General features: G+C 66.1%; 94 protein-coding genes and 1 pseudogene (2 of these 95 running past the window's edge). 41 read left to right on the top strand and 54 right to left on the bottom strand.

All coding sequences use genetic code 11. The features are described 5' to 3' along the window. Positions 1-628: the 5' portion of an ABC transporter permease gene (locus tag CWT10_RS02790; RefSeq protein ID WP_199176314.1), read on the bottom strand. The gene continues 392 nt to the left of window position 1, outside the view; 628 of the gene's 1,020 nt are visible here — the first part of the coding sequence; its start codon is at positions 626-628; its stop codon lies beyond the left edge, outside the window. 742 nt (positions 629-1,370) lie between these two features. Then, entirely contained in the window at positions 1,371-2,369 is a 999-nt protein-coding gene (locus tag CWT10_RS02785; RefSeq protein ID WP_199176312.1) for an acetylxylan esterase, read from the bottom strand. 255 nt (positions 2,370-2,624) lie between these two features. Here CWT10_RS02785 and CWT10_RS02780 point away from each other — a divergent pair, with 255 nt between their 5' ends. Further along, positions 2,625-3,659, top strand: coding sequence for a LacI family DNA-binding transcriptional regulator (locus tag CWT10_RS02780; RefSeq protein ID WP_158247595.1), 1,035 nt, complete (start codon positions 2,625-2,627; stop codon positions 3,657-3,659). Positions 3,660-3,761: 102 nt separating this feature from the next. On the opposite strand, the gene CWT10_RS02775 is transcribed toward CWT10_RS02780, so the two are convergent. Next, positions 3,762-5,240 carry a xylulokinase gene (locus CWT10_RS02775; protein WP_103062295.1) on the bottom strand — a complete coding sequence of 493 codons (1,479 nt, stop codon included), beginning with the start codon at positions 5,238-5,240 and terminating at the stop codon, positions 3,762-3,764. Positions 5,241-5,261: 21 nt separating this feature from the next. Then, the gene (xylA, locus tag CWT10_RS02770) at positions 5,262-6,443 is read right to left on the bottom strand and encodes a xylose isomerase (protein WP_103062294.1); all 1,182 of its coding nucleotides are present in this window, start codon (positions 6,441-6,443) and stop codon (positions 5,262-5,264) included. A gap of 68 nt (positions 6,444-6,511) precedes the next feature. On the opposite strand from xylA, the gene CWT10_RS02765 reads away from it, so the two are divergent. Then, positions 6,512-7,756, top strand: a complete 1,245-nt coding sequence (locus CWT10_RS02765) for an ROK family transcriptional regulator (RefSeq protein WP_233188040.1) — start codon at positions 6,512-6,514, stop codon at positions 7,754-7,756. 21 nt (positions 7,757-7,777) lie between these two features. Here the strand turns inward: CWT10_RS02765 and CWT10_RS02760 are convergent, their stop codons facing one another. From CWT10_RS02760 to CWT10_RS02720, 9 genes are all read right to left on the bottom strand, one after another. After that, positions 7,778-8,926: a sugar kinase gene (locus CWT10_RS02760; protein ID WP_103062292.1), complete on the bottom strand. Its 1,149-nt coding sequence runs from the start codon at positions 8,924-8,926 to the stop codon at positions 7,778-7,780. Beyond that, on the bottom strand, positions 8,923-9,600 hold the full coding sequence (gene eda, locus CWT10_RS02755) for a bifunctional 4-hydroxy-2-oxoglutarate aldolase/2-dehydro-3-deoxy-phosphogluconate aldolase (RefSeq protein ID WP_103062291.1): 678 nt from the start codon (positions 9,598-9,600) through the stop codon (positions 8,923-8,925). Before eda ends, CWT10_RS02760 begins: the two co-directional genes overlap by 4 nt. A 114-nt stretch (positions 9,601-9,714) precedes the next feature. After that, the gene (gene uxuA / locus CWT10_RS02750) at positions 9,715-10,830 is read right to left on the bottom strand and encodes a mannonate dehydratase (RefSeq protein ID WP_103062290.1); all 1,116 of its coding nucleotides are present in this window, start codon (positions 10,828-10,830) and stop codon (positions 9,715-9,717) included. Then, positions 10,827-12,464: a mannitol dehydrogenase family protein gene (locus CWT10_RS02745; protein ID WP_103062289.1), complete on the bottom strand. Its 1,638-nt coding sequence runs from the start codon at positions 12,462-12,464 to the stop codon at positions 10,827-10,829. The genes uxuA and CWT10_RS02745 overlap by 4 nt, the downstream gene beginning before the upstream one ends. Before the next feature lie 286 nt (positions 12,465-12,750). Continuing rightward, positions 12,751-13,638, bottom strand: a complete 888-nt coding sequence (locus CWT10_RS02740) for a sugar phosphate isomerase/epimerase family protein (RefSeq protein WP_199176311.1) — start codon at positions 13,636-13,638, stop codon at positions 12,751-12,753. Continuing rightward, complete coding sequence (locus CWT10_RS02735; RefSeq protein ID WP_103062287.1) at positions 13,635-14,846, bottom strand: Gfo/Idh/MocA family protein; 1,212 nt, start codon at positions 14,844-14,846, stop codon at positions 13,635-13,637. Before CWT10_RS02735 ends, CWT10_RS02740 begins: the two co-directional genes overlap by 4 nt. 2 nt (positions 14,847-14,848) lie before the next feature. Beyond that, positions 14,849-15,901: a Gfo/Idh/MocA family protein gene (locus tag CWT10_RS02730; protein ID WP_103062286.1), complete on the bottom strand. Its 1,053-nt coding sequence runs from the start codon at positions 15,899-15,901 to the stop codon at positions 14,849-14,851. Positions 15,902-15,907: 6 nt separating this feature from the next. Then, the gene (locus CWT10_RS02725) at positions 15,908-16,750 is read right to left on the bottom strand and encodes a sugar phosphate isomerase/epimerase family protein (RefSeq protein WP_103062285.1); all 843 of its coding nucleotides are present in this window, start codon (positions 16,748-16,750) and stop codon (positions 15,908-15,910) included. Positions 16,751-16,805: 55 nt separating this feature from the next. Further along, a complete protein-coding gene (locus tag CWT10_RS02720) occupies positions 16,806-18,302 on the bottom strand; it encodes an MFS transporter (RefSeq protein ID WP_199176310.1) in 1,497 nt (498 codons plus the stop codon). A 340-nt stretch (positions 18,303-18,642) separates the two neighbouring features. Here CWT10_RS02720 and uidA point away from each other — a divergent pair, with 340 nt between their 5' ends. Genes uidA through uxaC form a run of 3 tightly spaced genes read left to right on the top strand, consistent with a single transcriptional unit; the run spans position 18,643 to position 23,060 of the window. Further along, complete coding sequence (gene uidA, locus CWT10_RS02715) at positions 18,643-20,460, top strand: beta-glucuronidase (RefSeq protein ID WP_103062284.1); 1,818 nt, start codon at positions 18,643-18,645, stop codon at positions 20,458-20,460. A gap of 52 nt (positions 20,461-20,512) precedes the next feature. Next, positions 20,513-21,580 carry a LacI family DNA-binding transcriptional regulator gene (locus CWT10_RS02710; protein WP_103062283.1) on the top strand — a complete coding sequence of 356 codons (1,068 nt, stop codon included), beginning with the start codon at positions 20,513-20,515 and terminating at the stop codon, positions 21,578-21,580. Positions 21,581-21,623: 43 nt separating this feature from the next. After that, on the top strand, positions 21,624-23,060 hold the full coding sequence (gene uxaC / locus CWT10_RS02705; protein WP_128683247.1) for a glucuronate isomerase: 1,437 nt from the start codon (positions 21,624-21,626) through the stop codon (positions 23,058-23,060). A gap of 104 nt (positions 23,061-23,164) precedes the next feature. Here uxaC and CWT10_RS02700 read toward each other — a convergent pair whose 3' ends face one another. From CWT10_RS02700 to CWT10_RS02685, 4 genes are all read right to left on the bottom strand, one after another. Then, on the bottom strand, positions 23,165-25,162 hold the full coding sequence (locus CWT10_RS02700; protein ID WP_174721929.1) for a glycoside hydrolase family 31 protein: 1,998 nt from the start codon (positions 25,160-25,162) through the stop codon (positions 23,165-23,167). 69 nt (positions 25,163-25,231) lie between these two features. Continuing rightward, positions 25,232-26,053, bottom strand: coding sequence for a carbohydrate ABC transporter permease (locus CWT10_RS02695; RefSeq protein ID WP_103062280.1), 822 nt, complete (start codon positions 26,051-26,053; stop codon positions 25,232-25,234). Between the two features lie 4 nt (positions 26,054-26,057). Beyond that, on the bottom strand, positions 26,058-26,975 hold the full coding sequence (locus tag CWT10_RS02690; protein ID WP_103062279.1) for a carbohydrate ABC transporter permease: 918 nt from the start codon (positions 26,973-26,975) through the stop codon (positions 26,058-26,060). Between the two features lie 96 nt (positions 26,976-27,071). Next, entirely contained in the window at positions 27,072-28,349 is a 1,278-nt protein-coding gene (locus CWT10_RS02685) for a sugar ABC transporter substrate-binding protein (protein WP_103062278.1), read from the bottom strand. A gap of 221 nt (positions 28,350-28,570) precedes the next feature. Between CWT10_RS02685 and CWT10_RS02680 the strand changes: the two genes are divergently transcribed. Further along, positions 28,571-29,593, top strand: a complete 1,023-nt coding sequence (locus CWT10_RS02680) for a LacI family DNA-binding transcriptional regulator (protein WP_103062338.1) — start codon at positions 28,571-28,573, stop codon at positions 29,591-29,593. Positions 29,594-30,088: 495 nt separating this feature from the next. Here CWT10_RS02680 and CWT10_RS02675 read toward each other — a convergent pair whose 3' ends face one another. Next, positions 30,089-31,201: an IS630 family transposase gene (locus CWT10_RS02675; RefSeq protein WP_128683246.1), complete on the bottom strand. Its 1,113-nt coding sequence runs from the start codon at positions 31,199-31,201 to the stop codon at positions 30,089-30,091. Positions 31,202-31,294: 93 nt separating this feature from the next. Here CWT10_RS02675 and CWT10_RS02670 point away from each other — a divergent pair, with 93 nt between their 5' ends. The 8 genes from CWT10_RS02670 to CWT10_RS02640 all read left to right on the top strand — a co-directional run bounded on the left by CWT10_RS02670 (position 31,295) and on the right by CWT10_RS02640 (position 36,814). Continuing rightward, positions 31,295-31,636, top strand: a complete 342-nt coding sequence (locus tag CWT10_RS02670; RefSeq protein WP_103064074.1) for a hypothetical protein — start codon at positions 31,295-31,297, stop codon at positions 31,634-31,636. A 45-nt stretch (positions 31,637-31,681) separates the two neighbouring features. After that, on the top strand, positions 31,682-32,674 hold the full coding sequence (locus tag CWT10_RS02665; RefSeq protein ID WP_233188338.1) for a hypothetical protein: 993 nt from the start codon (positions 31,682-31,684) through the stop codon (positions 32,672-32,674). A gap of 72 nt (positions 32,675-32,746) precedes the next feature. Continuing rightward, positions 32,747-33,007 carry a hypothetical protein gene (locus CWT10_RS17240; RefSeq protein WP_233188340.1) on the top strand — a complete coding sequence of 87 codons (261 nt, stop codon included), beginning with the start codon at positions 32,747-32,749 and terminating at the stop codon, positions 33,005-33,007. Positions 33,008-33,248: 241 nt separating this feature from the next. Continuing rightward, positions 33,249-34,559, top strand: a complete 1,311-nt coding sequence (locus tag CWT10_RS02660; protein WP_103062545.1) for an ISL3 family transposase — start codon at positions 33,249-33,251, stop codon at positions 34,557-34,559. A gap of 41 nt (positions 34,560-34,600) precedes the next feature. Beyond that, complete coding sequence (locus CWT10_RS02655) at positions 34,601-35,005, top strand: hypothetical protein (RefSeq protein ID WP_244936772.1); 405 nt, start codon at positions 34,601-34,603, stop codon at positions 35,003-35,005. 194 nt (positions 35,006-35,199) lie between these two features. Further along, on the top strand, positions 35,200-35,601 hold the full coding sequence (locus CWT10_RS02650) for a hypothetical protein (protein ID WP_244936771.1): 402 nt from the start codon (positions 35,200-35,202) through the stop codon (positions 35,599-35,601). 53 nt (positions 35,602-35,654) lie between these two features. Then, positions 35,655-36,215: a hypothetical protein gene (locus tag CWT10_RS17235; RefSeq protein ID WP_244936770.1), complete on the top strand. Its 561-nt coding sequence runs from the start codon at positions 35,655-35,657 to the stop codon at positions 36,213-36,215. A gap of 53 nt (positions 36,216-36,268) precedes the next feature. Next, positions 36,269-36,814, top strand: a complete 546-nt coding sequence (locus CWT10_RS02640) for a hypothetical protein (protein WP_244936769.1) — start codon at positions 36,269-36,271, stop codon at positions 36,812-36,814. Here CWT10_RS02640 and yicI read toward each other — a convergent pair. The 5 genes from yicI to CWT10_RS02615 all read right to left on the bottom strand — a co-directional run bounded on the left by yicI (position 36,773) and on the right by CWT10_RS02615 (position 43,504). Then, positions 36,773-39,133, bottom strand: coding sequence for an alpha-xylosidase (yicI, locus tag CWT10_RS02635; RefSeq protein ID WP_103063608.1), 2,361 nt, complete (start codon positions 39,131-39,133; stop codon positions 36,773-36,775). The two genes, CWT10_RS02640 and yicI, sit on opposite strands and share 42 nt — an antisense overlap. A gap of 31 nt (positions 39,134-39,164) precedes the next feature. Continuing rightward, positions 39,165-40,097 carry a carbohydrate ABC transporter permease gene (locus CWT10_RS02630; RefSeq protein ID WP_103063607.1) on the bottom strand — a complete coding sequence of 311 codons (933 nt, stop codon included), beginning with the start codon at positions 40,095-40,097 and terminating at the stop codon, positions 39,165-39,167. 1 nt (position 40,098) lies between these two features. Then, positions 40,099-41,028: a carbohydrate ABC transporter permease gene (locus CWT10_RS02625; protein WP_233188217.1), complete on the bottom strand. Its 930-nt coding sequence runs from the start codon at positions 41,026-41,028 to the stop codon at positions 40,099-40,101. A gap of 5 nt (positions 41,029-41,033) precedes the next feature. After that, on the bottom strand, positions 41,034-42,347 hold the full coding sequence (locus tag CWT10_RS02620; RefSeq protein ID WP_103063606.1) for an ABC transporter substrate-binding protein: 1,314 nt from the start codon (positions 42,345-42,347) through the stop codon (positions 41,034-41,036). A gap of 104 nt (positions 42,348-42,451) precedes the next feature. Further along, positions 42,452-43,504, bottom strand: coding sequence for a LacI family DNA-binding transcriptional regulator (locus tag CWT10_RS02615; protein ID WP_103063605.1), 1,053 nt, complete (start codon positions 43,502-43,504; stop codon positions 42,452-42,454). 241 nt (positions 43,505-43,745) lie between these two features. On the opposite strand from CWT10_RS02615, the gene CWT10_RS02610 reads away from it, so the two are divergent. Beyond that, positions 43,746-44,702, top strand: a complete 957-nt coding sequence (locus tag CWT10_RS02610; RefSeq protein ID WP_103063604.1) for a sugar-binding transcriptional regulator — start codon at positions 43,746-43,748, stop codon at positions 44,700-44,702. A 251-nt stretch (positions 44,703-44,953) separates the two neighbouring features. On the opposite strand, the gene CWT10_RS02605 is transcribed toward CWT10_RS02610, so the two are convergent. The 8 genes from CWT10_RS02605 to CWT10_RS02570 all read right to left on the bottom strand — a co-directional run bounded on the left by CWT10_RS02605 (position 44,954) and on the right by CWT10_RS02570 (position 51,729). Further along, a complete protein-coding gene (locus tag CWT10_RS02605; protein WP_103063603.1) occupies positions 44,954-45,904 on the bottom strand; it encodes an AlbA family DNA-binding domain-containing protein in 951 nt (316 codons plus the stop codon). 30 nt (positions 45,905-45,934) lie between these two features. Beyond that, positions 45,935-46,993, bottom strand: coding sequence for an aldo/keto reductase (locus CWT10_RS02600; protein WP_103063602.1), 1,059 nt, complete (start codon positions 46,991-46,993; stop codon positions 45,935-45,937). 75 nt (positions 46,994-47,068) lie between these two features. Continuing rightward, complete coding sequence (locus tag CWT10_RS02595; RefSeq protein ID WP_168190750.1) at positions 47,069-47,707, bottom strand: dihydroxyacetone kinase subunit L; 639 nt, start codon at positions 47,705-47,707, stop codon at positions 47,069-47,071. A 7-nt stretch (positions 47,708-47,714) separates the two neighbouring features. Beyond that, the gene (locus CWT10_RS02590) at positions 47,715-48,722 is read right to left on the bottom strand and encodes a dihydroxyacetone kinase subunit DhaK (RefSeq protein ID WP_103063601.1); all 1,008 of its coding nucleotides are present in this window, start codon (positions 48,720-48,722) and stop codon (positions 47,715-47,717) included. A gap of 29 nt (positions 48,723-48,751) precedes the next feature. Beyond that, entirely contained in the window at positions 48,752-49,423 is a 672-nt protein-coding gene (locus CWT10_RS02585; RefSeq protein WP_103063600.1) for a class II aldolase/adducin family protein, read from the bottom strand. 97 nt (positions 49,424-49,520) lie between these two features. Next, positions 49,521-50,900: a PTS galactitol transporter subunit IIC gene (locus CWT10_RS02580; protein WP_103063599.1), complete on the bottom strand. Its 1,380-nt coding sequence runs from the start codon at positions 50,898-50,900 to the stop codon at positions 49,521-49,523. 1 nt (position 50,901) lies between these two features. After that, positions 50,902-51,195 (bottom strand): PTS sugar transporter subunit IIB, encoded by a 294-nt coding sequence (locus tag CWT10_RS02575; protein WP_103063598.1) that lies wholly within the window; start codon positions 51,193-51,195, stop codon positions 50,902-50,904. A 51-nt stretch (positions 51,196-51,246) separates the two neighbouring features. After that, the gene (locus CWT10_RS02570) at positions 51,247-51,729 is read right to left on the bottom strand and encodes a PTS sugar transporter subunit IIA (protein WP_199176357.1); all 483 of its coding nucleotides are present in this window, start codon (positions 51,727-51,729) and stop codon (positions 51,247-51,249) included. A gap of 713 nt (positions 51,730-52,442) precedes the next feature. Between CWT10_RS02570 and CWT10_RS02565 the strand changes: the two genes are divergently transcribed. The 4 genes from CWT10_RS02565 to CWT10_RS02550 are packed head-to-tail and all read left to right on the top strand — an operon-like array spanning position 52,443 to position 55,448. Beyond that, positions 52,443-53,201 carry a GntR family transcriptional regulator gene (locus CWT10_RS02565; RefSeq protein WP_103063596.1) on the top strand — a complete coding sequence of 253 codons (759 nt, stop codon included), beginning with the start codon at positions 52,443-52,445 and terminating at the stop codon, positions 53,199-53,201. A gap of 21 nt (positions 53,202-53,222) precedes the next feature. Then, positions 53,223-53,672: a PTS sugar transporter subunit IIA gene (locus CWT10_RS02560; RefSeq protein WP_103063595.1), complete on the top strand. Its 450-nt coding sequence runs from the start codon at positions 53,223-53,225 to the stop codon at positions 53,670-53,672. Between the two features lie 44 nt (positions 53,673-53,716). Continuing rightward, positions 53,717-54,007 carry a PTS sugar transporter subunit IIB gene (locus CWT10_RS02555; RefSeq protein WP_103063594.1) on the top strand — a complete coding sequence of 97 codons (291 nt, stop codon included), beginning with the start codon at positions 53,717-53,719 and terminating at the stop codon, positions 54,005-54,007. A 37-nt stretch (positions 54,008-54,044) separates the two neighbouring features. Continuing rightward, positions 54,045-55,448 (top strand): PTS ascorbate transporter subunit IIC, encoded by a 1,404-nt coding sequence (locus CWT10_RS02550; protein WP_103063593.1) that lies wholly within the window; start codon positions 54,045-54,047, stop codon positions 55,446-55,448. Between the two features lie 865 nt (positions 55,449-56,313). Here CWT10_RS02550 and CWT10_RS17860 read toward each other — a convergent pair. From CWT10_RS17860 to CWT10_RS02520, 6 genes and pseudogenes are all read right to left on the bottom strand, one after another. Next, positions 56,314-57,558: pseudogene (locus CWT10_RS17860) on the bottom strand (IS3 family transposase); the annotation flags it as partial. A 1,036-nt stretch (positions 57,559-58,594) separates the two neighbouring features. Beyond that, a complete protein-coding gene (locus CWT10_RS02540; protein ID WP_103063790.1) occupies positions 58,595-59,551 on the bottom strand; it encodes a sugar phosphate isomerase/epimerase family protein in 957 nt (318 codons plus the stop codon). Positions 59,552-59,682: 131 nt separating this feature from the next. Beyond that, positions 59,683-60,681: an ABC transporter permease gene (locus tag CWT10_RS02535; RefSeq protein WP_233188256.1), complete on the bottom strand. Its 999-nt coding sequence runs from the start codon at positions 60,679-60,681 to the stop codon at positions 59,683-59,685. A 65-nt stretch (positions 60,682-60,746) separates the two neighbouring features. Further along, entirely contained in the window at positions 60,747-61,772 is a 1,026-nt protein-coding gene (locus CWT10_RS02530; RefSeq protein ID WP_233188255.1) for an ABC transporter permease, read from the bottom strand. Beyond that, complete coding sequence (locus tag CWT10_RS02525) at positions 61,769-63,310, bottom strand: sugar ABC transporter ATP-binding protein (RefSeq protein WP_103063787.1); 1,542 nt, start codon at positions 63,308-63,310, stop codon at positions 61,769-61,771. Before CWT10_RS02525 ends, CWT10_RS02530 begins: the two co-directional genes overlap by 4 nt. 134 nt (positions 63,311-63,444) lie before the next feature. After that, positions 63,445-64,473, bottom strand: coding sequence for an autoinducer 2 ABC transporter substrate-binding protein (locus tag CWT10_RS02520; RefSeq protein WP_103063786.1), 1,029 nt, complete (start codon positions 64,471-64,473; stop codon positions 63,445-63,447). Positions 64,474-64,832: 359 nt separating this feature from the next. Between CWT10_RS02520 and tkt the strand changes: the two genes are divergently transcribed. After that, positions 64,833-66,917 carry a transketolase gene (gene tkt / locus CWT10_RS02515; protein WP_103063785.1) on the top strand — a complete coding sequence of 695 codons (2,085 nt, stop codon included), beginning with the start codon at positions 64,833-64,835 and terminating at the stop codon, positions 66,915-66,917. Positions 66,918-67,605: 688 nt separating this feature from the next. On the opposite strand, the gene CWT10_RS02510 is transcribed toward tkt, so the two are convergent. The 5 genes from CWT10_RS02510 to CWT10_RS02490 form a co-directional block, all read right to left on the bottom strand. Then, positions 67,606-68,358 carry an iron ABC transporter ATP-binding protein gene (locus tag CWT10_RS02510; protein ID WP_103062642.1) on the bottom strand — a complete coding sequence of 251 codons (753 nt, stop codon included), beginning with the start codon at positions 68,356-68,358 and terminating at the stop codon, positions 67,606-67,608. After that, a complete protein-coding gene (locus CWT10_RS02505) occupies positions 68,355-69,482 on the bottom strand; it encodes an iron chelate uptake ABC transporter family permease subunit (protein ID WP_103062643.1) in 1,128 nt (375 codons plus the stop codon). Before CWT10_RS02505 ends, CWT10_RS02510 begins: the two co-directional genes overlap by 4 nt. After that, positions 69,479-70,387 carry an ABC transporter permease gene (locus tag CWT10_RS02500; RefSeq protein WP_332881184.1) on the bottom strand — a complete coding sequence of 303 codons (909 nt, stop codon included), beginning with the start codon at positions 70,385-70,387 and terminating at the stop codon, positions 69,479-69,481. The genes CWT10_RS02505 and CWT10_RS02500 overlap by 4 nt, the downstream gene beginning before the upstream one ends. A gap of 113 nt (positions 70,388-70,500) precedes the next feature. Then, positions 70,501-71,538 (bottom strand): siderophore ABC transporter substrate-binding protein, encoded by a 1,038-nt coding sequence (locus tag CWT10_RS02495; protein ID WP_103062645.1) that lies wholly within the window; start codon positions 71,536-71,538, stop codon positions 70,501-70,503. 227 nt (positions 71,539-71,765) lie between these two features. Beyond that, positions 71,766-72,917 (bottom strand): ABC transporter substrate-binding protein, encoded by a 1,152-nt coding sequence (locus CWT10_RS02490; protein WP_158247616.1) that lies wholly within the window; start codon positions 72,915-72,917, stop codon positions 71,766-71,768. A gap of 326 nt (positions 72,918-73,243) precedes the next feature. Between CWT10_RS02490 and CWT10_RS02485 the strand changes: the two genes are divergently transcribed. From CWT10_RS02485 to CWT10_RS02460, 6 genes are all read left to right on the top strand, one after another. Next, entirely contained in the window at positions 73,244-73,654 is a 411-nt protein-coding gene (locus CWT10_RS02485; protein WP_103062647.1) for a hypothetical protein, read from the top strand. A 48-nt stretch (positions 73,655-73,702) separates the two neighbouring features. After that, a complete protein-coding gene (radA, locus tag CWT10_RS02480) occupies positions 73,703-75,127 on the top strand; it encodes a DNA repair protein RadA (protein WP_103062648.1) in 1,425 nt (474 codons plus the stop codon). Between the two features lie 166 nt (positions 75,128-75,293). Next, positions 75,294-76,361 carry a DNA integrity scanning diadenylate cyclase DisA gene (disA, locus tag CWT10_RS02475; RefSeq protein ID WP_103062649.1) on the top strand — a complete coding sequence of 356 codons (1,068 nt, stop codon included), beginning with the start codon at positions 75,294-75,296 and terminating at the stop codon, positions 76,359-76,361. A gap of 115 nt (positions 76,362-76,476) precedes the next feature. Beyond that, positions 76,477-76,857: a hypothetical protein gene (locus CWT10_RS02470; protein ID WP_103062650.1), complete on the top strand. Its 381-nt coding sequence runs from the start codon at positions 76,477-76,479 to the stop codon at positions 76,855-76,857. A gap of 832 nt (positions 76,858-77,689) precedes the next feature. Then, positions 77,690-78,163 carry a hypothetical protein gene (locus tag CWT10_RS02465; protein WP_128683245.1) on the top strand — a complete coding sequence of 158 codons (474 nt, stop codon included), beginning with the start codon at positions 77,690-77,692 and terminating at the stop codon, positions 78,161-78,163. 340 nt (positions 78,164-78,503) lie between these two features. After that, positions 78,504-79,106, top strand: coding sequence for a hypothetical protein (locus CWT10_RS02460; protein WP_128683244.1), 603 nt, complete (start codon positions 78,504-78,506; stop codon positions 79,104-79,106). Between the two features lie 24 nt (positions 79,107-79,130). Here the strand turns inward: CWT10_RS02460 and CWT10_RS16725 are convergent, their stop codons facing one another. The 3 genes from CWT10_RS16725 to eccCa all read right to left on the bottom strand — a co-directional run bounded on the left by CWT10_RS16725 (position 79,131) and on the right by eccCa (position 86,177). Continuing rightward, positions 79,131-80,603, bottom strand: coding sequence for a cysteine protease (locus CWT10_RS16725; protein ID WP_158247617.1), 1,473 nt, complete (start codon positions 80,601-80,603; stop codon positions 79,131-79,133). A 190-nt stretch (positions 80,604-80,793) separates the two neighbouring features. Further along, a complete protein-coding gene (locus CWT10_RS02450; RefSeq protein WP_128683243.1) occupies positions 80,794-81,693 on the bottom strand; it encodes a hypothetical protein in 900 nt (299 codons plus the stop codon). Positions 81,694-82,133: 440 nt separating this feature from the next. Beyond that, the gene (gene eccCa / locus CWT10_RS02445) at positions 82,134-86,177 is read right to left on the bottom strand and encodes a type VII secretion protein EccCa (protein ID WP_103062655.1); all 4,044 of its coding nucleotides are present in this window, start codon (positions 86,175-86,177) and stop codon (positions 82,134-82,136) included. A 201-nt stretch (positions 86,178-86,378) separates the two neighbouring features. Between eccCa and CWT10_RS02440 the strand changes: the two genes are divergently transcribed. Further along, the gene (locus tag CWT10_RS02440; RefSeq protein ID WP_103062656.1) at positions 86,379-87,728 is read left to right on the top strand and encodes a hypothetical protein; all 1,350 of its coding nucleotides are present in this window, start codon (positions 86,379-86,381) and stop codon (positions 87,726-87,728) included. Positions 87,729-87,816: 88 nt separating this feature from the next. Here CWT10_RS02440 and CWT10_RS02435 read toward each other — a convergent pair whose 3' ends face one another. The 3 genes from CWT10_RS02435 to CWT10_RS02425 form a co-directional block, all read right to left on the bottom strand. Beyond that, positions 87,817-88,269, bottom strand: coding sequence for a hypothetical protein (locus CWT10_RS02435; RefSeq protein WP_103062657.1), 453 nt, complete (start codon positions 88,267-88,269; stop codon positions 87,817-87,819). Positions 88,270-89,138: 869 nt separating this feature from the next. Beyond that, entirely contained in the window at positions 89,139-89,429 is a 291-nt protein-coding gene (locus CWT10_RS02430; RefSeq protein WP_103062658.1) for a WXG100 family type VII secretion target, read from the bottom strand. A 58-nt stretch (positions 89,430-89,487) separates the two neighbouring features. Beyond that, complete coding sequence (locus tag CWT10_RS02425; protein WP_103062659.1) at positions 89,488-89,820, bottom strand: WXG100 family type VII secretion target; 333 nt, start codon at positions 89,818-89,820, stop codon at positions 89,488-89,490. A 395-nt stretch (positions 89,821-90,215) separates the two neighbouring features. Between CWT10_RS02425 and CWT10_RS02420 the strand changes: the two genes are divergently transcribed. The 10 genes from CWT10_RS02420 (at position 90,216) to CWT10_RS02375 (ending at position 102,023) form a co-directional block, all read left to right on the top strand. Continuing rightward, a complete protein-coding gene (locus CWT10_RS02420) occupies positions 90,216-91,559 on the top strand; it encodes an EsaB/YukD family protein (RefSeq protein ID WP_244936768.1) in 1,344 nt (447 codons plus the stop codon). Beyond that, on the top strand, positions 91,559-92,890 hold the full coding sequence (gene eccB / locus CWT10_RS02415) for a type VII secretion protein EccB (protein ID WP_103062661.1): 1,332 nt from the start codon (positions 91,559-91,561) through the stop codon (positions 92,888-92,890). The genes CWT10_RS02420 and eccB overlap by 1 nt, the downstream gene beginning before the upstream one ends. Further along, positions 92,887-94,497, top strand: coding sequence for a S8 family serine peptidase (locus CWT10_RS02410; protein ID WP_103062662.1), 1,611 nt, complete (start codon positions 92,887-92,889; stop codon positions 94,495-94,497). The genes eccB and CWT10_RS02410 overlap by 4 nt, the downstream gene beginning before the upstream one ends. A gap of 54 nt (positions 94,498-94,551) precedes the next feature. Beyond that, the gene (locus CWT10_RS02405; protein WP_103062663.1) at positions 94,552-95,067 is read left to right on the top strand and encodes a YbaB/EbfC family nucleoid-associated protein; all 516 of its coding nucleotides are present in this window, start codon (positions 94,552-94,554) and stop codon (positions 95,065-95,067) included. Next, on the top strand, positions 95,067-95,375 hold the full coding sequence (locus CWT10_RS02400) for a type VII secretion target (RefSeq protein WP_103062664.1): 309 nt from the start codon (positions 95,067-95,069) through the stop codon (positions 95,373-95,375). The genes CWT10_RS02405 and CWT10_RS02400 overlap by 1 nt, the downstream gene beginning before the upstream one ends. Positions 95,376-95,433: 58 nt before the next feature. After that, the gene (locus CWT10_RS02395; protein ID WP_103062665.1) at positions 95,434-98,211 is read left to right on the top strand and encodes a hypothetical protein; all 2,778 of its coding nucleotides are present in this window, start codon (positions 95,434-95,436) and stop codon (positions 98,209-98,211) included. 150 nt (positions 98,212-98,361) lie between these two features. Continuing rightward, positions 98,362-99,018: a DUF6301 family protein gene (locus CWT10_RS02390; RefSeq protein WP_233188087.1), complete on the top strand. Its 657-nt coding sequence runs from the start codon at positions 98,362-98,364 to the stop codon at positions 99,016-99,018. Positions 99,019-99,132: 114 nt separating this feature from the next. Beyond that, entirely contained in the window at positions 99,133-100,095 is a 963-nt protein-coding gene (locus tag CWT10_RS02385; RefSeq protein WP_103062666.1) for a hypothetical protein, read from the top strand. Further along, positions 100,092-100,619 (top strand): hypothetical protein, encoded by a 528-nt coding sequence (locus CWT10_RS02380; RefSeq protein WP_103062667.1) that lies wholly within the window; start codon positions 100,092-100,094, stop codon positions 100,617-100,619. The genes CWT10_RS02385 and CWT10_RS02380 overlap by 4 nt, the downstream gene beginning before the upstream one ends. A gap of 786 nt (positions 100,620-101,405) precedes the next feature. Further along, positions 101,406-102,023: a DUF6301 family protein gene (locus CWT10_RS02375; RefSeq protein ID WP_233188088.1), complete on the top strand. Its 618-nt coding sequence runs from the start codon at positions 101,406-101,408 to the stop codon at positions 102,021-102,023. Positions 102,024-102,109: 86 nt separating this feature from the next. Here the strand turns inward: CWT10_RS02375 and CWT10_RS02370 are convergent, their stop codons facing one another. After that, positions 102,110-103,018, bottom strand: a complete 909-nt coding sequence (locus CWT10_RS02370; RefSeq protein ID WP_103062668.1) for a hypothetical protein — start codon at positions 103,016-103,018, stop codon at positions 102,110-102,112. A gap of 327 nt (positions 103,019-103,345) precedes the next feature. On the opposite strand from CWT10_RS02370, the gene CWT10_RS02365 reads away from it, so the two are divergent. Further along, complete coding sequence (locus CWT10_RS02365; protein ID WP_103062669.1) at positions 103,346-103,768, top strand: hypothetical protein; 423 nt, start codon at positions 103,346-103,348, stop codon at positions 103,766-103,768. Positions 103,769-103,876: 108 nt separating this feature from the next. Further along, entirely contained in the window at positions 103,877-105,268 is a 1,392-nt protein-coding gene (locus tag CWT10_RS02360) for a hypothetical protein (protein WP_103062670.1), read from the top strand. Positions 105,269-105,288: 20 nt separating this feature from the next. On the opposite strand, the gene CWT10_RS02355 is transcribed toward CWT10_RS02360, so the two are convergent. After that, a complete protein-coding gene (locus CWT10_RS02355) occupies positions 105,289-105,843 on the bottom strand; it encodes an amino-acid N-acetyltransferase (protein WP_103062701.1) in 555 nt (184 codons plus the stop codon). 121 nt (positions 105,844-105,964) lie between these two features. Beyond that, complete coding sequence (locus CWT10_RS02350; RefSeq protein WP_103062671.1) at positions 105,965-106,993, bottom strand: sugar-binding transcriptional regulator; 1,029 nt, start codon at positions 106,991-106,993, stop codon at positions 105,965-105,967. A gap of 143 nt (positions 106,994-107,136) precedes the next feature. Here CWT10_RS02350 and CWT10_RS02345 point away from each other — a divergent pair, with 143 nt between their 5' ends. Continuing rightward, positions 107,137-108,870 carry a glycerol-3-phosphate dehydrogenase/oxidase gene (locus CWT10_RS02345; protein WP_103062672.1) on the top strand — a complete coding sequence of 578 codons (1,734 nt, stop codon included), beginning with the start codon at positions 107,137-107,139 and terminating at the stop codon, positions 108,868-108,870. A gap of 1,208 nt (positions 108,871-110,078) precedes the next feature. Here the strand turns inward: CWT10_RS02345 and CWT10_RS02340 are convergent. Genes CWT10_RS02340 through glpA form a run of 3 tightly spaced genes read right to left on the bottom strand, consistent with a single transcriptional unit; the run spans position 110,079 to position 114,687 of the window. Beyond that, the gene (locus CWT10_RS02340; protein ID WP_103062673.1) at positions 110,079-111,428 is read right to left on the bottom strand and encodes an anaerobic glycerol-3-phosphate dehydrogenase subunit C; all 1,350 of its coding nucleotides are present in this window, start codon (positions 111,426-111,428) and stop codon (positions 110,079-110,081) included. Beyond that, a complete protein-coding gene (gene glpB, locus CWT10_RS02335; RefSeq protein WP_103062674.1) occupies positions 111,428-112,951 on the bottom strand; it encodes a glycerol-3-phosphate dehydrogenase subunit GlpB in 1,524 nt (507 codons plus the stop codon). The genes CWT10_RS02340 and glpB overlap by 1 nt, the downstream gene beginning before the upstream one ends. Further along, the gene (glpA, locus tag CWT10_RS02330) at positions 112,948-114,687 is read right to left on the bottom strand and encodes an anaerobic glycerol-3-phosphate dehydrogenase subunit GlpA (protein WP_103062675.1); all 1,740 of its coding nucleotides are present in this window, start codon (positions 114,685-114,687) and stop codon (positions 112,948-112,950) included. Before glpA ends, glpB begins: the two co-directional genes overlap by 4 nt. A gap of 411 nt (positions 114,688-115,098) precedes the next feature. Between glpA and CWT10_RS02325 the strand changes: the two genes are divergently transcribed. Next, a protein-coding gene (locus CWT10_RS02325) for an MIP/aquaporin family protein (RefSeq protein WP_103062676.1) crosses the window boundary here: on the top strand, positions 115,099-115,343 show its start. The gene runs 490 nt beyond the window's last position; 245 of the gene's 735 nt are visible here — the first part of the coding sequence; its start codon is at positions 115,099-115,101; its stop codon lies off the right edge, out of view.

Below are 115,343 nucleotides of genomic sequence, written 5' to 3'. Positions count from 1 at the left end.
GCCACACGTCGGAGATGACGTAGATGGGCACGAAGGCGCTGGCCGTTTGAATGAAGTTGACCGCCTGGCCACCCAACGCGGTGATCAGGGCGTTGATCGGGCCGTCCACGGCGACCACTTCCATAATGATCCCGGCAATGATGACCATCGAAAGGAAGTGCGGCAGATATGAGACGGTCTGAACAATCTTCTTGAACCAGATTCGGCGGACCTCGTTCAGCAGCAGGGCCAGGATGATGGGCGCCGGAAAGGACACCAGCAGCGTGGAGAAACCGATGACCACCGTATTGCGGAACACCCTCCAGAAGGTGGGATCCGCAATGAACATCTCGACGTATTTCAGCCCAACCCATTCCTCGCCGTACATGGAGCCGCCGGGCACGAACCTGCGAAAGGCAATGACATTGCCGACCATCGGAGCGTACCGGAAGACAATGAACCAGATCACCGGGACGACCACGAGGGTGTACAGCTGCCAGTCGCCCCGGCGACTGCTCCTGCGCCCACCGGATCGTCTCCCGCCCCTGCGCCCTCGCCTGCCGGGGTCCACCACCGCGGAAGGAGCCGGGCGCCCGGACGCCCGCGGCGCGCCGAGCGGCCGGGACACCACATCAACCGCTTCCGTCACGACACATCACCTCCTTGTGACTTGATGACTTGCGAACGTTTTCGCTTCATCGTTCGCTGGCGACGGGCTCAGGTTAGCCCTACAGGACGCCGTCGTCAAGCATTTTGTCGCGCCACGCTCAAATGCTGGTGCGCCGAAAAAAGCGCGATAATAGCCCTGCGCTCACCCGCACGAGTCGATTGCCATAAATTGCCCAGGAGCGAAACTTTTAGTGGCGCCTCCGGTTCGGAGCTGTGGTGGTTCGCCGGCCGGGTGTGCTGCCGTGCCACGCTGAGACCGGCACTTGTTACACGCTGAGACCGGCACTTGTGACACACCGAGGTGGCGGCGTCTTGGTGTCCGTGGTGGATCTGGCGCGACGGTTCGTACCTTGGCTCGACGGTTCGTACGTTGTGGTCGACGGTTCGTACCTTGTTGTGACGGTTCGGCACCCAGAGGTACGTACCGTCGCCGGAAGTGCCGAAGCGCTGTTGCCAAGTGACGAACCGTCACGCTAAGTGCCGAACCGTCATGCGAAGTGCCGAACCATCACCCGGGATGCACGGGCGCGCACGCCGGGCCCGCGCCCCGGCCCGGCGGCGCCTGCGCGCCCGACAACGCCCCCGGCCCGGCGAGAACGTCCTCATCAACCCGGCCCCTCCCGAATGCGGAGAGCCGCGGGCCTGGGGATGGCGAGGACGCACTCGGCAGATCCGGCACCCACCGCCCCCAACCACCACACCCGCAAACCGCAAGAGTCCGTTTAGTGCGTGGGGGCCGCGCAGCGCTCGCGAATCCAGGCGAGCTGACGGCGCAGATAGAAGAACTCGCCGCCCTCATGCCCGTTGTCCGGGTAGATCTCCGCCTGCGCGGGACCGGCGTACGCCGCGAGCGCCTGTTGGCCGCCCACGGTGGGACAACAGGTATCGCGCAACCCCAGGCCCCACAGCGACGGGGCCTGGGCGCGCCGCGCGTGGTTGACGCCGTCGACGTAGGCCAGGGTGTGGAAGACCCGCTCGCGCTCGGTTCGCCGCACCGCCAGGTAGCGGGCGAGTTCCGCATAGGGCTCTCCCTGCGCCGACTGGTACACCGCCGGCACATCGCACAGGAAGGGGACCGAGACGGTCACCCCGCACAGGTCGGGCACCAGTCCCGCAACCGCGAGGGTGACGCCGCCTCCCTGCGAGTTTCCCATCACAATGATGCGTTCGGCGTCGATGTCGGGCAGTGTGCGCACCGCGTCCACGGAGCGTACCGCGTCCACGATGAGGCGCCGGTAGTAGTACGTCTCGGGCGAGGCGATGCCGCGCGTGACAACGCCGGGGGCCTCCGGGGCGCCGTCGTGGGGATCAGGCGTGTCCCCGCCGCTCCCATAGCCGCATCCCTGCCCGCGTACGTCGAGCAGCAGATGCGCCATGCCCGCGGCCGCCAGGTGGGGAGCCTCCCCCGGCAGCCCGCGCCCCCGCCCGTACCCCGGAATCTGCACCACGCAGGGCAGCACTTCGGTCAGGTCCCTCGCCGGACGGGACAGCCAGGCGTTCACCCGCTGGCCGCCGAAGCCGCTGAAGGAGAAGTCCCAGTAGCGCAGCTCGGTGAGGGGCTGATCGACGACGACGCGCTCAATCGTCCGCGCCTCGGGGTCGTAACCGCGCGCCTCGCGCAGCGTTCGCGCCCAGAAGCGGTCGAAGTCCTCCGGCTCCGACACGACCGCCGGCGAAAGCGGGCCGAGTTGCGGGTGCAGGGCGGCCATGAGAGCGGCCATGCGCATCATCCCTTGGAGAGCTGCGGTCGCTCGGTCGGGCGGACCGCAGACGGGTTTCGTGTATTTTCGTCTGTTTTCGGGCGGCTGGGAGTATAAGGGCCGGCTCCCGTCGAATACAAGACCGGCACGCTCGGACCGTTTCCGGGTATCTCGGCGCAGGGGGCGGGACGAAGACCATTACGCTTGCTGGGACAACACCTGTATCACCGGTTCTACTCGCACCGGCAGGGGATCGATCCAAGAATGGAGGACGCTGTGGCTTCGCGCGAACGCGTCACGCTTGACACCATAGCCGCGGCCGCGAAGGTCTCGCGCGCCACGGTATCCAAGGCGATCAATGGCCGTCAGGATGTCTCCGCGCGAACACGCCGTCAGATCCTCGAACTGGCCGAGCAGCTCGGCTATGAGGCACCGATGTCTGCGGAGCGCAGCTCCCCCACGATCACAATCGTCTTCGACTCGCTCGATACCTACTACACCAACCGGGTGCTCGCTGGGGCGGTCGCCGCGGCTCACGATCACGGCGCCATCCTTGATGTCCGCTCCTTCACCGACCGCCGGGAAGCCGCCTCGGATTCCTGGGTACGGCGGCTCGTGGCCGAGGGCCATTTGGCACTGATTGTTGTCACCATGGAGCTGTCCGAGGCGCAGATTGAAGCCGCGCATACGCTCCAGCTGCCGGTTATAACCGTCGATCCGGCCCAGCAGACTCCGGACGGGGTGCTGGAGATCTCCTCGACGAACTGGAATGGGGGCATGGCCGCCACCCAGCATCTGCTGGCCCTGGGGCACCAGCGCATCGCCTTTGTGGCCGGTCCGGAGCGATCTGTGCCTGCGCGCGAACGCCTGCTCGGATTCCGATCGGCGATGATGGATGCCGGGCTCGACGTCGATCCCGCACTCATCCTGGGAGACAGCTACACCTATGCCAACGGATTGCGCGCAGGGCTTAGTCTGCTCGATATTGCACCGCCGAGCCGCCCCACCGCCGTCATGTGCGCCTGCGACGTATCCGCGATCGGCGTGTATGAGGCCGCCCGGCAACGCGGAGTGCCCGTTCCCGACGAACTCAGCGTCGTCGGCTATGACGACACCTTCTTGGCGGAGTGTGCCGCTCCCCCGCTCACCACCATTCACCAAGCGCTGGAGACCATGGGGGCGCGAGCAGTCGAGGCGGCCCTGGACTTGGCGGAGGATTCCACCGGAACCAAGAGCAGGCGCACCATCGGCTCGGTCAAAATTCCCACACGGTTGGTCGAACGTGCCTCGACGGCGCCGCCGCGGGGATAACGGCGGCGCCATATCGACCGAACTCGATCGTAATACCGACCGAACTCGATCGTAATACCGACCGAACTCGATGGTAATAACGACCGAACTCGATGGTTGTTCTTAGTGGTCCTGCTGCGCGGCGGCGACGATGGCCGCGGCCGCGTCGTAGGCGGCCCGCACCTGCGGCTGGGGCTCGGCAGTCAAGTGCTCAACCGGGCCGAGCTCCCATACCGGCGGCTCCTCGCCTCCGGCCAGCACCCAGGCGGCCTGCTTGGCGGCGCCATTGGCCACGTATTCGCCCGGTTCGGGCACGTCCACCGGGACGGCGAGCACGGCGGGCGCGAGTTCCCGGGCGCAGGCCCATTTCACTCCCCCACCCACCAGGGTGACGGCGTCGACCTCTACCCCCAGAGCACGCACCGCATCCACACCGGCCCCCATCAGGCACAACAGTCCCTCGACGGCGGCGCGGGCGTAATTGGCGGGCGTAAGCGAGGTCAGGGTCATGCCGGTGAGCATGCCGGTGGCCTCCGGCAGATTCGGGGTGCGCTCCCCCTCCAGGTAGGGCACGTGCACCAGTCCGGCGGCGCCCGGTTCGGCGGACAGGGCGAGCCGGTCGAACTCCTCATACGACACCCCCAGCACCTGCTTGGCAGCGTCCAGGATACGGGCGGCGTTCAGCGTGCAGGCCAGCGGCAGGAAGGCGCCGGTGGCGTCGGCGAAACCAGTGACCAGCCCGGAGGCGTCATGGGTGGGGGTGGCCGAGACCGCGGCGACCACGCCGGAGGTGCCCAGGGAGACGCTGGTGGCGCCCGGGCGCAGGCCGAGCCCGAGGGCGGCGCCGGCATTGTCCCCGCAGCCCGGCCCGAGCACCAGGTGGCTCAGATCCCGCTCCCGACCCGACGGCGCGGTAAGGACCCCGCCGCGGCCAGCCTCCTCGTGCGGAGCGACGACGCGCGGCAGCACGATGTCTTCCACCTCCGCCTCGCTGCGGCGTAGGGCGAGCGCGAGCAGGTCGCGGCGGTAGGTGTTGGTCACCGAGTCGAAATAGCCGGTGCCGGAGGCATCGGAGCGGTCGGTGACCAGGGTGTCCAGCGAGGTGGCGCCGGACAGCTTCCAGGTGAGCCAGTCGTGCGGCAGGCACACGGCGGCGATCCGCGCGGCGTTCTCGGGCTCATGGTCAGCCAGCCAGCGCAGCTTGGTGATGGTCAGCGAGGCCACCAACACCGAGCCGACGGCGTCGGCCCAGGCCTTGCGGCCGGCGGCCTCGTCGCCGTCGCCGAGCTCGCGGATCAGGTCGCGGGCGGCGCCGGCGCTGCGGGTGTCGTTCCACAACAGGGCGGGGCGGATGACCTCGCCGTCGGCGTCCAGCGCCACCATGCCGTGCTGCTGGCCGCCCACGCTCAGGGCGCCAACGTCGTCCAGCCCGCCGACGGCGTCGATCACCTGGTTCAGCGCGGCCCACCAGTGGTCCGGGTGGATTTCAGAGCCATCCGGATGCGAGGCCTTGGCCTCACGCACCAGGGCGCCGGAGACGGCGTCGCGGACAACTAGCTTGCAGGACTGCGTCGAGGAGTCGACGCCGGCGACGAGGGTCATGAGAAATCTCCTTCCGCGCGTTCAGCTAATGAGGTGCTGAACGGCCTTCTCGTGCAGGTTGACGAAGTGGTAGTCGCGGGCGGCGGCCGCCTCGGCGTCGAAGTCCTCGTAGGCGCTGCGGTCGGCGAGCAAATCGGCGATGGTCTCCCCCTCACCCAGGGTCGGCTCGGCTAGCTCGTAGATGCCGGAGAGCTTGAGCGCCTCCTGAACCTCCGGGTCGGCGCGGAAGGCGCGGGCCTTGTCCGCCAGCTGGATGAACATCTCCATATTGGCGGCCGCGGACTCCCACACGCCGTCGATGCCATCGGTGCGGGAGGGCTTGTAGTCGAAGTGGATAGGACCCTCGTAGCGGGGGCCGCCGCTGGGGAAACCGTTGACCAGCAGGTCCACGGTGAAGAAGGCGCTGAGTAGGTCGCCGTGGCCGAAGACCAGGTCCTGGTCGTACTTAAGGCCCTTCTGGCCGTTGAGGTCGATGTGGAAGAGCTTGCCGGCGTTGAGCGCCTGTGCCAGGGCGTGGGTGTAGTTCAGACCCGCCATCTGCTCGTGGCCGACCTCCGGGTTCAGGCCGACGACGTCGCCGTTGTCCAGCTCGGCGATCAGCGCCAGGGCGTGGCCGACGGTGGGCAGGAAGATGTCGCCGCGCGGCTCGTTCGGCTTAGGCTCCAGACCGATGCGCAGGTTGTAGCCCTGGTCCTTAATGTACTGGGCGACCGTGTCCAGGCCTTCCTTGTAGCGGTCGAACACCGCGCCCAGATCCTTGGAGGAGTCGTATTCGGCGCCCTCGCGGCCGCCCCACATGACGAAGGTGGTGGCCCCGAGCTCGGCCGCCAGATCCACATTGCGCAGGATCTTGCGCAGGCCGAAGCGGCGGATGGCGCGGTCGTTATTGGTCAGTCCGCCGTCCTTGAAGATCGGGTGGGTGAAGGTATTGGTGGTGACCATCTCGATGGTCAGGCCCGTGGCATCCACCGTGTCCTTGAGCTTGCCGACGATTTCCGCGCGCTCGGCGTCGGTGGCGTCGAAGGGGAAGACGTCATTGTCGTGGAAGGTGATGCCCCAGGCACCCAGTTCGGCGAGCTTGTCCGCGTACTCCCAGGGCTTGAGCGCCGTGCGGGTGGTGTCGCCGAAGGGGTCGGCGGCCAACCAGCCGACGGTCCACAGACCGAATGAGAACTTGTCTTCCTTGGTGGGCTTACGAACCATGGTTCCTCCTCGAGCCGGATTTTGTTCGCTGACGCAACTATGCCATGAACGTGCGGTATGGTCAAGACGTGTCTGAAGCCCGAACGACGTCGGCGACGTCGTCCTCAAGCCCTCGCCCGGCGTCCGTCTCCCCCGTCTCCGCCCGGCAGTCCAGTCTGCGCACGGCGAATCTGGCCCTGCTGGCCGGTCACGTCTTCGCCGCACCCGAGCCCGTGTCGCGCGCCGCCGTGGCCGCCGCAACCGGGATGACCCGTTCAACCGCCTCCCGTCTGGCCGACGACCTGGTGGCGGCCGGAATCCTGACGGAGCTGGAGCCCTCGCCGGCCTCCGGGCCGGGTCGGCCGGCGGTTCCGCTCACACCGGCCCGGGGTACCTTTGTGGCCATTGGCCTGGAGGTGAATGTTTCCCACATGGCGGTACGGGCCATCGATCTGTCCGGCGACGTGCTGGCCGAGCGAGTCGTGTTAGACGATTTCGAGGCCTCCGATCCCGCCGAGGTCTTCCCCAGGCTGGCGGAGCTGATCACCGATGTGCTGTCCCTGGACGCCGTATGCCGGGCCCGCAAGGTCGGCGCGGCCATTGCTCTACCCGGTCTGGTATCGCATGAGACGCTGCTACGCGCCCCCAACCTGGGCTGGGAGCGGATCGACCCGCGACCATTCCTCACCGAGGTGCTGCAGCCCAACGGTCTGGTGCTGCATCTGGGCAACGAGGCCGACTTCGGCGCTCTCACAGCCGGACGCGAGCGGCCCGCCGCCCCCCATTCGGCGCCCTCCTACATCTATCTGTCCGGCGAGAACGGCATCGGTGCCGGTATTGTGCGTGACAACCGGGTCATGCTCGGAGTCTCGGGCTTCGCCGGCGAGGTCGGACACATTCAGGTCGACCCCACCGGGCCGCTGTGCACCTGCGGCAACCACGGCTGCGTGGAGCGCTATGCGGGCCGCCGTCGCATACTGGCCGCCGCCGGACTGGACGAGGTCGCGGAGCCGCAAGCACTGGTGACGGCGTGGAAGAACGACGATCCGGCCGCGCGACGGGCCGTTAGCCGCGCCGCGCAGGCGCTCGGCGTCGGCCTGAGCGCCGCCATCAACATTCTGGACATACCCACGGTGATCCTGGGCGGGCATCTGGCCCCGCTGGCCGACATCCTGCGTCCAGAACTGGAGGAGGAGTTGCGCCGCCGAGTGCTGTCATCCCGCTGGTCCGTCCCGGAGATCATCACCACCTCCCAGGATCAGACCCCGGCGGTAACCGGAGCCGCCTGGTCGCTGCTGGAGGAGGTCGTCGCCGACCCGGTCGCCTGGATGTGAGTCCGCAGCGCCGTCGTCGACTCAGCGCTGCACGCGGGCGCCGCCACCGGCGGCCAGCCGAAGCACCTCGGCCTTGGTGGCCATAGTGGTATCACCGGGCGTGGTCATCGCCAGGGCGCCGTGTGCGGCACCGTACTCGACGGCAGTGGCCAGATCCCCGGTGTCGAGCAGTCCGTAAATGAGGCCGGAGGCGAAGGAGTCGCCGCCGCCGACGCGGTCGAGGATCTCCAGACCTGGACGCTCGGTGGAACGCACAAAACCGTCCTGGAGCGACCAGGCGATCGCCGACCAGTCGTTGATGGTGGCAGTACGCACCTGGCGCAGGGTGGTGGCCGCGACCTTGAAGTTGTCGAAGTCGGCAGTGACCCGCTCGATCATGTGCTCAAAGGCGGTGGTGTCCAGCTTGGACAGGCCCGCGTCCACGCCCTCCACCTGATAGCCGAGGGAGGCGGTGAAATCCTCCTCATTGCCGATCATGACGTCCACCAGGCGCGCCAGACGCCGGTTGACCTCCTGGGCCCGTTCAATGCCGCCGATCCCCTGCCACAGGGAGGGACGGTAGTTCAGGTCGTAGGAGACGATCGTGCCGTGGCGGCGGGCCGCGGTCATGGCGGCCTGCGCGACTTCGGCGGCCGACTCGGACAGCGCGGCGAAGATGCCGCCGGTGTGCAGCCAACGCACCCCGAGGGTGCCGAACAGGTGCTCGAAGTCGACGTCGTCGGGCCGCAGCTGGGCAATGGCAGTGTTCCCGCGGTCGGACACGCCCAGGGCGCCACGCAGGCCGAAACCGCGTTCGGTGAAGTTCAAGCCGTTGCGCACGGTGCGGCCGATGCCGTCATACGGCGCCCAGGTGATCATCGGGTCGACGCCGCCGGCCAGGATCATGCCCTCGATCAGGTGGCCGACTTCGTTGTCCGCGAGCGCGGTGACCACGCCCGCACGCAGGCCGAAGCAGCGGGACAGGCCGCGGGCGACGTTGTACTCGCCACCGCCCTCCCAGACCTCGAAGCGACGGGCCGTACGCACCCGCCCCTCCCCCGGGTCCAGGCGCAGCATCACCTCCCCCAGGGAGACGACGTCGTAGCGGCACTCCTCGGCGGGCAGCGGCCGGAGCGATCCGGCGATGGTGGAGGCTTCGCTGTTTGCTGTTTTCGCGGTTAGGGTGCTCATCGGCCGGCCTCCTTCGCAATCGTCATGGCCTGGGCGGACAGGCGGGTGATCTGCTCCCAGTCGCCCGCCGCCACCAAGTCTTTCTTTACCATCCAGGAGCCGCCGCAGGCCCGGACGGCGTCCACCGCCAGGTATTGCGCCAGGTTGGCGGCGTTTATTCCGCCGGTGGGCACAAAGCCCAGACTCGGGAATACCGCAGACAGTGCCTTTATAGCGGGCACGCCGCCATTGATGGACGCGGGAAAGAACTTGACCGTACCGATGCCGAGCTCAAGAGCTGCCATGATCCAGGAGGCGTCGGAGCAGGCGGGCAGGGAGGCGATCCCGGCGTCGACAGTGGCCCGTACGACGTCGGCGCTGAAGCCCGGTGAGACGATGTATTTCGCACCGGCGGCGACGGCGGCCTCGACCTGCGCGGTGTTGATGACGGTGCCGGCGCCGACCGTCAGACCCTCAATGTCCTGCATGGCACGGATGGCGTCGGCGCCCGCCGCGGTGCGGAAGGTGACCTCCGCCGTCGTGATGCCGCCGGCAACTAGCGCCCGGCCAACACTGACGCCGTCCTGCGCGGAATCGACGACGACGACGGGCACCACCGGGTTCGCGGCCAGGATTGTGGTCAGGCGCGACGCTGCGCAATCGCCCCGGTCAGGTGTGTGAGTCGTTCCTGTCATTAGCACTCCTTTGCGCGCCCCCACTTGACGGCGGGCGCCTGGTCTCAACTGGTCGCGTGAACCGGCCTCACCCTCGCCACCCGCTCCAGCAACCATATCTACCGATCTCGATGGTTATTTCGACCGAACTCGCGGGGCGGGGACTTTGGGGGCGGGGCGGGACTTGAGCTTGGCGGTGGCCTCGTACAGGCCGTTTATGTAGGTGGCACCCAGGGCGCGGTCGTACAAGGGGTAGCCGGGGCGGCCGGTCTCGCCCCAGATCATGCGACCGTGGTCCGGGCGCACGTACACGTCGGGGCAGGTGTCGTAGATGGCCTCCACGATGGCCGCCATGTCCAGGCTGCCGTCGGCAGACAGGTGCTGCGCCTCCTGGAAATGCTTGGGCCCCAGGTGCTTGACGTTGCGCACATGGGCGGCGGCAATGCGGCCGCGCTCACCGAATTCGCGGAAGATGGCGGGCACGTCATTATCCGGGTTGGAGCCGAGCGACCCCGAACACACGCACAGGGAGTTGGCCGGGGAGTCGACCAGGCCCACGACGGCGTCCAGGTCGTCTCGATTCTTGCACACGCGCGGCAGGCCGAACAGGTCCCAGGCGGGGTCATCGGGGTGGACGGCCAGGCGGATGCCGACCCTCTCACAGGTGGGGATGACGCCCTGGAGGAAATAGCGGTAGTGCTCGCGCATCTGGGCGTGATCGACGCCCTCATACAGGGCGAGCACCTCATCCAGCCTGCCCAGCCGCTCCGGCTCCCAGCCGGGAAGGGTCAGTCCACCGGAGGCGCGCTCGGTCATGGCTACGATTTCGCGCGGCCCCATGCCCTCGACGTCGGCGTGGTTGTAGTACAGGCAGGTGGAGCCGTCCTCGTTGCGGTGGTAAAGCTCGGTGCGCAACCAATCGAATACCGGCATGAAGTTGTAGATGACCACTTTGATGCCGAAGGCCGCCAGGTTCTCCAGGGTCTGGCAGTAGTTGGCGATGTAGGTGTCACGGCTGGGCAGACCCAGCTTGATGTCCTCGTGGACATTGACGGACTCAATGATCTCGCACTCCAGACCCTGGGCGTGCACCTGCTCCACCAGGGTGCCGATGTCCTCCCGGCTCCAGACCTCACCCGCGGCGTACTGGTCCAGCACGCCCATGATGCCGGTCATGCCGGGGATCTGGCGCACATGCTCCAGGGGAATGGGGTCGTAGGCCTGTCCGTACCAGCGGAAGGTCATTTTCATGGCAGCATCTCCTCCTCAATGGTGGCGCGCACGGCGCCAGGGCCGGCAAGCAGTCGCGCCACCAGTGCCTCGATTTTGGCGGCCAGCGGGGTGGTGTACAGGTCCAGGGCGAACAGGGTCGAGTCGGACAGGATGGGGTGCAACGCGGCGTGGAGGTCCGCGGCAAAGTCCTGGACGGCGTCGTCCCCGCCGCCCGTCCCGCCCAGAGGCAGGTCGGCCACGTGGGCGTGCAGCTCCTCATAGCGGGGGTCGGATGATGGGGCGAAGGGGGCGCCGTCGTCGGCGATTCCGGTCAGGTAGCGGCACCACAGGGCGATCACCAGTGGGATCGCGGTGAGTGTGCCCATGTCCAGGCCGCGGTTGCGGTAGCGCAGCAGGGTTTGGCCGAAGCGGATGGGCATCTTCTGGGAGGTGTCCATGGCGATGCGGGCCGGATCGTCGGGCAGGTAGGGGTTGGTGAAGCGGGTGCGCAGGACCTCGGCGAGGAAGTCCGCAGGGGCCACTACGCCGGGGTCGGAGACCACCGGCAGGCCCTCGTCCCAGCCCAACCGGTTCACCAGCGCCGCCAGGGCCGGGTCGCGCATCTCGGCGTCGATGGTGGGCAGGCGCAGCAGGCAGCCGGCAACGGCCAGGGCGGTGTGCAGGGGGTTGAGGCAGGTGGTCACCTTCATGTTTTCGAAGTCGTCACACACCCGGCGTTCGACGACGTGGGCGCCCGCGAGTTCGAAGGGCGGGCGGGCGGCGGCGAAGGCATCCTCAATGATGAGGTACTCGGTGGGCTCGGTATTAACGAAGCCCGCCTGGGACGTGCCGCCGCTCTCGGTCAGGTCCATGTCGGCGAAGCCAAGCCGGGCCAGTTCCTCACTGACGGCCGGGCTGGGGCGGGGGGTGATTTTGTCGATGACGGTGATGGGGAAGGCGACGCGGGCGGGGTCGGAGAGGAAGTCGAGGAAGGCTTCGGGCGCGGTACCAGCCTGGACCCAGCCGCGGGCGACGACGTCGATCGCCTCACGCAGCCGGTCACCGTTGTGGCTGAAGTTGTCGCAACTCATAAGGGTGATGGGAGCGCCGCCGGCCTCATAGCGGGCCAGCAGCACCGCGGCAAGCAGCGCCATGGCGTGGGACTGGTAGCCGTGGGGGTCGGCGGCGACGGCGTCGGCGACCTCGGGCAGGAGTCGTCCGGCGCCGTCGTGAACGGCGTAGCCCTTCTCGGTGATGGTCAGGGAGACAAGGGTGACCTCGGGGTCGACGGCGAGTGCGAACAGGCGGGCGAGGTCCGCCTCGCGCCGGGTGGCCAGGCCCTCCGCCAACCCGGCGATGGCGCGCAGGTCGCGGCTGGAGTCGGGGTTGACAGTCACCGAGAGGGTGAGCAGGTCGTGGGCACCGAGTCGGGTGTCGAATCCGGCCGGATCGGTGGTGACGACGGCGGTGATCGGCCAGTGGTGGCCGGAGGCGAAAAGATCGTCGGCGATTCGAGCCAAATAGACGCGGAAGATATTGCCGGCGCCCAAGTGGAGCCAGCGGGGACGAGTCCGGCCGGCCGCCTGCATGGTGGCGACGTCGAAGCCGGGGACGATCACGCCGGCATTGAGGTAGGCATCACGGTCCTGTAGCCCTGCGATGGTCAGTCTCATGGGCGGATCGGCTCCTTTGCTGCGGATGCGGCCGTACGGGGCGGCGCGGCATCGCGGTTCCCGGCACGGTCCTGAGTTGACTAAAGATTCGCCCTCGAACACCCCGCCCGTCCCGGGTTGCCAGGAATTGCCACCACACTACGTGACCCACCCTCAAACCGGAAGAACCGGTTTGTCCCCATGCATTGCTCAGGCATGAGAAAACAACCCGGGCCCGCGAGGACACCTGCCATTTTGGCGGCGTGGACGCTCAGGCCCCGCAGCGCCCCGCGGAACCGCGCCGGGATCAGTAGCCGATTGAGCGTAGGTAGGCGCGCGAGTCGGCCAGGCAGTCGAAGGGATCGCGCCCGTAGGTCAAGTCCTGCTCGATCAGGAAGTACTCCGCGCCCGCGTCCGCTGCCGCGGGCAGAAGATCCGGCCAGTTCATATTGCCGCTGCCCACCTCGGCGAACTCAATGATGTTGACAAACATGTCGTATCCCTCGGTCACCTTGCCGGCGTCCATGAGTTCAAGCGCCTCCCGGGGCAGAGCGGTGACCCGGTAGTCCTTGACATGGATCAACTTGCATACCCCGGCGTAGGCGGCGAGCATGTCCAGCGGCGCCATCCCGCCGCGCTGCACCCAGTGCAGATCGACCTCGAAGGCCAGTTCTGGGGCCACCCTACGTACGATGTCGAAAATGCGTTCGTCCCCGAATCGGTGCAGGTCCACGTGGTGGTTGTGATAGCACAGCGTTATCCCCTCCTCCCTCAGCCGGTGGGCGTAGGGGTTCAGACGCCTCGCCCAGGCCTGAACGGCCTCCTTGGAGACCATGGCGGAGAAGTCCATCATGGGGATGCGGGCGAAGCGGCAGCCCAGGCGTCGACAGTCGGCGACGAGCTTGTCGAAATCCTCCTCCAGCGTGTCCATGCGCTGCCCCGGACGGCGTGCCAGACCCGTTGACAGGGCGGCCACCTCAATGCCGAGTTCGGCGACCCCCCGTTCCAGCTCGGCAGTATTGGCCTCGTTCATGGGGATCTGTGAGACCTCGACGGCGTGCAGGTCGAGTTCGGCCACGCGCTTGAGAACCGCCCACATGCCCTGCTCGGCCACCTGATCCTTCAGCATCATCATCTGCACGCCCAGCACCGGATCCCGCCGGACGCCGCTAGTGGGCATATTCACTGCGCTCATAGGGGACGCACCTCGAACTTTCCCTCAGCACTGATGCGCTCGTTGAGCAGCTTCAGGTAGGCGGTCTCATCGAAGTCCGACAGTGCCACCTCCCGCCCCGTCCAGCTGGACAGGTGAATGGCGTTGGCCAGGCGCACCCCGTGAATACCATCCCCGCCGGGGGCGAGCAGCTCCTCCTCGCCGCGGACGGCGGCGGCAAAGTTGCGCAGCACTTCGCAGTGCTGCTGCCCCCACACCGAGTCGTACTCCTTAACCTCGGTGGTGACCAGTGAGGCCGGGTCGAATTCACCCTTGAACATCTCACGCACCTGTTCCATGGGCATAGCATCGGAGACGGCACGCTCGTCCTGGTTGAGGCGGGCGATGGTTACGCGCCGGGAGTCCTCGACAACGATTTTGCCCCGGTCGCACAGGATCTCCAGGCGGTCGGTTCCTACCAGGTCGTGGGTGGCGGTGATGAAGGTGCCGGTGGCGCCGTCACCGAAGTCGACCATGGCGTTTACCTCGTCCTCAACGGCGATGGCACGTCGGAACCCGTACTGGCATTTGGCGAATACGGATTCGGGAATGCCGCACAGCCACTGCCACAGGTCCAGCTGATGGGGCGCCTGGTTGACCAGTACGCCACCGCCCTCACCACCCCAGGTGGCGCGCCAGTCGGACTGCTCGTAGTATCCCTGCGGCCGCCACCAGGTGGTGATGGTCCAGGTGGTGTGGCGCAGGGCCCCCAGTTCACCAGAGGCGAGCAGGGCGCGCAGGTCTTGATACAGGGGGTTGGTGCGCTGGTTGAAGAAGACGCCGAAGATCAACTCGGAGTGGTCGGCGGCGAATTCAATCAGTTCACGGGCCTGGGCGGTATAGACACCGACCGGCTTCTCAACCAGCACGTGGACGCCGTGATCCAGCGCGTAGATGCCGACCTCGGGGTGAATATAGTGGGGAACGGTGGTTACCACGGCGTCGACCGTGCCGGAGGTGATCATCTCCCGGTAGTCGGTGTAGAAGGGGACACCGTACTCCTGCGCCTGTTGCTGTTTGTCGGAAAGGATGTCGCAGATGGCGCCGATGCGCATACCGGGGACACGCCCGGCGGAGATGAACTGGGCGTACATGCCGCCCTCGGTGCCCAGGCCGACTACGCCCAAGCGCACCGGCTCCCCGGTGGCTACGGCATGGGGCCGACCATTGTTGTCACTGGTTTGGCTCATGACTATTCCTTCATGCTCGCATGATTGTGATTATGGAGGGTACGAGGCGCCGAAGCGGCGGATGACTCGTATATGGACTCGGCTATGCACAGGCATTTCATGGCCTCGGCCGGGCAGATCCAGAAGGGCTCGGGATCATCCAGGCGGGCGTAGAAGTCGCGGATGAGCAGTTCATGGCTCACACCCCAGTAGGTGCGACCCGCACCGGCGGGTCGCCGCTCGTCATAGTGGTCGACCCGCCCGTCTTCCCAGCGGATGTCCAGTCCGTCGCGAATGGTGGCGTAGGCGTGTTCGCAGTCCAGCTCTATCTCAACCGGCCGGTGCCGGGACAGGTTGACAGTCCCATAGAAGCAGGTGGTTACGCCGGAGGCATGGGTTAGGCGGGCGGAGGCGGTGTCTTCCACCTCGCTGACCGCCGCGAACTTGTCCGTGGAGACGTGGCCACTGACCTCAATCACCTCACCCAGAAGCCACTGGAGCAAGTCCAGCGTGTGGGGCGCCTGGTTCATCAGCAGACCGCCGCCGGCACGCGCCTTGGAACCGCGCCACGGCCGGTCCTCGTAGTAGCCCTCGGGGCGGCTCCAGGCTACGGTCGCATAGGCCCCGCGCACTTTGCCCAGGTTCCCGCCGCTCAGCAGCCGACGCAGTTGGACGGAGGAGGTGTTGTAGCGGTTTTGCAGACAGACCGCCACCTTGGGGCAGGACCGCCCGGATGCGCGCATCCGGGCGAGTGCATCGACCAGGCGCTGGCCGGTGGCGCAGTTGTGCGCCACCGGTTTCTCCTGGATGACGTTGACCCCCGCCGCGAGCGCCTCAAGGGTGATATCCACATGGGTGTCATGCGGGGTGGCCACGTGCAGGGTGTCGGGGCGGGTGGCCTCGAGCAGGTCGGCGACGGCGGTGAAACCGGGGGCCCCGGTGTTCCGGACCACGGGCTCCAGCGCCGCGGCATCTAAGTCGCACACGCCGACCAGTTCGACGTCGTCCATGGCGGCGATCGCCTCCAGGTGGACGACCGATACGTCGCCACATCCGATCAGGGCAGCCTTTCGCATGACCCATCAGCTCGGTTCGACGCCGACTTCGGCCAGCAGCGATAGTAGGGCGCGGTATGCCCGCGACCAGTTCTCCCGCCCGGATACGGCCCCGAATGCGGTCAACTCGCCCAGGTGGGGCTCCAGGGAGAAATAACCCGAATAGCCGGAATCCTTCAAGGCCGCCAGCAGGCCCCGCCACTGACCGTCGCCCTGGCCGCAGGGGACCACCTCGCCCAGGTCGGTGGCGTCGACGGGGAAGCGGGCGTCCTTGCAGTGGATGTAGTCGGTGTACTCGCTCACAAGCGGCCAGGCCTCATCCATGGGGCGCACGTGGCACTGCACGTAGTTGGCGGGGTCGAAGGCGGCGCGGTAGTACGGGGAGTCGATAGTGGACAGCAGGTCCGCCACACGGGAGGGGACGTCGCCGTAGATGTCCTTCTCGTTCTCATGCAGCAGGGTGACGCCGGCCTCGGCGGCCACCTGCACCATCGCCCGAGTACGCGCCAGCACCTCCTCGCGGTAACGGGATGCGGGCTCGCCGTCGGGAATGAAGAAACTGAACACGCGGATGCGGGAGACGCCGAAGAAACCGGCCACCTCCACCGCATGCCGGGCGCGTTGCAGGTGCGGGGCGAAGGGCTCGGTGATCGAGATCTTGCCCAGATCGGAGCCGATGCAAGAGGGGGTGATCCCCGCGGTGTCGAGGATGTCCTTCACGGCACGCAACTGCTCGTCGGTCAGGTCGAGCACCTTGGTCCCCCAGACGCTGCGCAGCTCCAGGTGCCGCAGGCCCAGTTCGTGCAGCACTCGCGTCTGAACCTGCGGGTCCGGGTCGATCTCGTCGGCGAATCCGGTCATGGTCCACATGGGTGATCATTGCCTTTCGTCATGGTTCTCAGTCGTCTGCCGATGGGCTGGTCTGCTAGTGGGCAGGGGAGGCGGAGCCTTGGGCGTCGCCGGTGCCAGCGGCACGGCGCGCCGTCAGGATCTCGTTATTGGCGTCGACCACCTTCTTCTTGAGCGGGTAGAGGAACACCAGCGCCAGCCCCACCAGCACGTATCCGACGCCGGGGACCAGGTTGGCCAGCATGTAGATGCCGTCATTGACGGCCTGCGTCTGCTCCGCGCCGGAGGTGGCGGCCTCGGTGCTGAAGCCGATCCAGCCCAGCGCCCATCCGCTCAGTCCGCCAGCCAGCGCCTGCCCGAGTTTTCGGGACCAGGAATAGACGGCGTAGACGGTGCCGTCGTCGCGGTGGCCGGTGCGCACCTCCTGGAAGTCGATAACGTCGGTGATGAACGCCCACACCAGGTAGTTGAAGATGGCGGTGCTGAACATGGCGATCGCATACAGCACGATCCACAGCACCGCGCTGGTGATGTGCAGGAAGTAGGCGATGATCAGCACCGTGCCGCCCCCGAGCATGGCGACCGCGCCGACCTCCGCCTTGCCGAAGCGGCGCGACAGCCACGGCGCCAGGACGATCAGGACCAGCCCCGGCAGCAGGCCCGCCAGCGATGCGGGTGATTGCAAGCGGCCGTTGCCAAAGTAGTTCAGGAAAAGATAGCTGATCATGCCGCCGGCGAACAGCGTGGACACCAGTAGCAGCAGGGCGGCGGCGATTAGGCCGAGCAGGGCGCGGTTGGTGAAGATGGAGCCGAGCATCGTGCCGATGCCGGCCTTGGAGGAGGAGTCGGGGTCGGCCACGGTGACGACCCGCTCCTGGACGTTGAAGTAGCACAGTGCGTAGCACACCACCGCCAGCACGGAGCAGACCGCCGCGGAGATGTTCATGGCCGGGCCGCTCAGCACGGAGACGCCCTCACTGTTGGTGCTGTAAATGACCAGCGGGATGAGCGTGGTGATGGCGATATTGGCCAGGGTGGCACCGGTGGAGCGGTACACGGACAGCTCGGCGCGGTGGTCGGGGTCGGAGGAGACCACCGAGGACATCGACCCGTAGGGGATGTTGATGGCCGTGTAGCACAGCGACCCCCACAGGAAGTAGGTGGCGCACATCCAGGCCAGCCGGGCGCCGTAACTGGCGAAATCAGCTACGAATGCGCTGTACATCAGGCATGAGGCCAGTGCCACGGGAACGGCGATGAACTTGAGCCAGCGGCGGAATTTCTCACCCTCGCGCTTGACGGGCAGGCGGTCGACGATGATGCCCATGCCGACGTCGGTGAACCCATCCATTACGCGCGCCCCGAGCAGGAGCAGGCCGACATGACCGGGCTCGATACCCACCGCGTTGGTGTAGAACACCATGAAGAAGGTGGCCTGCAGGGTGAAGGTGAAGTCGTTGCCGAAGTCACCGAACATGTAGCCGATCTTGTCGCGCATGCCGAATGGGCGCGTGCCGGCCAGTTCTACGGTGGCGGCGCGAGTGGAGTCCGCCTGTTGCTTTGGTGAGGCCATGTGGGTCCGTCTCCTGTTGCTTCGCGTCGTTGCGTGCACAGGCGGGCTGCGCCCGGGGAGTTCCTGTGCGGGCCGCGGAAACCCGGTCGGGACGACCGGCGGCCTGTGCCCAGCTTCTCGCCGACGTGGCTGGAATCACCTCGGTTGCCGGGAGTTGCCGTTGAGCATGTGCCGCTCCGGCAACATCCGGCAACCTGGCATCGCCTCGGAGCGCATGCTGTGGGATGATCCACATATCCGCCCGCGCCGCAGTCCCGTGCGACGGCGGTCCGTGAAGAACCGCCGTCACCGGCCGCAGACCTAGGCCCGGTACACGTCCGGTAATGGTAAAGGAGCCGTTATGTTGTCGGTACGCAACTCCGCCTCACGCACTGTCATCAGCCTGGACGGGGTGTGGCGCTTCCAACTCGATCCCGCGGATCGTGGGCTGTTGGACGGCTGGTTCACCGGGCGGTTGTCGGCGCCTCGTCCCATGCCGGTGCCGGCCTCCTACAACGATGTCACCACCGACACCGAGGTGCACGACCATGTGGGCCCGGCCTGGTACGAGCGCGAGGCGGTCGCCCCCCGCAACCTGGGCGGTGACCGCCTGATCCTGCGGTTCGGCTCCGTGACCCATGAGGCGCGCGTGTGGGTCGACGGCGTCGAGGTCGCCGAACACGTGGGCGGCTACCTGCCCTTCGAGGCGGATATCACCGAGCAGGTGACGCCCGGGCAGGCCTTCCGCATCACCGTGCGGGTGGACAACCGGCTGTCCTGGCAGTCCATCCCACCGGGCTACCTCACCGAGGACTCCCGGGGACGCCCGGTTCAGCGCTACTTCCACGACTTCTTCAACTACGCGGGCATTCACCGCCACGTCGCGCTGTACACCCGCCCGCCGGTCGCCATCACGGACGTGACCATCGCCACCGATTACACCGACGGGCCCGAAGGCACCACCGGACGCGTCACCTACGCCGTGCAGGCGCCGGGCGCCGAGCATGTGCACGTCATCATCAAGGACGCCGCCGGAACCGAGGTGGCCCGCGCCGAGGGCGCCGAGGGCGAGGCGACCATCCCCGCGGCGCAGCTGTGGCGTCCCGGGGCCGGCTACCTGTACACCCTGGAGGCGCATGCCCGCCGGCGGGCCGAGGACGCGGCCGGCGAGGACGTCTACCCGCAGCGCTTCGGGGTGCGCACCGTGGCGGTGCGCCAGGGCCAGTTCCTCATCAACGGCGAGCCCTTCTACTTCCGCGGCTACGGCCGGCACGAGGACAATCTCATCCGCGGCAAGGGGCACGACGACGCACTCATGGTTCACGACTTCGAGCTGATGGCGTGGCAGGGCGCGAACTCCTTCCGCACCTCCCACTACCCCTACGCCGAGGAGGTCATGGACTACGCCGACGAGCGCGGCGTAGTGGTGATTGATGAGACGGCCGCGGTCGGCCTGAACACGGGTATAGGCGGCGGCATCTTTGGCGGTGAGCCGATGGCGCTGTTCAGTGACGACCATGTCAATGAGCACACGCAGGCCGTGCACGCCGCGCATATCCGCGAGCTGATCGCCCGGGACAAGAATCACCCCTGCGTGGTGCTGTGGTCGCTGGCCAATGAGCCGGAGAGCCACACCGAGGAGGCGGAGAACTATTTCCGGCCCTTGGCCGCCGCGGCCCGCCAGGCGGACCCGACGCGCCCCATCGGCTACGTGAACGTAATGATCTCCACCCCGGATCGAGAGCGGGTGGTGGACCTGTTCGACGTGGTCATGCTCAACCGCTACTACGGTTGGTATGTCAACAATGGAGACCTGGCGGGCGCGGAGGCGGCGCTGCGCGCCGAGGTCGACGCCTGGATCGCGCGGGCGCCGGGCAAACCGATCGTGTTCACCGAGTACGGGCCGGATACGCTGGCCGGGCTGCGTGATGTCTTCCACCGCCCCTGGTCCGAGGACTACCAGACGGACATGCTCGCCATGTACCACCGGGTCTTCGACTCCTACCCGCAGATCGTGGGCGAACAGATGTGGAACTTCGCCGATTTCCAGACCGTCCCCGGCGTCAACCGGGTGGGCGGCAACAAGAAGGGCATGTTCACTCGTGCGCGCGACCCCAAGCAGAACGCCTTCGCGGTACGCGACCGCTGGCAGGCGATGCGCCGGGAGTCGGGGAACTAACGGCAGTGGACCGCAGTGGTCGCAACTCCAACGGGTCCGGGGAGACGCTGACATGGGCGTAGAAAGCATCACCGAGGTCGCCGTGCCGCAGGCGCCGCCCCGTAAGCCGGTGACGATCTACGACATCGCCGCCGCGGCCGGAGTGGCGCCCTCCACGGTCTCCCGGGCTCTATCCCGCCCGGGCCGGGTGTCGACCGAAACGGCCGCACGCATCCATGAGGCGGCTGAGGTGCTGGGATACAAGCGCGCCCGGCCGCGTCGCCCCGCGGACTCCACGGAGGACACCTATGTGATCGCCCTGGTGATCGCCGACGTCGGCAATCCCTTCTTCAGCCGGGTCATGATCGGCATGCAGGAGTCGGCGCGCGCCAACGGCTATACGGTGCTGCTGATCGATTCGCGGGAGGATGCCGCCCAGGAGCGGGCCGCGATTGACAAGGTACTGCACCTGATCGACGGCATAGTCCTGTCCGCCTCTCGCATGAGCAACTCGGCGATTCAGCAGTTCAATCGGGCCGTCCCGGTGGTGTCGCTGAACCGGCAGGTCCCCGGCGTGACCTCGATCCTGCCGGACTCCGCCCAGGGCATGCACGCCGTCGTCGAGCATCTGGCCGCTCACGGGCACACCGCGGTGACCTATCTGTCCGGTCCGCCGGACTCGTGGGCCGACGGCGCCCGCTGGGAGGGCCTGACGCAAGCCTGCCATGCACTGGGGGTGAGGGCGCAGCGGCTCGGTCCCTTCTCCCCCACCGTCGGCGGCGGGGTGCACGCCCTGGAGACCTGGGGACACCGCCCCACCACCGCCGTGGTCGGCTACAACGACGTCCTGGCGATCGGTTTCATGAAGGCCGCCCTGGCCCGCGGCCTGCGCGTACCCGCGGATGTGTCCATCATCGGCATTGACAATGCGGGCCTGTCCGCCCTGACCAACCCGGGCCTGACCTCTCTGGCGGCCGGCTCACGCCGGCTCGGCGCCCGTGCCGCAACTGCAATCATCGGTCATCTGCGTCACCGCTCCCGGCCGCAGCCGGCGGTCACCGTTGTGGGGATGTCCCTGCAGGAGCGGCAGAGCGTCGGCCCGGCGCCCGCCGCGCCCGCCTGTCTGCCGGAGGCCACCTGAAAGACCCTCCCCGTCAACAGCACCAAGAATCAGGAGCCCACTCGTGTCCACCCCGACCTCGTCCCAGCCGCTGACCCTCGATCCCGACCGGCTGCTGCCCGCCGATCCGACTACGCGTAGCGTGGCCCGGGAACTGCTGGCCCAGATCGCCGACGCGCCCATCATCTCCCCCCACGGGCATGTCCCGCCGCAATGGCTGGCCCAGGACATCTCCTTCACCGACCCCACCAGCCTGCTGTTGACCCCGGATCACTACACCAACCGGCTGCTGCACTCCCTGGCCGGGGTGGAGCTGGCGGACCTGGGCGTGCCGGTGGGCAGCGAGCTGAGTCCGCAGCAGTCGCGGGCAGCATTCCGGCTGCTGTGCGAGAACTGGCACCGGCTGGCGGGTACGCCGGTGCAAACCTGGTTCACCGAGGTCTTCCACGACGTATTCGGGGTGCAGGTGCGCCCGGCGGCCGCCACCGCGGACGACATCTACGACCAGATCGACGCCGCCCTGAACACGCCCCAGTTCACGGCCCGGGCGCTGTATGAGCGCTTCAACATTGCCGTACTGGCGACCACGGATGACCCCTGCTCTGATCTGGCCGACCATCGCGCCCTGACCGCCGACCCCGATTGGAACGGTCGGGTGATCCCCACCTTCCGGCCCGATGCCTACCTGGAGCCGGCCCGGCCCGACTGGCGGGAGTTGACCGAGACGCTGGGGCGGGCCGCAGACCAGGACGTATCGACCTACGCCGGACATGTGGAGGCGATGCGGCGCCGTCGGGCCTTCTTCAAGGAGTGCGGGGCGGTCTCCTCCGACCATTCCCATGCGGATGCGGGCACGCAACGCCTGGACGACGCGGAGGCGGAGGTGCTGTATGGCCGCGCCCTGGCGGGACGGATTGACGCCGGCGACGCCGCCAGGCTGCGGCGGCACATGGTCAATGACCAGGCACGGCTGGCGGTGGACGACGGATTGGTGATGACGCTGCACCCGGCCGTGTTCCGCAACCACGACTCCGGGGCCTTGGCCCGCTACGGCGCGGATGTGGGCGGGGACATTCCCACGTCGGTGGAGTTCACGCGTGCCCTGCAGCCGCTGCTGGACGCCTACGGCAACGCCGCCGGCTTCCACCTGATCCCCTTCACCATCGATGAGACGGTCTACTCCCGCGAACTGGCGCCGCTGGCCGGATGGTACCGGGCGGTGTACGTGGGGGTGCCGTGGTGGTTCATCGACGAGCCCGATGCGATCATCCGTTTCCGGGAGGCGACGACCGGATCGGCGACTTTCTACAAGACCTCCGGCTTTATCGACGACACCCGGGCCTTCTGCTCGATCCCGGCGCGCCACGGCATCGCGCGCCGCTGCGACGCCGGCTTCCTGGCGCGGCTGGTGACGGAGCACCGGATCGGCCTGGATGAGGCCGCGGCCGTGGCCCGCGACCTGGTGGCGGCGATCCCCCGCCGCGCCTTCAAGCTCGACTGACAGCACAATCGACTCAACGTCCGTGCAACCGCAGCCCGCATTGCCGCCGGCCCCGGGCAGGTCCCGGCCCTGCCCGGGGCCGGCGGGTCGAGTGACCGGGGCAGTCACAGCGACAGGGAGCCGCCGATACGCTGGAAGACCGGAATGTACTCCTGCGGCGCATCCGCCTCGATGGTGGCACCGCCGTCGTAGGTGTGCCCGGAGTGGATCTCCTGCCATCGGGCGCCGGCAGGCAGGTACACCGACCGGCTGATGACGCCCGGCGTCGTCACCGGTGCCACCAACAGGTCAGGCCCCAGCAGGAACTCATCCTCTACGTCCCAGGCCGCCGCATCCTGCGGGAAGTCCAGGAACAGCGCCCGCATGGCGGGCATGCCGGTGGACGACGCCTCCGCCATGACCTCGGCGATGTAGGGGCGCAGCCGCTCACGCAGCTCCATATGGGCGCGGGAGATCTCCAGGCAGCGCTCCCCGTAGCTCCACACCTCATTCGGGCCGCCGCTGGTGGGCGAGCCCAGCTCGCCGCGGGGCTCGCGGTGCCCGTGGAGCCGGAACAGCGGGCAGAAGGTCCCAAAGGCGAACCAGCGGGCATACAGCTCGCGGTAGGCCTCGTCACCCGGATCACCCCCATGGAAGCCACCGATGTCGGTGGTCCACCAGGGGATGCCGGAGATCCCGATGCTCAGGCCCGCCCGCACTTGGATGGCCAGGGATTCCCAGGTCGGGGGGATGTCGCCGGACCACACCGCCACGCCGTACTTGGCCTGCCCGGCCCACGCCGAGCGGCATAGCAGCACGGTGTCGCCGCCCCCGGCCGCTTGGTGACCCTCATAGAACAGGCGAGCATTGTCGCGCGGGTAGATATTGGCGACGGCGGCTCCGGGGCCAGCGTGAAAGGACAGGTTCTTCGGGTGCCCGGGGTTGAGTTCGGGCTCGCAGGCGTCCAACCACCACACCCGTACTCCGGCGTCGAAGTAGTTCCGCTTGACGGTGTCCCAGATGAAGCGTCGGGTGCGCGGGTTGGTGGGGTCGTAGAAGGCGACCGGCAGGGAGCGGGGCATCTGCTTGTCATGAATGTGCTGGTGGAATTCCACGCCCTGGTCGGCACCGACCAGCAGGCCACGACTGCTCATCTCCTCATAGTTCTCCGACAGCGGGGACACGGTGGGCCAGATAGAAACCATCAGCTTCACACCGAGCTCGTCCAACTCCCGCATCATGGCGGCGGGGTCGGGGTACTCCGCCGGGTCGAAGCAGTAGTCGCCCATGGCGGTCCAGTGGAAGAAGTCGGTGACGATCACCGACAGCGGCAGTCCGCGGCGACGGTACTCGCGCGCCACCTGAAGGATCTCCTCCTGGCTGCGGTAACGGAGCTTGCACTGCCAGAATCCGCAGGCCCATTCAGGTAGCTGCGGCGCATGCCCGACGGCGTCGGCGTAGTGGGAGATTATCTGCGCGGGGGTGTCGCCCGCGGTCACCCAATAGTCCAGCGCGCTCGCGGCGTCGGCCACCCACCGGGTGCCGTTCTCGGCGAACTCGACCCGGCCCACGGCGGGGTTGTTCCACAGGAATCCGTATCCGCGGCTGGACAGAAAGAAGGGAATATTGACCTCGGCGTTGCGCTGCACCAGATCCATGACCAGACCCTTGTGGTCCAGGCGGCCGTGCTGGTGCTGGCCCAGTCCGTAAATGCGCTCACCTTCATAAGCCTTGAAGCGCTGGTGAATCTCATACAGCCCCGACCTCTGCCCGTAGAAGACGTGCGCGCCGGGCCACCAGAAATGCTCGCGCTCCTCGGCCAGCAGTTCGGCGCCGTCGCCGGTTCGACGGAATGTCAGCATGACGGCGGGATTACCGTTGCCTGAATCCAGCCGGGCCTGGACCGTAAGCCCGCCCGCCACCAGGGTCGGCATGCCGTCCTCGTATCTGACCTCACACCTGGGCCCTCCCGGCGCGGTCTCACCCAGGGCACCGACGTCATTGGCGGGGATGCGATGCTGGGCCGCACGGACCCGCACCGAGTCCGGTCCCCACTGCTCCACACGCAATACCTCGTGGGCATACCGCACCTCGAAACCGTTGTCGATCGGGGTGTACTCCAAGACTTCTGCTCCTTTACGTTGAAGAGGTGTGTATTCGGATCGTTGGTCGGGATCTGCGGGAACCACCGCTCATGCCTTGACGGCCCCGCCGGTGGCGCCCGCCGCCACATACTTCTGCGCCGCCACCAGCAGCACGGCCGCCGGCACCGACGCCATGGTCGCCGTGGCCATCACCGAGCCCCAGTCGGCCACGTAACCGCCGATGAACAGGTAGATGCCCAGGGTGACGGGACGCGCCACCGAATTCGAGTTAAGGGTGAGCGCGAACAGGAAGTCGCTCCAGGCGAATAGGAAGCTGAATAGCGCGGCGGTGATCATGGCGTTCCGGCTCAGCGGCAGCACAATCGAGACGAAGGTGCGCAGCCGGCCCGCGCCGTCGACCCGGGCGGCCTCCAGCAGTGACATGGGGATGGCCCGCATGAACGCCTGGATGATCAGGATAGAGAAAGGAATTCCCAGCGAGGCGTCGGCCAGGATCAGCCCTAGGGTCGTGTTGAGAATCCCCAGGTCGTTGTAGGCCGAGTACAGGGCGTTGGCGATCACGATCCCCGGGATCATCTGGCTGAGCAGCAGGGCGAACATGACCGCACCGGTGCCCCGCACCCGGTACAGGCTCAGCGCGTAGGCGGCCGGGGTGGCCACCGTCAGGCTGACCAGGACTGCGCCCACCGACACCATCAGGCTGGTGAGCAGATTCGGCCCCTGGGTGGCGAAGGCCGCCCGATAGCCGTCCAGACCGGGGCGTATGGGGAACCAGGCCAGATCGGCGGTGGAGACTCCGGGCTGGAAGGAGGCGTTGACCATCCAGTAGACCGGGAACAGCATGAGGGCCAGGAACAGGCAGCCCAGCACCGTGTGTGTCCAGGGCCTGCGCGTGTGGTTATGAGTCATGGTTTCACTCCTCGGCTGACGAGCGGGTCATCCGCAGATAGACAATGGCGAACACCAGGGAGATCAGCACCAGGATGTTGCCGAGGGCCGCCCCCTGACCGAATTCGAAGTTCGCGAAGGACAACCGGTAGGACTGGGTGGCCAGGGTCTGGGTGGAGCCGGAGGGTCCGCCCTCGGTCAGCCCCAGAATGATGTCCAGGACCTTCAAGGTGTAGACCACCCCGAGGATCAGCACCACCGACACCACCGGGCGCAGCAGCGGCCAGGTGATGTGTCTGAAGGCCCTCCACCCGGTGGCGCCGTCAAGGGCGGCAGCCTCGTAGAGATCATCGGGGATGTCCTGCAGCCCGGAGTACAAGATGGTCATGTTGAAGGGAACGCCCAACCAGATATTCACCATGATCACCGCCGCCAGGGCCACATCGGTGCTGGTCAGCCACGGAATGTTCTCAATGCCGACGATCCCCAAGATCTGGTTGATGACACCGGAGTCCTTATCCAGCATCCACTTCCACACGGCGCTGGAGACGATCATGGGCAGTAGCCAGGGCAGCAGCATCAGTGAGCGCATCACCCCGCTCAGTGGGAAGTTCTTATTGAAGAAGACGGCCAGCGCCATTCCGATAGTGAACTGCCCGGCGATCGAGCCAACCGTGAACAGCACGGTGTTGGCCATTGCGGTTGAGAACACCGAGGACTTCACAACCGTCGCATAGTTGGCCAGACCCACGAATGGCGCCTCGCCGGTGTAGAAGGTGCGAGTGGTGTACTCCTGCACACTCATCATCAGGTTCTTGACGATCGGGTAGCCGAAGTACGCCAGCAGGAATACCAGCGCGGGAGTGAGGAAGGCCCAGCGGAAGGCCTCCTCGCGCCTGCGCCGCCAGGGGCGCTCCGAACCGGAGTGCGGTGCGGTCATCATCGTCTCCTTCAAAATGGATCGTGTTCAGCGGCTTGGGGAGGGCGGCGAGGTGCCCGGTGGCGGCCGGAACCGCACTGGCCCCGACCGCCGTCGTCCTCAGGACACGAAGTCGGCCTTGGCGGTTTTCAGTGCCTCCAGCGGCGTGGCCTTGCCGGTCAGAGCCGACTGCATGGCGTTGTAGAGGGCCTCGGCCGTCTTGGGCCAGGCCTCACCGAGCTGGGCCGTGCGGGAGCGGCCGTTGTTGACGGCCGTGACCAGCGGCTCCATGTCCGGCAGCGCCGCCAGGTAGTCTGCGTCGGCGGCCTGGCGGGTGGGGATGGTGTAACGGGAGGTGTTCAACTCCAGAAGCGAGTCCTCGCCCAGCAGCACCGCGAGCAACTCGGCGGCCTTCTTTTGGCGCGCCTGGTCGCCGGTGAGCGGCACGGTCCACAACTCACCGCCCAGTGGGGACACCGCGGTGTCCCCGGCCTTGGGGACCGGGATCTCGGCCACACCCCAGTTGATACCGGAATCATTGAAGGTGTTGGTCATCCACGGGCCGTTGACGATCATGGCCGCCTTGCCGGAGGTGAACTGCTCACCCAGATCGCCCTGCCCCCAGTTGAGCACCGATTGGGAGGCGGAGCCCTCACCGACCAGGTCCACCAGCAGCTGGAGGGCCGCGGCGGCCTCGGCGGTGGCGATGTCGGTCTCGTCGGCGCCGGCCGACCAGAAGAAGGGCAGGAACTGCCAGGATCCCTCATAGGAGGCCTTGGCGCAGAAAGCGAAGCCGTACACCCCGTCCTTGGTCAGCGCCTTCGCAGTCGCCTTGAGCTCATCCCAGGTGGTGGGCACCGCCACGCCGGCGGCGTCCAGCAGGTCTTGGTTGTAGTACAGGCCCAGGGTGTTGGCGCACGGGCCCATGCCGTACAGCTCGCCGTCGTAGGTGCCCGCGCCGATGAAGCCCTCAATGAAGCCGTCGGCGGTGATGCCGAAGTCGTTCAAGGGCGCCAGTGCTCCGGTGGCGGCAATCTGCTGCAGGTCGGGATTGTCCAGCATGAGCAGGTCGGGCAAGGTGCGCGAGGAACTCATCTGCAGGACCTTCTGGATCAGGCCCGTGCCGCTGACACTCTCCCGTTCGATGGTGACCCCGACCTGCTCGGCGGCAGCCTCGAGCGCCTGCTGGAAGATCTGGTTGTCCGGCTCATCGGCGTAGTAGTCCAGCACCTTCAGGGAGGTGACCTCTCCTGCGGCCTTGCCCCCGCCACGGCCGGCGCAGGCAGCCAGCGGGAGGACGGCGGCCGCCAGGGCGGCACCTTGAAGGGCGCGACGGCGGTTGATGGCCGGCCTCCGGGCGGGGCGTGTTCCCGCGGATGTACGGGCGTTGATGAACATGTCGACTCCGTTCCCAGGGCGGCGGCGAACTCATCGATACGTATGCGCAAACGTATGCGCACCTGTTAGATTTGCTCATGTCGCCCTACGATGTTGTGAGAAAGACCTGACGAAGCGTCTTCGCTCCGCCTCGGGCGAGAAATGTATCATCATGAATCGAATCTGGCAAGTCGTGCGCGAGCGCGGGGTGCCAGTCCATCCCCCGAGCGAGAGTGTCCGCCATGCAGTCCTCACCCACCAGCCGCGACGTCGCGGAGGCAGCCGGAGTCTCCCAGTCCACGGTCTCCTACGTGCTCAGCGGCAAGCGCTTCGTCGCGCCCGATACGCGTGCGCGCGTACGCGCGGCGATGGCCGAACTGGGGTACCGGCCGCATGCGAGCGCACGGGCGCTGAAGAGTTCGGAGTCCAGGATCATAGGTCTGCTGGTGCCCTATCACGAGCGCATCGACGCCCCGGGTCAGTACCGCTACATCGTCTCCCTCGCCGCCGCATGCAGACGTCGCGGCTACGACCTGCTGGTCATCAGCGGCGAGGAGGGCGTGGAGGGTATGCGGCGCCTGACCGAGTCCGCGCTTTGTGACGGCATACTGGTAATGGACGTGCTCGATGACGATGCCCGCGTGGCGGCCGCGCACGATCTGCGCATCCCCTCGGTGTTCATCGGTCTCAGCCACGACGCCGAATCGGTGATCGCCACGGATACCGACTTCGAGTCCATCGGCGCGGGCTGCGCCCAGAAAGTACACGACGCCGGGCACGGCAGAGCACTCGTAGTCAGGTCATCGTCCGAGCACATCAGCCCCATGGGCTTCATTCAACGCTTCGACCGCACGCTGACGGAGAGGGCCTCAGCACTGGGCCTATCGCTCGACTCATTGGCCATCGCACGCGGCTTCGGCCCAACAAGGGCGGCCGTGCACGAATATCTCACCCGCCCCGATCGCGCCAACGCCTTCATCGCCTCGCCGGCCACTTCAATCGACGACGTAATCAATGTGCTCCTGGCGGAGGGGCTCACGCCCGGTGTGGACGTGTCGGTCATCGGCGCCGGAGGGTCGGGCGACTCTCCTCACACACCGGTGGACTACACCTACTACGACTCGGACGTGCCCAAGGTGACCGCCACCGCCGTCGATCTACTGGTCGACCAGCTCGAGGGAGCACCGCCTCTGGACGGCAGGGAACCGGAGCTGATCGATCCCGTCTTCCACGAGGGGGCCTCCATGCTGCGGGCACCGAGCTGACAAGCGGGGATCTGATAATCGGCTCTTCCGGTATGAACCGTATTCGCCGAGTTCGGTAGAAATAACCATCGAGTTCGGTCGATATGACCATCGAGTTCGGTTGGTGGCGCTGGCGGGCCGGGGGAGGTGTCCGGATTCGGCACAAACGACGTTCCTCCGCCCGGCGTCGCCCACCCGATCTGCATGATTACAACGAATCTGAGGGCGCCTAGCCTCCGACCGGGCCCCCTGGTCCGATCGGCTGGGACTGGACTGCCTGGCTGCGGATGCACCACCTGAAACGCACTCTCAGACGGTCCAAGCGCAGAAGCCCGGTCCAAGCACCAGGCCGGCAGCAGACCGGGCCAACACCCACCCGTTGCGCCCTTAAACCGGAAGAGACCAAATAATAAGCCCGACCCGAAACCCGATGCGAATATAACGAGCTTGACAAGCCGAAGGCACAGACGTAGTTTGATCGCTGCCATCGGGCTCCAAGGAATCGCCCGGACGCACCTAGTGTCCTGGGTTGTTGATTCCTGGACGGTTGGCTTTGGTGAGGATCTGTTCGGCGGTTTTGGTCCAGGTGAATGGGTGGGCGCGTTTGTTCCAGCCGGTGATGTAGGCGCGGAGCTTGTTGTTCAGGTCCTGCACGGACTTGAAGACGCCGCGGCGTATGGCCTGGCGCTCGATCAGGGAGAACCAGACCTCCACGAGGTTCATCCAGGAGGCGTGGGTGGGGGTGAAGTGGACATGTATGTGGGGGCGGCCCTCCAGCCAGGCGCGCACGTCCTTGTGCTTGTGGGTGGCGTAGTTGTCCATGACCAGGTGCAGCTGGACGCGTTCTCCGGTGCCGGGGTCGACGGCGTCCTTGTAGGCCCTGTCCACCTGCCGCAGGAAGGCAAGGAACTCCTCGTGGCGGTGGCGGGGCCTGGTGACGGCGGTGACCTTGCCGGTGGCGATCTCCAGCGCCGCGAACAGGGTGGTGGCGTGGTGCCGGACGTAGTCGCTGCTGCGGCGCTCGATCAGCCCGGGCTGCATGGGCAGGACCGGCATGGTGCGGTCCAGTGCCTGGATCTGGGACTTCTCGTCCACACACAGCACGATCGCGTTATCTGGCACGTCGGGGTTGGTGCCCAGGTACAGGCCGCAGATGTCAGTGACCTTGCCGACCAGCTCGGGGTCGGTGGAAAACCGGAACGACTGCTCCCGCCACGGCTTGATCCCGTAAGCCCTCCAGGCCCTGGCCACTGTCGCCGCCGACACGCCCAGCCGGGCAGCCAGCAGCCGGGTGGACCAGTGCGTGACCCCCAACGACTTCGGCGGCGGGGTCAGCGTAGCGGACACGATCGCGGCGTGATCGACCTTGCGGGGCCGGCCCGGACGATCAGCGTCCTCCAGGCCGTCCATGCCCAGGCGCTGGTAGCGGCCGCGCCACGCGATCACGGTGGTACGCGAGGCGCCCACCCTGCGTGCGATCTCGGTATTGGACAGCCCATCGGCGGCAAGAAGCACGATCCGCGCCCGCCGCACCAGTCCCGCCCGCGCACTGCGCGAACGCACCAATGCCTCCAACTCGCCACGATCACCCTCACGCAACAACACACCAGGAGCAGGACGATTAACCATGCCCCATGATCCCACCCAACCAACCGTTCAAGAACTAACGACACGCGACACTAGGAACCGCACGAGACTCAGACCGCAGGAGGTACATGAACCATGTCATACGGTTTCATCCATATCGTTGCGGGTGACCTGGAGATGCTGGCAGCCCGGCTCAGTTCGCTGGACGGCGGCGTGCGAGACGTGGATGCTGACGACGCGCTTAGCAGCGTCGTGGCTGCGATGCCAGGCTCGCTCACTTCCGGAGCGATAGATGCGGCCACCACCTCACTCAAGGACTTTACCGATGCCCTGGGGAGCCAGTACGCGGACGTCGGCTCGGGCACCGCCGAGTTGGCATCCGCTCACCGCGCCAACGATGCGACCATGGCCGAGCTGACCCCCAGGGCCACCTCCGGTTCAGGTTTGCAGTGGGCGATTGAGAAGGGGCTGGCCTGAGCGATGGCTACATGGGCAGACATCCGCACCTGGAGTCCCGACGGCGTGGCCGAAGCCTCGGACTCACTCAGGACTGTGGGCACGCGCCTGTCATCTCTGCATGAAGACGCTGAATTGGCACTGAGTCAGGTGGCCTCGCGGTCTTCGGGCGTCAACGCAATGCGCGCGGCGCTGCGCTCGAGCATCACTGAACACAGCGAGCTCATCGCACGGATCGGCTCGCTCCAGACAGCCACCGCCGCTGCCTGCGACGGGCTGATCGCGGTTCGTCGCCAGGTCTTGGCGTGCCAGGACTATGTCGACGCTAATCCCTATTTGTCCTTGGCCGATGACGGAACTGTCACCGCGATGCTCCCCACGACGAGCAACATGACCGCCACTACGGCAGCAACCACGACCGGTGACTCCGCCGGTGGGACGACGCCCGATGCGAAACTCATCCAGTCCCAGGCCGATGAACTGGCCGGGATGGTGGCTGCCGCTGTCACCCTGGCCAACCAGGTCGACGCCGAATATGCCCAGGCACTCAACACCACATCGCAGGCTATAGCTGACTCCGGTTCACATTCGTTTAACCGGACCAAGGACTCCGATACTGATAAGTCACGCACAGGGCGCGTGTTTCCCTGGGGTGGCAGACAAAGCAATAGCGGCGACGGAACGGGACACGCCACTAACAAGACCGGGTTAGGGAATCCAGTTCCTGGCGAACACGCAGATATGCCGGGCGTGGACCCTTGGCAGTACCCCGGTGATTCTGAAAATGAAGGATCAGGTAAGTATGCGCAGCGCATAGCCACACCCCACGATCATGTCGTACACGAACTCGCAACCCTAGCAGCGGGCGCGTGCGAGTCAATGTGGCCGGACGCTTCGAAGAATCTTTACCACTATCTACAAAACACCGGAGAACCACAGGACATCAACGTAGACAATATGCTGACCGACCTGCCCGATCTTCCAGTTGACGCACAAGCCGACGCCGAATGGATGGCGAGCCAGGCGGTTGCCGATGCTCAAACGTCGGGCACATCATAACCAGTAACCTACCCTTTCAACACCGAATGGGCGCCCGAGTACGCTGAGCAATACGAGGACCAAAACTGGTTTTTGGCAACGGGCGGATATCACTACTGCACCGACGGCACCGTCACCGTATATCCGCCCACCGACTCCAACGCCGAGTGGACATACTCCTACGACTACCGAGTGCATGTGGCCGATCGGTACAACTGGGATGGCAACAAGTCCACCACTATCAATGGCATCACCGTTACCGACAAAGAGCTGCAAGAGCTTCACAGAGCCGGTTTAGCCAAGGAGTACGACCTCGTCGGTGAATCGTCCATTCAACACGGGACCGGGCCATGACCAATCTCAGAGAACTCGTGCTGCCGCCGATTGCGGCGGGAGTTCTGGTCGCCGCGCTGATGCTGTCGGCATGCGGCGGGTCCGCGGCCACCCGCGGAAGCGCACCTACCCAAACCGGCTCTTCGTGTTTGAGGGTGTGGTGGTGGGGTAGTCGTGGGTGCGCGTGTCGCAGGGGCGGGTAGGGGTCGAGGTCCCCGATGATTGGTGGTTGCTGAACACCACCGATCACGGAGACCTCGACATGGCCGAGACTACCTTTGCTGCCCCTGATTTTGCTAGTTTCCTGGGCCTGGACGCGCTGGGACTGACTGTCACCGGCATGCGCATAGATGGCGGCGGTGCACTGGTGGAGTGTCGGCTGCAGGTCTGCGAGGAGGATGCGTTCTGCCGGGTCTGCGGGGCCCAGGGCGCCCCGGTGGGGACCGTCGCGAGGCGGCTGGCGCATGTTCCGGTGGGCTGGCGCCCAACCCACTTGCTGGTGCGGCTGCGCCGGTGGCGCTGCCAGGGCTGTGGGCGTGTGTGGAGGCAGGACGCGTCTCGTGCGGCCGCCAAGCGGGCGAGGCTGACCTTGGCGGCCAAGGAGTGGGCGATCCGGGCCGTGGGGGTGGAGTTCATGTCCATCTCGCGTGTGGCGGCAGCTCTGGGGGTGTCCTGGCACACCGCCAATGAGGCCGTCCTTGAGCGGGCCAAGGACCGCTTGATCAATGATCCTGGACGTCTGAAGGGTGTGGAGGTCATCGGGGTGGATGAGCATGTTTGGCGGCACACCCGCAAGGGCGACAAGTACGTCACCGTCATCATCGACCTTACACCCGTGCGCGACCGTACCGGCCCCTCCCGCCTGCTGGACATGATCGAAGGCCGCTCCAAGCAGGCCTTCAAGCAATGGCTCCAGGAACGCGACGAGGACTGGCGCAGCCGGATCGAGGTGGTCTCGATGGATGGGTTCGCGGGCTTCAAGACCGCCGCCGCCGAGGCCCTACCCGGCGCGACGGAGGTCATGGACCCCTTCCACGTGGTCGCGCTGGCCGGGGACAAGCTGGATGAGTGCCGCCGCCGCACCCAGCGCGAGACCACCGGGCGGCGGGGCCGTAAGGACGACCCCCTGTACAAGGCCCGCAGGCTGCTGCGCACCGGGGCGGGCCTGGTGAGCGACAAGGGCTGGGAGCGTCTCGAACAACTGTTCGCCGACCCCCACAACACTCCGGTAGAGATCATGTGGGGCGTGTATCAGAAGATCATGGCCGCCTACCGCGCCAAGGCCCCCGCCCAGGGCAAGACCCTGATGGAGAAAGTGATGCAGACCCTCACCACCGGCGTGCCTGACGCCCTCGAAGAGCTGAAGTCGCTGGGCAAGACCCTGGCCCAGCGGCGCGAAGACATACTCGCCTACTTCGACCACCGCGGCACATCCAACGGACCCACTGAAGCAGTCAACGGCCGCCTGGAGCACCTACGCGGCATCGCCCTGGGCTTCAGGAATCTGACCAACTACACCATCCGCAGCCTCATCCACGCCGGAGGCTTCAGACAACAGCTACTACACCCCTAAACGCGAAGAGCCCCCAAACCACCCTGGCTCAGGAGGCCACCATGACATCCGCTCAGCAGGAGGGCGCCCCCTACCCGGCCGACATGGCCCACCTGGACGACATCCTCGCCATCGGCCAAGGACACAAGCTACCCGACAACGCCGAAGTACTCTCGGTCTCCCCCGCCGTAAACTTCGCCGCCAACTACCCCGGAGGCTGGGGCTACATCATCGCCTTCACCGCCCAAGACCAAGACATCCGCAACTACGTCACCAACAACACCAGTTATCCCGGAGAATATGTCGAGAGCTATCCTGAGGCGAAGCAATCCGGCGGCGGCTTAGAGGATATAGACATCAGCACCATCAGCGAGCCGTGGCGTACCGGATTCGCGGGCGACGCGGTGCTACTACTTGAGCGACCGCTCGGGCGTGGGTGGCTGATCATTCGTGGCGCGCCACGCTGATGCTCATGCGGTCGCCCATGCTGCCAACCTCCATCTTGAGAGGAACCCGCACGTTGCACGCAGGATTACGGCTAGCCGCCGTCCCGTCCGCCGCCATCCTGCTCGCCGGAGCACTGACACTATCGGCCTGTGGCGCAACGCCGAGTTCACGTAACACCTCACCCACCCAGTCAACCGCCACCCAGGAAGCCACCATGACATCCATCCAGCAGGAGGGCGCCCCCTACCCGGCCGACATGGCCCACCTGGACGACATCCTCGCCATCGGCCAAGGACACAAGCTACCCGACAACGCCGAAGTACGCTCTGTCTCCCCCGCCGTAAACTTCGCCGCCAACTACCCCGGAGGCTGGGGCTACATCATCGCCTTCACCGCCCAAGACCAAGACATCCGCAACTACGTTTCAAACCAGACAGGCCATCCCGGCGAATACATATCTGGCCCAAACGCGAATCAAAATAGGGACGGTTTAGAGGATGTCGATCTGAGCGCAATTTCAGATCCCTGGGATTTAGGCTTCGGCGGCGATGCCATGCTGCTGCTCGAACGTCCCCTGGGGCGTGGGTGGCTGATCATTCGTGGCGCGCCGCGCTGATGCTCATGCAATTGCCCTTGCCGCCAACCTCCATCTTGAGAGGAACCCGCACGTTGCACCCAGGATTACGGCTAGCCGCCGTCCCGTTCGCCGCCATCCTGCTTGCCGGAGCACTGGCACTATCGGCCTGTGGCACGACGCCGAGTTCACGTAACACCTCACCCACACCGTCAACCGCCACCCAGGAAGCCGCCACCCAGGAGGCCACCGTGACATCCACCCAGCAGGAGGGCGCCCCCTACCCGGCGGACGTGGAGCACCTGGATGACATCCTCGCCATCGGCCAAGGACACGAACTACCCGACAACGCCGAAGTACGCTCTGTCTCCCCAGCCACCAACTTCGCAGCCAGCTACCCCGGAGGCTGGGGCTACATCATCACCTTCACCGCCCAAGACCAAGACATCCGCAACTACGTCACCAACAACACCAGCCTCTCGGGCGACAACATTGAAAACCACCCCGAAGCGAATCAAGCCGCAGGAGGGCTGGAAGACCTCGATCTCAGTACCGTGAGCACTCCGTGGACAACCGGTTTTGCCGGTGACGCGGTATTGCTGCCCGAACGCCCGCTAGGACGTGGCTGGCTCATTATCCGCGGCGCGCCGCGCTGATGCTCATGCAATTGCCCTTGCCGCCAACCTCCATCTTGAGAGGAACCCGCACGTTGCACGCAGGATTACGGCTAGCCGCCGTCCCGTCCGCCGCCATCCTGCTCGCCGCAGCACTGGCACTATCGGCCTGTGGCGCAACGCCAAGCTCACGCAACACCTCACCCACCCAGTCAACCGCCACCCAGGAAGCCACCATGACATCCACCCAGCAGGAGGGCGCCCCCTACCCGGCCGACATGGCCCACCTGGACGACATCCTCGCCATCGGCCAAGGACACGAACTACCCGACAACGCCGAAGTACGCTCTGTCTCCCCAGCCACCAACTTCGCAGCCAGCTACCCCGGAGGCTGGGGCTACATCATCACCTTCACCGCCCAAGACCAAGACATCCGCGACTACGTTTCAAACCAGACGAGCTACTCTGGCAAGCACATAGACGTTGGCGCAAATGCTAGACAGAATGCAGACGGTTTAGAGGACGTCGATCTGAGTTCAATTTCAGACCCTTGGAATTGGGGTTTTGCTGGTGACGCGGTATTGCTGCTCGAACGCCCGCTAGGACGTGGCTGGCTCATTATCCGCGGCGCGGCGCGCTGACCCCTCCGAAGCCGTGCTTCCTGGGAGCTTCAGCGTCACCACCGAATCGCCGTCGGCTCGGGTGCTGCGCCCATCCGCCTCCAGCTGCCAGGGCCCGCGAGCGCCGTCGGCGCGCGCCGTGATCACGCCGCCGCGGCAGGCGACTCGGAAGGAGACCGCCGCATGCCCGTCGTGCGCGGGCACCACTACCTCACGCACCTCGCCGTCGACCAGGCCGAAGCAGCGCAGGGTGAGGTCGGCGGCCCAGTCGTCCTCCGGCCGTTCCACCCGTCCCGTCACGGGCAGTACGCTCCCCTGCCGCACGTACAGCGGCAGGGTGTCCAGGCCGTGGCGCTCGCGCACCCAGCGCGGCCCGGTCACGGTGTGCCCGTCCCACCAGGAGGTCCAGGTGCCCTCGGGCAGGTAGACCTCCGCCTCGCCGTCGGCGTCCATGACGGGCGCCACCAGTAGGGCCTCCCCGAGCAGGTACTGGGTGTCGACGTCCCGGGCCCCGGGGTCGTCGGGGAACTCCAGGAACATGGGCCGCATCATCGGCACCCCCGTGGCGTGCGCCTGTGCCGCCAGCCGGTACAAATACGGCATAAGCGATAGCCGCAGGCGGATGAACCGGCGGGCGATGTCCACCGCCTCCTCGTCGAAGGCCCAGGGCACGCGCACCGAGTTCGAGCCGTGCAGCCGGGCGTGGGAGGACAACAGTCCGAAGGCGAGCCAGCGCTTGAATACGCCCGGGTCCGGGGTGCCCTCGAAGCCGCCGATGTCATGACTCCAGTAGGCGAAGCCGGAGGAGCACAGCGACAAGCCGCCGCGCAGAGTCTCCCCCATGGAGGCGTAGGTGGACTCGTTGTCACCGCCCCAGTGCACGGGGAACTGTTGTCCACCCGCCGTGGCCGAGCGGGCGAAGAGGACCGCCTCCCCCTCGCCGCGCTGCTCGCGCAGCAGCTCGAAGACGGTGCGGTTGTACAGCTGCGTGTAGTAGTTGTGCATCTTCTCCGGGTCGGAGCCGTCATGCCAGGTGATGCCCCGTACCGGTATCCGCTCTCCGAAGTCGGTCTTGAAGCAGTCCACGCCCATGTCCAGCAGCACCTGGAGTTTCTCCCGGTACCAGGCGACGGCGTCGGGGTTGGTGAAGTCCACCAGGGCCATGCCCGCCTGCCACAGATCGGTCTGCCACACGTCGCCGTCGGTGGTGCGCACCAGGTAGCCGCGCGCGGCCCCCTCATCGAACAGGGCCGAACGTTGGGCGATATAGGGGTTGATCCACACGCATACACGCAGGCCGCGGGCCCTGATGCGCTCCAGCATGCCGGCCGGGTCGGGGAATGTGGCCGGGTCCCACACGAAGTCGCACCAGTGGAAGCCGCGCATCCAGAAGGTGTCGAAGTGGAACACGCTCAGCGGCAGGGCACGCTGCTCCATGCCGTCTATGAACGACATGACGGTGCGCTCGTCGTAGTCGGTGGTGAAGGAGGTGGTCAGCCACAGTCCGAAGGACCAGGTGGGCAGCATCGGCGCGCGGCCGGTCAGCGCCGTGTAACGGCGCAGCACGTCCTTGGGGGTGGGGCCGTCGATCACGTAGTAGGTCAGGCGCTCGCCCTCAACCGAGAACTGGACCCGGGTGGTCACCTCGCTGCCGACTTCGAAGGACACCCCGCCGGTCTCGGCGACGAACACGCCGTAGCCGGCGCTGGTGAGGTAGAAGGGGATGTTCTTGTAGGCCTGCTCGGAGGCGGTGCCGCCGTCCTCGTTCCAGATGTCCACGCTCTGGCCGTTCTTGGTGAAGGCGCCGAAGCGCTCCCCCAGCCCGTAAACCCGCTCCCCCGGCCGCAGGGAGAGCTGCTCGCGCATGTAGGCGATCCCGTCCGGCCCGACGACGTGGGCGACGGCGCGGGGCAGACTCGCCGTCAGCCGGCGGTCGGCTGAGCTGAAGGCGGCCGTCCACTCCTCCCCCTCCCGCAGGGTCACGGCCAGTGTGCCCGCCCGCAGGACGACGGCGCCCGGAGCCTGCTCGACCTGGCCCCGGTAGTCCTGCGGCGTGGACACCTCGAAGTGCGGCCCGCGGTCGCGCACCCCACGGTGGTTGACCAGCTCCACCTTGATGACGCCGTCGGCGACGGCGGTGAAAGTGGCCGAGAGCAGGCCCACGTTGAGCGTATCGCCGCGGCCCGACACCTGCCGGACAGGTGCGTAGGCGCGGATGACGCCGGCGACGCCGCCCGTGCCGTCGGCGCTACCGGCGTCCACGGACAGGTCCAGCAGACCGCGCGCCTTTTCCACGGTGTAACCGGGGCGGTCGAGCCAGTAGCCGTTGGAGAACTTCATGGGGGGTCCTTTGCTGATTAATCGGCTTGCACTATTTGACCGCGCCGGCGGTGACGCCGCGGGTCAGGGTGCGCTGGAAGAACAGGAAGAACAGGAAGGTCGGGATCAGTGAAACAAGCGCGCCGGCGTTGAGGGTGGGCACGTCGAGCATGCGGTCGCCCTGCAGGCTGGACAGGGCGATCGGCACCGTCTGATTGTCATTGCTGGTGAGCATCACCAGGGGAATGAAGAACTCGTTCCAGGTCCAGATGAAGAAGAAGATCGCCAGCACCGCCATGGTGGGGCGGACGATCGGGTAGACCACCCGCCACAGAATCTGCCAGCGGCCGGCGCCGTCGAGTTCGGCCGCCTCCAGCAGGGCGCGCGGGAAGGTGCCCAGCACGGAGGAGAGCAGATAGGTGCCGAAGGCCGACTGGATGACGGTGAAGATAATGACGATCGACCACGGGTTGTCCGTGAGCCCGGTCTTCTGCGCCATGGTGAACAGCGGGTAGATCAGACCCTCCTGTGGCAGCATGTTGGCGATCATGAACACGGCCACGATCCAGGCGCGCCCGCGCACCCGGCCCACGCCAATGGCGTAGGCGTTCAGCAGCGACAGCAGCGTGCCGGCCACCGCCACCAGGGCCGAAGTCCAGATGGAGTTCCACAGTTTTACGGGGAAGTTGACCCGCTGCCAGAAGTAGGCCAGGCCGTCGGTGTAGATCTGCTTCGGCAGGGACAGCGGACTGCCGCCGGAGTATTCGGCCGGGGACTTGAAGGCGTTGATGACCATCAGCAGGAACGGGGCGACCATGGCCAGCGCGAACAGGCCGACTATCGCCAGCACGATCCAGCGTCCGGCGCCGCGGTGGAAGCGGTCCTTCCTGCGGGGGGCCGCTCCGTTTTGCGGCGCCGGGGCGCGCCCGACGGCGGCTGCTGCGGACGCGGCCGCAGGGGCTGGGGCGAGGGTGGTGTTAGACATGTCAGCGTCCCTCCTCCTCACGCCGGGCGCTGCGGTTCTGGAAGACCTGGATGACCCCGGCGATGACTATGATGACGAGTGTGAGCACGGTGGAGATGGCGGCGCCGTAGCCGACCTTGGACTTGTCGAAGAAGTTCAGGTAGGAGTAGTAGCTCGGCACCAGGGTGGAGCTCTCCGGGCCGCCGCGGGTGAGCACGTAAATGGGGGCGAATACCTTCAGTGCCGCAATCGTGCAGGTCAGTACGATCACGAAGGTCTCCGGTCGGATCTGTGGGACGGTGATGGCGCGGAAGCGCGCCAGCCAGCCTGCGCCGTCGAGTTCGGCGGCCTCGTACAGCTCCGGGTCCACGCGCTGCAGGGCGGACATGAAGATGACGGTCGGGTAGCCGATCTGAATCCAGATCAGCACCAACATGACCGATCCCAAGGCCGTGGAGGTGGATCCCAGCCAGTTGGGCGGGCTGGCGACACCCAAGCCGCGCAGAATCGTGTTGACCGCACCTGTCTGGGAGTTGAGGATCCAGTTCCACACGATGCCGGCCACGGAGATCGGCAGGATCTGCGGCAGGTAGTACATGGCACGCAGGGCCGCGGCGGTGCGGGAGGAGAAGTGCTTGCCCACATAATCGAACAGCACCGCCGCCAGCACCAGCCCGATCAGGGTCGGGATGATGACCATGGCCACGATCATTGACAGGGAGTTGCTGAAGGAGGCCCAGAACTTCTCATCGCGCGCCAGCTCGGCGTAATTGTCCAAGCCGATGAACCGCATGGGCGACATGCCGCCCTTCCACCGGTGCAGCGAGTACCAGAGGTTGAGAGCCAGCGGCACCAGAATGATGACCGTGAAGGCGACCATTCCGGGCAGTAGATAGGGCAGGTAGGCCAGGCCGCGCGCCCGGGGGTGAGCCGGCCGATTCGTTTGCACCACCACCGTCAGTCCTCAATGTCCATATCGGCCTTGCCCTCCTCATAGGCGGCCTGAAGCTCGGCGAGCACCGCCTCGCCGCTCTTGGTGCCGTTGATGAGGGACTGCATGGCGGAGGTGATCTGGTCGTAGAAGCCGGGAACCGGCCAGTCGGGGTAGAAGGCGAGTCCGTCCGCCTCGTTGATCTGTGCGAAGTTCTCCGTCATGGTGCGGGTCTTATCATCCGCAATGGTGGAGGGGTCTGCGGCGACGGGCAGCCCGCCCTTCTCGCCCAGGATGGCCTGGACCTCGTCGGAAAGGGTGATGTCGATGAAGTCGTAGGCGAGCTCCTTGTTCTTGGCGTTGGTCGGCACCACCCACAGGTTCCCGGAGGAACCCGGGAACAGCTCCGTGCCGGGGAAGAGGAACTGGTCCCAGTTGGCCTGCGTCATATCGGCGACGATCCTCCCGAACCACCAGGAGCCGGAGACAAACATGGGGTAGGAGCCGTTGATGAAGGCGGTGCCGGCGTCCTCGGCCGTGAGGCCAGCGGAGTCGGCGGCCACATAGCCCTTGCTGATCCAGTCCACGAGCTTTTCGGTTCCGGCCTTGATCGGATCGGCGCTCCAGTCGACGTCGTCTTCGAAAAGCTGGTAGGCGTTGACGAAGGATCGGTCGGCGTGGGCGAGGACGAGCTGGTACCACAGCTGCCCCATGGGGTACTCCGAGCCGGCCTCAGCCAGGGGGATCTGCCCGGCGGCGACGAAGGCGTCGCATACGGCCTCGAACTCCTTCAAGGTGGTGGGGACGGTCAGTCCCTGGGCGTCGAACAGGTCCTGGTTGTAGTAGACGAACACGTATTCGCCGTAGTTGGGGACCCCGTACCAGTCGCCGTCGCCCATGAGCCCGTCTTCGGTGTAGCGGGCCGTGGTCTGCAGCGAGGCCGCTAGTTTGGTGTCCCAGCCTCGCTCGGTGGCCTGCTCGGTCAGTGGCTCAAGCAGCCCCTGAGAGGCCAGCTGCCCGGAGGTGGAGTTGCCCTTGTTGTACTCCATGATGTCCGGGACGTCGTCCCCGGTCAGGACGATCTTGGCATTCTTCTGCAGCTGCTCAAAGGTCTGCTCCTCGATTCTGACGGTGACCTCGGGGTGCTGCTCCTTGAAGATCTCGATGGCCCGGGCCCAGGCCTGCCCCATGGCGGAGTCGTCGGACTCGTAGTCCCAGATGGTGAAGGTGTCCGCTCCGGCTCCTGACGAGCCGGAGGAGCCGCAGCCCGCCAGGGATGGGCCGAGCAGGCCGGTGGCGGCAGCGGCGGCCAGGAGGGCGTTGAAGTTCCTGCGCTTCATGATTGTGTTTCCTCTTCTTTGAGTGTGGGGAAATGGGCGTGGTGGTGGAACCCGACGCCGGTTGGAGCCGGGAGTCATGGGGGCGACCGTTACAGCCTGGCGTTCTAGCCGGTGGACGGCCGGCCTGTTCGGGGCGGCTGCGGCACGCGTCCAAGGCTCTTGCCCGCAACGACCTCACAGGTGACCAGTTGATGGCAGTCTGCGGGATTGAGTCGCTCGTCGAGTATGGCCAGCAGCGCGCGCGTGGCGAAGGCTCCCATGCGCTCGCCGGGAGCATGCGTGGTGGTAAGGGCGGGCGTGGTCATGGCACCGAGCGTCGGCGAGGAGACCGCGCCAACCACCGAGACGTCCCGGGGCACCCGCAGTCCCATGGTTTGCAGTCCTGTCAGCAGTCCGAGTGCGGCCAGATCGTTCATGACGACGATCCCGGTGGGCCGCCATTCCTGCCCCATCAGGGTGCGGGCCATGGCCTGTCCGGCCTGTGGGCTGGCGTCGCAGTCGTAGGCGACGGGCTTCAGGCCCCGCCCCGTGGTAGCCCGCTCGTATCCCTGCCGCCCCCGGACCGCGGGGCCGTAACCTGCATCGGCCTGCTTCGCGGGCCTGCCTACGAAGGCGATGTGACGGTGACCGTGGCGAAACAACTCGGCGACGGCGTCATCAACGGTTCGTTCAAAGTCGATGTCCACGTAGGCCAGCCCGTCGGGGTCGGCGGTACGCCCGATCATGACCAGCGGCAGCCGGGCGCGTTTGAGGGCGGCAACCCGTGGGTCCTCCATGCCGACCTCGACCAGGAGCACGCCGTCGGCCTTCCCCTGCCGCACCAGGTTGACGAGCTCGGCACCGGCCTCGGCCTCCTCAAGCGGCCAGACGGCCAGGTTGTAGCCGTGGCGGGCGGCCTCGCGCTGGGCGCCGCGGACGATCTCGAAGACGGTCTCCCCCATGGCGGTGTCGAAGCTCGGGAAGGTCATGGCGAGGGTGTGGGAGCGTCGGCTGGCCAGGCCGCGAGCCATGGCGTTGGGCTGGTAGTTCAGTTCCTCCATGGCGGCGCGGATGCGGCGGGCGGTCTCGGGCGCCACCGGGCGGGCGCCGGACAGGGTGTAGGAGACGGTCGAAACGGCGACGTTCGCCCGTCGGGCCACGTCCTGCATGGTCGCCATGGCCGTCTCCTTCCTGTGGTGGGGTGTGAGTATCCGAGTCTTCGTTGAACCACCGGTTCTCGAAGCGCTTCGACCGAGCGCTTCGATTAGTGTGCGCCGCCACGAATACGACGGTCAACGAAAGCAACGAAAGATCGAAATTTCGACCGATGAGCCCTCCGACCGGCCCTTCACCGAGACCGGCACTTTCACACACCGAGACCGGCGGATCCGACGCGTGAACGGCCCATAGGATTGCCCCGTGGGCGAGGACAGCACGCGGGGCGACGTCGAGCTGCTGCTGCGGGTGGCGCGCATGTACTACGAGCAGCACCTCACCCAGGCCGACATCGCCCGGGAGATCGGCTACTCCCGCCCCAGTGTCTCCCGTCTGCTCGCCCGGGCCCGGGAACAGGGAATCGTGCACATCACCATCGCCCACCCCCTGGAGCACATCCTGTCGGTGGAGAAGCGCCTGCGCGAGAGGCTGCCGCTCAAGGCCGTCCGTGTTGTCGAAGCCAACGGGACCGACGTGATCGGCGCCGTCGGGCAGGCCGCCGCCGAGCTGCTGATCGATTCGGTCGCCAACGGGCAGGTGGTAGCCGTCGGCAATGGACGCTCCATCCAGGCCGCCGCCCAACGCATCCCGCAAATACCGCGAGTGGATTGCACCATCGTCCAACTACTCGGCTCGATCCCCGGCGGCCTGCCCTCCTGGGGCCGTGATGCGCCGACCATATGCACCCGCATCGCCAGCCAGCTGGGAGCGAAGGTCTCCCGCATGCCGGTGCCGCTCATAGTCGACAACCCCTCACTGCTGCGGCCGCTCATGCGCGAGGAGAAGGTGGCCACCACCCTGGCGCTGGCGGCCCGGGCGGATGTGGCGCTGGTAGGCGTGGCCGGGGTGGAGGCAAAGGGAGCGGGCAATATCCTGGCCGAATACCTCACCCCGGACGTGCGTGAGGCCATTCGTGCGGGCGGAGCGGTGGGGCACATCCTTGATCACCATTACGACGCCGCCGGCAATCCCGTGCCCACGCCGCTGACGCCGCGCACGCTGGCGCTGCCGCTGGAGGAGTTGCGGCGCATCCCGCTGGTTATCGGAGCGGCCGGGGGTGAGGACAAGGTGGAGGCGATTGTCGGGGCAGTGCGCGGCGGCATCCTGAGCGCGTTGGCAACCGACTACCAGACCGCCCTGTCGATCCTCGACGTGCTCTGAACCTGAGGTCATCCTCGCACCAGAGCCGGGGGATCAGAGCAAGCAAAAGGCCCAGATCTGGCGGACGGCCATTGAAACTGTTCCGCCGATGATCTGGGCCCTTGCGGCTCTGCTCAGCGTCCTGCTAGGCCGCTGAGATCAACATCCCGGATGTCTCCGGGGAGTCGGGCGGTTACCGCCGCTCGGCTCCCCACAATGGTCTCACATCGAAAGCCATCGGCGCCAGCCTTCTTCACCGGCCGCCGCCCCCGCTAATCCGTTTCCGCCTGCGGAACCGCGGCACGCTTGCGGTGGTAGAGCAGATAGGCGCCCACGCGGGCCCGCAGGCTCGGGCGCACCTCGTGCGGCCAGCGGCGGGCGACGTAGGAGACGGCGTCGTCCACTTCAAGCCGCTGCGTGGAATTGCCGACCCGTACCCACAGTTCGGTACCGCCACTGCCCTTGGGACCCTTGAGGTACACGGGCACGGGCGAGGGCGGCACCGTCACCCGGCATACCTCACCGGCCCCGTCGGTGGCCGGAGCGAAGTCCAGGCGCGGTAGCGCGGCGGCGTTCGTCCCCAACCGCACCCGCCACAGGCTGCGCAGGAAGAGCTCGAAGCGGTCGGCGTCGGGCTGACGCAAAGTGGCGTAGTCCGGGTCCAGGCCGATCAGCCGCCCGTCGTCGTCAACGCCCAGCAACAGGGTGCCTCCCCGAGAGTTGAGGAAGGCGGCCACGGTCTTGGCCACAACCGTTTCCATAGCGTCGTCGCGCTTGCCGGTGTGCATGTTGACTCGTGCAGAGGACTTCAGCTCCAGACGCTCCGACTCTCCCCGCCGGGCCACCTCGGCGATCGGGTCCAGCGGCGGCTCGTGCTGGATGCGGGTGATGACCAGCGCGGTCAGCCCCACCACGATCACGGCAACGACGACGGCGGAGGCCAGTATCCGCGGCGCCCACAAGTAGTCCTCGTGGAACAGCCAGGCACCCCCGGCGAAGCCGGCCCACAGGCCGATCAGGGCCGTGAGGGTGGCGGTGGACGTAGAGATATGTGCCCGCCGCCGTACCAGATGGGAGGCGAAACGGCCGGCCAGGTAGGCCACGAGCAGCGCCGCCGGCTGAATGAGGACGGCGAACAGTAGCACCGGGCTGCGCGGTGCCGGCGGGAGGGCGGTGGCGTTGAGCGGCAGGCTGCTAAGCAGGCCTGCGAACGAGACGGGCATAGTGCCCCAGCGTAGGGCAGGGCAGCCCGTTCAGCCGCGATCCCGCAGGTGCCGCGCAAGCAGCGTCAGGTCGGCGGGACTCAACCGGTCCGCGGCGTTCAGGTGGTGCCAGAACGGGTAGGGCAAACCGGTTGCGCTGACCTGCTCCAGCCGCTCCATCTCCTCAGCAGTGAGCACCAACTCTGCCGCACCGAGGTTCTGCTGCAGCTGCTGCTCATTGCGCGCCCCGACGATCACCGAGGTGACCGCCGGCTTGGCCAGGACGTAGGCCAGGGCCACCTGACTGGGTGCGACGCCGTGCCCGTCGGCGATCGCCACGAGCTCCTCGACGATGTCGTAGAGGACCTCGACGTCATACACCGGCGGCTCATCCCAGCCCTCCACGTGGCGACTGCCGGCGGGCGCGTCGAGGCCGCGACGGTACTTGCCGGTCAGCAGGCCGCCGGCCAGCGGGCTCCACACCAGGATGCCGATGCCCTGGTCCACCGCGGCGGGTACGATCTCATGCTCGATGTCCCGGGTCTGCACGGAGTAGTGCACCTGGTTGCTGACGAACGGGGTCAGGCCGTGGCGGTCGGCGGTCCACAGGGACTTCATCATGTGCCAGGCCGCATAGTTGGAGCAGCCGATGTAGCGCACCTTGCCCGCGTGCACCAGATCGTCCAGGGCGGTAAGCGTCTCCTCCAGGGGCGTGACCCCGTCCCACTCGTGCACCTGGTAGAGGTCGATGTGGTCGGTTCCCAGGCGGCGCAGGCTCGCCTCCACGCTGCGCATGATGTGGTGCCGGGACAGGCCGGCGTCATTGGGGCCCTCCCCCATGGGCATCCGCACCTTGGTGGCGATCAGGACGTCCTCGCGGTCCGCGCCCAGCGCCTTGCCGAGGATCTCCTCGGACAGTCCGGCGGAGTACATGTCAGCGGTGTCGAATAGGTTCACTCCGGCGTCGCGCGCGATGTCGATTTGCCGACGCGCTCCGTCCACGTCGATCTGACCCACGGTGCGCGCGAACCCGGTGCCGCCGAAACCCATGGTGCCCAGGGTGATGGTCGAGACCCGTAGGCCGCTTTTACCAAGCTGTCTGTATTCCATGACACATACGGTACGACCCGATCTGCGAGGACGGAAGGGCTTTCGGCGCCTCCCGCCCCCGCAGATCCGCGGCCCTCAGACCGCCCAGGCGGCCAGCCCCTCGAAGATCAGGCGGCCGACGACGGAGCCGCCGTCGAGCACCCCAATGCTGCGGGAGGCCGAATAGGCGGCCCGCCCGTGCACGGCCTCCATCTCCCGGGTGGACTCCGATCCCTGAGCGGCCGCCTCGGCGGCACGCCGCAGCAACTCGCTCAACGCGGTCCCGCCCCCGGCGACGGCGGCGGCGCCCTCCACGAGAACCGTCGCCCCGGGCATGAGCGCGTCCAGGATGGTCTTCTCCCCCGGCTTGGACTCGGCCTTGTCCATGATGGCCTCCACGCCCGCCTGCAGGGCCTGCGCGACGGACACGACGTCGGCCTCGGTCTTGCCGCGCAGCGTCCGCGCCATGCCCATCATCCCGAAACTGAGGATGGTTCCCAGTGACGACGGCGCCGCACCGTTGAAGGCCTTGGCCGCCCCACGCAGGAGCTGCCCGAGGTCGGTCTGCTCCTGGGCGGCCAGGTACTCGGCCAGCGCCCGGAAGCCGTCGTCCATGGAGATACCCAGGTCGCCGTCCCCACTGACCTGATCCAGGGACACCAGGTAGTCCCGGTTGGTGGCCATCAGGACGCTGATTTCACCGGCGATTGCCGCAAGTGACTCACGGTTCAGCATGTGGGCCTCACTTGTTCGCATTGGTGTAGAAGGGCGTGGTGGCCGGGGCGCGCAGCAGTTCCTTCAGCTCGGCGTCGAGCTTGAAAACGCTGACCGACAGCCCGGCCATCTCCATGGAGGTGGCGAACTCGCCCACATGGGGCATGACTACCGTGACTCCGCGCTCGGCCAGCAGGGCGTGCACGGAGCGGTACACGATGAGCTGCTCCTCCAGCGGGGTGCCGCCCAGGCCGTTGATCATCACCGAGACCTCGTCCCCGGCGGCCAGCGGCAGATCCGCCTCGATGGTCTCCAGGATGAGGCGGGCGATCTCCTCGGCGGTCATCATGGGGCGCACCTCGATGCCGGCCTCCCCGTGGATGCCCATGCCGATCTCGATCTGCCCCTCCTGGATGGTGAAGGTCGGCTCACCGACCTTGGGAACAATGCACGGTGATAGTGCCACCCCCATGGTGCGGGTGTTGTCCAGGGCGCGGGCGGTGACGGCGGTGACCTCGTCGAGTGTCATCATCTTCTCGGCGGCGGCCCCGGCGATCTTGAACGCGTAGACCAGCCCGGCCACGCCGCGCCGCTTGTCGGCGCGCTCCTTCGGGGAGCTGGCGACGTCGTCGCGGCCGAGCAGCTGCCGGGTCTGCACGCCGTCGAACTCGACGTCCTCGCAGGCCATGCGGAAGTTGAAGACGTCGCCGTTGTAGTTGCCGTACAGGCACAGGACGCCGGCGCCGCGGTCGCAGGCTCGGATCATGTCGGCCATCTTCTCGGCGGCCGGTGAGGCGAAGACCTCCCCGACGGCGCATCCGTCCAGCATGCCCTGCCCGACGTAGCCGAGGAACAGGGGCAGGTGCCCGCTGCCGCCGGCGGTGACGACGCCGACCTTGCCCTCCGGCGCCGGGTAGCGCGAGACGAGTACCCGGAGGTCGCCGTCGAGCAGGGCAACACGGTCGCCGTAGGCCGCTGCGATGCCCTCCATGGTGTCGCGGACGAAGCTGTCCGCGCTGTTGAGTATCTTCTTCATGCTTGCCTCCCAGAGTTCTACGTGTTGTTTCAGTGCTGGTTGGGGAAGGTGATCTCCGCCGGATACGCCCACTTCTGGAGCTCCTCGGTGGCGAAGGACTCGGGCTCGACGCCGCCGTTGGCCGTGAGCGCCTGGTGGTAGAGCTGGGCGAGCTCCTCGATGTAAGCGGCCTTGAGGTAGGCCTCGTACAGGTTGCGGGAGTCGACGGCGACGGCGCCGTGCTTCTCCAGCAGCACGCAGTCGGCCTCGCGCACGGCCTGACGCACCGAGGCGGCCAGTTCGGGGGTGCCGGGGCGGCCGTACGGGGCCACGGGAATGCGCGCCCGGCTCAGCCCCAGGTTGGCCACCTCGTAGACGATTGCGGGGATCGGCTTGTTCAGCAGCGCGAAGGAGGTGGCGTAGGCCGAATGGGTGTGCACGATGGCGACAGCCTCGGGACGCTCCTTGTAGATCTCCAGGTGCATGAGCACCTCACTGGTGGGCCGCAGGCCGGATTCATTCTCGACGACGTGGGCGTCTAAGTTCATGACCACCACGTCGCGTGGGGTCAAAAGGTCACGGTCCAGGGAAGTGGGCGAGACGACCAGAAAACCGGTTTCGGCGTCGCGGATGGAGAAGTTGCCGGACTTGTGCTTGCACAGCCCGTCGTGCTGCGCCCGCTTGGCGATCTCGCACAGTTCTTTCTTCAGCGATTCAAGCATGGGTGTGTCTACTTTCTGGTTTCGATGGATTCTCGGGTGTTGATCAGGGCTGCGACGGCGGTGGCGGGACCACCGCCGTCGCGTGGAGTCAGACACCTCAGACGCTGACTCCGGCGGTCTCTACCGCGACCGCACGCGCCTCGTTGCGCTCCTTGATCAGGCTGCGCGAGTAGGCCACGAAGCAGATCAGCCAGACCACGAAGATGAGCAGCGGGATGAAGTTCCCGTCGAGGAACTGCATGAGATGGGACAGCGCGTAGGTGAAGATGGGTGCGTCGATGGAGGAGTTGGAGATCATCTGCCCGGCGGACAGCTCCACCGCCTTGGTGGAGTTGGCCAACTCGGTCATGAACGGGGCGAAGGCGGTGCCCACCCACAGGAACACGGGCGCGAATATCGTGCACTGGATGAGCATCCGGATGATGTTGCCCTTGCTGGCGAAGTAGGCCGCGACCGCGATGCAGATGTTGATGATGCCGGCGAAGGGGAGGATGTCGTTGCCGGGCAGGAAGAAGGCGTATGCCAGGGTCACCGGGATGGTCCAGATCACGGCGATCCAGATTTCGTTGGCGCCGCCGAGGAAGGGCCAGTCGAGTCCGACGAACAGCTGCCGGTCGTTGAAGCGCTTGCGCATGTACTCGGAGATGGCGTTCGAGATCGGCTCGAGCGCCTGCATGAAGTACTTGGAGATGACCGGGAACAGGGTCAGCGCCGTCGCCGCCTGAATGCCGAGCGTCAAAATGGCGGCGACGTCAAACCGGGCGAGCACGCCGAACAGAATGCCGAGGATGAAGCCCAGCACGTGGTTCTCGGCGAAGATGCCGAGCTTATCGCGCAGGTCGGCGGCGTTGAACGAGCGGTCGAGCCCGGGGATCTTGCGCAGCAGCCAGTCGATCGGGTACATGGGGGCGGCCAGGAACACCATGCGGTGGGTGATTGTCACGCCCGGGATGCCGGTCATTGTTTCCACCCGGTGCTGGTGGAAGTCCGCGGTCTTCAGCTCGAAGACCACCTGAATGGCCGCGATGACGAATGCCAGCCACACCATTCCGGTTATGTAGTACACGGCGACGGCGGTGAAGATCTTGCCCCACACGTTCCACAGGTCCGCGTTGAAGGTCTCGGTCTGCTTGACCAGGATCAGCACGATGTTGATGCCGATCACCAGCGGGAACATCAGGAAGGCGTAGGGCCACGACCAGGAGATCGTGGACATCGTCGTCCACCCGCCGTCGGTGATGGGCAGGTCCACCCCGATAGTGTCCGACATGGCCTGAGCGGCCGGCGTGATCGCCTCGGTCATGTAGCTGATGAGCATGGTCATGCCGGAGAAGGCCACGCCCAGGGTGATGCCCGCGGAGATGGCGTCCTTCACCTTCATCCGGACGATCAGACCGGCGATGATGATGATTATGGGGACGAAGATGGCGGCCCCGAGCGAGAGCAGGAAGTTGACGGAGTCCTGAAGGATTTGCATGTCAGTTGCTCCCAGAGGACTTAATGGCCTCGATCAGCTTGGTCAGCTCCTGGTCCTGCCCCATGCCGGTCAGGAACGCGATCCCGTTAATGACGGGGACGGAGCGGGGCTTGTTCTCCCGCACAATGGTGATGTAGGCGGCGGCGTCGGCCAGGTGGCGGTCGACGGACTTCAGATCGACGGCCTGGACGTCGGCGTCAACCTTAGCCTCCTTCAGTAGGCGGCTGACCTTGCTGGCCACCGTCTGGGAGGTGGCGACGCCGCTGCCGCAGGCGACTACTACTTTTGCGGTCATGGTGGGTTCTCCTTGTGAATGGGTGGGTGTGGGGGTGTGGGTGTTCCGGGGTCAGGCGGCCTGGACGCCGGACATGCCGGAAAGCACCCGGTAGTACTCGTCCGGGGTCTGCGCCGCGCTCAGACGTTCCATGAAGGCCGGGTCCTGGAAGGCCTGCAGCATGATTTGCAGTACCTCCACGTGGCGGTCCTCCTGCACGAAGCCGAGGACGAAGATGAAGCGGACCGGGTGGACGACGTCGTCGTTGCCCATCTCCCGCCAGTTGATCGGCCTGGCCAGCCGCACCGGGGCGATGAAGGGCTTGACGATGTGTTCGACGTCGGAGTGAGGGATGGCGACCGCCTCCGGCATGGTTGGGAGCGCCGTCGGGTACTTGCGCTCCCGCTCTGCCAGTGCGCCGCAGAAGGTGTCCTTGATGTATCCCGCGGGCAGGAGCTCCGCTGCGATCCGTTCGAAGAACTCCTCCTGGTCATCTACCTCCCAGTCCAGGCGAATCAGTTCATGTTTGAGCAGATCCAGCTGCATCGCCGCCATCTCCTTGCGTCTCGTCTTCGAGTACCAGGGTCCGGATGTGGTCCGGACACCTCAGGAAACTAGCGCGACGATCCGCCGACGAACAGAGCGTAGATGAACCGTTGTTCATCAAAAGCGCCACTGGTGAGCACAGCAAAAACTCCCTATACCGCGGTATTTAGCCGATAATCGGACTCAAACCGCACATGCACATGCCGCGATGATGTACATTCGTTCACGACAGCCCAACAGCTCGGCAAGCGCGACCGGGTTGCACCCAAGCCCGACCCCACAGCACCGCCCTACAACACCGCCAAACGCCATTGACCGGCGGTTCGTCTCCTCCACATACAGCGAGGCGCGCCTCCCGAGCCGGCAACCAGCATCTCGAGCGGACTAGGTTCCCGCCACCTTCCCCTCATTCAGATCAGTCCCCAGCTCCCGGGCGCGGTGCGACCACAAGCGCACCCGGGGCAAGCGCAGCCGGGGCGAGCGCAGCCGCCGACCCTCAACACTCTCATCCACCACTTGGCAAAGCCCAGAGGGCAACCCCCGGCTCGGCGCGATGCGCGGCCCTCACTAGCAGTGCCGGAGGGGGCGCCGAGCCCCTTCACGGGAGTCCTACACGAGTTTTCATCGCCCCTTGACATCCGCCGACAAGTTGTTATGATATTAGCGAAACTTGTTATGACATCACGCCGCATGTACCACCAAGACAGCGAGGAGTCGTCCAGATGACAGCACTGCTGGGGCAGCAACCGGCAGAGCAGCGCCGGCGCGGGAAGTGGCTGCGCGTCCGCGACGCCATCATTGAGGAGTTCACCCAAGCGGAACCCGACTCGCCGCTACCATCTGAGATGCAGCTCTGCGAACGTTACGGGGTCTCTCGAATTACCGTGCGCCGCGCTCTGGACGAACTGGAGCGAGCCGACATCATCTACCGCAAACAGGGGAAGGGCACCTTCATCAAAGGGGCCCCCACTCCGGCGCGCCCACTAGATCGCTACGACCTGTCCGGATTCTTCACTCAGAGAACCTCCGAAGGTAGACGCGTTTCCTCGCTCGTACTGCGACAGGAGATAATCAGCGCTCCGCGCGTGGTGACCCTAAACCTGATGGTGGCACCGGGCAAAGAGGTAATCCGCATCGACCGCCTGCGCAGCGTAGACGGCACGATCGATCACCTGACGCGGGCGTGGCTGCTCGCAAGCCGCTTCGAAGGCCTGACGGAGGCTGATCTGACCAACCGCTCCCTATACGAGCTCATCGCAGCGAAATACGGCGTCTCCCTTCGCGAGGACCACGTAGAGGTGACACTGTCACGTCCGTCCGCGGACGATGCACAACATCTGGGATGCGCTACGGGCGAACTCCGCCTTCACACTACGTCCGTCGCCTTCGACGACGCTCACCGCCCGACCATCTACGCCGAAACGACCTTCGCGTCCACCGACGCGGTCATCGGCTTCACCACACGCGCGGAATCTCGGTAAGCCCACAGAACGGAGACACTCATGCTCAAGGAAGAGCTCAAAGCCGGGCGCATCGCCTTCTCCTCGACCACGGATTGGGAGACCGCCATGCGCACCGCGGCGCGCCCCCTCTTGGAAGACGGCTGCATCGAACCGTGCTACGCCGACAGCATCATCCACAACGTCCGTGCCCCCGGCGGGACCTACATGGACCTCGGTTTCGGCATCACACTCGCCCACGCCCGTCCGGAGGCCGGTGCCCTCAGTACCGCGATTTCCATCCTGGTACTCGACCCAGGTGTCAACCTCAACGACGATCCAGACCACCCGACTCGCGTCATCGTCATGTTGGCCGCACGGGATGCCGATCAGCACCGGCAGACCATGGCAGAACTTGCAGCAGTCCTCATAGACGAGGAACGGCGCAATCGTCTGCTAGCGGCACACTCGCCCACAGACGTGCTGGAAGTGTTCTCTACAGAACACGCATGAGCATTTGCCCATCCAAACCAGATCTCACCACAGGAGACACACTCATGAAGTTCATGGCAATGTGCAGTTCAGGCCTCGGCTCTTCGTTCATGGTTCAGATGAACATCGAGAAGGCCTTGAAGACCATCGGCGCCGAAGGAGTAGAGGTGGACCACGCGGACCTCGGATCGGTTTCCCCCGCCGAAGCCGACATGTTCTTCGTCGGCCGCGACCTGGAGAACTCCGTCAGCGCCTTCAACAACGTCAAGATTCTGAACTCGATCATCGACCAGGACGAACTCGTCGACAAGGTGCGGGAAGCTTGCGACGAACTCGGAATCGACCACTCCGCCTGAGTCTCCACAATAGATATCACTGACAAAGGAGTTAGTAATGTCAGGATTCCTAGATATACTCGTCCAGCTGTTCAGGCAGCCTTCCATCCTCGTTGCCCTGATCGCACTGGTTGGCCTATCCCTTCAGAAGAAGGGGCCGTCCGACATGATGAAGGGTACCATTAAAACCTTCGTCGGCTTCCTAGTACTGTCTGCCGGAGCGAGTGTTGTCACGGATTCACTCACACCGTTCGGAACAATGTTCACCGACGTATTTCACGTCCAGGGCGTGGTGCCGAACAATGAAGCAATCGTCGGCCCCGTCCTACTGGAATATGGCACCACCTCCGCCCTGATCTTCTTCTTCGGCATGGTGCTAAATGTCGTCTTCGCGCGACTGACTCGATTCAAGTACATCTACCTCTCCGGACACGTTGCCCTGTACCAGTCTGCGATGATCGCAGTAATCCTCATGGTTGCCGGGATGTCACAGTGGGAGGCCATTTTTTGGGGCGCCCTTGCGGAGGCCCTAATAACTACGGTCTCTCCTGCTGTCGTACAGCCGTTCATGCGAAAAGTAACCGGCAACGACGATGTCGCCTTGGGTCACACAGGTGGATTCGGCATCGCACTATCCGGGTGGGTGGCGCGGGCCTCGCGCGGCAATCCGGAACACTCAACGGAACATATCAACGTGCCGAAGTCCCTCGGATTCGTGCGCGATTCAACGATTGTCGTCATGCTGTCGATGGGACTGATCTTCCTCGTCGTCGCTCTTATAGCTGGCCCGACCTACGTCACGGAAAACATCTCTGACGGCCAGAACTACGTAATCTGGGCGCTGATGTCAGCCGGGCAGTTCGCAGCCGGGGTATTCATAATCCTCGCTGGTGTGCGAGTGATTCTCGCCGAGATCGTTCCTGCCTTCAAGGGTATCTCCGAGCGGCTGGTCCCCAATGCCAAGCCGGCGCTAGATGTTCCGATCACCTTCACCTTCGCCCCGAACGCGGTGATGATCGGTTTTCTGTCCTCACTGGTAGCCGGACTCGTCGGCATGGCGATTATGGGCGTGGCACGGACAACTATCATAATCCCGGGAATCGTCGCGCACTTTATGACCGGAGGCGCCTCCGGCGTTATCGGCAACGCGCAGGGCGGTCGTCGCGGAGCTATCTTGGGCGCCTTCGCAAACGGGCTATTCATCACTATCGTTCCGCTGCTACTCCTCGGGGTACTCGGGGACATCGGAACCGCCAACGCAACCTTCGGAGACTCCGACTACGGCGTCATTGGATTGTACCTGGGATACCTCGGACAATTCGGCGGTAAGTGGCTGATTGCGGCGGGCATCGCAGTAGCTACTGTGGCGCTATTCGTCATCAGCATCCTCATGGACCGCCGTTCGGCGACTTCACGCTCAGTTGCGAACGTCGAATCCGCTGGCGTTTCCGCAGGCTCCTGAGCCGAACGACACGGACTCGCGAAAGGAATCAACCGACTCTTCCGGTTTGAGGCGCATCTGCCGAGTTCGGTCGATATAACCATCGAGTTCGGTCGATATGACGATCGAGTTCGGTCGATATGACGATCGAGTTCGGTTGGTGGGACTAGCCGGGTGGGGGAAGTGTCCGAATTCGGCACAAACGAGGATCCCCCGCCCGGCACCGCCCCCTAGATCTGCATGGTTCCAACGAATCTGAGAGCGTGTGCTGGACCGGGCGGGGTGTTTGCGCCGATTCTGGACACTTTGGCTCCCAGCTACGGGCCAACCGCCCTGGTGTGGTGGGCAGGGTAGGGCGTCTGGTTGCCAGCTGGGCCTCCCTTGTCCGCTCGGCTGGGACTGGACCCCCTGGCTGCGGATAGACCGTCTGAAACGCACTCTTAGACGGTCCAACCGCAGTAGTTCGGTCGATAGCAAGGTGCGGGCCGGATTGTGGCTCACCCGGGTTCGGCCCACGGGTGAGCCGAACTGGCGGTGCTGGTTCGGGCGAGGCGGGAGATGGCCAGGAGCGGACAGTGCGTTTTGGACCTGGTCGTCTGAAACCTCAGGCGGCCCGCCAGGCCGCGCTTGCGGCAGTCGGCGGACAGCGCTCGGCCGTCCTGTGGGACGTGCTGTGTGGGCCACAGGAGTCGCTGCGGCTGGGGGGAGGTCAATGGTGTGGGAGGAGTGTCAAGCCCTGGGTTTTGTGGAGGGTGTTTTATCTGGCGCCGGTGGTTGCCGGCTGGGGTTGGTTGATGGTGGTCTGCTCGCCGACGTCCATGACCTTTGCCTCGGCCTCTGCCTCGGGCTCGGGCTCGGTGATGGTGTCGGTGTCGTCTGGTGGGGTGTAGGCCTGCTCGTGCTCGATCGGAGCGTGCATGTCGATGGCGGAGTGAGGCCGGGTGTTGCCCGACCAGTTGCGCCCACTGGGCGGTAGCGAACACGGGCATCGTCGATGCCCTGCCAGGGCCCGTGGTCGTCGAGGTAGTGCCGGTTACGGATGAGCTCGGCCTTATAGAGTGAGTTGAGGGCCTCGGCCAGAGCGTTGTCGTATGAGTCTCCCTCGGGTGCCCACCGAGGCCACCGCATCACAGTCGGATAGGGCCTGCCCGTAACGGATCGCCCGGTACTGGACCCCGCGGTCGGAGTGGCGGGGTCAGGCCCTTCAGATCCGCGCCCTCGCGCTGGCGCTGCCAGATACCCATCTTCAAGGCGCCCCTGGGCCAGGTCGGTGTACAAGCTCGTTGACGTCTGCCAGCCGACGATCCGACGCGAGTACACGTCAGTGACAAAGGCCACATACACCCAGCCGGACAGGGTGCGTACGTAGGTTATGTCCACACGCCCACAACTCGTTGGGCCTGAACGCGCTGAAGTGCCTCTTGACCAGATCCGCCGGGCACTGCTCCTTAGGAGCGCTGCGCGTGGTACGCGGTGATTTGGCGCGGCGTATGCCGTGCAACCCCATGGCCCGCATCAGACGCTCCACGGTGCAGCGGGCCGCATGCCCCAGCCCATGCCGCTCACAGGACTCAGGCCGATTCAGCATCGCATGCATCTTGCGGGCCCCAAGCACGCAGTAGTTGTCCTCATGAACCCGCCCGATCTCAGCCTTCAGAGCCTCATCGCGTCTACTCCTTGCCGATGGGGGACGACTCCTGGCTGCGTAGTAGGTGCTCGGGGCGATCTTGACACCGGCGCTGGTCAGCGCCTGACAGAACCGGCACAGGCCCCGAACCCCTCCCTGCGGGAGTCGATGTACTCACAGATCAGCGGGACGGGCGGCCTGGTGTCGGCCGCGAAAAAAGCCGACGCGCTCCTCAAGATCGCGTTCGCCCGCCGCAGCTCACGGTTCTCGGCCTCCAGCTGCCTGATCCGCTCAGCATCCTGACTGGTGGTCCCCGGCCGGGCGCCCGCGTCGACCTCGGCCCCTCTATCACCCAGGTACGCAACGCCTCCGGATGGACGCCCAGCTCCTCGGCGATCCTCCAAGTCCGCCCCCTTAGACCTCTCGGGGTCCCTACGGGCCTCCACACCCCATCCTGGTAGCCCGCTCCCGCAACTCCTCGGGATACTTCCTCTGAGCACTCATGACAGTGATCCTTCCGTGTATTCACTGCCTCCATCAAACCCGGGACGATTCAGAGGGATGTAGACGGATGGTGCTGTCCTGGCTGATCTAACCCATCAGCGAGGAGCAGGTACTTGCAGTGTCAAGCCCGCACTACATGAGCCTGCAGGCCTCCGCCCATTGATACGCCAGCAGGTCGAACAGTTTCCCGCTGTCGCTACCAGGAACCGGGCCCTCAAACTGGCTCTTCCGGTCTGAGGGTGTAGCGGGTGGGTGTGGGACCGGCCGGCTGCCGGCCGCGTACTTGGACCGCGTTACTGCGCTTGGACCGGGCTTTTGCGGTTGGACCGTCTGAGAGTGCGTTTCAGGGGATCCAACGGCAGCCAGGGGGTCCTTCCGCAGCCAGGGGGTCCGGGTGTGGGGGTGCTGGCTCGGGCCGGTGGGGTTGCCTTGGACGCCGGCGCACCCAAGGTCAACGGTCAAGATGCCCTAGCTCTAGGCCGCGGACGTCGCTCGCATGGCCGGCAGCCAGGCCCGGCATGGCAACGGGCCGGGCTGGACTGTGGGCCGGGCCGGGCCGCGCGTCCGGCTGGACTGTGGGCCCGGTTCGTCGTCAAAGATGTCCCAGCCGATCGGACAAGGGGGCCGGGTCGGCAACCAGAGGCCCTGGCCTGCTTACCGCATCAGGACGGTACGCCGGCGCCTGGGAGCCAAAGTGTCCAGAATCGGCACGAACACCGCGCCCCTCCCAGCACACGCCCTCAGACTCGTTGGAACCATGCTGACCTGGTGCACGGCGTCGGGCAAGGGAACATCGTTCGTGCCGAATCTGGACACTTCCCCCGGGCCCTCCGACCCCACCAACCGAACTCGATCGTCATATCGACCGAACTCGACGGTTATATCTACCGAACTCGATGGTCATATCTACCGAACTCGATGGTTATTTCGACCGAACTCGGCGAACACGCCCTTAAACCGGAAGAACCCTCAACCGATACGCTCCTTTCGAGGTTCGTCTATGCCAATGCCGACAGACCTCCAAAGGAGCACAGCGTCAGGCGCTCATCGAACGCACGGCGTCCTCACGCTCACGGAAATAGCTCACCGTGTCATGCACGAGCCGGTCGAGTGCCGGGACATCGGGCAAACCATTGCGGGCGGGATACGGGCCCGCACCAGGGCCGAGCGGCTCAGGCGTCATGAAACGGCCATCCGAGTTCGCCCCGACCAGGTATGCGGCCATGATTACCCCGTCCAGATCGAGCGAACCGTCGCCCAGTGCGCGCCGGTTCGAATCGGCCAGGTGCAAGTTGACGAGTCTGTCCCCCGCCTCCAGTATCGCGTTCGGGATGTACTGCTCCTCCACCTGCATGTGGTACACGTCTCCATTGATGGACTGGACGCCCGGCGAATCGACCGCGTCGATATATGCCTTCGCCTCCGCCACCGTATGGACGATCGAGGTCTCGGCCGACCTGATGGGCTCAATCGCCGCCTTGATCCCCCGCTCGGCGAAGACGTGAGCGACACGCTTGAGGGCCAGGACCGAACGCTCGAACTCGTAGGCGTCATAAGGGTCCGGACGCCCCACGGACGCGGGGACCACCAGCAAATAGTGGCCTCCCATGGCGTGCGCGAACTCAATCTCCCGCTCGATGTAGTCGAGCGCAGCCTGCTGACAAACCGGCCGGTTCGAAGACAAGTCATTGTCATCCGAGAACATGCCGCAAACCCCGGAGGTCCGCAGGCCATACCGTTCGAGAATGGCATGGGTCTTCTCGACCTCATAACCCAGTGACGGGCCGTAATGGTTGCCGTGGAGCTCGATGTATGTAACACCATTGTTCGCCAGTCTTTCGGCGGACCTTTCCAGTTCCTCCAGTCCGAATCCCCAGTTGGACCAGGACAAATTCAGCCTCCGGGCGAAGCGTTCCGGGTCCGCCCGCTTGGCGCCGAGGTACCGGTCCACCAACTCACGCTTCCAACGATCAACATTCTGCTCTGACATCATCTGCACGACTCCTGATTCGCTTATATGAATACATTCCATGGCAACGCGCGCCAACCATGCAGATCGCCGCGCGACTCACTTGCTCACTCTGCAGCGGACCTACGAACGCTCCACAACTCCTCTCCGCACCATTAACTACGTAACCGGTACCGACGCGCCGCATAACTGTTGATCAGGATCGAGCAGATCAGTACGGCGCCCAGGGCGAGCAACTGAGAACGTGATCCGGCGGAGCCTTCCATCGATATCAGCAGCCCGGCATTGAGCCAGGTGATCAGCACCGCCGCCATAACCACACCGCTCACTCTTCCATATCCCCCCTGGATCAGCACACCGCCAAGTGCGGCTATCGTGATGGCTGTCAGTGCCATGCCGTTTCCGGCTGTGCCCGCGTCCGGTCTGGCAGAGGCGTACTGGGCAACGTTCACGACCGCGGCCAGGCCGCACAGCAGGCCCGAGACCAGGTAAGAGGACCCCCGAATCGCGCGAACGTTCTGAGCCGCGTATCTTGCCGCTGTGGCGTTCGTTCCGACTGCCAGGAGAGATCGCCCCCAGGTCAGGCGATCCAGCAGCAGCCACGAAATTACCACGCTCGGAACCAGTATCGTAAGGACCTGCGTCGGAAACATCAATCCGAATACTTCTACGCGGCCGGTGAGCGTGGCGTTCGCGGCGGTGATCTTGTCACCCGATATCGGCGCCGAGCCGGAAACCACCATGGCGATCGAGGCATATGCGTACTGCGTCGCCAAAGTGGCGATAAGCGGTGGAAACCGGAGATATCCCACGAGCACGCCGTTGACGGCCCCCAGCATTCCCCCAACGATTACAGTGCACAGCACGGCCGCGACAAGCGGGACCCCAGCACCCTGAACCAGATAGCCGAATAGCATTCCGGTCAATGACACGATTGCGCCGACCGAAAGATCTATACCCGAGTATCCGGAGATTATGACGAACATTTCCGCCAGCGCCAGCAGCGCAACCGGAACCAGAGACTGGAGAGAGGACACCATGTACGGGGCATCGAATTCCGCGAACAGGTGCCCGGCCCGGCCCAATGCCGAGAACACGACCACTAACAGCACTGTCAGCACCGCCAGAGCCGCAGTCCGGTCCGTCAGCAGCACGCGCTGGACCCGTGCGGGCACGGACTCACGCCGCTCATCCGGTGCACCTCGCGTCGCAGGCGCCGTCATGACTCGGCCCTCCTGGACTGACGCAGCAGATCAACGCCAACCGCGATCAGTATGATCACTCCGACGAACAACTGGGTGATCTCCGTCGGCAGGTGAAGGTGAATGACCGCGGCCTGCACACTTCCCACCAGTACGGCGCCGAGCAGCGTTCCGAACACTGTGCCGCGACCACCTACCACGGAGGTTCCCCCGATTACGCATGCCGCAATCACGGACATCTCCATCCCAATGCCCACGTTCTGCTGGATCAGACCTCCGCCACCCACAGAAACCACCGCCGCCAACCCCACCATGGACCCGCAAAACACGTACAGCGTGAAGATGCGACGCCTGACCTTCACGCCGGCCAGTCTGGCGGCGTCGGCATCATTGCCGATGGCGTACACGTGCCTTCCGGCCGCCCAGTGTCTCATGTACACCCATACGATCGCCGTCAGCACGATTGCAAGCCACATCGCATTCGGCAATCCCAAAAGCCGTGCCCGCGAGATGCTACCGCCCAGGAAGGCGAGGGTTCCCGGCACGCCCGCGACCTGGGTCTCGCCAAAAACCTGCAGCGCGAGGTAGCGGAACACGTTGAGCGTGCCGAACGTGCACACCATCGCGGGAACCCTTCCGAAAGCGATCAGAGTCGCATTGACGGCACCCAACGCACTGCCAACCAAGATCGCCACGACAATAGCGACCACGGCATTCGCGTCGAAGTCGCGGATAAGCTTAGATACTACAACCATGACCACCGCCAGGCCCGACCCGACCGAGACGTCGATTCCGGCGGCACACATAATCGGCGTCATCGCCACACCTATGAGCGCAATCGGCGCCACCGTGTAGAAGATCGCGAATATGCTGGACGGCTCGACGAAGGTCGGGGTCGTCACCCCCATTACCACCCACAGCAGGGCGATCACGATCACCAGCACCATTTCCTGGCCCTCGATGACGCGTCGTCGCCCCCGGCGGTCATGCCGACGGGCCGCGCCAGCGCGACGACGGGTTGCCGAGGAAGTCATTTCGCTCATTTCGCCTCCTCACCATCAAGCTCACCGGACGCGGCACTCAAAAGCGTGACTGCAGAGACATCCCCACTCAATTCGGCGGAAATGCCGCCGTGCCGCATCACCAGTACGCGGTCCGCCAGGAAGCGGATCTCGTCCAAGTCGGTTGAGAACACCATCGCGGAACGCCCCTCGGCAGCATGATCAAGGATCAACTGGTGAATCTCTGATTTCGCGCCCACATCCACTCCCTGGGTGGGTTCCTCAGCGAGCAGGATATCGGGCACTTCCACGAGCTGGCGCCCCATAACCACCTTCTGCTGGTTTCCGCCAGATAGTGCGCCCACCGGAGTCGAGGGCCCCGGCGCCTTGATGCCGAGTCTACGAATCAGGTCGGAGGTGAATCGTCGTTCCCGCCGGTCATTGAACAGGCCCAGACGGGAGAAGAAGGGCAGATGACCGGCCGAGATGTTGAAGGCTAAGCTCTTGGGCTGGAACACGCCCTGCAGTTTCCGGTTACCCGGGAGCATCGCCATTCCGAGCCGTATCGCATTGCGCGGCGAACGCATCCGCACACGTTCACCGTTGACCCGTATTTCACCGCCGTCGGCAGCCGCTACACCAAAGAGCACGCGCACCAGCTCGGTAGTGCCCGAGCCTACGAGCCCATACACACCGATTATCTCGCCGCGATGGAGTTGGAAACTGACATTATCTAGGCGCTTTCCCTGCGACAGGGATGAGACTTCGAGGACTACCTCTCGGGTCACGGCACTTGACCTGGCCGAACGGTCGGCGACTTCAAACTTCTCACCCACCATGGCTTGCGCGATTCTGCCGGGAGACATTTCTCGAGTGGCGTAGGTTCCGATGACGGCACCGTCACGCATTACCGTTACTCTGTCGGTGATGCGCCCTAACTCATCCAGCCTGTGCGATATGTATATAACGCCAATGCCCTCGTCACGCAGGCCCCTGATTATCTTAAACAGACGGTCGATCTCCGCGTTGGTGAGTATCGCCGACGGTTCATCCAGAATAAGAAGCCTTACGTCTACGGCGAATGCCTTCGCGATGGACACCAACTGTTGCTCCCCGACAGGAAGATCACCCACCCGACGGTGCATGATCCCCGGGTCCAGCTTGAGGCGTTCGAGCAGCGCTTCGACCTTCGTATGCTGACGGGCCCAGTCGACCCTTCCCATGCGGGTGTCTTCCCGGCCCAGGAATATGTTCTCCGCCACGGATAGGTCGGCGAACAGCTCGGGCTCCTGGTACACCGGTGACACCCCCGCAGCGAGTGCGGACTGCGTGTCTCCCGGAACGATTGGTTGCCCGTTGACGAGAACGGTTCCTTGGTCAGGGGTCTCGGCGCCGCTGATCATCTTGATCAGGGTCGACTTCCCTGCGCCGTTCTCGCCCACCAGGCCGTGCACCTCGCCGGCACGAACCGACCAGTCGACACTTCTAAGCGCATGAACACCGCCGTAACGCTTGTCAACGCCCCGCACCTCCAGGATGTCTCTCCCGAAGGGCACGCCTACACTTCCAGCATTCGCCATCTCCGCCGTCCTCCGCATGCTCTGGCGGCGCGCGTGGCAACAGACTCCGCACACCGCAGCGCACCAAGCGGGTCAGTATTCCTCTCCAACTCCTCAGCAAGTCCTCAGTAAGTACTAGCAAGTCCCGGCAAGTCTCAGTAGTCGTAGCCCCCGGCATTGTCCTTGGTGAGGATGAGCGGTTCTCCCATGACCAGCGTCTTGGTGTCCTCGTCGTATGTCACTGCGGTAATTCTGCCCACATCCTGGGTCGGTTCGAATGACTCGCCCTGCGCCAGCTTCCAGCCCGCCCAGGCCGTCAGATATCCCAGGTCTTCCACGTCCCACAGCACCGAAGTGCTCGCCGAGCCGTCCTCCAAGTAGGGCAGCATCGCCTGCGGTGTGCCGACGCCGACTGTGGCGATCTCCCCCGTCTTGCCGGACTCCTGCACCGCCTGCGCGACTCCGGGCGCCGACGTGGTACAGACCCCTACCAGCCCCTTGAGGTCCGGGTGTGCATTGATGAGGTTCTTCGCCATGGTGACGGCCTTGGCCTGGTCCTCATCGGCATAGACGGTGTCCACGATTTCCATGTCGGGATAGTCGGTAGCGGCCTTATTCTCGAAGACTTCAATCCAAGCGTTCAGGTTGGCGGCGGTCTGGCCGCAAGAAACGATCGCGATCTGGCCCTTCCCGCCGATGGGTTCCACCATCTGCTCCAGCAGCGCAGTTCCGATCGCCTCATTGGTTGCCTGGGTCACGAATACTTCCCGGGAGGACGACGCCGCATCCGTGTCCGCGGTGCCGACGCTTATCCCTTGGTCCTGGGCCTCGGAGATCAGCGGTGCCATGGAATCCGGATCATTGGGGGCGATCAGCAGGGCGTCCACCTTCTGCTGCATCAGCGATCGCACAACCTCACTCTGCGCTGCGGGATCGGCCGTGTTCGGGCCCGAGTAAACCCAGCTGAAGCCGAATTCATCGGCAGCATCGGCACCGCCGGTGTTCATGGCCTCAAAGAACGGTATCCCCTGGATCTTCGGTACGAATGCAACCGAAACCGAATCGCCGTCCGCCGCGCCCTCGCCACCTGATGAGCGTCCTCCACCGCCGCCGGCACAACTCCCTACCGCCAGCGCCAGGCACGTCAGACCCGCCGCCGCCGCCATTCCTAGACGATGTTTCATGTGAGCCCTCCATCACCACGTCCCAGCCGAACTCCCCTATGAGTGCGCATACCAACTGCACCAGTCCTTCTTTGGACCGATTCAAAACGTGGTGCGACCCAGTTTGCATCAAGCGGAACGAAGGTGTCAACAGCGAGGCCGCACCCGCACCACCTTCCACGGTTTGTCCGATCGTGATACATTTATGTCTTGCCGGTTCATCCCGCGCCTACGCGCCGACCAGTCTTGCCCGGAGGATCGCTGGCGTAGATGATGCATCCAGGCACCGCCGTGGGCGCATTCACCGACCGGGGGCACGCTGGCAGCTGCGCCCTCAGCATGCACGCAACCATTGACATGACATCCAAAGGAGCCACCACATGACCACCGAGCCCCTCGAGCTCACCGACCTGGACCTCAAGGCAATTAACGTCGCCAAGGCGCTGGCCGCCGACGCCGTGGAGGCGGCGGGCTCCGGCCACCCCGGCACGCCAATCTCGCTGGCACCAGTGGCCCACCTGCTCTACCAGTACGAGTTGCGCCACGACCCCGCCGACCCGAACTGGCTGGGCCGTGACCGCTTCGTCCTGTCCGCCGGGCACGCCTCCCTGCTGCAGTACTGCCAGCTGTTCCTGACCGGCTACGGCATCCCGATGGAGGGCTTCACCCACTTCCGCTCCCCCGCCGGCCTGCCCGGGCACCCCGAATTCGGATACACTCCCGGGATTGAGACCACCACCGGCCCGCTGGGCGCGGGCTTGTCCAACGCCGTCGGCCTGGCCATCGCGGCCCGCCGCGAGCACGGCCTGTTCGAGCCGGACGCCGCCGACGGCGCCTCCCTGTTCGACCACTTCGTGTACACGATCATGGGCGACGGCTGCATGCAGGAAGGCGTCGCCTCCGAGGCCGCCTCTCTGGCCGGCACCCTGCAGCTGGGCAACCTGATCGCCATCTATGACGACAACGACATCTCCATCGAGGGCGACACCGACATCTCCTTCACCGAGGACCCCTCCAAGCGCTTCGAGGCCTACGGCTGGCAGGTGCTCGACGTCGACTGGAAGGCCGGCGGCGCCTACCGCGAAGACCTGCAGGCCCTGCACGAGGCGCTGGTGACGGCGCGTGCGGAGACCAAGCGCCCCACCATGATCCGCCTGCACACGATCATTGCCTGGCCCTCCCCCACCAAGCAGGGCTCGGAGGACTCTCACGGCGCCAAGCTCGGCTCCGAGGAGCTGGCCGGGCTGAAGACCGCCCTGGGCCTGGACCCGCAGGCAACCTTCCAGCTGCCCGACGACGTCATCGCCTTCACCCGCTCGCACGCCGCCGAGCGCGCCGCGGCCGAGCGCGCCGACTGGGACGCGCGCTTCGCCGCCTGGCAGCAGGCCGCCCCCGAGCGGGCCGCCCTGCTGGAGCGGCTGCAGGCAGGCAAGTTGGATGCGGGCCTGGACGCCGCACTGCCGGTGTGGGAGGTGGGCGACGCCCTGGCCACGCGTGCGGCCTCCGGCAAGACGCTCACGGCCCTGGCGCCGGTGGCCCCGGAGCTGTGGGGCGGGTCCGCGGACCTGGCCGGCTCCAACAACACCACCATGGCCGGGGAGCCCTCCTTCCTGCCCGCCGACCTGGCTCGTTCCGACGGCGACGGCCCCTACGGCCGCACCCTGCACTTCGGCATTCGTGAGCACGCCATGGGCGGGATCCTCAACGGCATCGCCCTGGATGGGCTGACCCGCCCCTACGGGGGTACCTTCATGGTGTTCTCCGACTACATGCGCCCGGCCGTGCGCCTGGCGGCGCTGATGGGGCTGGGCTCCATCTTCGTGTGGACGCACGACTCCATCGGCGTGGGCGAGGACGGCCCCACCCACCAGCCGATTGAGCACTTGGCTGCGCTGCGCGCCATCCCGGGCCTGGCGGTGGTCCGCCCCGCCGACGCCAATGAGACGGCGGCCGCCTGGGCGGAGATCCTGCGCCGCCCGCAGGGCCCGGCCGGAATCGTGCTGTCCCGGCAGAACCTGACCGTCCACGCCGATGCCGAGACCGCCCGCGCCGGTGTGCACCGCGGCGCCTACGTGCTGGCCGAGGCGACCGACGCCACTGGCGCCGAGGTCGCCCCCGCGGCGATCCTGGTCGCCACCGGCTCCGAGGTGGGTGTGGCCATGGATGCCCGCGAGCTGCTGCAGGCCGAGGGCACGCCCACCCGCGTGGTCTCCGCCCCCTGCCTGGAGTGGTTCACCCAGCAGGACGAGGCCTACCGGGCCTCGGTGCTGCCCGAGGCGGGAGTGCGGGTGTCCATCGAGGCCGGCTCGGCCATGGGCTGGCGCGAGATTGTTGGCGACGACGGTCTGATCGTCTCCCTGGACCGCTTCGGCGCCTCCGCGCCCGGCGCGCAGCTGTTCAAAGAGTACGGCTTCACCGGCGAGGCGGTGGCGGCGCGGGTGCGCGATGCCCTCGCCCGCGCCTGACGGACCACGCGCTCACTTCACTGAGGCGCGGGCGGACCACCTTTGCCGGCGGTTCGCCCGCGCCTTTCTTGTGGGCCTACACCGCCTGACTCGACCAGCTGCACACCTGACCTGTACGCGTAGCCGTCCGCATCCGCCGCCGCCCCGGACCGCACATGTCGATTTACGACCCTGGGGTGCGTTTTCCGACTACCCCGGGGTCGTAAAACGCACCCCAAGGTCGTGAAATGCCGCCCCGATCTGCGGGCACGCGCCGGACGCTGCGGCCTGGTGGGCCCAGGGGCTCGGCGTGAGCACGCGCCGCACGCTCATTCGCGGCGCGTTTTTAGCGATTTGGCGTAATTACGCGGAAAACGCATCAACCGGCGAACGGTACAGTCGGCTCCCATGTGCGGCGACCCTCGCGGCGCACATGGGAGCCGACCAACCTCCGCCGACCTGAAACCAAAAACGTTGAAATACCAGGCAAAAGCCGTAGGTCGGTTGGATCGGCGGGGTGGTTGAGCGTGCGCCGTGCCCGGGATGACTCACCCGGCATGCCCCTAACTACCCGCCGACCATCCACCGACCAGCGCCATCACCCACCCACACACGCACACCCGAGTTCACCCACCACACCCCCAAACCGGAAGAGCCCGATTACCTGAAGATAACCTGTGTCCAAGCCGACACGGCGCCCCGCGGCACCTCAGTAGCAGGCGAGCGGCCCCGCCGGGCCCTCGATCACCTGGATGGGGGTGCCGAAGACGGCGGTGAGCACGTCGTCGCGCATGATCTCCGCCGGCGGCCCGAAGCGGAATACGCCCCCGTCCTTCAGGGCACAGATGCGGTCGGCGTAGCGGGCCGCGAAGTTGATGTCGTGCAGGACGATCAGGACGGTGCGGCCGAACTCCCGGGCGGCGCGCTCCAGGTGGTTCATCATCTCCACGCTGTGGGCAATGTCCAGGTTGTTCAGGGGCTCGTCCAGCAGCACGTAGTCGGTCTCCTGGCACAGCACCATGGCCACGTAGGCGCGCTGCCGCTGCCCGCCGGACAGCTCGTCCAGGTGGCGCCCCTCCAGATCGCCCAGGCCGAAGAAGTCGATGTAGCGGGAGATGATGCGCTCGTCGTCGGCCGTGAGTCGCCCGCGGGAGTAGGGGAAGCGGCCGAAGCCCACCAGCTGGCGCACGGTCAGCCGGGTGATGAAGTGATTCTCCTGCCGCAAGACGGACAGCACCCGGGCCAGGTCCGCCGACTTGGTGGAGGAAACGTCCAACCCGGCCACGCGCACCGCGCCCTCGTCGATCCCCAGCAGGCGCCCCACCATGGTCAGTAGCGTGGACTTGCCCGCCCCATTGGGGCCGATGAAGGCGGTGATGCCGCCCGCGGGCAGCTCCAGGCTAACCGGGCCGATGGCGACCTCGGAGTTGTAGACCTTGCGCACTTCGTCCAGCTCGATCACAGGCGCCCCCTTCTGAGCACGACGATGACGAACACCGAGCCACCCACCAGCTCGATGATGATGGAGACGACGCCCTGGGCGTAGAACACGTGGCGCATGATGAAGTAGGCGCCAGTGAGCACGAGCAGTCCCAGGCTGGCGGCCATGGGGAACAGGTAGCGGTGGTCGTAGGTGCCCGACAGCTGGTAGGACAGGGTCGCCACCAGGAAGCCGAGGAAGGTCATGGGGCCGACCAGCGCCGTCGAGGTGGCCATGAGCACCGAGACCAGCACCAGCACGCCGATGGTGGCGCGGGTGTGGTTCAGCCCCAGGCCGGTGGCGGTGTCCCGCCCCAGCGCGAGCACGTTGAGGAGACGCGAGTAGAGCAGCAAGGCGGCACTCGCCGCCAGCGCCAGGGGGATGGCAATCGGGTAGTAGTCGGGGTCGGCGTTGGCGATGGAGCCGAACAGCCGGGCCGAGAGCAGGTCGAACTCGCTGGGGGTGAGCAGGCGCTGCATGAAGGTGGTCAGGCTGCCCAGCGCGGAGCCGATGACGATGCCGATCAGCAGCATCGAGTACAGGTTGCGCGCGCCGCCGGTCAGCAGCCAGGAGTACAGCAGCAGGGACAGCCCCACCATGAGCGCCAGCCGCAGGGCGAAGGCGGGCACGGTGCGGGTGGCGGTCAGGCCGGTGGCCCCGAAGAAGAAAATGGTGGCGGTCTGGATGGCCCGATACAGAGACTCAAAGCCCATGATCGACGGCGTGATGATGCGGTTGCCGGTCGCGGTCTGGAAGGCAACGGTGGCCATGGCCTGGCACACGGCCACCACGATCATGGCGACGACGGCGTCCAGGCGCCGCTGGGCGATGAGCCAGAAGCCGCGGCTGCCGGGTTCCATCGGGTTTTTCCACACCAGTATGCCGACGGCGAAGCAGACGGCCAGGCCGGTCACCCCCAGGTAGGTCAGCCACCAGCGACGGCGGGCGGCGGGCGTGGCGAAGGCGCCCGAGCGGCGGGCAGCGGGACTGCTCGTGGCCGCGCCGGGATCGGTGGTGGCGCCCGGCGTCGCGCCGCCCGCTGGGTGGCCAGTGACCGGAGCGCCAGTGACCGACGTCGTCGGCGCCGCGGAGGCTTCGGGGCTCATGCTCCTCCCCTCCCGGTCTGGCGGATGATCAAGGCGATAAACACCGCGGCCCCCACCAGGCCCAGCACCACGGCTACCGGGATCTCGAAGGGGGCGATGATGGTGCGGGCCAGCAGGTCGCAGGCGGTGATGAGGCCGATGCCCACCAGGCACACCCAGGGCAGGTTGGAGCGTAGGTCGTCCCCGCGGCGCATGGACACCAGGTTGGGGACGATCAGCCCCAGAAAGGGCAGCGAGCCGACCACCACGGTGACGGTGCCGGTGGCCACGGCCACCAGAGCGGTGCCTATCAGCACGGTGCGCCGGTAGTCGACGCCGATGTTGGTGGCCACGTCCTGCCCCAGGCCGACGGCGGTGAGATGGTCGGCGTAGTGGAAGATCGCGGCCACCACCCCAACCACGATCCACAGCACCTCGTACTGGCCCCGGTACACCGAGGTGAAGCTGCCCTGGAACCACACCCCCAGGGACTGCAGCATGTCGGTCTGCAGGGCGAAGAAGGTAGACACCGCGCTGACCACCGCCCCCAGCATCATGCCGATGATCGGCACCAGCAGGGAGGAACGCAGGGAGACCCGCCGCAGCAGCAGGAAGAACACCGTGGTGCCCAGGAACGCGGCCATCACGGCGCCCGCCATGCGCCCCAGTACGCTGGCGCGGGGAAAGACCACCATCACCGCCAGCAGGCCCAGGCCGGCCCACTCGGTGGTGCCGGTGGTGGTCGGCTCCACGAAACGGTTCTGGGTGATCAGCTGCATCACCAGGCCGGACATGCTCATAGCAGCCCCGGCCAAAACGAGCGCGAGCGTGCGGGGGACGCGGACGTTGCGGAACATCTCCCAGCCGTCCGCGTGGGACAGGATCGAGTACTGGCCAGTGGCCAGGCTCAGGCCCAGCAGGGCCAATACCGCCAGCAGCCCAACCGCGAGCCCCCGGCTGACCAGGGGCTCGCGGGTGCGGGCGGCGTCATCGACCGCGCGGCGCGGAGTTGCGCTGCGCGCCTGAAGCCTTCGGGCGTTCAGTTCTGGGCACCTTCGAAGGCATCGGCGATCGAGTTGAGGATCTCGGTGTAGGTGATGATCGACTCGTTGGTGTAGGTGTCATCCGGGGCGTAGACGATCTGCCCGGAGGTCACCGCCGTGACGTTCTGCAAAGCGGCGTTGCCCGCGATCACATCCGCGGCGGGCGTGTAACTGGGATCGTTAGCAGAAATGGCGGCGTCGCGGTCCATGACGAAGATCCAGTCCGGGTTGGACTCGGCGATCTGCTCCACGGAGACGTCGTCGCCCTGGTGATCGTCGGTGGAGCCCTGGACCTCAAGAGCCGGCTGCAGACCGAGCAGATCGAAAAGCGGTCCCCAGGTGCGTCCGGTGGTGGGGCCGGAGTAGCCGATCTCCCCGCCGGAGACGATCACCGCCATGACCTTCGAGGAGCCGTCATAGGCGTTCTTGGCGCGCTCCAGGGCGGTGTCGAAATCGGAGATCAGCTCCTCGGCCTCGGCCTCCTTGCCGAACACCTGCCCCAGGGCAGTCACCTGGCGCTTGAGCTCGGCGTCGAAGGGCTCGCCGTCGCGCGGATCGAGGTCGAGCAGCGCGGCGTCCGGGGTGAGCCCGGCAATGGAGTCGTACTGGTCGGCAAAGCGCTGGCCGACGATCACCAGATCGGGTTCGGCCGCCACCAGCGCCTCCAGGTCGGGCTCGCGATGGTTGCCCATGTCGGCGACGTCGTCGCCGTCGTAGGCGGTGATTGATGAGGGGATGAGCTGCTTGGGAGCGGCTACCAGCGGCACGCCCCATTCGGCCAGCACTTCGAAGGTGCGATTGTCGGTGGAGGCGGCCCGTTGCACGGGCAGGGCGATCTCGACGCTGCCGTGATTGTCATTGATGGTCACCGCCGTCGGCTGGGCAGAGGTCTGGGAGGTGGCGGCCGTTGCGGGGCCGTCGGCGGAGGCGGCGGAGCTGGAGGTGGAGGCGGTATCCGTGGACCCGGAGCAGCCGGCCAGCGCGAGGCTGACGGCTGCGGACAGGGCCAGGAGCGCAGGGAGCTTGCGAGACATGTCTTCCTTCGGGATGGTAGGGCTCGCGGGGACCGAACCACGCGAGTTATATAGGCCACCCTTCCGTTACTAAGGTCAGGTTCGCCTACATATGGCTAACCTATATTGATCGTGACGCTCGCGGCAAGTGCCGTCTCGTCCCAGCCACTCATCCCCCAGTCACTCATCCCCATCACCAGGTCGGTCGAAGTGACCGCCGAGGTCGGTCCATATGGCGGCGGCCCGGTTCACGACGCCGTGGCGCCAGCGCCCGGACTCGAGGTAGGGCTTGCGGTGGCGCTTGCCGTTGCCCTGCCCGCCTCAATGGCGGAGACGACGTCGGGCACATGGTTCTCACAGCACCATGGCAGTGACAGCGGGGAGGCCGCCGCCAGACTCATGGCTGCGACCGCGTCAGTGATAAACAGAGCGGTTCCGTCCGCGACCGCCGGTATTGCCGCCAACCGCGATTGCGCCTCAACGGCCTCAACGGAGGTCGGGTCCTCCACCTCAGCCCACAGCAGATCGGCAGTCAGTTGTGCGGCGTCGGCGAGCGGAAAGTCCACAGCTACCTCCTCGGCGTCCGCCACCAGCTTCGCGACGGCGGGGGCCGGGATCAGACCCAACTGTCCCAGCACCTGCGAACGCGTGTTCGACGCCGTGTACAGGGTGATGGATGGTTTGGAGGCGTTGAGCGCCACAGCCGCATAGGTCGCTCCCCGCAGGAACGGGTTCGCGGTGATGGTGGAGGCCAGTACGTCCGTGGTGGTGTTCACCAGCGCCTCGGCGGCTGCGGAACGCCCCAACGCTCGCCCCACTGCAACCGTCACCGCCTCCCAGGAGGCTCCGTAGGCGACGGCGTCGGCCGGATACGCCAAGGTTGGGGCGACGCCGGACAGCCGGCTGTACTCCTCCCGGCTCATGCCCGAGTGCACCCCGAGGATCAGGTCCGGCTGGAGCGCCGCGATCGCATCGACGTCACGGTCATCCACCTGGGCGTACAGTTTGGGTGCGGCCTGCGAGCCCAAACTGGCGCCCAAGGCCTCAAGACCTTCGGCGGTCCACGGGTAGGCATCTCCTTCGGCGGCAACAGCGGGCATGCCGATCGGCACTACTCCCAAAGAGACCACGACGTCGGCATCCACGGTGGAGATGGCCACAATACGAGTGGGCTCGGCTTCGATCGTAGTGGATCCGTAGGTGTGTTCAATGGTGATGGGGAACGACTCGGTGGCACTCTGCGAGGCGTTGTCGGCGGCGGCGGAGGAGCCCGCGGAGGAGCGGCCACCGGGTGAGCAGGCAGCCAGCATCGTGGCAGCACCGGCGGCGGCGCCGGCCAAGACCGCACGGCGGCTCAGGCGATGGGTTGACAGGGCGCGGCTGGCAGCGGAGTCGGTCAAGAACATCCCCCTTCGGTCGCGGACCCGGCGCCGGGCTGCCGGGGCTCGGTCACCAGCATTTTCCTATGCCTGACCTCCGCCCGGCAAGGTGCCCCCGCGGCCATAAGGCGCCTTTGCCCGGAGCCCGATACGCCACCACCGCACCGGATTGTAACGAATCACCCACTTCTGACACGCTTCCCCGACGACTGCACACCGCGTGTAGACGGCGGCACTGCCGCTACGGCGTAGATGGGTACTACTCCCCGCTTAACACCGTTGCCGCACCGTGAGATCACGATCAATACTGGCGCGGTACTGACCACCAACGTTGCAGGAGCCCACCTATGGCAGCCGACCATCCCAAGCGAATCACTCCCCGCTCGAAGTACTTCGGGATCATGTTTTCCCTCGCATGCGTCTTAGGGATTGCGGCAGCATTCGGCATATACGCATGGATCTCCAGCCAGGTGACTGAAACCACCCACATACGGGTGATGATCCTGATGATCCCCTTCATCATCATGGTCTATGCCGTGAAGTATATCGACGGGTGGATCCTCGCCAAGTACCCTCACCTGGTCGCCGCGAAGCACCGCCAAGTGCTGGCCGAGGAGCTCGGCTACGACCCGATCACTGGCACTGTTCTGGGTGCCGGGTACGGCACGCCCGGTGCGACCACCCTCGCACAGCCACAGCCCAGCACATCCGGTTCATACGGAAGCAGCCTGTACGGCACTGGCTCAACGACGCACTAACCGTTAACGGCCCGAGTTCATGTCGGCGGCCCCCGGTAGCCTGCCGCCATGTCCACCACGACGAAGACTGCCAAGGCACGCACCTCATACGTGTGTACCGACTGCGGCTGGAACAGCCCCAAGTGGCTCGGCCAGTGCCGGGAGTGCCGCGCCTGGGGCACGCTGGAGGAGTTCACCGAATCAACCTCGGGCGGAATAGGCGGCCCCGGTCGCATCCCGGCCACGGCGACGGCGATTCGCCCCACCGTGGCCGCGCGCCCAATCGCCCAGGTGAGTGCGGAAGAGGCTCGCGCCCGACCCACCGGAGTAGGCGAGTTGGACCGGGTACTCGGGGGCGGCGTCGTCCCCGGGGCAGTTGTGCTGCTGGCGGGCGAGCCCGGCGTGGGCAAGTCGACGCTGCTGCTGGATGTTGCCGCCAAGGCCGCTGCGGCATCCCGTGCGCGCGGGCTGGGGCCGGTGCTGTACGTGACCGGGGAGGAGTCGGCCAGCCAGGTGCGGCTGCGGGCCGAGCGCATTGGCGCCATCGACCCGGCGCTGCTGCTCGCCGCCGAGACCGAACTCGGCGCGCTCCTCGGGCATGTCCAAGACGCCACCCCGTCTTTACTGGTAGTCGACTCGATCCAAACCGTCGCTTCCGCCCAGGTGGAGGGAGGGGCCGGTGGGGTCACCCAGGTACGGGCGGTGGCGAGCTCACTCATCCAGGTGGCCAAGGAGCGGGCCATTCCGGTGCTGCTGGTCGGGCATGTGACTAAGGACGGCGGCATTGCGGGACCGCGAGTGCTGGAACACCTGGTGGACGTGGTCTGCCAGTTCGAGGGAGACCGGCACGCGCGCCTGCGGCTACTGCGGGCGGTGAAAAACCGTTACGGCCCCACGGACGAGGTCGGCTGCTTTGACCTGGGTGAACGCGGCATCATCGGCCTGGCCGACCCCTCGGGCCTGTTCCTGTCTGCGGCGCGCAGCGAGGTTCCGGGCACATGTGCCACAGTCACACTGGAGGGGCGCCGCCCGATGCCGGTGGAGATTCAGGCGCTGGTGGCCGGGACCGCCGCCGGCTCTCCTCGCCGCACCACCTCCGGCGTGGACCACTCCCGGGTGGCCATGGCACTGGCCGTTCTGGCAGCCCGGCTACGCGTGGACACCTCCACCACCGATGTATACGTCTCCACCGTGGGCGGGGCGCGCGCGGTTGAGCCGGCAACGGACCTGGCGGTGGCGATCGCCGTCGTCTCCGCCGCACAGAACCTGCCCACCTCCCCGGGGCTGGTGGCATTCGGGGAGGTCGGCCTGACCGGGGAGGTGCGGGCGACTGTCGGCGTGCAGCGGAGGCTGGCGGAGGCGGCGCGTCTCGGCTTCGATCGCGCTATTGTCCCGTTGGCGGGGTCTGAGGAGCTGCGGGAGCTCCAAGGCCTTCAGATCCTGCCGGTTGCACACCTGGGCGAGGCCGTCGGGGCGGCCCTGCCACGCGGGTGATTCCCGGCACCGTGCTGGCGCGGTCACCCCGGCGGGCGCGTGTCGCGCCAGCCATCGACGCGACACGTTTCACGGCGCTGCAACGCTCCGGGCGATTAGCATAATGCGGCACCGGTCCGACAGTCAGCACCGTCAGGCGTGTTCGGACTATTCTCAGGAGAGACCCATGACCGATACCCACAACCTGCTGCGCGAGACCCTCGCCCTCATCGCCCCCGGCACCGTACTGCGTGACGGCCTGGAGCGCATTCTGCGCGGGCGCACCGGGGCGATCATCGTCCTCGGCTTCGACGAGACGGTGGAGGCGATCTCCTCGGGCGGCTTCCGGCTGGACGTGGAACTCACCGCCGCCCAGCTGCGGGAGCTGGCCAAAATGGACGGGGCCGTGATCGTGGACCGGGCGAACAACCGCATCCGCCGTGCGAATGTGCAGTTGCTGCCCAACGCCTCCATTGAGACCGCCGAGGCCGGTATGCGCCACCGCACGGCCGAGCGCGTCGCCCGCCAGACCGGGCACCCGGTGATCTCGGTGAGCCAGTCGATGCGCATTATCTCCCTGTACGTTGACGGTCGTCGGCATGTGATCGAGCCCAGCGAGGCGATCCTGGCGCGCGCCAACCAGGCGCTGGCCACCCTGGAGCGCTATAAGGCGCGCCTGGACAAGATCTCCGGAGGTCTGGACGCCCTGGAGATCGAGGATCTGGTCACGGTCCGTGATGTGACCGGCGTACTTCAGCTGCTGGAGATGGTCAGCCGTATTGCCTCCGATATCGACGGATACGTGGTGGAGTTGGGAACCGACGGGCGACTGCTGGCTTTGCAGGTGGAGGAGCTGACTCGCGGGCTGATGGCGGAGCGCGACTTCCTGCTGACCGACTACCTGCCGCAGGGACTGGACATCGCCACCGTGGATGTACGACTGAAGTGGGTGGGCTCCCCCGCCCTGCTGGACCTGGCTATGGTATCGCGCGCAATCGGCCTCGGTGGCGCCGACGGCCAGGACCTGGACGCCTCCGTTTCACCGCGCGGATTGCGAATTCTCGCCAAGATTCCGCGACTGCCGCTGGTGACGGCGCGTGCGGTGGTGGACAACTGGGGCTCCTTGCAGGCGGTACTGGGGGCGACGGTCGAGGAGCTGGAGGCGGTCGACGGCGTCGGCCCGCGCCAGGCCCGCACCCTGCGCGACGGCCTGTCGCGCCTGGCCGAGGTGTCCATCGCCGACCGTTACGCGTGAGCACCGGTCGCTGCGCCCGATGCTAAACTGAGATTGTTTGTTCCGGCTGGTCGCGGGCCTGCGTCGGCTGCATGCCCGCGGGGCGGGCGGACCACCGCTATAGGAGGTGCTGGAAGTGGTACTTCGGGTTATACCGGGGGAACTTGCCACCGCTCGTACACACTTGGATGACGGCCGCCATTCGCTGTCGCAGTTCCACTTGGACTCCGGCAGTGAGGGTGTGTTCGGTTCTGCCGTGCTCGCATCGGCTGCGGCACAGTACGCCAGTCGCCATGAGCAGCAGGCGGAGCGCTTGGCGGCGCGGGCGAATGCGGACGCAGACGGGTTGCTGGCCGCGCAGCAGGGGTACGCGAGCACCGACCAAGAGGCCGCCGACGGCGCGCACCGGCTCGCAGCATCGGCCAGTGGGTTGCATAATCTTGGCGGCTCGGCTGCGGGCGGTGCCGTCGCCGGCGCCAAGGCGAAGACCGTCAGTTACCACGGCCTGACCAGCTAGGCACCGCGGGCACCTTCACGCGGAGACCTCGTCTCTCATTGCCTGGCGGGAGGCTGCATACGATGAGGCTCTTGCGGCGGCGTTATTCCGGCGGCGCGTGCTGCGAATACCGGCGGGCTGCCTCGTGGCGGCACTATTGGCGGCAGCAGGTGTCGGCGGCTGGCCGCAGTGGATCAGGCCACCGACAAGGGATGTGCCGGAATGCGGCGGATGAGAACGGATGGAACCGAGAAGATCATCGAGCTGCGCCTGGGGGAAACCTCGCACATTGACGCCTGGGCACGGTGACGCTGCTAACCCTCAGCCCCTCCCCCCTAATCCCCAACGACAAAACCGGCGGATGTACATACAAGGTGTACATCATCTTCGGCCCCGGAGCTAAGGAGATGGTCCGATACAACCGAGAATGCGCGGGTGTCGGTGTTGGTGATCGCATCCGAGGCCGGGCTCCCGTCACTGAAGTCACCGCCTGCCGTGCCCGCGACGACCGGCAGACCAGCCTGCATGGCCCGCTCGATCCTGGCCCGCTCCTCATCGGTGAGCCGGTGTCACCGCATGCGTATGCGAGCGCAGGTCATCAGGGGAGGCCTTTAGCTGCTTCGCCTAGACATCGAGGCTCCTCTGCAAAGCAGACTGTCATACGACATCACGTCCGCGTAGGATCGTCACCATCGGGTTACCCGTGATTGACGAGGAGCGTGTTGGCAGTGGCATCAGCAACCGGCGGCAACGGTGAGTACTCCTATGCTCGGTCCGAAATGGCCCCCACTGGACCGAGGGGCAAAGGCGAACCCGCTGGGCGTTGCGTCGTGAGCCCGGCGGATGTTGCGTCGTGAGCCCGGCGGATGGAACCGGCCCGGTGGCCCCGCCGGGGCGACGGATCATGCGGCGCGTCCTGATGGGCTGCCTCGTAGTCACACTACTGGCTGCGGGAAGCATTGGCGGCTGGCTGTGGTGGACCAGACCGTTAACTCGGGAGGTGCCGCTGCCCGACGGCGTAGAGGCCGGGCATGTCTGGCAGATCGGCACAAGCGTTTGGCCGGCAAGTACCGAAGCGGGCATGCTGAGAGAAGGCCCCCTGCGCTCGGAGAACCATGAGTGGATCGGGTCGTTGGAGTGGGCCCGCAGTGACAGAATTGTGGAGACTATCGAGTTGCGGCTGGGCGAAACCGTCCACATTGATGGGCTGGGCACAGTCACCTTGCTGGCTGTTAACCCAGAACCACTCCTCCCCGACTACCGGGTAGGACGTTGGGCCTACAAGGTGAATGTCGCGCTCGACCCCGGAGTAGAGCGAATAAGGTGAACGTCCGCACGATACGACTCTGGTTATGGTATTTCTCCACCGATGTCGGTGCGGGCGAAGTATTTCTCGTAGTCCTCGCGGATGATGCGAATATTGCCGTCATCTTCGGTCATCCCCGCGACGACCGACAGACCACCCTTGACCGCCCGCTCAATCTAGATCGACCCCTGTTCGGTGTACTCATGGTCCTCACGCGCCGCGCCCACCAGGACGCTGAAGGAACACCTACACCGATGCCAATACATGCCAAGTCCCGGACAGAGCGCACTGTCACCGGCCCGCAAGCCGGCGTAGGATCGCCATCGTCGGCTACCCGTGATTGATGAGGAGCGTGTTGGCAGTGACATCGGCGACCGGCGGCAACGGTGAGTACTTCGATGCGCGGCCCGAAGTGGATAGTGCCGGCGCAGGCAGTGCGGGGCAGACCGAGCCTGTCGTATCTACCGCGCCCACAGTGGCGGTCGACTCAACGTCTGACGATGAGGCTTTGGCGGTGGCGTTGTTCCGGCGGCGCGTGTTGCGGACGCTGGCGGGCTGCTTGGTAGTGGCGCTGTTGGCGGCGGTTGGTGTTGGTGGCTGGCTGTGGTGGACCAGACCGTTAACTCGGGAGGTGCCGCTGCCCGACGGCATCGCCGCAGAAGACGGAGTCTACGTCCAGGTTGGCGGCAGTGTTCCACCAATCAACACAGAGAGTGGCAGGTTGCAGAGCAGCCGGATGCGCTCCGAGAGTTATGAGTGGATCGGTGCACTGCGGTGGATACGCACTGATGGAAGTGAAGAGGTCGTTGAGCTTCGCCTGGGAGAGACCGCGCATATTGATGGCCTTGGAAATGTTACGCTCTTGGCGGTTAATCCCAGGCCCCTGATCCCCAATGACAAGACCGGAGGATGGACCTACAAGGTGTACATCGTACTCGACCCCGGGGTAGAGATAATGTGGTGATAATTCGCGCATATACGACTCTGCTCATGGTATTTCTCCACCGATGTCGGTGCGGCCGAAGTACTTCTCGTAGTCCTCGCGGCTAATTCGGATAATGCCGTCGTCCCCGCTGGCAGAGCCGTCGGCCGTGTCGTTGTGTGCCCAGGGGTTTCGCAGGGTTACGTACTCATCGTCAATTGCAATCACCGTATACGCATGTCCTTGAGACTCGCCGTCGCCGAAATAGTCTCCGCCGACGATGCGGTAGTCGCCGGTTCTGTCTTTATTGTTGATCGCGGTGTCCGGGTGCTGCTTGTCGGCGGCGCGGGTGTGAGTGTTGGCGGTCGCATCCACCGTGTCCCCGTCGCCGAAGTCGCCGTTGTTGGTGACTGCTACCACGGGCTGGCCGTTGTTTACGGCCTGTTCGATCTGAGACCACTCCTGTTCGGTGTATTTGTGATCGTTGTACAGGTAGTGGTTCCACGCAGGCAGCGGACTGGCCGGCAGGCCCGTGGTGTGCACGCTCTGGGCGTCCTGCCCGGAGATGGTCTGCATCGCGTCATACGGACGACCGTTCGGGAGGTTGTGGTCGCCCAGGTATTGGCCGTAGGCGCGCTCGTACACGCTCATCAGGTTCGGCCCCCGCCGCCCACCACCCAGGTCATCACCCTGGTTACCGTCGGTGTAGTAGTCGGTGACCTTCTCGTACACGGGTTTGCCGTCGCCGTCGTACAGGGTGACGATGAACGCCTGATCCTCCTCACTCCACCGCACATGATCCCGCAGAAACTGCTCCCCGTCCTCCGACAGGGAATACGCATCCAAAGTAGCCAGAAAATAGCAGTCGGCAATACTCGCCTGATGCACGGGGTCCCAGCCCGCGGAGCCGTCCGCCTGCTGCCGCAACCGCCGAATATCCTCATCACTGAAAGCCGTCTTGCTCCCAGTGCCGTCATCGTCCTTGCCCTTACCCGCACCGACACCGCCACGCCCATGCGCGCCCACACCAGCAGCCCCCGAACCAACTCGCGAGTTAGCACCTACACCAACGGCGTTCAGGGCGGCGGCGGTTTGCATGGCGGCGATACTCACCCGGGCACGGATACCCACCGCCGCACCCGCGGCCGCATACCGCACCCCTGCCACCAGCACCGCTGGCGCCGCAGCATCCACCGCCTCCAACAGCGCCGCACCGACCATGGCGCGCAGCCGCTCCAGCGCCTCCTTCGCCTCATCGAGCACCTGGGCGTAGGCCTCCAAATGATGCGCCCCGTCCAGCAGGTTCATGATCGAGGCGTCCAGGTCCGCCTCCAGGTGGCGAGAGGAGGATCGGAAGGCCTCCGCACTTACCCCCTGCCAGGACGGCACCGCCAGGCGTGAGGACACCACACTGCTGGCCGCCTCATCCAGCACCCGCGCCCCGGCCCTCCAGGAGTCCGCCACCGCCAGCACCCCACCGGGCGAACCCGGAATCTCACCAACCACGGCGCCCGCAACCGCATCCAGACTCAAACCCATACCCACACCAGCCCCCTCACACGCCGGCACCCGGGCAGCAGGCAGGCACGGCACCCACCCACAGCAGCATCACTCACAAACACCGACTGTAACCCCACCGACACCAAAACACCACCAGCAACCACAACACGGACACCAGGCATTAGTCGATGTGCGGCGCAGGCCCAGCTTGGAAAACGACGCCGCTCCGCTACTCGATCACGAAGACGCGATCCTCGGTCAGGTCGGCGCCGTCCAGCTGGATGCGCACGCGGTAGGTGCCGGCGGCGGCGACATCCCCGGAGGCGATGGCGGCGTCAGTCCCGTTGGGCGCCGCATCCTGCTCTGCGGTTAAGGCCTCCGCATCGTTAGCACCCTCGGTCCCCTCGGACTGACCGGAAGCGGAGCCGTCGGTGCCCTCGGCACTCGCCCCGTCGGCGGCCTCAGCCGCCTCGGTTGCGGTGGGCGACGCCGTCGCGGTAGCGGCCGGAGTGGTTACGGGAGTGCACTGCGCCGAGGCGACGTTGCCGTCCCAGATGATGGTGGCGTCGGCCGCGGTGCCGGGAGCCACAAGCAGGCGGCGGCTGGTGGGGGTGAAGGGGCAGACCGTCGACTCCCAGATCGTCTGACTACCGGAGGTGATCAGGGCGCCAATGTGCTCCCCGCCCAGATCCAGCAGGCAGGCCTCGGCGCCGGTGTTGTCGACCGTCACGTTAAGCGTGAGACCAGCGCCGGCGGGTACCGAGTCAGGCGAGGTGAAGGTTACGGCCAGGTCCTGGGGCGTGCAGTCCACGGGGTTGGGGTAGGTGGTGGCTACATGCGCAGCGGCGGCGTCGTCCTGAGCACGGATCGTGTCGCGCGCCCAGACCGCGGCCGACAGGATCGCGGTGGAGACCCCGGCGAGCACGGCGATGCCAGCGACCAGCACCATGAGTCGGCGCAGCCAGTAGCGGGGCCGGCGCGACGTCGTTGGCCGGTGGGCCTTGGGACGCCGGTTCTGCACGCGTCGCTTGCCGGCACCTGAACGAGCCGCCGAGCGGGCGGTCTGACCGCGGCCCGTGCGCGCCGTGCGGGTTGGCCGGCGTCCTGGACGACCGTCCTGGGTGGTCACGGTTCGCCGTGCACGGGCCTGACCTCGGGGCGCCTGCCGTGATGCGGATGCCCGGGAGGCGCCGCTGCGCGCCGACGACGCCGAGCGGGTGGCACCGCTGTGGCCTGGCGCACCGGAGCGCGCAGCACCTGCGCGCGCAGAGGCCGCGCGGCCGCCGCCCGAACGTGCGGAACCGCCACCGGCGGCGGGCTTCGAGCTTCTTCCCGACGACGGCGGGCGCCCGGAGCCGCCGGAGCGCGCGGACGAAGTTCGGCCCCCCGTGTTGCGGCCGCGGCCGCCGCCGCGGGGGCCGTCGCCCGTATTCCGTGCCTGCGCCATGAGGTCGACTGTACCGGCGCTGCGCCGTAGTCCCGGTCAGCGCCCCACCCAGGACTTCCGTACTGGGAGCCGGGTCACCGCAGGGCGAGCGTCCCACGCCGTCGAGAGCGACCACGGCGGCCTCACGCCGTCGGCGGAAGCCAGGCCAGCTGAATCGACTCGGTGGCGTCGCGGGTGATCAGGCTGGCGCGCCCCGCAGGCCCGGGCTTGGGGCGCTCACGGCCCAGCAGCGGCCCCTCATCCGGGTTGCCCGGCAGCATGATGCCGGGGGTTGACAGGTCGATGAGCGTCTGCATCAAGGGCTCGAACAGGGCGCGACTGGCCCCGCCGGTACGGCGGGTCAGAACCAGGTGCAAGCCCACGTCCAGCCCCTGCGGCAACAGGGGCTGGAGCGGCAGCAACGGGTTCATCTGGCCTGTGGTAAGCAGGTCGTAGTCATCCACAAGGATGTACACCTCCGGGCCGTGCCACCAGCTGCGCGTGCGCAGCTGCTCCGGCGTCACTTCCGGCCCAGGAAGGCGCTGTTTCAGGAACTCCACCAGGTCCGTCGCCTCCTTGGCCGCCTGATCGCGCAAGGTCACATACGTGAGCATGAATTCCTGCGGAATGTCGCCGAGCAGAGAGCGGCGCGGATCAATGGGCAGGATACGCAAGTCATCGGGAGTGCGACCGCGGGTCAGCTCGGCCATGAGCGCGCGCAGGAATGAGGACTTGCCCTTCTTGGCATCTCCCAGCACGATCAGATGCGGCTCGTGCCGCATGTTCAGGCTGACAGGCTCCAGCCGGGATTCGTTGATCCCAATCACGGGCCCGTCAGCCGCGGGCACTTGCGCCTGCAACTCGGTCAGGTCTATACGGGTGGGCAACAACCGCAGCTTCGGACCGGGAACACCCTTATAGGACTCCGCAATGCGACGGCAGGCGTTACCAACGCCTTCGGACAGGGTGGCGGGATCATGCTCGCCGTCCAGGCGCGGCAGGGCCAGAAGCATATGCCGACCAGCGGGGTCCAATCCCCGTCCCGGGCGCCCAGCAGGTACGGACTTTGCGGCCGCACGGTTGATCTCAGAGTCCGTGGGCTCACCCAGACGCAACTCGATCCGGGTGCCCAGGGCATCCTTGATAGCGGCGCGCATCTCCATCCACCGCCCCGAGGAAATGACCAGGTGCACACCGAAAGCGAGCGCCCGTGTCATCATCGCCTGGACACGCTCGGCAATACTGTCGAAGTCCGTCTTCAGTACGGACCATCCGTCGATCACCAGGAAGACGTCTCCGTAACCGTCGTCGGCCTGCCCGGCCGCACGACTACGCCGGTAGGTCTGAATGGAGTCGATCCGGTGGGCCTTGAAGTAGCGTTCACGATCTGCCAGCATCGCCTCGATCTCAGCGATGATGCGGGCGATGATGTCGGGATCATCCCGGGTGCCCACGCCCGCCATATGGGGCAGATCCATCATGGTGGAGAAGGTTCCGCCTCCAAGGTCGATCACGTAGAACTGGACCTCAGTGGGTGTGTGTGTCAGTGCCAAGCCCATCAGCAGGGAGCGCAGAGCAGTGGACTTGCCTGACAGCGGACCGCCGACGACGCCGACATGGCCTCCCGCTGCAGACAGGTCCACGCTGTACTGATCGCGCCGCTGCTCCATAGGCACGTCGGTGATGCCCAGCGGCACCACCAGGTCTCCACGGGCACGCCAGGTCGGCGAGATGAGACCGAGCTCGGGGTCAACTACCAGGTCATCAATCAGCGAGTCGAAGGTCTCGGGGACGTCCAGTGGCGGCAGCCAAATACGGTGCGCCGGATTGCCGTGTCCGGTCATGCGCTCCACGGCGATGTCCATGGTGGACATATCAGCATAGGCGGCGTCCCGGGCGGTGATCTCAGGTGCCTGCTCCTCCGGCTCCTGCGGCGCCGTCTCCGGCTCTACCTCCGGCTGCGGCGGCAACGGGATCTCCGCCGCAGTGAAGGGCAGCACCACCGAAGCGGCGGTGCGCGCTGACGCAGCCGCCTCCTGCACCGGGGCCTGCCGTGCCGGCGCGATGCTCCGCGCCGGCGGCACCCCGGCCACGTAGGAGGCCCGGAAACGGGTCATGGTGCGGGTGTCGCTCTTGAGATAACCCACCCCGGGGTAGGGCGGCAGGTCGTAGGCATCGGTGACGCCCAGAACGGTGCGTGACTCCGAAGCCGAGAAGGTGCGCAGCCCAATCCGGTAGGACAGGTGCGACTCCAATCCATGCAGGCGCCCCTCCTCCAAACGCTGGGAGGACAGCAGCAGATGGATCTGCATGGAGCGCCCCAGACGCCCGATGGCGACGAAGATCTCGATGAAGTCGGGCTTGGCGGCCAGCAGCTCGGAGAACTCGTCAAGAATGACGAATAGCGCGGGCAGGGGGTCTCCGTTGTGCTTACCCGCTCGGCGCGCGGCCTCATAGTCCGAGACGTTGGCATAGTTGCCCGTCCTGAGGAGGATCTCCTGCCGACGGTTCATCTCCCCGCGTAGGGCCTCCTCCATGCGGTCCACCAGCCCAAGTTCATTCTCCAGGTTAGAGATCATGGCCGACACGTGCGGCAGCTCGGACATGCCTGCGAAGGTGGCGCCGCCTTTGAAATCCACCAGCACGAAGTTCAGCTGATCGGGCGAATGCGTGAGCGCCAGCGCCAGTACCAGGGTGCGCAACACCTCCGATTTACCCGATCCGGTCGCACCCACCAGCAGACCATGCGGACCCATGCCTCCCTGCGCCGACTCCTTGATATCCAGGATCACGGGCGTCCCCTCCGGGGTCACGCCGAAGGGGACGCGCAGGCGGTCGTCACCCAGACGCGGCGTCCAGCTGCGCTCCGGTTCAACGTCGCGCACATCCCCCAGTCCCAGTAGGTCGAGCAGGTCGGCTGAGCGCTTGGCGTCGGAGATGCCCACGGGTACGGCCACCGAGTCCTCCCCGACCTCGGTGAATCTGGCCGCCAGACGACGAGTCACGGCCTCAGCGGCGGCCACGTCCAGTGTATCGGCCACCATCGGGGTGGGATCCTGGCCGACCACAACCATCTCCATGGGCACCTCCTCGCCTTCACCGGAGCCGCGGCGCCGGGGAGGATAGAGCATGAGGCGCAGCGTCGTCGTGGAGGTGAGTCGACCCCACTGTGTCGGCAGGTCCACGACGGTGACACCACTGACTCCGGCCGTAGCACCCAGCGGTGAGGTGTCCGGCAACCGCCCGCCGTCGACGACGATTATGACCTGTGGAGTGGGCGCCTGGCCCGCACCGGAGGAAACGGGGCCACGGTGTTCGATGCCCTCGGGAAGCTTGTCGATCAGCTGATCCAAGTCGGTGGCTATCAGGCGGGCAGGGCCGACGGCGTCGCCCACCGAATCGGACCAGGCATGCGGGGCCCATTTGAGCCACTCCCACTCCGACAGGTTCTCCTCGCCAGCTAGCACCGCCACTTTCAGTCGGCTTGGCGGGGTCATGACCAGCAGGTGAGTGAGCAGCGCCCGGGTGTGGGCGCGGGCCATGGCGGACTCCCCCACCACCTCCAACCGAGACAGCGGCGCTATCGATATCGCCATGGGCAGACCATCAACTTCCCCATGGGTAGCGACGAACCGGGTCATGGCTGATAGACACACTGGGTCAGGCTTGGCCAGCGCGTCGAGCTTCTCGGCCTTGAGTTCAGCTGCCAGCTCCACCGTTCCCAACCCCACACGCGTCATCAACGGATCGCCGAGCCCATCGCCACGTTCCCATACGCGCTGACCATGCTGAACGAAGTAGGGCAGAGCACCGGGTGCGGGAAACTGGTCCACAGCCTGGCGACGCTGCTGGTCGGCAGAAGCACGTACCCTCTGCCGCAGTTCGGACAGGTAGGCGAGGTACTCGCGTCTCTGATCGGTGACATTGCTCCGATGCTGCCGAATCTGCCGGTAGATGTTCGCGGCCACCATCGACAGCATCGCCACCACCATGCCGCCGCCCATGAGCAGCATCCGCGTATTGGAACTGTTCGAGATGGCCATGAACACCATCACACCCATTGATCCTGTCAGCGGCAGCACGGAGGCCAGCACACTGGTGGCGTCCTGAGGCGTTACAGCGTCCGGCGGGGCCTTGACTTCTATGATCCCGTCGGAAAGCTCGGGGGCCTGGCTATTGGCGTTCATGGGGCAGGCGGGCACCTTCCAGTCGTGTTCCGGCCGCCCTGACGGTTGAACCGTTGGAGCCAGCCGGTACCGCTTGGCGGACCTCGTCGGAGGATCCGCACCATCGCGTCGTTATGCTATCTGCATCTAGAGTAGTCCCGTTATCCAACGTGCAGTCGGGCGGTACAGGAATGCCGCCCCGTATCAGGAGCAGCGAGGCGTATGAGCGCAACGGCCGTCCACGTCACCCTCATCTACGAGGGCGGCGCCATTGACGTTGCTGCGCCGCCGGGGATGCGCATTGACGAGTTGCTCGCCTCCCAGGAGCACCTTCCGATCTCCGGCGCAGCCGCGGTGTCCACAGCGTCCGGCACACCCATCACAACGCGCGACCTGCTCGGCACAGATGTGCGTGAGGGTGCGGTGCTGGTTGTCGCCGACAACGTAGCCGCAGCCGACCAGAGCCCGGGACACCCACACCTCCCGTTGCGTTCCTTTGTGCGCACCCCGTTCTGGATGGCGGAGGCACTGGCGATTGTGCTCGCGATGTCGGTTCTCCTCCTGATTCTGGTTCCACCCCTGTTACCCGAAGTGGCCGCACCTGCGTGGCCGACCGCCGTCCGTCTGACCACCGCCGGTCTACTGCTAGCACTTCTGTTTACGCTTGCCCTTCCCCGAACCGCCCCCAGGGGACCTGTTCCGGCGGCATTGCGAGCGCTGTCACTGCCGCTGCTGGGTGCCGCCGCATCCGTAACGTTGGTTCCTACCAAGGCTCAGGATTGGGCCCTATTGACAGGGCTCGTCACGCTGTGGGGCGGGGCCGGCACAGCCATGGGGTTGTGGCTGCGTCACCGCGCCGCGGCTGAGTCCGTGAGTGCGGCGTCCTGGGCCGCAGCCGCCGCGGTGACGACGGCGAGCATCGCACTGGGACTTTGGGGACCCCTAGTCGCGCTGCTCGGGATGGCACTCGCTGTCCTAGCGGGACTGGTCATTCCGAACGCCGCATTGGTGTCGGTGCCGGACCGGCAGCTTTTGGACATGACCGGACAGCGAGCGGCGGGCCAGTCGGTAAGGACCCCCATCACATCCCCCGGTGTACGAGTCACCCGGATGCGGACCCGGCGCACCGTGGACGAGGCCGAGGCCATCTCTGTGGCGCTCGAGATCGCCCTGGGCGCGCTGGTAGTGGTTTGCGCTCCCGTTGTGTTTCAGGTGGCCTCCGGCCGGGGAGTGGAGTCCTGGGGGGCGCGGGCGGAGATCGTATTCGCACTGGCGTTGCTTCTGCTTCGGCCGCGCACAGCTCGCTCACACTCCACTCGCATCATTCCGCGCGTATCGGCGGGAGCCGCCTTCTGCGTAAGCGTTCTGGCTGCGTTGGACCGGTCATGGCCGCTCGTGGGCGTAGTCCTCGCAGCGGCCGTCGTCTCCATGACCGTAGGTGCGTTCACTACTATGAGGCGCTCAGCCTGGTGGGGGCGCCTGGGTGACGTGTTCGAACGGGCTTCCGCGTTCCTAGTGCTTCCCGCCGCAGTGGTTGCCGCCGGGTTGATCGAAGTTATGAGGCAGATGTGAGTCAATTCGCTTTAGTAGAGTCACCGCATATGCGCCAGCAGCGGCAGAACCCGCCGCAACCACTTGATACGTCCACCGCCGGCCCCCGTCAACTCAGCTCTGCGGAGACCATAGTGGTGGCGCTCGTCGACGTCATTGCGATGACGGCACCGCCGATCCTCACCCATGTCCTGCTGGAGTGGACGGTGTTGGCGTGCATCATCGCTGCACAGACCGTGGTCCTGCTCGCCCTGTTCATGGCCACGTTCGGCCGCACTCCTGGCCTCAAGCTCGTTTCCGCCGTCGTCATGGCGGTGCCGACGGGCACACCAAATATCGGACAGTCATTGGTACGTGTTGTCCTGACCCCACTATTGCCTATAAGAAGGCGGATGACCTCCGCCGCAGGCGCCCCTAGCAATACGCCGACCACAGCGAACATGGACACCGCCACTGGCGAGAACAAAACCATGCTGCTTGATGCGTTGACCCACACCAGCACCACGACCAGCCGTCCGGCCAAGCCTTCAGCGGCGAAGGCATTCGCTTCCCAGAACTCCACGACCCCTTCCGGACCCCCCAGGCTCGGCATCCCGGCAACAGTGACGACCGGACCGGTCCTCCACACGCGGGATTACGCCTCTGGGGGCGCTTTAGCCACAACTCCCCATGCGCCGCCGACCGGCTCCGCCTACGGCACCCAAGGCCGCCCCTCCTTCGTTGTGCCCGCCCCCGCGCCGCCTCAGCCCGAACTGCCTCAGTCCTTCCCGCCCGTGAGTTCGGGAGGCTTGGGCACACTCGCAAGCGTGTACGAACCCGCCGCTGCTCCGCCCCTCGCTCCTGCACCCGGCGCCCCCGCCACGGCTCCACTGCCTACCGCTGTTAAGGCGCCGATTGGCGGTAACGCCGCCCCGTTGCAGTCCGCTGCTCCGCCGCTGTACCGCATCGTCATCAATGCGAGCCGACGACTGCCGTTGGAAGGGCAATGCATCCTCGGACGTGAGCCACGTGCACTGTCGCCTGAGGATGTGCAGCTCGTCACTGTTGACACCTCAACTGCTGTTTCACGCTCGCACCTGCGGATCGGGGTGGCAGGTGCCGGCCCATGGGCGGAGGATCTCGGATCCGCCAATGGCAGCGCACTGCTTCGGTCCGACGGGACCCAGACACAGTTGGTGCCAGGGGTGAGGACTCCACTGGGACCAGGCGGAGCCGTGCTACTAGCCGATGGCGTTCAAGTAGCTATTGAGGCGAGTCGCCGGGCGCGCCGAGCGCAGCACAGCTCCTGATTGCGCGCAAACGCTTCACCCAGCCGTATCCGAGCAGGAGAGCATTGATCGCCTGCACATCGAACGACAAACCGGCAGAGACGACAGGCTCTCCCAGGACCCGAAGTTCCTGGGAGAGCACGCGTCGGATGGGCGGTCAGGATCAGCCGCCGAAGCTGCGCATCTCCCGGATGTCGGTGGCGCTGTAGTTCTCCGAGGAGGAGGTCACGTGGGCGCCCAGCTGGGTGAGCAGCGTGTTCATGTCCGCGAGCGACTGGCTCCACTCCGCCTTGGCGGCGGTGTACTGCGCCTGCGCCTCACCGCTCCAGTCGGACTGGGTGGGGCGCAGCTCCGCGTCCATGTCCTCCAAGTCGGAGCTCATGGCCGCGGAGGCCCGGGCAAGCGCCTCGGCTGCCGCAGACATGGATCCGTAATTCACCAGCATGTCAGTCATCTTGTCTGTCCTATCAGTGCGTCGTGTCGATCGATTGTGGTCCGCGTCTGCGTTGCCGTCAGACCATCATCCCGCGATATCCCTGGGAGTTCGCGCCGAGGTTCTGCACGCTCGAGGCGGTCTCCTCCTCGATGTTCTGGTAGGCGGCGTCCGTGCTGCGCAGACCGGACTCGAAGTTGGACAGCACCTGCACGATACTGCGGGCATCCTGCAGCCACTGGTTGGTGACCGCGGTGAACGCCGAACCACCGGTCCCCTTCCAACCGGGACTGAGCTCTTGCACGGCGCTCTCCACGTTTCGCAGGATGCTCTCCTGCTGGCTGCGGTGCGCCGCCACGACTCTCGCAGCATTGGCTAGGGTGCCGCTCCCGGCGGCGAGGTTGGTACTCATAGTCCGCTACCTTTCTCAGGATGTTCTAGTGATGTGTGCGTTCTCTTGTGTGGCGCCCGGGGCAGGACCACGAGCACCGTCCCAGACCTCGTCGGGCGTTTCGCCGTCGACGAGGTTCGGTAACGATTCAAGACTATCCTCCCGATACCACCCGGCGTCCACCACTTTGACGAATCTCGCATGCAGCCCCAATCGGATCGCGTGGGTAGCCGAACCCATCGACAATAAATACAGGCCGTTCCGTCACCGTGACACTCGCGGCCGGATGTGCCACCATGGTCGGGTCTTCGCCGCGGCAGGCCGGGGCATCCCGCGCTCGGTGCGCCCCTCGGGGCGCCGTCAGAGCGTGGCTCTCCCGTCTGCGCGCGGTTAGTTCCCGTTGCAGGAGAGTGTCTTTGAGTCCGTCGAGTAGCACCGTACGCGAGACGGGCGTACTGCCCGTTACTGTCGTGCACCGCAATGTTCCGGCGGATGTCGCCCTACCGGCGAGTCTGCCACTGTCCGAGGTCCTGCCCGCCCTGGCACAGCGCCTAGAAGCACTTGAAGCCGACGGGGCCGTCTACGGAATGCGCCTGGTGACGCAGGCCGGGGTCGAGTTGGAGGACTCCCGTTCACTGGCGGATCAGCGCGTAGCCGTCGGCAGCGTACTGAAACTGGAGGTGCGCACCACTGACTCCGAGACCCGCTATGACGATCTCGTGGAGGCGGTGGCCACCGCCGTAGAACAGCAGGAGGTCGCTTGGAGACCCGCAGACTCGACAATCCTGTCAATCATGTCCACCTGCGTGTTGTTTCTGGTGGCGGGCATGTTGCTGGTGTTGAAGGGCGACGGCACCGCGATCGCCCCCGCAGTTGCGGCGACAGCCGCACTGGTGCTGATACTTGCCGCGTACGCCCTCAGGCGCCTGGGCGGGAACCAAGGCTGGGCACTGGTGTTCACCGCTGGTGCGCTGGCCGGAGTCGCCGCGTACACAGGTCTGCTGGCAAGCGCCGCACCGATGGGCTTGCGGCTCGCTGCTGCGGGCGCGGCGCTGGCCGTCACAGTGCTTTCTTGCATGCCTGTGCTCGGGGCACAGGAGCGTCAACTCGTCGCCGGGCCGGTGCTCATAGCTATCGCATTGGCAGGTGTGGGAGTCGGCCTGGAGCCGGCACATCAGCCCATGCAGCATCTGTTGGCGATCGTTGCTGCCTGCTCCGCCGTTATTTCGCTGTTGGCGCCCTGGCTCGCCCTGGCGTCGGTACCGATCGAGGTCAGCCTGCCGGACCGCACCGACGCGATCAGCATCGAGCCGGGAACGGAGGTGACTCCCTCCCTTACCTCTCGCGTGATGAGCGCGCGCGGGCTGGTGCTGTCCTCCCGTATCGCCTGTTCTCTGATCGTGTTCGTCTCGGTCCCCGGCCTGATGTCGCAGGGATGGGCCGGCCCAGCCCTGGCCGGCGCCATCGCGGTCGCCTCGCTGCTCGGCACGCGCGCGGTGCGCTCACGTGCTGACGTGGTGGCAGGGATCGTCGGCGGCATGCTGATTCTGGCCGCTCTGGTGGTGACCGTGGCGATCAGCCGCACCGATTTGGTCATGCCGGTGGTGGCGCTTATGGGGGTGACTGGGGTCGCAGTACTGCTGCTCAACGTGCTCGGCCCCAGTTACCGTCCACGTTTGACGCGGATCGCCGACGCCTTGGAGATCCTGGTGCTGCTGACGATTCTGCCGCTGGCGGCACTAGCCTGCGAGGTGCTGTAGTGGCCTCGAATAAGGACATTCTCGACGCACAGCGCTTCAATCGCCGCCGCCTGGTCACCGTGTTCGTGACCGGCGCGCCGGGCGGCCGGGAGCTGGAGCCACGCAGCATGATGCGCCCGCTTATCGGCGGCATCGCGGTTTCACTGGTCATCCTGCTGGTCTCGTGGGTTTCTGGCCTGTTCGTCAGTTCTCTGCCGGACAACTGGGAGAACAACACGCTGGTGGTGGTCAATGACGAGGGCTCCCGCTACCTGACGATCAATGGCAGGCTGCGTCCGGTCACGAATCTGGCCAGTGCGATGCTGCTGTCGGAGGCCGGATCTTTCCAGCAGGTCTCAGTGGACGCCTCGGTTCTGGACGGCATTGAGCGCGGCAGCAAGGTGGGAGTCGACGACGCCCCGGAGCACCTTCCCGAGGCCAGCCGCTTGGTAGCGCAGGATTGGTCCGCCTGCTCGGCACAGGACGGAAGCACCATGACCTACTTGGGGGCTGCGCCTACCGGCTTGAGCGACGTGCAGCATGCCCTGGTCTCCATAGGTGAAACCACCTATCTGGTCGCTGATGGTGTCAGTCATGAGATCCCGGCGGAGCGGCTGGGCACCACGCTGTTGGCTTTGGGTCTGGAGTCGGAACCCGTAGTCGCCGTCGACGCCGCGTGGCTCAATCTGTTCACGCGCGGCAGCAGATTGGAACCTTTCTCGGTGCCGGGGGCGGGTACCCCGGTCGACGGTCTGTCATCGGCGATTCTCGATCCTGTGGCGGGCATGCTGCTGTCTGTCAACGACGCTTCCGGATCCGAGCGGTACTACGTGGTGCAACAAGACGGCAGCCTGAGCCGTCTCAGTGAGGTGGCGGTGACCATGTACCAGCTCGGCGAGGGGGCGGGCGGTTCCATCCAGGAGGTCGGAGTCTCGGATCTGACGCACGTGTCCACCAGCGGTGGCGCACCCGCGGATTGGCCCGAATCCCTGTCCACGGGCGTTTCCGGAGAGAATACCGTCTGCGCCGTTCTCAATGCGGCCTCGGCTGCTGGTCCCTCGCAGTCGACTGCCCTTGCCTCGGCGGAGACGATAGCCTCCGGTGGTGTCAGCGTGACCGGTGGCGCCGGCGCACTGGTGCGTGCGGTCTCCGGCGGCACTATAGGACCGGTATTCCTCATCACCGATGCAGGTCGATCCTGGGGTTTGGGCGGCACACTCAGTGACACGGTACAGAGGTTGGGGTATACCGAGGACCAGATCGCCTCGGTGCCCTCACCGTGGTTGGCCCTGTTTCCCACCGGCGCGGAACTCTCCCCGGAGACGGTCTGGGAGGGGGTGACCGAACAATGAGCGGTTGCAGAACTCTTAGCGATGTGGGCGGGCCGGGGCTTTGGCGTATACGCCGTCGCCGTGCCGCTGCCCTGACCGTACTTGCCGCTGCCATGGTCGTATTTGCAACGAGTCTCCCGGTGGCCGGCACTGCGTCTGCGGATGAGACCCCCACCTCCAACAGTCCCGACGGCTTCATCGCACGCACCACAGCGCCTGACAATCAGACAACTCAACCACGGCCTGCCCCGGAGCCCACCTCGCAGGCACCAGCGGATGAGCCGGCCGCCCCGGACCCAACTGAGCCCGAGCCGGATCCCATTGAAACTGTGGAGCCGACGCCGGAACCAATTCCCACTACGCCGCCCGAGCCGAGCACTGCCACCGAGCTGGCGGATTGCGAACCGGGTCAGGCGGCATTGGTGCCAGCGGCGCCGATGGTGATCACTCAAATCGGAATCGAACAGGCCTGGACGGTATCGACCGGGCAGGGAATCGTGGTCGCAGTCGTCGATTCCGGCGTGGAAGCCACCAACCCTCACCTCACGCATGCACTCGTAGATGGTGTGGACCTGACCGGAACCGGCGAGCCAACCACGGACGTGGACGGCTTGGGCACCGCCGTCGCCGGAGTGATCAGTGGGCGAACCGTCCCCGGATCGGGTTTGAAAGGGCTTTCACACGACGCCGGGATCATGCCGGTTAAGGTGCTGACCGATACCTCGGACTGGGCGGTTGAGGCGGGCACGGGCCCGCGCGTCGACCGGACTGCGGAGGGTATCGTCTGGGCGGCGGATCACGGGGCGAATATCATCGTGGTGCCGCGCGCTCTGACCGAAGGCTCTACGGAACTGGCAGCCTCCGTGGAGCACGCGACCGCATCCGGAGCGTTGGTGGTTGCCTCCACCGGCGACTGGCCGCTTCAGGAGCCCGCCGGTTCCACGGCGTCCGCGCAGTCCACCGCCGATGCCATTGGCGCCGCCGGCACCAATGATGCCCAGCCACAACAGGCCGCTGCACGCTATCCCGCCGCCTACGAGGGCGTCCTAGGCGTGACTGCGCTGGATTCCACAGGGGCGGTCTCCGACGCCGTTCTGCACGGAGACGATGTCGACATCGCCGTGCCCGCCCAGTCAGTACTGACCGCGTTCTTAGGCGATGGTGACTGTGTGGTCTCCCAGCAGGCGGCTTCATCCGCATTGGCCACGGGATACGGCGGGGCCGCGGCGGCACTGGTGGCAGCCGCACATAGGACAGAGTCCCCGGCAGATTGGGAGTATCGACTCACTGTCACCGCTCTGCGCACTTCCCCGGCTGAGCGTAACCCGGCCACCGGCTGGGGGCTGGTGGCGCCCTACGCGGCTATTGAGTTCATCAACGATGGCACCGCGCTTGGCCCGGCCAATCCGCGCGGTTTTCAAACAAGGCCGATCCCGGCAGCGGTACTGGCCACACCCCCGTCAACTGACCCGGCACCCGCGCGCCGGCGGCAGCTAGCGGCAGGTATCGGCGCCGTCGGTACGACGGCGTTGCTGGTCGCGATGGTCGCTTCGAAGGGGCGAGATCGCGCACGTCGGCCCGGGCGTATTAGTGACGAAGCACCTAGGCGTTTGCCTGGCCGATGGTGATGCACATCTGGTATGTTCCGGTTTGGTTAAGCCGGGTGAGGAGCGTGGTTGCTGATGACTGATGAGATTGATGACGCGGCGGCGCGGGCGCATGCGGATATTGATGGCTGGGTACGTCACGCGCAGGAGCGGGCGGAGGCCTCGCGCAGGCTGGCGGACCAGGTTGAGGCGCTGCGTGAGACGGAGGTTACTCGTGACCGGGCGATCAGTGTGACGGTTGACGCGGCTGGCAGGCTGGTGGATTTGCAACTGCGCGGTCCAGCTATGGACTTCACGCCGGCCGACTTGGCGGCGGCGATTATGCGGGCGGTTAAGAAGGCCTCTGGGCGTGCAGGTGAGAAGACGGCCCGGATGGCTGCTGGGGTGTGGGGTGAGGACTCGCAGGTCACTGAACGTATCCGGCGGGCCTATGCCCCGGGGCAAGACGCTGGCGGCGGGCAGGCACGGCCGGAACGCAGGCCTGGGGCTGCGCCGCGACGTGGGGGTCTGATTGATCCGACCGGCTCGTTGGGCTCGTTCGGACAGGACGGGGGCAGGCGCGATGGGCGCGGAAGTGAAGGTGGTTGGTGATGGCTGATTTGGAGGTCTCTCCGGAGGTGTGGCGTACTCACGCCGGGCATGTGGCTGACGTCGCAGACGAGTTGGGTACCATCGACCAGGCGTCGGACGCGGCGCTGAGTGGGTTGCCGTTCGGGGTGATTTGTACACCGCTGTTCGCTCCTGCTTACGCGGTCGCCAAGTTGGCTTTTGACTCGGGTACCTCCGCGCTCGGTGGGCAGCTGGAGGACGACGCGCAGACGCTGAAGGTTGTGGCCACTGATTTTGAGGAGACCGACTCCCAGGCGGCTACCGACGCCAACAGCACCTACACCGTGTAAAGCTCCGAGAGTGCACTCGCACATTTGACTTGTTTCAGCTCACCTTTGGAGGCCTGTCGTGACTGTCGCTAACCCGCTGGTTGCCGCGCAACAGGAGTCGGAGTCGTCGTTTTGGGCGGGCACCGGTGTTGGCGAGGACATCTCCGATTTGAGTCAGGCCATCGGCGAGGGTTCGTGGGTGCAGGGGAGCCTGGCGGGTGTGGGTCTGGCCGGGGATATGCTCTTTACCGTCACCAACCCGATTGCCGCTGGTGTCAGTATCATCATCGGTTGGATTATTGAGCATGTCTACCCGTTGGATGAGATGTTGGAGCAGCTCACCGGTGATGCGGACGCGGTGACGGCCGGGTCGCAGACCTGGGCGAATATCGCTGGCGCTTACACCCAGCAGGCCACGGACCTGCGGGACTATCTGGCCGCGGACATGGCTGATCAGGTCGGGCAGGCCGCGGATGCTTGGAGAACCCGTGCGGGTAAGTTGGCCGGCGGTATGGATGCCATGTCGGCTGCGGCGGCGAACATCGCCAAGGGGTTGGAGATCGCTGCGGCGATCGTGCAGTTCGTGCATGACATGGTGCGTGACGCCATCTCCGAGGCGATCGGCATGTTCTTCCAGGCGGCCGCGGAGGAGATCTTCTCCTTCGGGCTGGCCACCCCGGTGGTGGTGGGCCAGATCAGTACCTGGGTGGCGGACAAGGTGACCATGCTGGCTTCCAAGGCCAAGGAACTGGTCAATTCCTTTGCTGCACTTTCCGGGCTGTTGAAGAAGATCGAGCCAGGCGTCAGCAAGCTCATGAAGGACCTGAACAGGCTCGACCTGTCCGACTGGGCCGCTAACAAGGGCACCCAGGTGGGCCGCAACATCAAGAACCATATGAGCGGCTCCACACCCAAGCACCACACCCCAACCCTGACCGCCACCCACGCCACAGCCCGCACCACCAGCAACACCAGTGGCCACTCCACCACCAGTTCCGCCAGCGGCGGCCACGGCACCGCCAATAGCTCCAGCAGCTCCGGCGGCGCGGCAGGCGGTGGTTCTGGGCCGGGAGCCTCCTCCAGCGGCGGGACTCCAACCGCCGCTGGGATCCCGGGTTCCACCTATCATGGTCTTGACCCGATCCACGGAGACACAAGCAAGCCACCGACCTCAAGCCACGGTGGTGCGGGCTCACCGGCAGGATCTTCCTCCCACCAGTCCTCTCACGCCAGCACCGGTCCGAACAGTAATGCGGCAGCGTCGAGCGATTCTAGCTATCACGGTCTTGACCCGATCCACGGTGACACCACCAACGCGCCCTCTTCGCTCCGCAACGGCACCACGCACACAGATGCAGGTACTGCGCGCGCCGATGCCGGTAGTGGCGCTGAGTCCCCACGTGCAGCTCGCAGTGGCTCGGAGGGTGCTCACGCCAGCAGCCCTGACGCGGGCACCGGCCGGGCCGAGGCCGGCGGTGCCCACACCGGTGACGGCGCCGGCACGCATTCCTCGCGCACCCACTCCCCGGACGGCGACACCCCGGATACCAGCAGCCCGCGCCCCGAGCGCGCCCCCGAAGGCGAGCAGCCCGCCGCCCGACGTACCAACGACACCGGCAACGGCAAGACCGGCGCCGACACCGACCCCGGGCACACCAACCCAAACGACACCGACGCTCATGGCCGGCCCGATTCTGACGCCGACCCGGGCAACAACCGGCCTGCCGACCCCAACCCACAGAGGCATCACCCCGATGAGCACGGCAAACAGGCTCCCGACCAACACCCCCGGGATCCGGAGTCGCCGGATTCTGAGCACCCCAAGGGTCAGGAGCCCGAATCCGTATCTGCCCGCAGGGCCCCGGAAGACAACAGCTCCCGCTCGAACTCCGCAGCAGCCGAGACCACAACCCCACACACCAAAACCGACGACACGCCCAACCCGACCACCAACCACAACAACGAACCAGACACCGACACCACCCACAAGAGCAACACCGACACCGACAATGACCACGCAAAAGACAACACCGCCGATCAAGACAGCCAGCACGACACCAGTCACCACCACGACGCCAACGATCACGCCGACGCAGACGGGGCAGACGGTCCTGCCAGCGACGTTGATGACAGGTATCAGAAGAGTGTTCCTGAACTGTTCGAGGACCGAGAACGCTATATAAACGCGCGCGATGAGTTGCTGGACCACTTGGACGACTCAATGCCCGACGGCCTGGAACGAAGCGCCTTCAACGTCGAGAACCGAAAGCAGACCATACGTAATCTCTTAGATGACGGGTACGACCCAGAAAAGCTTGACGAGCTCGAGCAAACTGCAATCGACTTGAGTGCGGCCAGGCAGGATGTCTCTGAGACTTCCGCGGCGATCGGCGAGGTTGGCGGGCAACACTATTCGGACACGCATGGCGCTCCGGTGCTGGAGGCGTGGCGCAACGAGAATAATGGCCACACACCTCCGGGAGGCTACTCCGACGGCGCCGCCTTGAGCGGCGACCACAAGACCTTCTACGAACTAGAGTACAAGGGCGTCACCGCCAAGCTGAGCAAAACGCCTGTGCACACCACCTTCGAAGGAAACTTCCCTCAGGGCAGACCAGCGTATGCGCGCGATCACCTTATCACCGACCCGCGCTACGCCCAGTACTTCCATGACCATAAGGATGTGTGGGAGGCGATCAAGAGCGGGGAGACCAAACTATGCTTCCGAACCATTTCCACTCGTACAGCACACGGGGAGCCGCACGTGCAGGACATCCCCTTCGACCTGGTCGGAGACGGGCCAAACGGCCACAAGGTTCGCGACACCCTCCAGGAGATGATCGACGCGCTGGACTGAATGACAACCCGAACTACGAGCATTACATTATGTTCGCTTGATGATCCAGACAGTAGACATTGCAACCCGCATGGCCTAAACTACTTGGTAGCCTGGAAGGCAATGGTTCTTCTGGTTGGGCGGTAGGAGTGATTCAGGGAGGAAACAGGCATGAGCACTAGTAGCAATGAACAGGCTGACTCAGGCGTACCCGCCCCGGGGACTGGCAGCACGACCGGGGCGGTTCCGGGGTTTGAGCTGTCTTTGCCCGGTGGTGGGGTGTTTCGAGTGGTTCCACCGGAGGTGGGCGTGCCGGTGATCCGACTGTGGTTGGAGCACGAGTGGCCCATGAGCATCCAGCAGGGCCTGGAGCTGCGCGACCGTCTCGGCTGGCAATCATCACCGACCAGGGAGACCATGTTTACCACCGGCCACGACCTGGGCGGCAAGGACGCCTCTTTCTTCACGCTCAAAGGCCAGATTGGGGCCTTCCGTATGGGGCTGGCTTCGCGTATTCCTAAGGCCAGTGCGCCGCCGGAAGCCTCTGTGCTGGTGCGCCAGGCATACGACCAGTACATCCGGGTGCTGACCGACTTGTACGGCACCGGCACCACGAAACACTTCCAGGGGCGCAACGGCCCCCAGGAATCCACCACCTGGACCCTACCGACCGGAGCATCACTGACAGTCGGCGTCCTGGGAAGGATTATTGACGCTACCGTGGACTCGCCCGCCGCCAACCGTGCCGCCGAAGCCGAACGCCGCTACCTCGCGGAGGAAGCCGAGTTCCCCACCGAACCCCCACCACGAACCCGCACCAACAAGTAACCCAAGACAGTCACCGCGACACCGACACCCCTCCAGATCCTCCCGCCGGACGAGCATGGCTATCATGCGGATGGCAATGCATGACTACGACACTCACACGCTCCAGGAACGACCATGTTTGACCTGATTGGTGACGACGGAGTGCGTCGTCCGTTCACCGGCGACATCCGCGATCTCCGCCCAGGCATCATTCAAGACCGTTTGCGCATTGACCAGGACGAGGCAACGCGCCTGGGACTGGGACAGATCCCCGATGATCTTGAGGACCAGTACTGGGACCGACGCTGGTACCCCACCCGCCCTGAAGACGGCACCATCGACTACGACTGCATAACCAAAGACGAGTTCTTTGAGCGCGACGCGGAGAACCTCCGCCGCAACCGGCTGCGCCACGCACAGTTGCATTACACGGTCACCGAGGACGCACGCGGCAGGACCCGTGTACGCCAAGTCCCGCCGAAAAGGCCCCGCTGGGCGGATGACCCGACGGGACTGAAGATGCTCCCGCCCACCTGCCGGTTCAGGTTGCGACGGGGCTTTCTGACCAGCATCCGCCTCAACACCGACCAGCCTGAGCCCGACATCAATCAGTGGTTTGACAGGCTTAACCGTCAGGAACAGGACGCCTGGATCGTGGGGCTGTTCCGCACTGACGGTTCTGAAGGCCAGACCACATTCGTGCTGGAGTACTGCGGGCAGGCGTGGGCCGCCTCGCGCACCGACGCGGAGCCCTGGCCCACCGACCTGAACGCCACCGAACTAAGCATTCAGACACTGTGGTTGCCCGTGACCCTGACACCGCTACCAGCCGTCCCAACCGACTCGGGCAGCCCGATAACTGTCCCCCCATCCGCCGAGCCCGTACCGGCCGCGGTCGCCACCGACCACGCCTTGCTCGGCCCTTGGTGGAGTGATGGTGATCCGATCCTGCCGTACCGGCCCCAACCATGGGTGAAACCAGCCCCAAACCGTGAACACTTCCGACAAGCACAGGGCTACAAAGCCAAACTGGCCTACCGGAAGGCCCAGGAACGCAAGCAAGACGAGTCCCATAAACAGGAGGACACCATCCGATGACCACGCCCAGCCAGTCGGTTCCCGATCAGCCCACGCCCGAGGAACGCTTCAAGCGCGCCGTCGCCGGCCTGCGCGAGCTCCCACCCACCGGGGCCGTCACCTTCCGCGGTATCACCAGCCCGACCGGCACCCAGCCAGGAGTGGTGGTACCCCAGGGCATCACCGCCACCAGTCGCGACCTAGTCATAGCCACCGCAGGAATGACCAGCCCCGGTATCGCCGTCGTGGTAGTGCACACAGGAAGGGACGTGGCACCGGTATCTGCCGTACCCCAGGCCCAGGAGGTGGCCCTTCTGCCCGGAACCGTCCTGTACACCGGCCGCTTCCTCCAGGTCGCCGGACACACCGTCGAACTGATCGAGCAGCTCATGCCCACCGATGACCAGCAGTGGGCCAGCCAGCTCACCAACGACGCCGTCGCCCAACTCATGCGCGCCGTCGCCACCACCATCACTAACGCCCAGGGCCAAACACCCCCGGTAGACCCCGCCTACTGCGCCCGCTTCGCCACCCCAATCGCATGAGCAACAGCCCGGCACATACTGCTGTGCCGGGCCGACGGGTTGGTCAACTGACTGACAAGCTGAACCAGCACCCGGCACCCGAGTCATAGCAGCCCAGCCGATCACCGCAACCCATAGCGCCGCTCCTGGCTCTCACGCACCGGCAGTCCCATTGCCGAGGCGCCGGATGCCAGCAGCCCGCGCCCCGAGCGCGCCCCCGGGATCCGGAGTCGCCGGATTCTGAGCACCCCAAGGGTCAGGAGCCCGAATCCGTATCTGCCCGCAGGGACCCGGAAGACAACAGCCCCCGCTCGAACTCCGCAGCAGCCGAGACCACAACCCCACACACCAAAACCGACGACACACCCAACCCGACCACCAACCACAACAACGAACCAGACACCGACACCGACACCGACAACGACCACGCAAAAGACAACACCGCAGATCAAGACGGCCAGCACGACACCAGTCACGACCACGACGCCAGCGATCACGCCGACGCAGACGGGGCAGACGGTCCTGCCAGCGACGTTGATGACAGGTATCAGAACAGTGAGCCTTTCTCATCAGGAGCCCCGGGTCCACCGGGATCTGCGTAATGACAGAGAAGATTCGGTACAACGCGGGGGCACTGCGGCCCCCCGTGGACGCGACCCTCGCTCTCTACCGACAATTACCGGCTCTTCGCGCCGTTCTCCTGCTCCGATCCGCCAGTTCTGGCGAGAAAAGGCTCATTGCCACCCGCATGACCTAAAGTACTTGGTAGCGCAGAGGGCCACAGCTTCGCTGAGGGAGGAAGCAGGTATGAGCAGTGCCAGCGGCGGACAGGCCGGGGCGGTTCCGGGGTTTGAGCTGTCTTTGCCCGGTGGTGGGGTGTTTCGAGTGGTTCCACCAGAGGTGGGCGTGCCGGTGATCCGACTGTGGTTGGAGCACGAGTGGCCCATGAGCATCCAGCAGGGCCTGGAGCTGCGCGACCGTCTCGGCTGGCAATCATCACCAACAGACGAGATGATGTTTACCACCGGCCACAACCTGGGCGGCAAAGACGCCTCATTCATTATCGGTGAAGGTCAGATGGATTCCTTCCGTATGGGGCTGGCCTCGCGTATTCCTAAGGCCAGTGCGCCGCCGGAGGCGCCTGCGCTGGTGCGCCGGGCATACGACCAGTACGTCCGGGTGCTGACCGACTTGTACGGCACCGGCACCACGAAACGCTTCCAGGGGCGCAACGGCCCCCAGGAATCCACCACCTGGACCCTACCGAGCGCAGCATCACTGCGCCTGGGCACCGTCGGGCGAGTCCTCAGCGCCACCGTAAACTCGCCCGCCGCCAACCGTGCCGCCGAAGCCGAACGCCGCTACCTCGCGGAGGAAGCCGAGTTCCCCACCGAACCCCCACCACGACCCCGCACCAACAAGTAACCCAAGACAGTCACCGCGACACCGACACCCCTCCAGGACAGAGGCTCAGCATAGTCGTTGGCTGGGTTGGGGGTTGTTAGAGGTACTCACCGCAACCCATAGCGCCGCTCCTGACTCTCACGCACCACCTGCTGCGCTTGCCAGGTGACACCCGACAGTGGAATGTACTCATGCGTCTCCTGCGTGTAGCCACGGGCCACCGCCCAGTCCCAAATCCGAGAGCACTGGGCTACGGCCTTCGCCTCCAACGACGGCGGCCACGTCCCCATCCAGGACAGCCCCATCAACTCCACCGCCTGCCCATCCGGCATCACCATGCACGCATCCGCGCTCTTAATCACCTTCCCCAGCGTCACCCGGGCGAACAGACTGGTGCGCGACGTCGGCCAAGGGAAGTCACGCGTTTGTCCAAACACATGCAGGTGGATTCCAGTCGCGTCCAGCACGGTATGACTGCGCTGCACAAAGACAACCAGAGCCAGCGACGCCAGGCCCGCAAACAGCGCCACCAGTATGTAGCCAATCCTGTCCGGCTCATTCACCAGGTACCAGCCGGCGCCGTACAGACAGGCTACACCGAAGCCCGCCGTCAACCAGAAGGCAAAACCACCTGATGCCGTGATATTGGACTTGAGCACGAGCCGTTCCTCGGACAGTGGAATGGGAGCCTCCTCGACATTGAGCAGCTTCTCCTGATCCGTCGCCCCTGACGACTCGAAGCCGACCGGCGGTTGCCCGCTCGGCAGCGGCACCCCCTGACCTGCAGAAACGCCCGGCTGCCCGTAGCCGTAACCGAACTGGTCTCCGTAGCCGCGCTGCGCGGGGCCGTACCCGTATTGTCCGGCGGTGGGAGCCTGCCCGTGTCCAGCCGAGCCGTTCTCCTGCCCGTACTGGCCATATCCTTGGAAGTCCTGGGCGCCCGGAACGTGGCCGTAGCCCTGCCCATGCTCTTCAGGATCCTGCCCCCACCCGGGGTACGGACTCGGCTGGGTCATCTCATCCTCCTTGTCACAGGATGGTCATGGTAACGGTCTGAGCAGGCGTCCACAAGCACGACGTCCGAGAGTCATGCCGCCGGATGTTGCCCCTTCCACAGCCGTACCCGGTGGCAAACCGGGGATCGCGAGCGTAGTGTGTTCGTGACATGGTGTCGGTCAGAACACCCCTCCAGGGCCACCCAGTTAGCGCCTGCGGTCCACCCGGGGAGTTCACTCCGAAGCCATGTCCCCATCCACATCCACGATACGCACCGGCTACGGCCGGTCGTGTAACAACAGTACGCCGCCACCCACCGATTACTTTTGCGAACAGTTGGAGACGCAATGTCCGACACCTTCTCGGTCAACTACGATGCCGCGACGAGCAACTCCTCAAAGATGGCTACCGCCTCGGATGACTACGCCTCGCCCGCCGCATCGAGCGTAGGCTCGGTCACCGCGAATCAGTCGGCCACCACTTGGTCCACTCACATCGAGGCCTACAGTTGCATGCGCGCCTACTCGGATGTGCTTAGGCAACTACAGGCCTGCATAGCCTCCACCCGCAAGGACCTGGACACCCTCAAGACGAACTATGACGCCGCCATCACCGCCTTTGCCGAGCAGGATGAGCAGAGCAAGAACGAAGCCCGGCAGAAGCTCAAGAACTGGAGCGCCAACCGATCCGAGATCCCAAACACGTCGGCGCCAACTGACACAATAACGGTAGGTGTCGGCCCCGGCCAGGTAAAGGGCACCCTCTACTGAACTCACCCGGAAGACATGCTCTGCTGGGTTGGACGCTCGCTCCCGCCAAGCACAGACGGCATGAAGAAGACTGACACGCATCGAAGGACCGACAAGGACTGACGCAGCATGGGAACTAACGTCGAGGAGCTGAAGAAGATCCACGATCTCGACCTGGACGACTACGGGGACGACGCCACCATCGCCCGGATTCGGGCCGACCTGGTCTCCTGCGATGACACCATCCGCTCCATCGCTGCCAACCCCGCATTCGAGGGAGAGACTCAGCATGCGGTTACCGGGGCACTCGCCCAACTGCAGACCGAGGTGCGCAAATGGTATACCGCTGTGGGTGCCATCAAGACAGTGCGCACCACGGCACGCGACTCCATGCGTACTGCGAAACCCAAGTACGAGGAATTGCCATCAGCCCTGACCCATGAGGAAGAGACCCCTCTGGGCACCGTGACCGTGCCGAACACCACGTCACAGGAAATGGATCAGAGCGCACTGAAGCGCGAGCAGCAGGCCGCCGAGGCCCTCTCCCCCATGGACACCACCCTGACCGCTTCTGCGCAGGCGCTGCGGGAAATCGACCTGTCCCGGCCGGCCTTCGACCCGAACCGTCAGGTGGACCAGACGCCGCTCGAAGAGTCTCCCGGTTACAACCCCGCAAACCATGGCGGTGGCACCGGGATGCACAACGGCGGTACCGGCTCGGCTACCACCTCATACAGCGGTGGCGGTGTTTCCGGCGGCGTGGGCATGACCGGCTACGGCACTGGTGCCGCGGTCCCCGGAGCCACCTACGGTTCCGCCACCGGAGCTTTCGGAGCGGCCGCAGCGGTCAGCAGTGGCAGGATTCTCAGCACTGCACACACCAGTCATCCCATTGCGGGACGAACCGCCTGGCAGACCACGCAGGTCGACCGCTTCACCAGCAATACCGACGCCAACGCTGTAGGCACAACGCAGCGGGCAGCCGCCCATGCCTCCGGCCGCTACACCGTTAAAAACGGCCGCCTCGTGCCCCTGACGTTCTCCGAGCACACCCCTGGCACCGGTGCCTCGAATAAGGCCGGTGTAATCGCCGGAACGGCAGGAGCTGCCGCGGCGGCGGCGGCAGCCGTTGCCGCCGCACGGGGACTAAGCAGCGGCTCCTCCACCGTGTTCACGCCCGGTTTGAACGCCGCCACCGCCTCCGGATCGGCGGCAGCATTGGGGGTGAGCGGAAACACCGGTATGGCGGGTACCGCTTCCGGTGGAGCCGCAGCACAGGGAAGCGGTGGAACAGGAACGCAGGGAGCAGCCGGGCGCCCAGTCATGGGAGCCCCCGCCGCAGCGGCGCGCGGCGCTACTCAGTCCCGCAAACGCCGTCGTCCTGACGGAATCTATGACATCCCGCTGCTAGAGGAATCTGTTGAGCATGAGCACAGCGGCGATCCCGGAGTGGCCGGACAGGCCGGCTCACTGGAAACCATGACGACGCCAGAATGGACTCGGGAGTCCGATACCTGGTGACTCCGGCCATCCGGCCGACCTCACCCGTCCAGTTCTAGCAGCATACGCGTATTACCCAGGGTGTTGGGCTTGGCGCGGGCCAGATCCAGGAACTCGGCAACGCCGTCGTCGTGGCTGCGCAACATCTCCACGAATATGTCGATTCCCACGGGCGTGCCCTGGATCTCCCGGAAACCGTGTGCAGCGAAGAAGTCGACCTCGAAGGTCAGGCAGAACACCCGCCGCAACCCCAGGGCGCGAGCCCGATCCAGCAGATCGTTCAAGATGGCATGGCCGACACCGCGATGCAGGTAATCGCGGCGCACCGCCAATGTTCGCACCTCAGCGATGTCGTCCCACATCACGTGCAGGGCACCGCAGCCGATCAGCCCGGACTCCTGCGCGCCGTCGATCCGCCCGGCACCCTCCGCAACGGTGAACTCCTGAATGTCCTCGAAGTAGTTGATCAGATCCTTGCCAATCAGAATGCGCCGTTCCGAGTAGGGGCGCACAAGTTCGGCGATCGCGCGGGCGTCGGCGGGCCGGGCCGGACGCAGCACGGTGCGCCAGCCGGCGTCCTGAAAGCGGTCGGGCATACTGGCCGCACCCGAACCGTCCGGAACCGGCACCGACTCCGACGCCGTAGCCGTAGCCGACGGCGTCAGGTCCACATCCGTCGCACCCGCATCGCCCGTATCCACTGCCGAGGCATGCCGGTCAGCGCTGCCGGTGCTGCCCGTTCTGCCCGTGGAGCCCATGATCGCGCTTCTCCTTCCGTGCGGCCAGTGCCAGCACTGCGCGGGCCGTCGCGTCGTCAACCACCAGGTCCGTCGCCACGCGCGCCCGCAGTGCCGCCAGCAGGGCACGCGCCTTGCCTACACCCGCCACTATGCACAGTCTGCGAGGAATCCGCGACAGTTGCGCCGGTGTTGGACCGGTGGCGCGCCCGTTGAGGGCGACATCACGCCACGTACCGTCCTGGCGCAGCATCACGGTGCACACATCGCCGACGACGCCGTCGTGCCGCAGCAACTCCAAGTCGCCATCGGTCAGGTGCCCGCCACTGTATACCTGGCTGGGCAGTGCCGCCGTGGGATCCGGCGAGCCAACACCGAATACGGCAACGGACGCCCGATCCGCCAAGGCCAGGATCCGCCTGATTGACCTTTCAGACCACATGGCCTGCCTGGTGGCGGCATGGTCGAAGAACGCTGGCACGGGGAAACCCACCGCCCGTGCCCCCAGCCGTTCGGCGAAGTCACCCAACACCTCACCCACATTTGGGCCATCCCCCTCGGGGGCGGTGGCGCCGTTGAGCTGCACCACCGTCAACCCGGGCACCCGCCTGCGCGGCAGGGCGGCGGACACCTCCGACATGGTGGTGCCCCAGGCGGTTCCCAGCACCCCGTTGTGCGGCGCGAGCGCCACCAATTCCTCAGCCGCCACGGCCGCGACCTGCTCCAGCCGGTGGATCTCGGTGGTTCCCTCACGCACCGGCACGATCCGCGCCGCCACATTGAAGGTGTCTCGCAGTGCCGCCTCCAGAGTGCCGGCGCCCCCCGGGGCGGTCAGGGTGATGCGCACAATGCCGTCAGCGCGTGCTCGGGCCAACATGCGAGAGACCGTGGACCGCGATACGCCCAGGTGGCGGGCGATCACATCCATCGTCTCCCCCTGCACGTAGTACATCGAGGCCGCCTCATAGCAACGCACAAGCGGTGCCGGGCCGGCAGTCCCAGACGTCATACTCGCCCCCTCCCCAAAGATGTGCACGTTCGTGCAATCTGTTTGCGCATTATCGCATACTGCGGTGATGCTGGGCACGCCGCCCTGCCCGCGGCGACCGCCGACGGGCCAGGCCGCTCGTACACACCCATAAGGAGAGCCCGATGCACGACACCGCCTTGACCACCACACAGCGCCAGGCCGCCCTGGAGGCCATGTCCGGCGGGGAGGGACTCGACATCCTCGTCGTAGGCGGGGGCGTCACGGGCGCGGGCATCGCCCTGGACGCCGCCGCCCGCGGTCTGCGCACCGGCATCGTCGAAATGGGCGATTGGGCCTCGGGCACCTCCTCCTGGTCCTCCAAACTCGTGCACGGCGGCCTGCGCTACCTGTACCAGTTGGACTTCGCACTGGTGCATGAGGCCCTGACCGAGCGCGGCCGACTACTCACCACCACCGCACCGCACCTGGTCAAGGCCCAGCCCTTCCTGTGGCCGCTTAAGCACCACTACGAGCGCTCCTACTCCGCCGTCGGCGTGGGCATGTATGACGCCCTGGCCATTGCCGGCGCCCGCGGACACCAGACCGTCCCGGTGCAAAAGCACCTAGGCCGCAAAGGCACCCGCGCCCTGGCCCCTGCGCTCAACCCGGAAAAGTTGGTCGGCGCGATCCGCTTCTACGACGCCCGCGTGGACGACTCCCGCCTGGTCATCGACCTGGTGCGCACCGCCGTCGGCCTGGGTGCCTACGCAGCCAACCGTGCCAAGGTGACCGGCTTCCTCAAGGACGCCCACGGCGCTGTCACCGGTGCGGCGGTCACCGACCTGGCCACCGGCCAGACCCATCAGATCCGAGCCGCCCACACCATCAACGCCACCGGCGTGTGGACCGAGGCCACCCAGGATCTGGCCACCGACGCGGGCGGGCTGAAGGTGCTCGCCTCCAAGGGGATTCACATCGTGGTCCCCAAGGAGTCCATCGACGCCGAAACCGGGATCTTCCTGCGCACCGAAAAGTCCGTGCTGTTCATCATCCCCTGGGCGCGCTACTGGGTGATCGGCACCACCGACACCCCGTGGGACCAGGACGTGGCCAAGCCTGTGGCCACGTCCGCCGACGTGGACTACGTGCTCGACCACGCCAACGAGGTCCTGTCCCGGCCCATCACGCGCGCGGACATCATCGGCGTCTATGCCGGGCTGCGCCCGCTCCTCCAGCCGCAGCTGCGTCCCGGCGCCGAGGCGGCCAGCACCAAGGTCTCCCGCGAGCACACCGTCACCCGGGTGGCACCGGGCCTGACCGCAATTGCCGGAGGCAAACTGACCACCTACCGGGTGATGGCGGCCGACGCCGTCGATCACGCACTTGGTGAGGCACTCGCCCACGCCCACCCCTGCGCCACCGCACAGCTACCGCTGGTCGGCGCCGCGGGCTACCACGAACTGGCCGAACGCGCCGGGGAAATCGCCCGCGAGCGCGGCTGGACGCTGGCGCGGGTCACCCATCTGCTGGACCGCTACGGCGACGAACTGCCGACAATGCTAGAGGCCATTGACATCCACGATGCCGAGGCGGCCGGGGAACCGACGTGGGGAGAACCGCTCGCGGGCGCGCCCGCCTTCCTGCGGGCCGAAGTCGCCTGGGCCGTCACCCATGAGGGCGCCGCCCACCTCGACGACGTACTGCTGCGCCGGGTGCGCCTGGACCTGGAGCGCCGCGACCGGGGCCTGGGTGTGGCCGACGAGGTGCTCGCCGTTATGGCCCCGCTGCTGGGCTGGGAGGAGGAAGAGGTCGCGGCGGAGAAGGCCGCCTACGCCGAGCGGGTGGAACAGCTCGCCGCCGCGGAGGCGGAGACCACCGACGCGGCCGCCGTCGCTCACGTCAGCCGCGCCGTCTGAGCCATTCACCCCCACCGAGTTCGGTAGAAATAACCACCGAGTTCGGTAGAAATAACCACCGAGTTCGGTAGAAATAACCATCGAGTTCGGTAGAAATAACCATCGAGTTCGGTAGATATGACGATCGAGTTCGGTCGTTATTACCATCGAGTTCGGTTGGTAGGGCCGGCTGGCCCGGGGGAAATGTCCAGATTCGGCACCAGCGATGTTCCCGCATCCGGTGGGCCCGGGGGAAGTGTCCAGATTCGGCGCAAACGATGCTCCCCCGCCCGACGCGTCCCGCCAGATCCGTATGATTCCAACGAATCTGAGAGTGTGCGCTGGGAGGGGCGGGGTGTTTGTGCCGATTCTGGACACTTTGGCTCCCAGGCGCCGGCCTACCGCCCTGGTGTGGTGGGCAGGCCCGGGCGTCTGATTGCCGACCGGGCCCTCCCCTGTCCGATCCGCTGGGACGCCTTTGGCTGTGAGCCGGGCTTGCGCCCCGGCCGGGCCCATAGCTCAGCCGGGCGCGGGGCTCGGCCGGGCCCGCAGATCAGCCATGCGCGCGATCCGGCCAGGCGCGCGGCTCGGCCGGGCCAGCTGCTTACCCCGTTCACGGCCTGTGGCATCTTGATCGTTGACCGCGGGTACGCCAGCGTCCAAGGCAACCGCACCCGCCCGAGCCAACACCCCCGCACCCGGACCACCCAGCTGCGGATGGACCACCTGCCTGCGGATGGACCGTCTGCCTGTCGTTGGACCACCTGAAACGCACTCTCAGACGGTCCAACCGCAGAAACGCGGTCCAAGTACGAGGCCTGCAGCCAACCGGACCCACACCCACCAACGCCAACACCCTCAAACCGGAAGAGCCCAATGACCACCGAGACCGGTCGATATGAACGGCTCCGGTGGCGGCGGTGTTGATGATGGCTGATGTGTCGAGTGCCGCTTGCCTCAGGGTCTCGACAGTGCCCCGGGTAGGGCTTGGCCTCTTGGCGGGGACCTGCAGTAAGGCTCCGCACTCACCCACCTAACCGCACCACCTCAACGTTCCCGCGCCTCCGACCTCGCCCGTACGAGAAAATCGCAACTAACCGTCGGAATCGATCTCAGCCCGTCACTTCAACCGAACTCGATAGTCACTTCAACCGAACTCGATAGTCACTTCAACCGAACTCGATAGCCACTTCAACCGAACTCGATGGTTATATCAACCGAACTCGGCATCAGGGTTGAGGCTCGATGCCGGCCAGACGGGACAGGCCGTAAGCGGCGTGCAGCACCCAGATCGGGTGCACCGTCTTGACACCACTGGACTGTTCGATCTGCCAACGGCAAGTCTCGGTGTCGCACACGGCCAGGTTCGGGTTGACCTCACGAACGATGTCGAACAGAGGCCCGCCGACAGCCTGGGCGACCTCATACTTCTCCTTCTTCAGCCCGTAGGTACCGGCAATGCCGCAGCACGCCCGGCCGGACTCCACCACGTTGAAGCCCGGCACCAGTTCCATCAGCTCGATGGCGGGCATCCCCATGTTCTGCCCCTTGAGTTGACAGGGGGCGTGGTAGGCGACCGTGGCGTCGATGCGACGGAAGCGGTGCGGAAGCTCGCCGGCATCGTCCAGGTCGCGCAGGAACTCCGACAACTCCATGGTGCGCGGGGACACATCGGCTAGAGCCTGCGCCTCCACCCCCATGATCTCGTGGGCCTCATGCTTGAGCATCCCGGCGCAGGAGCCGGAGGAGGATACGATCGTCAGATCCTTGCCGGCTGCCGTCAACTGTTCGCATAGCCGTACCAGGCTCGCGGAGGCCTGCCCGTACAGGCCGTTGGACTGGGCGGCCAGACCGCAGCATCCCTGCTTGGGGATGATGACCTCATACCCGATGTGCTCAAGCACTTCAATGGCGCGCTTGGAGGTCTCTACCTCGAAGTAGCCGCCGGCACAGCCGTGGAAGAACACGATCGGTCCGCGCGAGCCGGCGGGCACGAGCGTATCGGTTCGCTTGGTGCGCCGTCGCAGCCAGCCGGCCAGGGATTGGGGCTGGGCGTGCGGCATGGGCGCGTCGCGATGCACCCCGACCGTCTTCTCCATGAGCACCCGAATAGGCCGATTGGCCAGGGCAGCATTGGCTAGGGGCGCAATCGGGGTCATCACCTTGCCCATGAGGGTGGTCTGGGTGATCAGCCGGTCGCGCACCGGCACGGCCTTGTTTTGGGCGCGCATGACGGCGCGGGCCTGGTTGTTCAGCTCGGCGATCTTCACGCCCTGCGGGCACACTCGCGTGCAGGTCCCGCAGGAGGAACAGTAGTCGATGGAGTGGTCCACGCTCTGCCCGTTGCGGTAGCGCTCGGCCTGCGGTCCAACGAATTTCGGGCCCGGGAACAGGTCGGTTACGGCCATGACCGGACAGGCGGTCTCGCAAATGGTGCATTTGACGCAGCAGTCCAGGCTGGCGCGCGCCAGCGAATGGGCGGCGGTCTCAACGGCGGCGGCGCCGGAAACCACCCGCTGCCCACCCTTTCCGGGCAGCGGCAGATCCCAGCGCTGGGCCAGGGTGTCGACGTCGAACATCAGTCCTGCTCCTCAAGGTTGTCTTCGCTTTCTGGCGTCTTAGCGGCACCGGCATCCGGGTCGTGACCGCCGGTGTCGGCCCGGGCCGCCTGCACACCCCCGGCGCGCTCCGGGGAGTCGGCGCCGCCGAGTTCGGTCAGGACGGCGTCGCAGGCGGCCTCGGCCGAGCCCAGCGCAATGCCCTCCCCGGACTTCTCGCTCCAGCGCACCGCACCGGCCAGCACCCCGCCGACGGCGTGGACTCCCGCCAGAGCCGCAGTCCCATCGGGGCCCAGCGGCCGCATACATTCATCCACCGCCACTCCGACGCGGAACAGTCCCTGGGGCGCGCCCCAGTAGTCGCGGTGGATCAGCCGGCGCAGGTTCTCCTCACCGTCGGCGCTCACGCCGGCCAGCGGCAGGCCGAGGACGGTGTCGGTGACGGTGCCGTAGGAGTCAATGGCCAGCGCGCCGGACTCGAAACCGCCTGCGGCCAGTATGAAGGCGCCGGCGCGGTGCCGCAGGGGGCGGCCGGCGGCGGCGCTGGTCACCGACACCAGGCGCCCGCGCTCCACCTGCCGGTCCACTACACGCCCGCCCATGACCACACGCACCCGCTCGGCCATGGCGAGCCGGTCCAGCCGGTGCTCCAGGCGCAGTCCGGGCACCGACGGCGGCACCAGGGGGATCTCACCCACGGGCGCCCCCAGGCGCTCGGCCAGTTCCCGGAAGACACCCGGGCGGTCCAGGCCCAGCACGGCCGGCAGCAGCACGGTCTCGCCGTCGCGCACCTTGCCGTCCAGCAGCCGCGCCAGGTGGTCGATCCCGGAAGGGTCGTCCAGGGCGCGGGCGTGGCCGACGGCGTTGGTGTCGCTCTCACCCGCGCGGGCCTCGAAGTCGACTGTCAGGGCGCGCGCCTGCACGCGGCCTCCGCCCGGTAGTTCGCCGCGGTTCAAGTTCCCGGCGACCAGCTCCGCGGTGAAGTCCTTGAGTCGAGCCAGGCCGACCACCAGGTAGCGGCCGCCGTCGCGCAGGACGGAGGCGGCCATGGAGGGCTGAACCAGCAGGGTGGGGCGCACGGCCCCCAGTGCGGTGGGCAGCCACAGGTTGGCGGGCCCCTCACCGGCGTTCACGGTGGAGCCGCCTTCGCCCGCTCCGGTACCGCCCGCGGCACAGTCAGGCCTGGCGGTGAGCAGGTCGGGGCCTACCAGCGCGGCGAAGCGGTCCACGCCGGCCTCGGTGGCGCGCCGACCGATGGCACGGTAGGGGTGTCCCTGCGGCAGCAGGTCGGAGGCGTCGATGGCCGCATAGGGGTGGGTGATGGCGCGGCGGGCGGAGCGTTCATCGGCGCCGGCGCCCGCACCCGGTCCCGCGGGTCCGGCCGCCCCGCCGAGCCGGCCGAGCACATCGACGGTTCCCGGGGATAGGGCCAGCCCACCCATGCCCTTGGTGACCAGGGTGACCGTGGCGCCGGCATGCCGCAGCCGCAGGGCCGCTGCGTAGCCGGAGATCCCGGCCCCGATGACGACGACGTCGCTGCTCATGCGCCCGCCTCCTGCCTGGGCTCGGTGAGGGTCAGTTTTCCGCCCGCGGCGGCGAGGGCCGGGCCCGGCGGCGCGGCCAGTGCGGCCATGGCCGCCGCGAATTCCGCGGGGTCCTGCTCGCCGTCCTCGGCGTCCGCGATCGGGGTGGCCGCCGCGGCTGGGGGTGCAGCGGTGGGCAGGTCCTCGACGTCGAGGGTGCCCTGCAGCATCCAAAAGTCCAGTGCCGCCTCGCGCACCTGCTCGCCGTGCAGGATCGACCACAAACCGATCCAGCGGTGCCGCAGGAAGGTGCGCAGCAGCTCGGTGGCCTCCGCGGCGTCGGCGCGGCCGTGGCAGGCGTGCACGCCGGCCACGCGGGCGGCGCAGAACCCGCCCTGGCACGGCCCCATGCCGATGCGCAACTGACGGCGCAGGTCGTCGAAGGAGGCGTCGGGTTGCTCATCCATCAGGTCGGTGAGCATCTTGCGGGTGACCAACTCGCATTCGCAGACGGTCTGATTCTCTAGTCGGTCCTGCTCACGGGCGGCCAGCCGGTGGGTCACGTGGTAGCTGCGGCCGTGCTCAGAGCCGGGGACGGCCTCGGTGTCGGTGGTGCAGGGCCGTTCGACGCCCAGCTCGGCGCAGACGGCGTCGACGGTGTTCTTGGCCATCAGCCGGTAGGTGGTGAGCTTGCCACCGGCCACCGTGATCAGCCCGCCCAGGCCCTCGGCCTGGCTGTGGCGCAGCACGGTCATGGAGCGGCTCATGTGGCGAGTGTCGGTACCGGCGACCCGCTTGTCGCGTACCAGCGGGCGGGCGCCCGCCCAGGCGTGCACCAGCCGCGCCTGCCGGAAGCCCGGTATGAGCGCCTCACCGGCGTCGAGCATCTGGGCGACCTCTTGGCGGGGAATCGGGATGTGGTCGGGGTCGGGGATCCGGCTGTCGGTGGTGCCGATGATGGAGACCGTGTGGTCGGGGACGAGGATGTCGCCGTCGGCGGGGTAGACGCAGCGGTTGATAACGTGGTTGACCACGCGGTGGTTGACGGCAATCATGATGCCGGCACCGGCGACAATCTCGATGGCCTGTGAGCCGGCCATGGCGGTCAGGCGTCCGCCCCAGGGGCCGGCGGCGTTTACCACCATGGCGCAGGAGATGCTCAAGTCCTCGCCGGTTTTGAGCCCGCGGGCGCGCACGGCGACGACGCGGCGCTCCTGCCCCTCCCCCTCCACCACCAGGTCGGTGACCTCGTGGTAGGTCAGGACGGTGGCGCCGTGCTCCCGGGCGGAGCGGGCAGCGCCCCACACCATCTGCCAGCCGTCCACGGCAGCGTCGTTGACGGCGAAGGCGCGCTTAATACCGGGATTAAGCCGGGGCTCCAGGCGCAGTGCTTCCGTCGGGCTCAATTCCTCGCAGGCGACCCCGGTCTGCTCGGCGGCCGTCACGAAGCGCTCGGAGTAGTCCAGGTCATCCTCGGGGGTGACCACGAACATGCCGCCGGTGCGTTCGACGGCGTCGGCGTGGATGCGGGAGACGATCGCATTCTCCTCGGCGCATTCGCGAGCAGAGCCGGGATCGGACACGACGTAGCGGGCACCGGAGTGCAGCAGCCCGTGGAAGCGCCCCGAGGTCCCCTGGGCGAGGTCGGCCCGCTCCAGCAGCACCACGCGCAGGCCCCGCATGGCCGCGTCGCGGGCGACGCCGACTCCGGTAGCACCGCCACCGATGACGACGACGTCGGCACTCATGGCTCTCACTTGAAGGACCTCCTCGTCCGCCTCGGCGGGGCGGGTTTCACCCCGACGGCGTCCCGGTCGGGTCGAGGCGCCGCATGGCTACGCTTTCGCATCCATGACTACACTCCGCGGAGAGCTCGTGCACGCCCGATGCTCAAACGTTCACCCCCTATAGGGAAAACTCGCACCTATTTCCCACCACGGTCCTGCCGAGCGGCACTTTCCCCGATGAAGACGCCAAATCGGCGATTTAGCACAGCCTCAACTACGCATATGGGTGTTGGTGGTGTACCACTCCCCTCCACGACCTCGAGTACTTTCAGACCTGTTCGGGCGCAGCCATGCTTCACCCGGGCATTGGTGTGACGCGAACGGCCGTTGGCCGCTCGCCCTACGCATTGAGCACGTAGTCGTGCAGAAAGTGAGCAGGCCATGACTCTTGCCCAGATCTTCCTCTCGGAGTTCTTGGGGACCTTGATTCTCATCCTATTCGGCGCCGGTGTCTGCGCCGCCGTCAATCTCCCCAAGTCCAAGGCCCAAGGCTCCGGCTGGATCGTCATCGCCTTCGGATGGGGTATGGCGGTGTTCATGGGCGTCTACGCCGCCTACGCCACCGGCGGCCACCTGAACCCGGCAGTCACCATCGGTCTGGCCGTGGCGGGCAACGACCTGGCCAC

It is taken from the genome of Actinomyces qiguomingii (assembly GCF_004102025.1).
GTDB lineage: Bacteria > Actinomycetota > Actinomycetes > Actinomycetales > Actinomycetaceae > Actinomyces > Actinomyces qiguomingii.
This window is presented reverse-complemented; position numbering and strand designations above follow the sequence as displayed.

Excerpts from the sequence above, each read along its gene's own strand:
- CWT10_RS02785 (WP_199176312.1), bottom strand. The coding sequence starts at position 2,369 with ATGGCCGCTCTCATGGCCGCCCTGCACCCGCAACTCGGCCCGCTTTCG.
- CWT10_RS02775 (WP_103062295.1), bottom strand. The coding sequence starts at position 5,240 with ATGACCCTCGTCGCCGGCGTCGACTCCTCGACGCAGTCCTGCAAGCTA.
- xylA (WP_103062294.1), bottom strand. The coding sequence starts at position 6,443 with ATGGTTCGTAAGCCCACCAAGGAAGACAAGTTCTCATTCGGTCTGTGG.
- CWT10_RS02760 (WP_103062292.1), bottom strand. The coding sequence starts at position 8,926 with ATGAGCACCCTAACCGCGAAAACAGCAAACAGCGAAGCCTCCACCATC.
- eda (WP_103062291.1), bottom strand. The coding sequence starts at position 9,600 with ATGACAGGAACGACTCACACACCTGACCGGGGCGATTGCGCAGCGTCG.
- uxuA (WP_103062290.1), bottom strand. The coding sequence starts at position 10,830 with ATGAAAATGACCTTCCGCTGGTACGGACAGGCCTACGACCCCATTCCC.
- CWT10_RS02745 (WP_103062289.1), bottom strand. The coding sequence starts at position 12,464 with ATGAGACTGACCATCGCAGGGCTACAGGACCGTGATGCCTACCTCAAT.
- CWT10_RS02740 (WP_199176311.1), bottom strand. The coding sequence starts at position 13,638 with ATGAGCGCAGTGAATATGCCCACTAGCGGCGTCCGGCGGGATCCGGTG.
- CWT10_RS02735 (WP_103062287.1), bottom strand. The coding sequence starts at position 14,846 with ATGAGCCAAACCAGTGACAACAATGGTCGGCCCCATGCCGTAGCCACC.
- CWT10_RS02730 (WP_103062286.1), bottom strand. The coding sequence starts at position 15,901 with ATGCGAAAGGCTGCCCTGATCGGATGTGGCGACGTATCGGTCGTCCAC.
- CWT10_RS02725 (WP_103062285.1), bottom strand. The coding sequence starts at position 16,750 with ATGTGGACCATGACCGGATTCGCCGACGAGATCGACCCGGACCCGCAG.
- CWT10_RS02720 (WP_199176310.1), bottom strand. The coding sequence starts at position 18,302 with ATGGCCTCACCAAAGCAACAGGCGGACTCCACTCGCGCCGCCACCGTA.
- uidA (WP_103062284.1), top strand. The coding sequence starts at position 18,643 with ATGTTGTCGGTACGCAACTCCGCCTCACGCACTGTCATCAGCCTGGAC.
- CWT10_RS02710 (WP_103062283.1), top strand. The coding sequence starts at position 20,513 with ATGGGCGTAGAAAGCATCACCGAGGTCGCCGTGCCGCAGGCGCCGCCC.
- CWT10_RS02695 (WP_103062280.1), bottom strand. The coding sequence starts at position 26,053 with ATGACTCATAACCACACGCGCAGGCCCTGGACACACACGGTGCTGGGC.
- CWT10_RS02690 (WP_103062279.1), bottom strand. The coding sequence starts at position 26,975 with ATGATGACCGCACCGCACTCCGGTTCGGAGCGCCCCTGGCGGCGCAGG.
- CWT10_RS02685 (WP_103062278.1), bottom strand. The coding sequence starts at position 28,349 with ATGTTCATCAACGCCCGTACATCCGCGGGAACACGCCCCGCCCGGAGG.
- CWT10_RS02680 (WP_103062338.1), top strand. The coding sequence starts at position 28,571 with ATGCAGTCCTCACCCACCAGCCGCGACGTCGCGGAGGCAGCCGGAGTC.
- CWT10_RS02675 (WP_128683246.1), bottom strand. The coding sequence starts at position 31,201 with ATGGTTAATCGTCCTGCTCCTGGTGTGTTGTTGCGTGAGGGTGATCGT.
- CWT10_RS02670 (WP_103064074.1), top strand. The coding sequence starts at position 31,295 with ATGTCATACGGTTTCATCCATATCGTTGCGGGTGACCTGGAGATGCTG.
- CWT10_RS02660 (WP_103062545.1), top strand. The coding sequence starts at position 33,249 with ATGGCCGAGACTACCTTTGCTGCCCCTGATTTTGCTAGTTTCCTGGGC.
- CWT10_RS02655 (WP_244936772.1), top strand. The coding sequence starts at position 34,601 with ATGACATCCGCTCAGCAGGAGGGCGCCCCCTACCCGGCCGACATGGCC.
- CWT10_RS02650 (WP_244936771.1), top strand. The coding sequence starts at position 35,200 with ATGACATCCATCCAGCAGGAGGGCGCCCCCTACCCGGCCGACATGGCC.
- yicI (WP_103063608.1), bottom strand. The coding sequence starts at position 39,133 with ATGAAGTTCTCCAACGGCTACTGGCTCGACCGCCCCGGTTACACCGTG.
- CWT10_RS02630 (WP_103063607.1), bottom strand. The coding sequence starts at position 40,097 with ATGTCTAACACCACCCTCGCCCCAGCCCCTGCGGCCGCGTCCGCAGCA.
- CWT10_RS02620 (WP_103063606.1), bottom strand. The coding sequence starts at position 42,347 with ATGAAGCGCAGGAACTTCAACGCCCTCCTGGCCGCCGCTGCCGCCACC.
- CWT10_RS02615 (WP_103063605.1), bottom strand. The coding sequence starts at position 43,504 with ATGGCGACCATGCAGGACGTGGCCCGACGGGCGAACGTCGCCGTTTCG.
- CWT10_RS02605 (WP_103063603.1), bottom strand. The coding sequence starts at position 45,904 with ATGCCCGTCTCGTTCGCAGGCCTGCTTAGCAGCCTGCCGCTCAACGCC.
- CWT10_RS02600 (WP_103063602.1), bottom strand. The coding sequence starts at position 46,993 with ATGGAATACAGACAGCTTGGTAAAAGCGGCCTACGGGTCTCGACCATC.
- CWT10_RS02595 (WP_168190750.1), bottom strand. The coding sequence starts at position 47,707 with ATGCTGAACCGTGAGTCACTTGCGGCAATCGCCGGTGAAATCAGCGTC.
- CWT10_RS02590 (WP_103063601.1), bottom strand. The coding sequence starts at position 48,722 with ATGAAGAAGATACTCAACAGCGCGGACAGCTTCGTCCGCGACACCATG.
- CWT10_RS02585 (WP_103063600.1), bottom strand. The coding sequence starts at position 49,423 with ATGCTTGAATCGCTGAAGAAAGAACTGTGCGAGATCGCCAAGCGGGCG.
- CWT10_RS02580 (WP_103063599.1), bottom strand. The coding sequence starts at position 50,900 with ATGCAAATCCTTCAGGACTCCGTCAACTTCCTGCTCTCGCTCGGGGCC.
- CWT10_RS02575 (WP_103063598.1), bottom strand. The coding sequence starts at position 51,195 with ATGACCGCAAAAGTAGTAGTCGCCTGCGGCAGCGGCGTCGCCACCTCC.
- CWT10_RS02570 (WP_199176357.1), bottom strand. The coding sequence starts at position 51,729 with ATGGCGGCGATGCAGCTGGATCTGCTCAAACATGAACTGATTCGCCTG.
- CWT10_RS02565 (WP_103063596.1), top strand. The coding sequence starts at position 52,443 with ATGACAGCACTGCTGGGGCAGCAACCGGCAGAGCAGCGCCGGCGCGGG.
- CWT10_RS02560 (WP_103063595.1), top strand. The coding sequence starts at position 53,223 with ATGCTCAAGGAAGAGCTCAAAGCCGGGCGCATCGCCTTCTCCTCGACC.
- CWT10_RS02555 (WP_103063594.1), top strand. The coding sequence starts at position 53,717 with ATGAAGTTCATGGCAATGTGCAGTTCAGGCCTCGGCTCTTCGTTCATG.
- CWT10_RS02550 (WP_103063593.1), top strand. The coding sequence starts at position 54,045 with ATGTCAGGATTCCTAGATATACTCGTCCAGCTGTTCAGGCAGCCTTCC.
- CWT10_RS02540 (WP_103063790.1), bottom strand. The coding sequence starts at position 59,551 with ATGATGTCAGAGCAGAATGTTGATCGTTGGAAGCGTGAGTTGGTGGAC.
- CWT10_RS02530 (WP_233188255.1), bottom strand. The coding sequence starts at position 61,772 with ATGAGCGAAATGACTTCCTCGGCAACCCGTCGTCGCGCTGGCGCGGCC.
- CWT10_RS02525 (WP_103063787.1), bottom strand. The coding sequence starts at position 63,310 with ATGGCGAATGCTGGAAGTGTAGGCGTGCCCTTCGGGAGAGACATCCTG.
- CWT10_RS02520 (WP_103063786.1), bottom strand. The coding sequence starts at position 64,473 with ATGAAACATCGTCTAGGAATGGCGGCGGCGGCGGGTCTGACGTGCCTG.
- tkt (WP_103063785.1), top strand. The coding sequence starts at position 64,833 with ATGACCACCGAGCCCCTCGAGCTCACCGACCTGGACCTCAAGGCAATT.
- CWT10_RS02505 (WP_103062643.1), bottom strand. The coding sequence starts at position 69,482 with ATGAGCCCCGAAGCCTCCGCGGCGCCGACGACGTCGGTCACTGGCGCT.
- CWT10_RS02495 (WP_103062645.1), bottom strand. The coding sequence starts at position 71,538 with ATGTCTCGCAAGCTCCCTGCGCTCCTGGCCCTGTCCGCAGCCGTCAGC.
- CWT10_RS02485 (WP_103062647.1), top strand. The coding sequence starts at position 73,244 with ATGGCAGCCGACCATCCCAAGCGAATCACTCCCCGCTCGAAGTACTTC.
- radA (WP_103062648.1), top strand. The coding sequence starts at position 73,703 with ATGTCCACCACGACGAAGACTGCCAAGGCACGCACCTCATACGTGTGT.
- disA (WP_103062649.1), top strand. The coding sequence starts at position 75,294 with ATGACCGATACCCACAACCTGCTGCGCGAGACCCTCGCCCTCATCGCC.
- CWT10_RS16725 (WP_158247617.1), bottom strand. The coding sequence starts at position 80,603 with ATGGGTTTGAGTCTGGATGCGGTTGCGGGCGCCGTGGTTGGTGAGATT.
- eccCa (WP_103062655.1), bottom strand. The coding sequence starts at position 86,177 with ATGAACGCCAATAGCCAGGCCCCCGAGCTTTCCGACGGGATCATAGAA.
- CWT10_RS02440 (WP_103062656.1), top strand. The coding sequence starts at position 86,379 with ATGAGCGCAACGGCCGTCCACGTCACCCTCATCTACGAGGGCGGCGCC.
- CWT10_RS02430 (WP_103062658.1), bottom strand. The coding sequence starts at position 89,429 with ATGACTGACATGCTGGTGAATTACGGATCCATGTCTGCGGCAGCCGAG.
- CWT10_RS02425 (WP_103062659.1), bottom strand. The coding sequence starts at position 89,820 with ATGAGTACCAACCTCGCCGCCGGGAGCGGCACCCTAGCCAATGCTGCG.
- CWT10_RS02410 (WP_103062662.1), top strand. The coding sequence starts at position 92,887 with ATGAGCGGTTGCAGAACTCTTAGCGATGTGGGCGGGCCGGGGCTTTGG.
- CWT10_RS02405 (WP_103062663.1), top strand. The coding sequence starts at position 94,552 with ATGACTGATGAGATTGATGACGCGGCGGCGCGGGCGCATGCGGATATT.
- CWT10_RS02400 (WP_103062664.1), top strand. The coding sequence starts at position 95,067 with ATGGCTGATTTGGAGGTCTCTCCGGAGGTGTGGCGTACTCACGCCGGG.
- CWT10_RS02390 (WP_233188087.1), top strand. The coding sequence starts at position 98,362 with ATGAGCACTAGTAGCAATGAACAGGCTGACTCAGGCGTACCCGCCCCG.
- CWT10_RS02385 (WP_103062666.1), top strand. The coding sequence starts at position 99,133 with ATGTTTGACCTGATTGGTGACGACGGAGTGCGTCGTCCGTTCACCGGC.
- CWT10_RS02380 (WP_103062667.1), top strand. The coding sequence starts at position 100,092 with ATGACCACGCCCAGCCAGTCGGTTCCCGATCAGCCCACGCCCGAGGAA.
- CWT10_RS02375 (WP_233188088.1), top strand. The coding sequence starts at position 101,406 with ATGAGCAGTGCCAGCGGCGGACAGGCCGGGGCGGTTCCGGGGTTTGAG.
- CWT10_RS02370 (WP_103062668.1), bottom strand. The coding sequence starts at position 103,018 with ATGACCCAGCCGAGTCCGTACCCCGGGTGGGGGCAGGATCCTGAAGAG.
- CWT10_RS02365 (WP_103062669.1), top strand. The coding sequence starts at position 103,346 with ATGTCCGACACCTTCTCGGTCAACTACGATGCCGCGACGAGCAACTCC.
- CWT10_RS02360 (WP_103062670.1), top strand. The coding sequence starts at position 103,877 with ATGGGAACTAACGTCGAGGAGCTGAAGAAGATCCACGATCTCGACCTG.
- CWT10_RS02355 (WP_103062701.1), bottom strand. The coding sequence starts at position 105,843 with ATGCCCGACCGCTTTCAGGACGCCGGCTGGCGCACCGTGCTGCGTCCG.
- CWT10_RS02350 (WP_103062671.1), bottom strand. The coding sequence starts at position 106,993 with ATGACGTCTGGGACTGCCGGCCCGGCACCGCTTGTGCGTTGCTATGAG.
- CWT10_RS02345 (WP_103062672.1), top strand. The coding sequence starts at position 107,137 with ATGCACGACACCGCCTTGACCACCACACAGCGCCAGGCCGCCCTGGAG.
- CWT10_RS02340 (WP_103062673.1), bottom strand. The coding sequence starts at position 111,428 with ATGTTCGACGTCGACACCCTGGCCCAGCGCTGGGATCTGCCGCTGCCC.
- glpB (WP_103062674.1), bottom strand. The coding sequence starts at position 112,951 with ATGAGCAGCGACGTCGTCGTCATCGGGGCCGGGATCTCCGGCTACGCA.